The sequence below is a fragment of the Bacillus sp. FSL K6-3431 genome (assembly GCF_038002605.1).
In the GTDB taxonomy this organism is placed as follows: Bacteria; Bacillota; Bacilli; order Bacillales; family Bacillaceae_C; genus Lederbergia.
The window spans coordinates 1,326,443-1,441,785 of sequence record NZ_JBBOCT010000001.1; the positions used below are offsets into that span (position 1 = coordinate 1,326,443).

Here is a 115,343-nt window from a genome sequence, read left to right on the forward strand (position 1 = left end):
CCTTCTTCTTCAATCAAAACACCGTAGTCACGAGCAACTGCATGGTTCGTATCAGCTGCTAGCGGATAGTTTAAATCGCCAAGACCGTTATCTTTACGATCTGTGTTAATCCAAGCTAAATGAGTGTGGATTGTGTCTGTAGAAGCACCAATTACTTCTGCATCTAAATCTTCAAATTCATCATATCTGTCTGACATTGCAGTAATCTCTGTTGGACATACAAAAGTGAAATCCATCGGGTAGAAGAAAAGCACTGTCCATTTATCGTTTTTCATGTTTTCTTCAAGACTTACTTTACCAAATTCTTTATTAGCCATTACAGCTTCCATTTCAAAGCGTGGGGCCTGTTTTCCTACCATACGTTCTGCCATAAAAAATCCCTCCGTAAAATAATATACATTAAATGAGAAAGCACGATATGTATTATCAATAAATAAATCATTAACAACTAACATTGTACATAATACGACATTCTATGTCAAACCTTATTTATAATTAATTTAAATTAATAGTAAGTATCGCTGAAAAGTCACCTTCATTATTATCGCCGAAAATAATATTTCCATACATGTTGAAATTACTTACTTTGCATCTATTTAATTTTACCATTTCGACTCATTATAGTGAAATATTTTGCATAAAGCTTAAATTAAATGTAAGGCCGATTCACTTTTCCATCTAAATATCTGCATACTCTTGGACGATTTCTAAAAATGCTTTTACTTGCGGAAGTTCAAATGCTGAATCATATCCTAACATCCAAGTATCACGGCTAATTGGTTGGTCACGTTCATCCATTAATGGAATCTTAAATACATCTTTTTCAGCACCATTAATAGTAATCGCTGGTAATATTGCATAACCGATTCCGTTATATGCCATCTGCTTGCATGTTTCAATTTGATCGACGACAATTGTTCGCTTCGGTACTGTTTGAAATTGTCTATGCCACCAATTTTGAATCTCCTGATAATAATTAGAATCGCTTTTAAACTGAATAAAGGGACGATCTGTTTCCAGTACTTCCTCCATATTCCTAATTTCACGATCTACTAGATACAAACTATCTTCAAATAAATGAAATTTTGATCCCTTCCACTCCGTAGCACCTCTTATTATGCCAATATGTACTTGTCCTTCGTAGAGACTTTTCAAAATTTCACTACTCCAGCCCGTAATAAGAGAAATTTTGGCATGCGGATACGTATGAACGAATTGTTTCAATACTTTGGGTAGCCAGTTTTGCCCTACAATAGATGCACAAGCAATTTTTAAAGTACCATGAATCTGTGGCCCTAGCTTTTGAATTTGTTCATGTACCCTTTCCTGCTTGCTTAACATTTCATTCGCAAATGAAATAATCATTTCTCCAGCAGGTGTAAGAAGAAGACCTTTTTGCGTTCTAATAAATAATTTTTGCTCCCACTGTTTTTCAATGTTTTGAAGCCTTTGGGAAAGTGCGGGTTGAGATACAAAAAGTCTTTCTGCTGCTTTTCGCATATTAGATTCTTCAGCAAGCGCAACAAGCAACTTGAAATCGGATAATGACATGTTTCCATTCCCCTTCCAATTAAGAAAAGCACTGGAGCTCGAAAAAACTTTTTTGAACATCATACACTGAACAAGAAAATGCTAGTTAAAAAACATCGGCTCCCACAATTGGAAGCCGCTTTTTATTATTCGTTATTCTTATGAATATAACTTCTAAGCTCTTTTAATAATGCGCTTCTTGTAAAAATCCCTTCAAAATAGCCCTCTTTATCAACGACACACAAAAAAGAATGATCGATTAGTAAATCGAGCGCTTTTTCAAAGCGATCAGTAAATAATAAACGTGGAAAGTTGACAGCCATAGCGTCTTCTACTTTTTTTTCACCTAACTTTTCAAATTCAATCCGTTCCAATCCAAAAATGGATTCTGTAATCATCGAAGAACTAATTAAACCATGGATTTGAAAACGAGCATCGAGGACAGGCACAGCTGAATAACCACTTTTTGTTAATACAAGTAAAGCATGTTCTAAGCTATTACCAAGTTGAACATGAGCAACTTTTTCCGAAGAAATGACGTAATCGCTGATTTTAGGGTTCATGAATTCATTACTTTGCAAGGAAATCATCGGTAAACTCCCTCATCTCTTTATAATCGTTCCTCTTCATATTACCACAATTTAGAAAAGAAATAATCATTCTTAAATCATTTGCCATAAAAATTCAATCTTAAAACAAGTGGTTATAACATCTATTTAGCGTTTTTTTCCTCTTGAATAATATCGAAAATTTCTATTGCTGCTATATCTATGTCATCGAACTGATATTTCTGCTTATTACTATCTTTATCGTACTCTTCTACTTCATAAGTATTAGATGGTGCGAAATATTTTACCTGACATAATACCCTACCATTTACCTCGAAAAACCTTTGTGGAACATCCTCCTGCTCTACTGCATTTTGCATTGTTTGTAATCGTTGAATAATACTTATTAACTGTGACATTCTTAAACCCCTTTCTTTTGAAAGACAAAACAATTATAAAAGAACTTACGGGTACAAAGCAAATTTCACCATTAAAAAAGCTATCTATTTTTTAAAAGATAGCTTTTTCATTCACAAATAATATATATATTTGGTTATAAGTCAGAAATTGATGTTTTTTTGTGGAATTATCTTTTAGTACTTTAAAATGGATATTGATTCAAGTTTTGACCACCATCTAATGTAATACATTCACCATTCATATAAGCCGCTTTTTCACTAAACATAAAATGGGCTAACTCAGCAATTTCTTCAGGCTCACCAAGACGGCCTAATGGAATACTTTTTAGTGTCCGACTAGCAGCCTCTTCTGATTCCCAAAGCTTTTCAGAACCGCCAGTACGATTAATTGGCCCCGGTGCAATAGCATTAATACGAATGCCATACTTTCTGCCCCATTCTACAGCAAGCGTCCTAGTTAATGAGAGTACACCAGCTTTAGCTGCAGCTGAATGAACCACCCCAGGTCCAGCATTCCAAGCGTATGTGGCAATCATATTGATGATGCATCCTTTCATTTTATTCTCAATCCAATAATTTCCCAACTCGCTACTACAATAAAATGTGCCGTTAAGTACAATATTTATCACTGAATTCCAACCATTTATAGATAATTTTTCAGCAGGCACGATAAAGTTTCCGGCCGCATTATTTACTAAGTAGTCAACAGAACCATAATAATCCAATGTTTGTTTTAACATTCTTTGTACATCTTCCGGTTTTCGTACATCCATCTTAACAAGCCCTATACAGTCGTTTTCTGCCCCTATCTCCTGCTTCGCCTCCTGTAAGCGCTGCTCATTTCTACCTGTAATGACCACATTCATACCTGAATTTACAAATTTTTTCGCCATATACAATCCCATACCACTAGAACCACCAGTGATTATTACCGTTTTGCCTTCCATTAGCTCTCCTCCTATAATCTTAGTGAATGACCAATCATTCATACAGGATTATACTTAATAAATGGGGGTCATTTCCCCCATTATGATTCCTTTATCTATGAAGTAAAAGTTCTTAGGTCCTTAGGAAGATAGAAATAATGATAACTATATATTTACTCTTCTTTCATATTCAATAATGATTCATTTAGAGAAGTTAATGAACGAACAATCGTCTTTTTACGATTATATCCTTTCACATTAACAGATATATCATCTAAAGTCGCAAACACTTGACCCCACGCTCCAAAGGTTTTAAATCCATACACATACACCTTAACCATGCCAAACTTGGAAGGAAGATAGATGATTTCTAAATTATAATTCCCTTGCATCGCTACATCTCCTTTTTGTAAAAATCCATCCGGTATGAAAAATTACTATCATAAAAAAGTTTAATCGCGAAGGCTTAATTGACTGTATTTTCTTCTGAGTTATATATAGTAAATATACACTGCTAACAACTGTTTTACAAGAACTGTAACTACGGAGATAAATAACAACTTTTATCTGTTTACTGAAAGAAGCCCCTCTTCAATCTTCTGAAAGGCGTACCTCAACGATAAGGAGGAGATGAATTTCAGCTAGGCGTTTGGCTAAGTTAAACCTCCCTCTACTGTCAGCAGATCTGTCTAGATAATCACGAACGCTTAATCGGTTGGCGTTCTCTTCTGTATAACTCAATCCTTTAAGGGCATAGACCTGGTCTGCTGGGAGTAGAAGACTCTACATAAAGCAAGGTACTACCAAAAACAGAAGCCTACATGTGAAGGGATAAGACTACTAACCTTAGGAACTGGGGAAATCCTAATAGTTAGTGGAATCACTGGCGTTCACACAGACCGTAAGATCATTTGTGGTGGAAGCTCAATACATTATTCTATCATTTATACACTTATATTAAATAGACATATGTTCCTTACATATAAGAAATCTGATCACCTTTCCAAATATTGTTTCCAATGCTATAATATTAATAATTCAATTATTAACTTTATTTAGAAAGGTGTCTTATCATGAATTCACGAACGATAAATAACCATGCTCATGATCCTACAATAGCTAACCTCTCGCAAGCTATATTTGCTGTAAACCGCCACGCTAAAACTGCACCTGATCCAAAGTTTCTTTATGGTTTAAAAAAAGCTGCACTTACCAAAATGATAGTAGAAAAAAAGGCGTTAAAAACTGGGTTGCATTTTTCTAGAAATCCCAAATATAGCCAACAACAATCAGATGTGATTGTAGAATGTGGAGATTATACATTCCATATTCCTCCAACCAAAGAGGACTTTGCAAATTTGCCCCATCTAGGTCATCTTGATCACCAATACCGAAATCCCAAATCCCGTATGTCCCTAAATATGGCGAAAAAGATTCTTCAAGACTACACTGGAATCAAAGAAAAGGAAAATAATAATAATCGCCCTCCTAAGCCTCAAAAACCAGTCTTCAAAAAATTAGGAGAAAGTTTTTTAAACTAGTACAAACCCGAATTTCCTGATTTACTGGAAATTCGGGTTTGTTTTAATCTGGTAATACAAGCGAACAGCGATATTAACGTGCAATCTCACTTTTTCACATTATATGTTGGTCTATTTTTAATACAAGTTCATTTATTTCTGGTTTTGAAATTTGTTCAATCGCTCCTACAACATCCCCTTTATGGCGTAGATCTTCTGTGATAAGTGAGGAAAATATGATAACTGGTAATTTCGATAAATTAGGATTTTCTTTGATTTTTTTCGTAAAGTAATGCCCATCCATTTTAGGCATTTCGATATCTGTTATAACTAGATGTACCTCGTCATATACATTTGTCCCATTTTCACTAAATGATTGTAAGTATTCTAACGCATCTTCACCATTTTCAAAAAACTCCACGTATTCATAGCCTGCGGCAGATAACGTTTCTTGTAATAGTTTTCTTAATAGAGGTGAGTCCTCCGCAGCAACGATACGTTTTAAAGATCGTTCACGAACTCCTAAACTTTTAATTTTATCAACGTGGATCCCTGAATCAGGGTTTATATCAACAACGATTTTTTCAAAGTCCACGAGTAAAATCATCTCAATATCACGTTTAATAACCCCAATGATGTGGGAACTGTCAACAGAATATAGATTAGCAGGTTTTTCAATCTGCTTCCATGAAATCCTATGTATTTGCGTAACATGATGAACTTGAAAAACTACTTTTTGCTTATTAAACTCCGCGACAATAAACTTTTCATTTGCGATATCTTTATTAGCAGCAGGGTTAATTTTTAGAGCTTTTTCCATACTGATTACCGGTAGAACTTCCCCTCTAAGTTGTATGATACCCAAAACATTTGGATGAGCATGCGGAATCGGAGTAAGTGGTAAAGGCTGAATTATTTCTCTGACCTTTAGTACATTAATCCCAAACTTATTACTATTTATTTCGAATTCGATTATTTCTAGCTCATTCGTACCACTTTCCAATAATATTCCAGCATCATTGGTCATTTATTAATCTTCCTCTCTACTTCCAATACTTAATTAGTGCTTGTGTGCCACTATCTCCCTCACCGTCTGCTACAAGTGAATCATACATTTCTTTTGCTAACTTTAGACCCGGAAGCTTTAATTCCATATTTTCTGCCTCATCTAGGGCAATTCCCATGTCTTTGACAAAATGTTTAATAAAAAAACCGGGGCTATAATCTTCCATCAAGACGCGCGGTATTAAATTTGTCATAGACCAGCTTCCAGCTGCACCTTGGCTAATAGACTTCAATACATGATCAGGGTTTAATCCTGATTGCTTTGCGTAAATGATAGCTTCCGTTACACCAATCATTGTTGAAGCAATTGCGATTTGATTACACATTTTTGTATGTTGACCTGCTCCCGCCTCTCCTTGATACACAATGTTTCCACCTATTCTCTGGAAAACTGGATATAAATCCTCAAAAGCATCTTTGTCTCCACCTACCATGATAGAAAGGGTTCCGTTCTTCGCTCCAATGTCTCCACCTGAAACAGGTGCATCCAATGCCTTAAAACCATGATGCTTCGCAGTCTCATCGATTTTCTTCGCCAAGGTTGGGGTTGATGTGGTCATATCAACAGTGATTGACTCTTTATTAACCCCTTCAATTATTCCCTCTTTTCCAAAATACACTTCTTCTACATCTTGAGGATAACCAACCATTGTAATTATTATTTCGGCAGATTCTGCAATTTCTTTAGGAGTTTCCTTCCAAATCGCTCCTTCTTTAAGAATATCTTCTGCTTTACTCTTTGTTCGACTATAAATGTACACATGGTGACCTGCTGATAATAAATTCCGTACGATCCCCTTACCCATGACACCTAGACCGATAAAACCAATTGATTTTTTCATTTTATTCAACCCTTTCCATATTTCGTAACCTTTTCTATTTACAGAAGATATAATTAACTCAAATTTATTATATCATTATCATATGAATTTTTAATTTTAAATACAAAAAATGCCGCTAGACCTATAGTCTAGCGGCAAAAAAGGGGGAAAATGAGAATGAAATGACTACGAATAGTCATGTCAATCATGATTACTATTCTATACCACCTTTTACTAATTTATACTCCTAGATAAAATTACAATTTCATTACATATTTATTACTTGTTTTACTAAGTCAACTACCTCTTCAGTAGAACCTTTTTGAAGTGCTTCTTCTGCTAATTGGCTCATCTGATTGGAATCTAATTGCTTAATTTGACTTCTTGCTTTAAGAATGGATGATGCACTCATTGAAAATTCGTCTAGACCGAGACCTAAAAGAAGCGGAATGGCCATTTCATCGCCAGCCATTTCTCCACACATACCAGCCCATTTTCCTTCATTATGAGCCGCATCAATAACCATTTTTACCAATCTTAAAATAGCTGGATTATACGGCTGATAGAGATATGATACACGCTCATTCATTCTATCTGCAGCCATTGTATATTGGATTAAATCGTTTGTACCAATGCTAAAGAAATCGACTTCTTTAGCAAATTGATCAGCTAAAACCGCAGTTGAAGGAATTTCAACCATAATACCAACTTCGATATTTCCTGAGACACTAACGCCATCACTTTGAAGTTTTTCTTGTTCTTCTAATAATATCGCTTTTGCTGAACGAAACTCATCTAGCGTTGCGATCATTGGAAACATAATTTTCAAGTTACCAAATGTGCTTGCTCGAAGAAGTGCACGTAACTGCGTCCGGAAAATTTCTTGTTCCTCAAAGCACAAACGGATAGCGCGTAAACCAAGGAATGGATTCATCTCTTCCGGCAATTGTAAATATGGAAGATTTTTATCCCCTCCAATATCCAATGTACGAACGACTACCGCCTTACCATCCATGCTTTCTAAAACCTTTTTATAAGCTTCGAACTGTTCTTCTTCTGTTGGTAGTTGGTCTCTTTCCATATAAAGAAATTCTGTTCTATATAATCCAACTGCTTCTCCGCCATTATGGAGTACGCCTTCAACATCATTAGGTGTTCCTATATTTGCAGCAAGCTCAACTTGTTTACCATCTTTAGTAAAAGTTAGTTCATTTTTAAGCAAAGCCCATTCAGCTTTTTGCTGCTCTATTTTTTCAGCATCTTTTTTATACTGACTTACGATTTCAGGAGTTGGATTAATATGTACATCACCATTCACTCCATCAACAATAATCAGGTCACCGTTTTGAATAGTTCCCGTCGCATTATTAGATCCCACTACCGCAGGGATTTCCATGGAGCGAGCCATAATAGCGGAATGGGATGTGCGTCCACCTATATCAGTCGTGAATCCTTGTACAAACTCTTTATTAAGTTGTGCAGTATCCGATGGAGTTAAGTCCTCAGCCACAATAATAACTTTTTCAGCAATTGCACCCGGATTTGGAATCTCTACTCCAAGCAAATGTGCTAGCACTCTTTTGGTTACGTCTTTGATATCTGCAGCACGCTCTCTCATATACTCATTATCCATTTGTTCAAACATGGTAATAAACATATCTGTTATTTCTTTCAAAGCGAATTCTGCATTTACTAAATCCGTTTTAATTTTATCTTCAATTGAGGATAAAAGTTCTGGATCACTTAATACAAGTATATGTGCATCAAAGATCGCCGCCTTGTCCTCGCCTAGATCTTTTGCAGCATTATCGCGAATGACTTGAAGCTCGCTTTTTGCTCCTTCTACACTTAAATGAAAACGAGCAATTTCTACAGATGTGTCAGTTATAGAAGTTTTTTTCACGGAGAGGTCCGGTTCCACCATACGATATGCTTTCCCGATAGCAATCCCGTGTGATGCAGCAATACCTTTTAAGATTGTTGACATTATTCAGCAAGACCTTCTTTTGTAAATAATTCTTGAATGCTCGCCAATGCTTCTTCTTCATCGTTACCATCTGCAGATATGGTAATAATAGCCCCTTTACCAATACCGAGTGACATAACACCCATAATAGACTTCAGGTTTACTTTCTTGTCTTTATATTCTAACTGAATGTCTGAAGAGAATCTGCTTGCAGTCTGAACTAGCAACGTTGCAGGTCTTGCATGAATCCCCGTATCAGCAGTTACTGTAAATTGTTTTTCCGTCATAGTAATCGTCTCCTTTTTTTATCTGAGATAAAATATTAATCTCTCCATTATAAAAGTAGCTAATTTTATCAGTTTCGTCAATCAAAGTGCAACAAAAACAAGTTAAATAATTTTCGACAACTATTTTTAACTCATTATTACCCTTTATTAATAAATTTTACCACGAAATCATTAATTTATATTTGTTGTTTGGTTACCGTTTATCAATTCTGCCTCGTCGGAATTACGTCCAGATTCTATCGAGCTCGCTCGATAAACTTCCTCTGAAAATCTGTGACATCTGCCGGAGGCTTTCACTTCATTCAGCCGGAGTTTGCACTCCACTGATTCATCCCTCTTATACAAGTGGGGGACTTGACTTCTGCTGAATGAAGTTAAACTCTTGGTGAATCAAGATACTCGTAAAAAATATTTCCACCTTGTCTGGCAATTCCATGAAAATACTTATAATCTTCTTGTTCGACTAGCACTTGACGAAACGTCAAAAAATCTTCTTTTTTTATTTCAATATGACCTATTTCTTTTGAACGTAACTGGTCAATAATTTCTCTCGCTATTTCAAGTTCCATCCTTTTTATCACCTCATAATTATATAACATATATCTGCTAATCCCTAGGATATTCTATATGAATGATATGGTCTTTGTCTAATGATTAAAGTTATGTTGCACTTTACTGAGAAATAGTGCAAACTATTAAGAAAAGTGAAGGCACTTTGGTCATCCTAAAAACCGCATTCTACGAGCTGGTTATTGGATATTAGCGAGTATTATCATTATTATATAAGGATAGCTATCCGCTATTCGACCTGTGTCTGACCTTATCGCATTAATGCTAAACGGAGAATTATTACTTCAACATTACATCTCTAAAAAACTTATACTTTCTGATGATTAAAAGAGCAAAGGGGAGATTGTTTTGAAAATTGCAGAACTGGGAAATGTAATTGAATTTAAAGAAGGTTTAACTGGTGTTGTCGAGAAAGTAAACGAAAATTCAGTCATTGTTAACCTGACGTACATGGATAATTTCCATGAACTAGAATTAGAAGAGAAAACGGTTGTTAATCATAAAAATTATAAAATAATTAAAGAATCATTGAATGTTTAAAAAGGCAGGCTTCCGCTTGCTTTTTCTCTTATTACTCTTGAACACTGTAAGTATAGCATATGCGTCGTGCTTGCGTCGCATCACAAATCCCGACATCCACACATGGACCGAAGTTCCAACTATTACTAGGCTATTTAGCAACCACTTGTTATTCTAGTTTAAGGGAAGAACACTTATGTACGTTTAAGGCTAGAATGTATGTCTTAGAATCCGTTGTGTTTTTATGTGCGACTTGGTTATCCAATTAGAAAGGAAACGACTATGAAAAAAAGTTTTACAGATATTAAATTATTAGGCGGTTTTATCTTAGCCTACTTACTCATCTACATAGCTTTTGATAGTAAGGGAGTATTTTGGTATTTATATACCGCCGCAATGTTATTTTTAATAAGCATTTCTATCATTAGTGAAAAAATCGAAGACAAAGCGTCACCTAAAGAATATTTTATTTTCGGCATATCATCTGGAATTGCTTTATACATCTTATTTTATGTGGGCGACAGCATGTTAACATTACTACCGGGTTCTTTCGATAAACAAATTGCTAAAATATACACAGTCTTTTCATTTGAGTGGATGTGGCATTACCTCGTATTATTTTTAATCATCATTCCCGGCGAAGAAATTTTCTGGAGAGGATTTGTTCAAAAAAGATTAATGAGATATATGAACTTCAAAGTTGCCGTATTCATTGCCGCGACATTAAATGCCGCCGTTTTTGCTTTTTCCGGTTATCCCCTTCTTATGATTGCAGCGTTTATTAGTGCCATTGTTTGGGGAAGCCTTTATGTTTGGAAAAGAAGCATGCCACTACTCATTATTTCTCATCTAATATTTGATCTACTACTATTAATTATTATACCTTTGGCATAATAAACGGAAAATGCAGCCTGATTCCTTTTTGAATTAGAAGCTGCATCTTTTTTATGCTTTTTTCGTGGGCTTTAACGCTAAAATGAATAAAAATATGAGACTTACATATCCAAACAGTGGATATAAAAGTTGGAGTAAAAATCCATAATCAACTAAGCCAATAACATATACTACAAGAAGTATTCCACCATAAATTAATAAACTATTAATTCGAAGATACTTACGAATTTGTCGTTCAATTCCATACATATTTCCGATCACAGATGTAAATATTTCACCATAAATGACCGCAACATATAATAGATAGAGACTACTTGCAGCATGTTTAACAACGACGGCCATAGGGATATCAAATGTTGTAAAGTTTGGGAGCGTCAATAATGTAATATGACTTGTTATTAACACAAAGGTAAGTAAGAAACCACCAATTATTCCACCGAGTCTCACCGTAGCTTTGTCGTTCATTTCTACTGCAATCGGCACGAGCACTGCTTGAGCTAATGCAAGGTTTAATGCAGCATAGGAAAATGCAGAGATGATCGTGTGTATCGGTGTTGGTGTTGTGGGTACTGAGAAAAAGGTTTCAAGATATCCAGTTGTCGGAACAGATTTAAGCATTAATATAAATGAGAATAATATTAGTGCCGGTACGACAAAAGAATTAACTGCAAATAAACCTTTTGCCCCTACTGCCATTACTATTATGGCTAGGATGCCTGTTAAAATCGCTCCAGTAGATTTTGAATAACCTAGTTGTTCCGTAAATAATGCATCTGCACCTGCCATCATCACAGCGCATATGCCTAAAAGCATTAGCAATGTAAATATATTCATTACACCGGATATTTTTTTACCATATAAGTATTTATTAAATTCCTCAAATGAAGTTGCTTGAATTTCAATTGCTTTCGTCATTATTTTCGATCCAAGGAAAATAAATAAATAACCAGCAAGTAATATAGCCAAAAAGCCATGAAAGCCAAAACGCGTAAAAAACGCCACAATTTCTTTTCCAGTTGCAAAGCCTGCGCCAATTACTGTTCCGACATATACAGCGGCTATTTGGAAAGCCCCTGTCCATTTTTTCAAGCCACCTCCACCTTTCAATATATCCCTCTCTCATTACATCCTATGTACATGCCCTGAATAAAATCCAAAAAGTAAGCAAAACAATTGAAAGTCAAAATAGGTCAGTGTATAATAAAGGCATGATCAATATTGGTCAATGTTTTTTTGTAACTTTGGTCAAAATTGATCAAGTCAATACTTATATGGAGGATTGATTTTATATGATGTGTTCAAAATGCAAACATAACGAAGCTAATATTCAATTACATTTAAATATGAATGGTAATGAACAAACGATACCTTTATGTTCTTCTTGCTTCGCGGAAGAAAAGAAAAAATTCGAGGCTCCTATGACTGGTTCCCCTCTTGGAGGTTTTAATAGTTTTTCCGATATGTTTAATCAATTGGGTGATAACAACTCACGTCCCGAAGATTTCGCTAAGCAAAAGGCAGAAGATCCGAATAAACAAAATGGGATTCTTGATCAGTTTGGAAGAAACTTAAATAATGCTGCTAAAGCTGGTTTAGTTGACCCTGTTATTGGCCGAGATGATGAAGTAAATAGAATGATTGAAATTTTAAATCGTCGCAATAAAAATAATCCCGTATTAATTGGTGAACCCGGGGTAGGTAAAACAGCAATAGCAGAAGGATTAGCTGGGAAAATTATCGCTGGAGATGTACCAGCTAAATTAAAAAATAAGCAAGTCTATTTGTTAGACGTTGCTTCACTCGTTACAAATACCGGGATACGTGGTCAGTTCGAAGAGCGAATGAAGCAATTAATTTCAGAATTGCAGGAACGGAAAAACATTCTACTCTTTATCGATGAAATTCATCTACTTGTTGGAGCTGGGTCTGCCGAAGGATCAATGGATGCAGGTAATATATTAAAACCCGCATTAGCTAGAGGCGAACTACAAGTGATTGGTGCTACAACATTAAAAGAATATCGTAAAATTGAAAAAGATGCCGCATTAGAAAGACGTTTTCAGCCTATCCAAGTTGATGAACCAACTCTGGAAAAGTCAGTAGAAATACTATTAGGCCTAAAAGATAAATATGAAGCTTTCCATCAAGTCTCTTACAGCAAGGAAGTTTTAAAAGCTTGCGTTGAACTATCGGACCGCTACATTCAAGATCGTCATCTTCCAGATAAAGCAATTGATCTTATGGATGAGGCAGGGTCTAAGTTAAACTTAACATTGAAAGAAACGGATAAAGAAGCTATTCAACAACGTTTAGTTGAACTAGAAAAGGAAAAAGAAAAAGTATTATCAACTGAAAACTATGAAATAGCAGCTAAACTTCGAGATGAGGAAAACGAACTAGTGCAGTCGTTAAAGGAAGAGACATCAAATAGTCGCATTGCCGTAGAGGTTGAACATATACATGCTATTCTAGAGGGTAAAACGGGTATTCCAGTTGGTAAGCTTCAGAGCGATGAACAGAAAAAAATGCAATATATCGAAGCAAATTTAGCCACAAGAGTAATTGGCCAAGACGAAGCGGTGAATAGAGTCGCTAAGGCAATTAGACGTAGTAGAGCTGGATTAAAAACAAAAAAACGGCCGATTGGATCATTCCTATTTGTAGGACCTACAGGTGTCGGTAAAACAGAATTAGCAAAAACTTTAGCCGAGGAATTATTTGGATCCGAATCTGCATTCATTCGACTCGATATGAGTGAATATATGGAAAAACATAGTGTCTCCAAATTAATTGGTTCTCCCCCTGGATATATTGGACATGATGAAGCAGGCCAATTAACTGAGCGGGTTCGCCGGAACCCATATAGCATTCTTCTTCTTGATGAAATTGAAAAAGCACATCCTGATGTGCAACATATGTTTCTACAAATTCTTGAAGACGGCCGCCTGACAGATAGTCAAGGCAGAACAGTAAGCTTTACAGATACTGTAATTATCATGACGAGTAATGCTGGAACAGGTAAAAAAGATATTCAAGTTGGATTCGGGAAAAGCAATGCAATAAAAGAAACAGATATCCTTGCTTCTTTAGGTTTATTTTTCAAACCTGAGTTTCTAAACCGCTTTGACAATATTATCGAATTCAATAAACTTGAACAAGAACAACTATTATCAATCGTTGAACTACTTGTAAACGAGCTGAAAGAAACGGTTACAGAGCTTGGGCTAAAACTCGAAATATCTAAAGAAGTGAAGGCGAAACTAGTCGAGCTTGGATATCATCCTGAATTCGGCGCCCGTCCTCTTCGCAGAGTAATTCAGGAAAAGTTGGAAGATCAGATCGCCGATTATATTTTAGATCATCCTGAAGAGAAAGAACTGAATGCAGTCCTACACGATGATAATATTGCAATTATCACTGTTAAACCGGTACAGTCTTTCGTACAAGTATAATAAAAAGAGATTGCCTATATTCAAAAAGGCAATCTCTTTTTATTTATTGGTATGATTTATTAGAGATGCCATTTTCTAACAAAAGTTTTCACCTTTTTACTGTCAGCCCAAACACTTTTCTTCATTACATTTTTTTATCATCAACACTATTTAACCAAGTTTGAATACTAGAGATAATAGACTTTACGCAACCATCTTCAAATGGAGAAATAAGATTCGCCTCTTTTACGAGATTTGTAAATGAAAGACTACCACCTAGCTTACAAAGTTTTACATAATCTTTCCATGCCTCTTCTTGATCTTCTTGTGACTTTTTCCAAAACTGGAATGCACAAATTTGCGCAAGTGTGTAATCAATATAATAAAAAGGAGAATTATAGATATGTGCTTGCCTCTGCCAAAATCCGCCTGCTTCTAAGTATTGATTTCCGTCATAATTTCGATGTGGCATATACTTTTTCTCTAAATCTCTCCATACCTGCTTTCTTTCTACCGGGCTCAGATCGGGATTTTCATAAATGATATGTTGAAATTCATCGACTGCAACACCATATGGCAAAAAGAGAAGCGCCCCACTCAAATGAGTAAACTTATACTTATCTGTGTCTTCTTTGAAAAATAAGTCCATCCATGGCCAAGTGAAAAATTCCATACTCATAGAATGAATTTCACATGCTTCGTATGTTGGCCAAATATACTCTGGTATTTCAAATTGTCTACTAGAGTAGACTTGAAATGCATGCCCAGCTTCATGTGTCAATACATCAATATCTCCCGAAGTACCATTGAAATTTGAAAAAATAAAAGGAGACTCATAGTTTTCTATATAAGTGCAATAACCTCCCCCAGCCTTTCCCTTATTAGCAACCAGATCTAACAGTTCCTTCTCGGTCATAAAATCAAAGAAAGTTCCTGTTTCTTCAGACAATTCATGGTACATCTTTGATCCATTTTCAATTATCCATTCTGGTGTTCCTTTTGGAACGGCATTTCCAGAAGTAAATTGAAATCCCTCATCATAATATTTCATTGATTCTACTTCGATCCGCTCACTTTGACGCGCATATAAGCTTGTCGCAAGTGGGACGATATATTCTTTTACTTGATCGCGAAACTTTTTAACCATTGAAGCATCGTAATCCGTCCTGGTCATACGGTAATATGCCAGTTCTACAAAATTACTAAAACCAAGTGAAGTCGCAATTTCTGTACGAACATCAACCAATTGATCATAAATTCTATCAAATTTTTCATTATTTTCATTAAAAAAGGCAAACTTTGCTTCATTTGCTTGCTTCCTCATACCCCTATCTTGTGATTCCACAAATGGTTGTAATTGGGAAAGTGTTCTTTCCTCTCCTTCAAACAAAATTTTAGCTGATGCAACTAATTTGGTGTATTCAGATGAAAGCTTATTTTCTTGTTGAAGCAATGGGATTATACTCGGGGTAAATGTTTTCAATTCAGCTTCAGCTAATTCAAATAATTGTTTCCCCCATTTAGCTTCTAGTGACAAGCGAAATGGCGAATGGACAAGTGCTTGATAATACTGTGATACTAATCCATCTACTTCAGGCGCAATCTCATCAAGATAGTCATTTTCTTGTTCATAAAATTCATCTGTTGTATCAACGGTATGTCTTATATAACCGAGATTAAACATCGTTGCGATATCATTGCGAATGTGATTAATTTTCTCCATCGCTTTGCTTTGTTCTTCCACATTCTTTGCCTGCTTAAATTGTTCAAGTGAATCCGCAAATGAAATTTTCACCTCTTTAAGATCTGGTCGAATATACGTATATTCTTTAAACTTTTTCATCTAGCACCTCTTAATCTTTATATTTGGCTAATTAATAAGGTATTGTTAATCGAGTACATTATGCCTCATTCATTAAAAACGGTGGTATCTAATGAATAAATTCATAATTCGGCTGACATTTTACAATTTCTTTATTGATAATCCTATTTTTTTCAAAAGCTCTATTGAGTGATTTTTTTCATCTTGATCTAATGCCGAAATTAAGTTATGTATACGCATAGCATGTTGAGGAAAGAAATCTTCAATAAACTTTTTTCCTTCATCTGTGATTTCAGCAAATATTATACGGCGATCAACCGGACTTCCTACTCTTTTAACTAAATTTTTCTGTTCAAGTTTATCGACAACATACGTAATACTACCGCTTGTAAGCAAAATTTTCTCACCTATTTGCTGTAATGGCTGTTTTCCTTTATGAAATAATAATTCCATCACAGCAAATTCAGTTGGATTTAATCCTGAATGCTGAATATGAATATTTACCGATTCATTCAATGATCTATATGCTCGTGAAAGAACGATAAATAACTTCAATGAAGATTCTATATCTTTGTCCACTCTATCAATTCCTTTTTTTGTACTAATTGCATCTCCATTTTACCAAATATTTATCATCATAGTATATAAATAAGAAAAACCGCAGTTTGTCACGACATTTAAATTTTGCCATGATAAACTGCGGACTTTTATAAAAGAGTCTCCGCACCATCCACATAGACTTCAGTACCACTAATATGACTAGACTCATCTGAAGCCAAGAAATGGACAAGTGACGCTACTTGCTCTGGATTTCCTGGTTTATCTTCTAAAGGATGACTACCCTCTGGATATTCCACTGGTATTTGGACCTTTTTTAGTTCACTTTTTTCCGGATGTGTATTTTCTCCTATATTTGTTTTAATTGCTCCGGGACAAATGATATTGACACGAATTTTATATGTTGAGAGCTCTAATGCAGCCATTTTCCCAAATGCCATTTGACCCGCTTTAGAACTGCTGTACGCAGACATACCAGTGCCCGAAAATTTTCGATTACCATTAACTGAACTAGTAATAATAATACTTCCACCTTTTGTTTTCATGTATGGAATAGCATACTTTACTGTTAAAAATGTACTTTTCAAGTTAGTCGCTAGCGTATTATCCCAGTCCTCGGGTGAGAAGTCTTCTATAGGAGTAATAACTCCATTAATTCCCGCATTTGCAAACACAATATCGAGCCTACCAAATGCTTGGACTATTTCATCGATACCTTGCTTAACACGCACAGGATCTTTTAAATCAGCATCAATTATCATCGCTTTTCCGCCATGTTGATTAATTTCTGCCTTTACCTTTTCTGCTTTTTTTTCTTTTAAATCAATTAACCCAATCGCAGCTCCTGAGCTAGCTAATCTTAATGCTGTTGCCTTGCCAATCCCAGAAGCTGCCCCAGTAATGATAGCTACCTTATTATCTAATATTTTTACTTGATTATTCATTAAGTAAACCTCCCAAAAATTCTTTTGAGAACAGTTTACCCGTAATTGAATATTGTAGTCCTTCAACAAACAAAGGATGTTGAAGTTTAATGTAATTTGTTTTGCGGATTTTTTTATTTGGGAGTATATCTAAGATGTTGGAGTATAGAAAACTAAATATTACAGAATTGAATATTGCTCTTGCTCCTGGTATATGAACCAGCTTATTTTACGAGGTGTATAAATAGTCTTGGTGTTTTCTTGTGACTGATATAAACGATAATATTCATTCAACAGCTTGTCTAGATCCTGACTGCTGTTTATTGTTTCAGCCGCACATAGTCCGTATTTCTTTCCATATAAACACATTTCCTCACGTTTCTTTTGAATTAGCATCAGGGTCTTCATTTGTTGCTTACTCCGATCAAACATTTTACTTTCTCCTCCAGTATTCTACCTTTTTAATTCAACTTTGCTATTATCTCAGGACTCTTTTCAATTGTAAACACATTCGCAATATTAGACATTATCCGCATAAAATTTGTTACAAAATTATGTAGAAACTAGTCAATCTATGAAAATCACATGTCAACTAATCGTTACACAATCTTAATGTTTGTTTCCTGTTTTTTCGGGTAAAATTTTATATAATCATAAAATAAAGTTGGTGAACAAATGGCAAAGAGAGATTATTATTTCGATAACGCAAAATTCATCCTTATTTTCCTAGTAGTATTTGGACATTTAATTCAATCATACATTAAATCGGATACAATAATATCCAATATTTATATTTTAATATACACGTTTCACATGCCTGCATTTATCCTAGTTTCAGGGTATTTCGCAAAAGGGATATATAAAAAGGGGTATCTTGGAAAAATCACTAAGAAACTTATTTTGCCCTATATCATTTTCCAATTAGTTTATTCCATTTTTTATTACTTTTTATTCAATAAATCAAGTTTTACCTTAGATATACTTAACCCACATTGGTCACTTTGGTTCTTAATTAGTTTATTTTGCTGGAATATCATGGTCATTATTTTTAATAAATTCAAGCCGATGTACGCATTAATTGCTGCATTCAGCATAGGCCTTGCAGTCGGTTATATTGATTGGATTTCAAACTATTTAAGTCTTTCAAGGACTTTCGTCTTTTTTCCATTTTTCTTAACAGGATTCTTTTTAAACTCAAAACATTTCAACTTAATAAGATCATATCAATCAAAACTCATAGCTACAGCAATAATGATTATTGTTGCTGTAGGGATCATATATTTCCCAGATTTGAACGAAAAATGGTTATTAGGTTCAAAACCCTATAGTCAATTAGAAGGCGTTTCAGCTCTCGGTCTTATCAAAAGAATTTTTATTTATGCGATTAATCTGGTCATGGTTGGTAGTTTCTTTGCATTTGTACCGCGCCGGAAATTTTTCTTTACTAAATGGGGGAAAAATACATTATATGTTTACTTATTGCATGGTTTTATTGTTCGTACATTTAGAGGAAGTATTATAGAAGATTACCTTAATAATACACAAACAATATTTATAATGATGTTTATCACTTTTGGATTGACCACCCTCCTATCAAGTAAATTCATTACAACAGTTGCCCAACCTTTTATAGAATTGAAATGGTCGAGATGGAAATCAACTATTGCACAATTCAAAGAAAATCCATTTGGACAAAAACGTAAAGTACAAAATGAATAAGATAATTCTACAGCATTTTATTGCATAAAAACTTGGCGTTGCTACTTTATAAAGCAACGCCAAGAAATTTGTAATAAAGGCTGTTTTTCTTATATTGTAATTATTCGTTTTAAATGTCAAAATCCCTCCATTTATTTTGATTTATTTTTACAAATTTTTCATTCATTGTGGTTTGACCTAAAATCCAGTAAAATAAGTAAAAGTACGAGCTTTATTAAAAAGGAGTCAGCATTATTTATGAAAATTGTTGTAAGCACTTTGAATGCAAAATACATCCATACAAACTTGGCTATTCGCTATTTAAAATCGTATGCACAACCCTTCTATGATATGGAGATAGCGGAATATACGATTAACGATCCAACAATGAATGTCGTGACAGATCTGTATATGAAAAAGCCAGATGTTATCGGCTTCAGCTGTTATATATGGAATATCGAAGAAACGATTAAGGTAATTGAAGTATTAAGAAAAATCATGCCTGATATTAAAATTATCTTAGGGGGTCCCGAGGTTTCCTACGATGTCATCCACTGGTTAGAAAGACTGCCTGAAATTGACTATATTGTCATAGGTGAAGGAGAAGAAACTTTCAAACAATTGCTAGATGAGCTTTCTGGCGAAATGAATCTTGAAAATGTGCCTGGCATTGGTTATATGCTAAAAGGTAAACCTAAAATAAACCTCGTTCGCAATAAATTAGATTTACGCGAACTTCCTTCCCCCTTTAGGTTTGAAGAAGATATTCCACAATTATCGAAAAGGATCACGTATATCGAGACTAGCAGAGGTTGTCCTTTCAGTTGTCAATTTTGCCTATCTTCCATTGAGGTAGGAGTAAGATATTTTAATCGTGATAAAATTAAAGAGGATATTAGGTATTTAATGGAACATGGAGCAAAAACAATTAAATTTGTCGATCGAACATTTAATATCAGCCGTAGTTACGCTATGGAAATGTTTCAATTTTTAATAGATGAACATAAACCGGGCACTGTTTTCCAATTTGAAATTACTGGGGATATCATGCGGCCAGAAGTGATTGATTTCTTAAATAAAGAAGCACCTCCAGGTCTTTTCCGATTTGAAATAGGTGTGCAATCCACAAATGATTTAACAAATGAATTAGTAAAAAGAAGACAGAGCTTCGAAAAACTGTCCAGAACTGTAACAATGGTTAAAGACGGTGGAAAAATTGATCAACATTTAGACTTAATTGCCGGATTACCTGAAGAAAATTATCATTCTTTCCGTCAAACTTTCAATGATGTTTTTGCACTTGGTCCTGAGGAATTACAACTTGGATTTTTAAAGATGCTACGTGGAACAGGGTTACGTATCCAAGCAAAGGAATATGGTTATACGTATATGGACCATGCACCTTATGAAATTCTAGGAAATAATGTAATTGATTTTAATGATATTGTACGTATTAAGCAGGTGGAGGACGTATTAGAAAAGTATTGGAATGATCACCGAATGGACAATACGGTGGAGTATTTGACCAATAACAGTTTTGAAACCCCATTTGATTTCTTCCAAGCATTTGGAACCTATTGGGATGAACAAGGCTGGTCAAGAATTGGGCATCAGCTTGAAGATTTATACAAGCGACTCGAACAGTTTTTAACGGAAATCTCTATTCCAAACAAGGAAACTGCGTTTGGATTAATGAAATATGATTATTTAATAAGGCATCGTTATAAACCAAGAAAAGCATGGTGGAACGACAGATTAGATCGAAAAGTGAGATCGAGTATTTATGGTGCTATAATTTCTGACCCATCTATTGTTAATAAGGATTTCAAACATATTAATTTGAATGAAAAAGAACTTTATAAACATACTTTAATTGAGGAGTTCCCATTTGATATCAAATCTTATTTAGAGTCGGGAAAAATCACCGAAAATACATCGTTAAGTATCATTTACTTTAAACCGGAAGACGGCAGTTCTTCTATTTACTCATTTGATAAAAAGATACACCAAAAAGCCGGCAATTAATTGCCGGCTTTTCTGTATTCAAAACTCTCCATAGGTATCTTCGTCGAACTAGCATCTACACAATGGCTACGAGACGTAGGTCACGCCAGATGAAGTGTAGCATAGCAATCGCCGTATTAAGGAAAGGAACGTCGTCTAGTGCACCACGTCCTGTGGGCTAGTTTGTACATCGCTTAACGGGCGCCTCCGCTTTTCTTACAGCAATTCTTTTCTTAGTTGGGCTGGGGATTTTGGGGAAAGATGGCCCAATGGTACGTCGAATACTGTTTTAGCTCCCGCGTTCCCTTCTTTATTCATTTTATATGCAGCTCTTGCATAGGCCGTTAATACGCTGGCTGTGTACTCAGGGTTACTGTCCAGTTTTAATGAGTACTCTACAATTTGCTTATTGCCATTTCCTGTTTCTCCACTGCGGATTACGAATCCACCATGCATCATTTTTGAATGGTTAGCTAATAACTCTTCTTCAGTAATAAAGTGCACTTCTGTTTGATAATCAGCGAAATAATGTGGCATCGTTTTGATCGTCTGTTCAATTTCTGTTTGATCTGCACCGATTTCTGGGACGATATAACATTCTCTAAGATGTTTTTCTTTTGTTAACAGTACGGGATTCTCACCATTGCGCACACGATTTACAGCTTCTTCGATAGGTAATGTATATTGTACTCCAGCTTTTACCCCATCAACCCTTCTAACTGCATCTGAATGACCTTGGCTCAATCCTTTGCCCCAAAATGTATACGTCTCACCTATAGGTAAAATTGCTTCGCCTAGTAGTCGATTCATTGAAAACATCCCAGGATCCCATCCTACAGAAATAATACTAGTTTTCCCACTTGATTGAGCTACCTTGTCCATTTTTGTGAAATAATCAGGTATTTTTGCATGGGTATCAAAGCTATCAATTGTATTGAAATGTGCTGCGAACTCTGGACCTTGTTCAGGTAAATCTGTAGCAGAACCTCCACACAGAATCATTACATCAATTTTGTTCTTATAGTTAATTGTTTCGTTAATATGAAATACTTCAACGTTCTTATTTAAAAGCGTTACAGATGCTGGATCCCGCCGTGAAAATACAGCAACTAGTTCTAAATCTTCACTCTGAGCAATAGATGCTTCCACACCCTTGCCAAGATTTCCGTATCCAATAATTCCAATTCTAATTTTTTCATTCATAATTTCTACCCCTCCATAAGTGTGCATAAGAAAACATCTTTACTATGTAAATTTAACTTCTATTTAAAATTTTAACCTTTTTAACTTAGACTATCCAATAATCACTCTTTCCTTTGGATAATGATAATCAGGAGCTTTTTCATTATTTCCCAATGTTAACAAAAAGGAAAGTATTCCGATCCTCCCAATAAACATTAATACGATCAGAAGTGATTTACCAATATTCGATAAGTCTGGTGTAATCCCCATAGATGCACCACAGGTTCCGAAGGCAGAAGATACTTCGAATATGATGGCAATGAGACTAGCATCTTCTGTTATCGATAATATAAATATTGATGTACACCATAAAATAACTGCAAGCATCAATACAATTAATGATTTCAGTACATCTTCTTGATGGATTTCTCTTTTAAATATCTTGATCACTTTATTACCTTTTGCAAAATGATAAAGGAAAAGAATATTTAAAGCAAACGTAGTTGTCCTTATTCCGCCTCCAACGGAACTTGGTGATGCCCCGATAAACATGAGTGTAGACATAAAAAGAATACTTGGCGATGTTAATTGATTAATGTCCAATGTTAATAAACCTGCACTCCTCATCGTTGTAGATTGAAATAGGGAATAAAACAAAGATTCATGCCATGATTTATCCGCAAAAAAGTTGTTGAATTCCAAACAAAAAATAACAATTGTTCCGACTACTAGAAGTAGGAAATAAGTAGCTGTTGTTATTTTAGTAAATAAGGTAAAGCGAAACCTATGTTTTTCATCTTTGTGAAATAGAAACTTTTTTACTTCTATCCAAACAGGAAAGCCAATCGCGCCAAGAATAATTAAGATAATTGTAACAAATTGAACAAAATAATCATTTGCAAATGGAATTAAGGACTCACCAGTAATATCAAAGCCAGCATTAGTCGTAGCACTAACGGAAGCAAATAATCCTTGAAGAAAAGCTTCCTGCCATGTTGGGAAATAATTCAGGTAATAAGAGCCTAGAATTATGGCGCCAACAGCTTCAATTAATAATATTAAAAACAAAATTTGCCGTAATAAATCAACCAGTCCTGATTGATTAATTTGATTTTGATCTGTTTTAATTAACTGTCTTTGTTTTAAACCGATTTTCCTCCCTAGAATTAGCCAAAAAAATGTGCTAATCGTCATAATGCCAATTCCGCCTATTTGCAGTACTAACATAAGTAAAAATATGCCTGAAGTTGTAAATGTCTCCGAAATACTAACAGTACTTAACCCAGTTACACTTATCGCACTAGCGGCAGTAAATATAGCATCCATAAATGACCAATCTGCTCCATCTTGTCTTGCAAAAGGAAGGCTAAGGAGAACTGCTGCAAGCGCAACAGTAAAAACATAATAAGAAACAAGGATACGAAATGGCGTAAGCCTGCTCAATTTATATTTTTGAGAACGTATCATCACTTTAATTATCCCCTATCATTAACATTATTCTTCTATCTTAATGAAAAAAGTACATAAAGAAAAGAATTATATCCATATTTTTTAGTAATAATTTACTCAGGTTTGATTTTCCAGACATGATTTTGGTATATAAAAGCCATATTAATATTACGTAAGGGAATATATTTGTAAAGGAGAAGATATAAATGGCTCGACAAAGTAATAAGTTACTTGTTCCAGGTGTTGAACAATATTTAGATCAAGTGAAATATGAAATAGCGCAAGAGTTCGGTGTAACTCTTGGTTCAGATACAATTGCCAGAGGGAATGGTTCCGTCGGTGGAGAAATCACGAAAAGACTTGTAAAACAAGCTCAACAGCAGCTATCAGGGAAAAACGAATAACTGGAATATATTATTATAAAAGTCCGGTCTAATTTAGACCGGACTTAAAAGAAATATAAACTTATCTTAACTTATTCCATCCTTTGCTTTCTTTTATCATGTTTTTCTTGCTCTTTATTATTTTTCTTTTCAGAACCTTCGTTTTCCCTCTGTCTTTCTTTATCGTATTTCTCTCTTTCTTTATTACTTCTTTCTCTTTCTTTATTACTTCTTTCTCTTTCTTTATCTCGTTGCCGTTGCGATTTTTCCATATCTTTTTGCACTTTTTTCTCATGTTTTTCTTCTTGTTTCTGCATTTTATCCCATTCAGGTTTCCGTTGCTTATCGGTTTGCTTCTTTTTATCATCTAAGCTTTTCTGCGTCTTATCTACTATCTGATTTGTCTTTTCTTTATATTCTTGTTGTTTTTGATTGGAAGGATTAATTTCTCCAATTTGTTGATTTTCTTTTTCCTTCGATTCAATGATTTCCTTCTGTTCTACTCTCTTTCCACTATCTACTCGTTCAGATGGATGTGTTTTTTGTAAGTTTGATGATTCAATTGGCAGGCCTTTGGGCTTTTCAACCGGACTTTTCTTATTTTCACGCGAATCATCTTTTTTCGGTTTGTTTTCTTTTGTAGTTATAAACAAACCAATAGTAATACCTTGTTTTTTAGCTTTGTTTTTATCATCCATCGATGTTTCTAACAATCGTAGCTGCACATTATTATCTACAGCAATTGAGCTTATTGCTGTCATTTCAGTTTGTAATCCGTTCATTTTCTTTTGCGCTTGTTTATTAATAAAGGCATGGGCAATGATTAAGTCGTTATTTTCCTCGTAATATCCCATTTCATCAAGTTTTTTTAGTATCATCTCAGCAGCTACATAAAAGTCTATATTTTTCAAGCCTTTTATGCTATTTAATACTTTTTCACCATCTACATTAAAAGCATGTGCTGAAATTACGCGATGATTTTTGTTTATTGATAGTTCAATACTTGGATTAATATCAAATGATACAAAAGCATATGCTTTCTTTTTTGTGATAAAAGGCGGGCCAAGTATGAGAAGAAATATCATTACTGCGACTAATGAGACTGCTGTTATATATTTTGTTTTATGGAATGAAAATCGATTCTTTTCAGATTGTATTGGCCAAAATAGGATTTCCTTTCCAATCTTATCATCATGTCCTGTTTTTTGACCGTGCAAAAATTCTCCATTGGCTGTAAGGATGACAAGGTGTGTATTTGTGATTTCTAGTATTACTCCTTTTTTCATCAGCCTAACCGCCCTTTAAAATATTCTTGCAGCATAATAAAGTCTTCGTGTAAAATAATAATCATCGCTATAATATATTTTCGATTTCGTTCCAATGTTTTTCTACTGACATTTACTTTGTTTTCAAGTTCTTTTAATGGCAACCGCTTTTTTTGCAAAAAATAAGCAAGTAAATGCTCATCTTCAAAAACTACTTTTGCTACTTTCATAGCATTGATCCGTGCATCCTCATGTTTTGGCGACTGCTTCACCAACTCTTCAAAATCTAATCCATATTTGGCAAGTGACTGCTGAAAATAGCGAATCTCTTCTTTCCTAGCTTCTGATTCTTTATGCTGCTCAAATGCTGTGATTGAAATAGTGTTCTCAAGCGAGAAATTATCAATCTCTACACTATCCAACAATCGTTTTTCCATACTAATATGTTGGTGTTTTGCTTGTTGCCGTATGTAATCAATCACTTTTCTTTTTATCATCACTTCGGCGAGAGCTAGGAGGGAAGATCCTCTTTCTTTGTCATAATGATAAAGTGCATCATGGAATGCGATTAAACCAATGCTGTATTCATCATCCATATCATCTATATATCGCTTGCAAACAGATGAAGCTGTTTTTTTAATAAACGGTTTATAATTTTCGAGCGTATGATTTAATAATTCTATATTCCCCTTTTGAATGGAAATAGCAATACTTTCTAATTCATCTGTCCTGTTATGAACAAATAAAATACTTAACAAAGGCTTCACCTCATTCTTTGAAATATTATAACATGGAAGTGAGGTTACACCCTTATTCGTCATTCTTTGGAGATATAATTGTAAATAGGTTGTAATGATAACAATTCGCTCATCACGTAGAAAATCAGGAGAGAAATAACAATATTATAACTATTTCAATCAAAAAAGACTGCCCTTTAAATTGATATGCTCCCCCTAAGGTAGACAGATTAAAAAATAAAAATCTGTTTGCCACAGGGGGAGTTTTTTATGCCTAATAAATTCTATTCAGGTCAGTTTAAGTATGAAGTATTGTTGGCTTATAAGAACGAGAATTATAAGTCGAAGAATTAACAGCTATGTACCGGATTCCTAACGTTACTTTATATAATTGGGTGGAGAAATTTGAAAAGTATGGTTTAAGTGGTTTGGAGAACGCAAAAACATGGAAATCCTATTCTAAAGAGTTAAAGGAAGCAGCTGTGAAAGATCATATATCAGGGGAATACTCTCAATATGAGATTGTTCGGAAATACAAAATTTCTAGTAGATCCGTGCTTCGAGGATGGATTGACAAGTATAATAGTTATAGAGATTTAAAGGATACGTCGAAAGGAAGGACGGGCTCTATGACTAAAGGGAGAAAAAATACTTGGGATGAACGGAAACAAATTGTAATCTGTTGCTTAGAGGATGGAAAGGATTATCAAAATACAGCTGATACTTATGAAGTCTCCTATCAGCAAGTATATCAATGCGTGAAAAGTATGAAATTGGTGGAGATGAAGCGCTTAGAGATAAACGAGGACAGAATAAAACAGAAGAAGAACTCTCACCTGAAGAAAAAATCAAATTAGAAATGAAAAGGCTTGAAAAAGAAAATGAACGCTTACGAGCGGAGAATGCATTTTTAAAAAAGGTAGAGGAGATCGAAAGGAGGCGAAGTTAAGTCAAATACAATTTGAAGATAAGTATATCACAATTAAAGAGCTTCATCAGAAAAAGAACTTTGCCATCTGCCTCCTTTGCGAAATAGCTGGTATTTCGCGATATGCCTACTATAAGTGGCTGAACCGTACACCTTCTACACGAGAACTTCAAAATGAGGAACTCATCAACGAAATGAAAGCTCTCCATGAGAAAGTGGATGGAATCTATGGATACCGTCAGATGACTTTAAATATGAATCGAACATTCGGAAAGGGCTTCAATCACAAGCAAATTTATAGACTGATGAAGATAGCTGGCATTCAATCTGTCATTAGAAGAAAGAAGAAACGTTATAAACATTCTAGCCCTCAACAAGTCACTGAAAATGTACTAAATCGTGCATTTACAGCGGAAAAGCCAAATGAAAAGTGGGTGACAGATGTCACAGAATTTAAGTATGGCCAATCGAAAAAGGCCTATTTAAGTGCTATTCGCGATCTTTATGATGGATCAATTGTAAGTTATGTTCTAGGGCGTTCCAATAATAATCACCTTGTATTCAAGACGCTTGATCAAGCTACAGTATTATTGGATAAGGAATATCCACTTATTCACAGTGATCGTGGGTTTCAGTATACCTCTAAAGAATTTGAACAAAGGATAGATGCCGCTGAATTGACTCAAAGTATGTCGCGTGTCGGTAGATGTATTGATAATGGACCAATGGAATCTTTTTGGGGAACACTTAAGTGCGAGAAATATTATCTAAATAAATATGAGACGTTTGAGGAACTTTCTATTGCGATAGATGAATACATCCATTTTTATAATCATGATAGATATCAAAAACGACTAAACGGCCTCAGCCCTATGGAATATAGAGTTAAAGCCGCTTAGATCCTTTTTATTAATTCCACTGTCTACTTGACAGGGGGCAGTTCAAAATTACGGACATTCTTTTTTGATGTTATTTAGTTTTCTTGTAATATGGCTTTTTTCTTTGAGACAACATATCCACCTAAAGCAATACCAATCAGAACAATCCAGAATGTCATTTTCCATCCTAATGACTCCGGAAAATGTTTATCTAAAATTTGAACATTTGGATGAGCTAATGTAAAGACAGTCAGTTTTACACCTACCCATCCAACAATTAAGAACGCTGCTGTTTCTAGAGTAGGATACGCTTTTAATAGTTTTACAAAGCTAGTTGCTGCGAATCTCATAATAATGACTCCGATTAGACCACCAAGGAGCATCACGCTAAATTGTCCGCCATCAATGCCCCCAACTTGAAACCAACCAGTAGGTTTTAAGGTAACCGCCAAAGCTACTGCAGCAAGCATGGAATCAATCGCAAATGCAATATCAGCTAGTTCAACCTTAAAAACAGTCATCCAAAAAGAGCTGCCTTTTCCGTCTTTTAGTGCTACCTTCTCTTCCTGATGATCTTTTCTGGCTTTTTTTATTAAATGATGTGCAGAAAGAAAAATTAAGTATGCTGCACCAATTGCTTGAATTTGCCATACATTAACAAGAAAGGTGATAAGAAATAATGCCGCGAAACGAAATACAAATGCTCCTAATAATCCATAAAACAAGGCTTTCTTTTGCTGTTTTTCAGGCAAATGTTTTACCATGACTGCCATAACCACTGCATTATCGGCTGCTAAAATACCTTCCAAACCAATGAGTACAAGTAATACCCAACCGTATTCTAAAATCATTGACATATCCACCAAAATTCCTCCAATACACATTTTTACATCCCTATTGGCAAAGGTTTTTGGTTGCTTTTATAAAAACAAAAAGACCTCTGCCTAATAGGCAAAGGTCTTGCTAGACATAGTTCATGTCAACAAAGCCGGTGATTTTACTCACGAACTGACGACTTTGTTTTAGGTAGACTCACTTGGAATATACCTAACGCTACTCCCCTTTGACATAAAGTCAAATATATGATGTTTTTTTCATTATAAAACAAGTGATCGAATGTTGCAAGTGAAAATTTACTTATTTAATAGACTTCCTAATTCGCTCATACTTTTTCCGATTCATTTTTCTTGTCTCTGAATCAAACAAACTATACACGATGGGGATTATAAACAATGTAAGCAATGTACTACTTACTAGTCCACCTATAACCGCAACTGCCATTGGTTGATTCATTTCTGTACCTTCCCCAATGCCAAGCGCCAGTGGGACAAGACCCAAGATTGTCGTTAATGCCGTCATCAAAATTGGACGTGCACGATCTTTTACTGATTCCACTAATGCCTCCATACTAGATAACCCGGCTGCTTTTCTTTGGTTAATATAATCAACAAGTACAATCGCATTATTAACTACAATTCCCGCCAAGATAATTATTCCAATAAAAGCTGGGATACTTAAAGGCATATTAGCAATGATCAAACCCGACGCAACACCGATTACCATTAATGGTACTGTAAACATAATAACGAATGGATATTTAAATGATTCGAATTGAGCTGCCATAACAATATAGATAAGAACAATCGCCAAAATAAATGCCATTATCATATCGTTTTTTGAATCTTCAAGTAGCTCCGTCTCCCCACTAAAAGTAATTTCAGTTCCATCTGGAAGATCTAGTGCAGTAATTTTTGTTTCTACCTCTTTAGAAATATCGCCAATGTTCGTATCCACATTATATTTCATGGTAAACTCTACAGAATCCTGTTGATTGATTCGCTGAATTTGAACTGGACCTTTTCCGTTTTTTATGGAGGCAATCTTGCTTAATTCTACATATGAACCATCAGGTTTTTTAATTAATAATGTTTTTAACTTATCAATATTTCTAGAAATTGTCTCATCATATTCAACGAAGACACCAAGTACATCTGTATTTTCTCCAATGATTTGTGCAGCTTGCACTCCTCTGGTCACATCATTTACTATTGTTGCTATTTGGGCTGGAACAAGTCCTGCTTCAAAGGCTTTATCACGATCTATCGAAATTTGTATTTCTTCTACAGTATCAGCCGTACTTGTAGATAGTTCTGTAACATCATTTAAAACAGTTAGTGCATCGTAAATGTCATCTGCACTTTCATCAAGACGCTGTTTATCCGTATCCCTTACATTAAAGGATAAAGTTTGTGGTGCCATTCCTGAAGCTGCCTGAACATTAAATGTCAATTCTGCTTGGCCGTTAATTTGTTCAATTTCTTTTTCAAGTAATGGCTTCATTTCATCCACAAATGCGAAAAGCGATTGGCTACGGTTGGCTAGTGGTTTTAATTTCACATATACCTCCGCAGTATTTGCCATCCCGTTACCTTGAAAAATCGATTCTTGTGTTGATCCGATCAAGCTGACATATACATCAACATCTTTTTCAGCTTTTAATTTTTCTTCCAATCCATTTATTACTTTTTCCGTCTCTGACAGTGCAGCTCCATTTTCAAGCTGAACATTTATACTAAAATACCCTTCATCCGTCGGCGGTAAAAATTGTGTCCCAATTTTACTAAGTCCGAAAAGCCCAGCAGCAAATAATAACACAGAAGCAGTCAAGACAAGCATTCTATGACGTAAAGACCAACGAATAGAACGATCTAACATATTCAGTGACTTTGATCTTCGCCTTCTCGCCTCATAATTACCTGCTGGTACTTTTAACAATCTACTTGCAAGCATCGGAACTACTGTCAATGCGACAAAGAGAGAGGCAAATAAACTAAAAGATATCGTAAAAGCAAATTCTTTAAATAACTGACCAAGTAGCCCACTAATAAAGACGACTGGTAAAAAAACAGCGACCGTCGTTAATGTCGAAGCAGTAATTGCTCCCGCTACCTCATGCGCCCCATCACGAGCCGCCTGTTTCGGATCCTTTCCCATAGAAAGGTGGCGATAAATATTTTCGATTACAACAATTGCATTATCAACAAGCATACCAACACCCAGTGCTAATGCACCTAATGTCATAATATTTAATGCAAAATCAGCAAAATACATTAATACGAACGTAACAATTACTGAATATGGTATGGCGATGCCGACAATGAGTGGACTTTTTATATTACGCAAAAACAAGAAAAGAACAAGCATTGCTAGTGCTCCACCAAAAATAAGCGAAGAAGCAATATTATTAATGGCGATTTTAATATAATCGCCTTGATCAAATAAAATATCTGACTCCATTCCCTTGTACTGTTCTTTTTTCAATAAGCTATGTAGTTCTTTTTGAAAATTTTTAGATACATTTGCTGTATTTGCATCTGTTTCCTGCAACACACTTAACAAGACAGATGGGCTTTCATTTGTACGTGTAATATTATTAGTCTGTTGTTTTTGTTGTTTGACGTCCGCGACATCTTTAATATATATTTTCTTACCTGTTTTAGGATTCACTGTTACCGCTAGATCAGCTACTTCATCTGCTGAGTGAATCGTGCTAATAATCCTCGTTGTCAGTTCCTGTCCTTCCGTAAGAACCGTAGCTCCTGGCATAGAGATGTTATTTGCTTGGATCACATGTACAATATCTGTTTGCGCTAAACCGTTTTCTTTTAGCTTTTTCTGATCAATTTTCACCCTAATTTCTTCTATTAACGTGCCAGTGACATTTACACTTGCTACTCCTTCTACCCTGGTAAGTTCCGTCGTCAATTGATCAGCAATGGTACGTAAGTCTTCTTCATTATCTGTTGCCATTAATGACAGTTGAATAACGGGAAATTGCGAAGGGTCAAATTTTAAAAATCGCGGTTTTTCAGCATCTTCTGGCATTGGCGTTTGATCAATTTTTTGTAGAACATCATTTTGAATATCGTCAATTTTCGTTGTCCATGAAAATTCCAATAATATTAAATTAGAACCTTCCTGTGCAATAGACTGCACATTTTTAATACCAGGTAATGTGGAAAGGTTTGCCTCGAGTGGTTTTGTAACTTTTTCGACTACTTCCGTTGGACTTGCTCCTTGATATGAAGAAACCACTACTGCAATAGGTGGATTAATATCCGGAATCAATTTCAACGGTATTTTGAGTACAGAAACGATCCCCAAAATGATTACTAAAAACATCGTTACAATTGTAAAAACAGGTCTCTTTATAGAAAATGCACTTAAATTCAACTTTTTGGCTCCTTTCACTAAACTCGATCAGATATTTATTCCTAATTATACCAATATATCCTTTGGACTAAAATTTAAATAGAGGCATACTTGTCCATAAAATGATCTAGCTTCATATAATAGCCATATCTTATAGAAAAGCACGACTCTGAAAGAGCCGTGCTAGGTTATATATTATGCTTCTGAATCCATTGGATTGCTGAGAATAATCTCTGGGTTTTTATCCTGGAACCAGCGTAATGCAAATTCATTTTCAAATAAGAATAATGGTCGATCATAACGATCCTTTACGAGCTGACTACGCTGACTTGATAATGATTCGTCAATTTTATCGTTTTCAACCCATCTGGCAATTTTCGTACCAATGGATTCCATAATCACATCAGAATTATACTCATTTTTCATCCGATGTTCAAAAACTTCGAATTGGAGCTGTCCAACTGCCCCGAGAATATAATCTTCCAAGCGATATGTTTTATATAATTGAATCGCACCTTCTTGCACTAACTGCTGTACACCTTTATGAAAACTTTTTTGTTTCATTACATTTTTCGCCGTAACTCTGACGAATAACTCTGGGGTAAACTGTGGTAACTTTTCAAATTGAATATTATTTTTTCCTTCATAAATCGTATCACCAATTTGATATGTACCTGTATCATACAAGCCGATGATATCACCACTTACAGCCGCATTGACTGTACTGCGATCATCCGCCAAAAATTGCGTTGACTGGGAAAGTTTAATTTGCTTGCCAGTTCTTGCAAGCGTCACATTCATGCCACGTTCAAATGCTCCAGAACAGATTCTAATAAAAGCAATCCGGTCTCTATGTGCCGGATTCATATTCGCTTGGATCTTAAATACAAATCCAGAGAAGCTATCAAAAGAAGCTGCCACTTCCCCCTCATTTGTAAGCCGTGCTTGTGGTGATGGAGCGAATTGTAAATACGTTTCTAAAAAAGTTTGCACACCAAAATTTGTTAATGCACTCCCAAAGAAAACAGGAGATAATGTACCATCATTTATTTTTTCCTTTGAAAATTCATTTCCAGCTTCATCAAGCAACATAATCTCTTCCAATGCTTGCGTATATAAATCTGACTCTTTTAATGGATGATCCCCGATTATTTCTCCATTGTCATCAATTGGAAGGAAACGCTGATCTTCCTCTACACGAAATTGTTCAATTCTCTGATTATAACGGTCATATATGCCGTAAAATTCTTTTCCCATCCCAATTGGCCAATTCATCGGATAGGATTCGATACCAAGTACTTCTTCTAATTCTGCGAGTAATTCTAATGGCGCTCTACCTTGGCGATCCAATTTATTTATAAATGTAAAAATCGGTATGCCCCTCATTCTACATACTTTGAATAACTTTAACGTTTGTTCTTCTATTCCCTTAGCAGAGTCGATAATCATGACAGCGCTATCTACCGCCATCAATGTTCGATATGTATCTTCACTAAAGTCTTGATGCCCAGGCGTGTCCAATATATTTACACGGAAATTGTCATAATCAAATTGCATAACTGAAGAAGTAACAGAAATTCCTCGTTGTTTTTCAATCTCCATCCAATCTGATGTAGCATACTTCCCAGTTTTCTTCCCTTTTACTGTCCCTGCATCACGAATAGCCCCACCGAACAATAATAATTTTTCCGTTATCGTCGTTTTTCCCGCATCCGGGTGAGAAATAATTGCAAATGTTCTTCTTGATTCCACTTCTGTCTTTAATGATGTATGTGCCATAAAAATAATTCCTTCCGTCATTCAGTCTTTTTCTATCATATTCTTTGATGGGATGGATATCAACGCTTATATAAAGATTTTTCCAAAATCAAATATTCTTTCGCTACTTTTCATATAATTTAAGCGTATAAAACGATCTAAATTTAGAGTCCTGTTCATTCTATATCGTGGTAATCCCCGACTGAACATAAGCTAATAATAGTTTTTCAGTATTTAACAAAGATGATTCATGCGTTCTTTCGAGAGCATGTGATGATTCTATCCCCGGACCGACCAAACCATGTACAATATCATGTCCTGATCTAATAGCTGCAGATGCATCTGATCCGTAATATGGATATATATCCACCTTATAATCAATATTATTTTGTTTAGCTAAATTCACAAGCTGCTTTCTCAATCCATAATGATATGGACCGCTTGAATCCTTAGCACAAATAGAAACAGTAAATTCATCTGATGACTGACCTTCACCAAGGGCTCCCATATCAACCGCCAAATATTCTATTGTTTCTGGTGGAATATTTGAATTACCACCATATCCGATTTCTTCATTATTTGAGATCAGGAAATGGGTTGTATAAGGAAGTTCAACACCGTCTTCTTTTATATGCTTGATCAGTCGCAAAAGAATGGCAGTGCTTGCTTTATCATCTAAATGACGAGATTTGATAAAGCCACTTTCTGTTATTTGAACACGAGGATCAAATGATACAAAATCACCGACATTAATACCAAGTTTTCTCGTTTCCTTCTCATTAATCGTTCTTTCGTCAATCCTAACTTCGATATTATCTTCATTTCTTTTCGCTTTCCCTGCATCCTTATAAACGTGGACAGATGTTTGTTTCATTAATATAGTGCCAGTATATCTTTTCCCTGTCTCCGTTTCAATTTCACAATATTCACCTTCCACTGCGTTCCAACGAAAACCACCGATCATATCGAGCTTCAATCTGCCATTTGACTTAATTTCTTTAACCATCGCGCCTAGGGTATCGACATGAGCAGTCAGCATCCGGTGCTGATCTATATTTTTACCGGGAATGGAAATAAGCAGTCCTCCTTTTCGATTACGTTTCATTTCTAACTCAAACCCATGTAAATATTGTTCGCAAAACTCAATTACATTATCTGTATTTCCTGACGGACTAGGAATGGAAACTAGCTCTTTTATTAATGATACTGTTTCTTTTATATTTGGATTAGTTACCATACGAATAACATCCTTTCTATTTTTCCTATAATGTGAAACTTCAATCAGTTGGGGTTTTTCTATCATCCCCCACTGATTGTTAGTTGAACCAATCGGGCATTTACGGGCAGTTGATCCCCACTTACTCTTCATTGTTTTTACTTGAATCCGTGAAGTGGGGTTTTACTGCCCGTTAATCTGCGATAAAATGATGTTATAATCATATCATGACTTGATGTAAGGAGGAAAAGGTGATGGCTAAACATTCATTTTTATTAAAAGCTAATTGGCCTGGTGGAAGGAATGGCGTAGGAACGATTGACGCAGGAAATTTGACTACAAAAGTGTCAATACCTCCAGAAATGGATGGGCCTGGCATTGGTACAAATCCAGATGAAATGTTACTTGGGGCTGCCGCAACCTGCTACATTATTACCTTGGCTGCCATGCTAGAACGTGCGGCCATTCCAGTATCTGATCTTTCACTTGAATCAGAAGGAATCGTTGAAGTGATGAATGGAGTGATTACATATAAAACAATTATTCATCGTCCAAAGATAATCTTAAACAGCGAGGAATATGAAAAAAAGGTTGCCTTACTTGCTGAGAAAGCAGAAAAAAGTTGTATGATTTCGAGGGCTCTGGCGGGCAATGTCGACATACTGCTAGACTCTTTAATACAAATTCACAAATAAAAAAAGCGCAAGCGCCATGGTCATCGACGAATGTGCAAGGTGGAACATTAGGTAAGCTTCATCAGGCTCTAAAAAAGTCGACATATCATCTATCGTGGACACATTCATATACGTAATGTGAGGCGGGCTTTCGTTTTCTAAAATCCCCACGCCCCGTGGCGTTAGCGGCATCCGTCCATTGAAAATAAGAAACAGGTCGAACCACAATATTTTCAAATTGCAGCTTTAATTACGTATTCTTTCCAATAACAAATAATAGCATTGGTCGGAGACTTGCTCCTCTTTTATACTATCTTTTATGTTGGGAGGTCTACAGTAAATGTCGTCCCCGTACCAACTTCACTACGTACATTAATATGACCCATATGTTCTTCAATGATTTTACTACTCATCATTAACCCAAGTCCATTACCCGAATTCTTTGTTGTAAAAAATGGTTGACCAATTTGTTCCAGAACAGATTGAGGAATTCCACAGCCTTCATCTATAATTGCTATTTTAACTTTTTTTCGTAGATCATCACGTGATACGTTTATCGTTAATGTCCCACCTGATTTCATTGCTTCTATTCCATTTTTAATTAAATTAATAAATACTTGTTTGATCTTTTTTTCATCACAAAAAACTTCTATTGAAGAACATATGGTTTTGATTAGAAATTGAACTTTATTTTTATATGCCTGTACCTCGAGTAATAATGTTACCTCTTCAATGATTTTAATAATATTCAAATGCTGCTTATTATAAATTGATGGCTTACTTAATACCATAAGTTCTTGGGTTATTTGTTCAATCCGTACAATTTCACTTTGCATTAAAGACAAGTATTCTTTTTTTATGACTGTCTCCGAGGATAATAATTGAAGAAATCCTTTCACCGTTGTAAGAGGATTACGAATTTCATGCGCTAATCCCGCAGCAAGTTGTCCAATCAGCGATAGATTTTCCGCTTCAATTAATTGATCTACAGTTTTTTTTCGGGAAGAAATATCCCTACATATTGATATGGCTTCCATTGGTTCATTCGAGGCAGGATTCTTTATAACAGAAACAGTTGTCTCTGTCCAAATATATTTACCGCAGGCATTTTTGATCCGGTATGTAAATGTAGCAATTTCCATATCCCCATTAGCAAACGGAAGTAAAAATTCACCAATGTCGTCTGGATGAATATAATCATAGCTTAATTTTCCGATTAATTCCTTTGGATCATATCCATATGTAATTTTTACGGTGTCTGAAACTTCTAGGAAGATACCTTCTAAACTTCGTCTTATTATGACATCAGGACTTGCTGTATTCATCAATTGATTTACCATAGATTTTCCACTAAGCGTTTTACTTCTTGTTTTTTCAAGTAGCAAATAATTCTACCCCCTTTATTTATCAAAATTTTCCAAAGATAAATATAATCATATTATATTAGTTAATATGAGTTTGTAAACAAAAATATGTTAATTCTACATAAATACTTCTATTTGTATGATAAATAGATAATTATTTAAAGTGGTTACTCTTCTATCATCGTACATATAGACGACTATTTACAGTGAGATGTTGCTATTTTAGTTGAATTTATTTAAATAAATTCAACCATGGTCTTAATATCCTAGCCAGAGATCTATGAATAGCCGAAAGGATTGGTTTACATCTATATTTTTCAACATTGCGTTTATATTACATAATATTCATTTTGGTAGGGTCTATGAAATAGGAAAACAATTTTTCCTAGTATTTATTTTTTGTGTAATAAATAAGTGCCCAAAAGCTACGCTTTTGGGCACTTATTTAGATATTAAAGTATTATCATGATTTTACCATTCTTCTCTTTTGGTTCTATCGATAATCCTTCATCTGTTATATTTTGCTTTGCGCCTCTCACTTCATTAGCAGTAAATAAATTCCGTAATACAAATGTCCAATCTTTATTTGCGTAATTTTCTACGTCTATGGTAATTTCGTTTCTTCTTCTTTTTACCTTCACTATTAACTCCGCTTCAGCTTTCGTATTGTAGATAGTTGTTTCAGCTTGTTGCTCATCTTCAAGTTCAAATAAATGTAACGTAACTTGATCAGCAAAATCGTAATCCGTTGTCGTTTTTTCTGATCCAATTGCAAGGATTGAGTTTGGCTTTGCATACAATGGTAAATCAAAGTAGCTATACTCCTTATGTTGCCATCTTCCGCCTTCGACTACTTCGTTTGATAGTAGATGTGTCCATTTGCCTTCCGGTAAATAAAAACGTCCAACACCTTCGTCATTAAATATTGGTGCAACTAACAATGAATCACCGAACATATATTGTTTATCTAAATATTTACATGCTGGATCATTGGTATAATCTAAAACCATTGCCCGCATCATAGGAACTCCCTCTTGCGCAGATGCAATCGATGAACTATATATATATGGCATTAATGAAGATTTTAGTTCCGAGAAAAACCTTGTTATATCTACCGCTTCCTCATCAAATATCCACGGAACTCGATATGATTGATTACCGTGTAAACGGCTATGTGTCGACATTAGACCAAATGCAGTCCAGCGTTTATAAAGATCTGGTGTTGCAGTTTGTTCAAATCCGCCCATATCATGACTCCAAAATCCAAAACCTGATAGCCCTAAAGATAAACCGCCACGCAAACTTTCAGCCATTGATTCGTAGGTTGCATAGCAATCACCACCCCAGTGAACTGGGAATTGCTGACCACCAGCCGTTGCTGAACGTGCAAATAAAACAGCCTCGTTTTTTCCTAATTTTTCTTCCAATACTTCAAACACTAATTTATTGTATAGAAAGGCATAATAATTATGCATTTTCTGTGGATCTTCTCCGTTATGATAAACAACGTCTGTCGGAATTCTTTCTCCAAAATCAGTCTTAAAACTGTCTACACCCATATCGACAAGTCGTCGTAAATGATTTGCATACCACTCACATGCCTCCGGATTGGTAAAGTCAACGATACCCATGCCAGGTTGCCATTTATCCCATTGCCATACATCACCATTTGGCCGATGTATAAGGTAACCCTTTTCACATGCCTCCGCGAAAAGGGAGGATTGCTGTGCAATATAGGGATTAATCCAAATGGAGATCTTTAAACCTTTATCTTTTAGCCGTTTTAACATTCCTGCTGGATCAGGAAATACTTGAGAATCCCATTCGAAATCAGTCCAATGGAAACCTTTCATCCAAAAACAATCAAAATGGAATACGCTTAATGGAATATTACGTTCTAACATGCCATCTACAAATTCATTTACTGTTTGCTCATCATAATTAGTTGTAAATGAAGTCGTTAGCCATAGTCCATAAGACCAAGCTGGTGGGAGTGCTGGTTTTCCTGTAAGAGATGTATAGTTGCTCACTACTTCTCTTAACGTTCTCCCGCCAATAATATAATAATGAAGAGATTCACCTTCCACACTAAATTGAACTTTCGATACTTTTTCTGAGCCAACTTCAAATGAAACGTTTTCAGGATGGTTAATAAAAATCCCATAGCCTCGATTGGATAGATAGAATGGGATATTTTTATATGCTTGTTCTGTGCTTGTGCCACCATCTTTATTCCATATATCTACGGTCTGTCCATTCTTTACAAATTCCGTAAATCGTTCTCCCAGACCATAAATTAATTCATCTACTGATAAATTCAACTCATCTTTTATGTACGTCTTGCCGGTATCTGCAGTTATATGAGCAATTGCTTTAAAATCACTTTTAGTTAATTGTTTTTCGCCATAAAAGTATTCCGCACTCCACTCTTTGCTTTTCGGCAGTTTTACACTTGCTTCACCACTCGTTAGGATTAAAAAGTCTCCTAGATCAGCAACATCTAGATTCGTTTCTGCTTGCTCAAATACTTCAAATGCTGGTTTACGCTTTTTACGTCCTTCATGTCTTATCACTTCTACAGAAATAACGTCTTGAATTGGCGTGGAATAGCGTATTGTTAATAATGGTACATCTAATTGACCTGAGCGTGATTCTACATCTCTTGGTGCTACGAGTACATCCACTTCATTCTTCTTCACATTAGTTGTAAATACTTGAACAGCAGGAATTAAATCCATGCCTTGTTGAATCATCCAATTACCATCTGCGAATTTCATATCGTCACCTCATATTGTTAAATATCGTCATTAATAACAATTACTAATTATTTCAACCTTTAAATACTTTCACTGCATTGATTAAAACTACTTATCAATCTTTGATCTAAATAAATATATTATACTAAAATCATTACAAGTAATTGACCGATAGAAATACCCGACATATTTTTGCTTTCGTTCTACTAAGTATTTTGCTACTAGGAAAATTCTATACTAATAGATGTAGATCGGTTAAATAGAAAAGGTTCATGAAAAATGAACCTTTTCGATGATATAATTAGTAATTTATTCACTCCATAATTCAACTGTATCTTGAACTAGTTGTGTAAACTCTTTTTCTCCTTGTTCTACTCCTGCTTTAGTTAAATCATCCATAAATGCATCCCATACTTTATCAAAATCTGCGGGTTTAGCGAGAATGGCTTCTGGAACACGTTTCTTAGCAAGATCTAACACCTTTTGGTTAATTAATTCAAGATCGGAACCAGCTGGAATTTGAATATTGTAAGCAGCACCCCAAGGTTTTACAGGGAACTCATCCTCTTGAGGGTATAAATCTTTAAATAATTCAACACCATATCCGTCAAGTACCTCTTTTTCTACATCTGTATAAGATTCTTTAATTTGTTCAGGGGAAGCAATTGTATATGTTTGACCCGTTGAGTCAGTAGCACCATCACCATATCTCGGCGCAAATCTTTGGAAATTGTATCCAATACCAGTTTCCTTTGCAAAGTCTTTATCATTGTCGCGTTGTTCCATTACGTCCGCAGGAATAACACGTTTCCCGTCTACTATCTCGTAGTGTTCTCCCTCAATGCCCCAATTTGTCATAATTTGTGCTTCTTCAGATGCCAAATAGTCCAGAAATTTAATTGCACGAACAGGATCTTCGCAATCCACTGTTATTCCAATTCCCCAACCTACTTGATAACCAGGGCTTTGGAAGTTTGTATGTTTATACTCTTCACTTAATGTGACTGGATATGTTCCATACATTCTTTCATGCATACCTGATTCACGTAATGCATTTTGGGCTTGTGAAACAGACCAATCTGGATCCATTATGCTAAGTACTCTACCAGAAGAAAGCTTCGCTAAATATTGATCATATTTTTGTACAAAACTCTCCTTGTCTAATAGTCCTTCAGCATTCATATGATTTAACCAACGGAAGTAATCTTTTTCAACAGGACGACGATAATGTAGTATCGCTTCATGTGTATCTGGGTCAATATAATATTCACCATCATCCGAGCCACCAGTTGCCCAGAAAGCACTATTTAATGTTGATGGTTGAATACGCCAATCATCAGCTAAAAGGGATAAACCAATTGTTTTTTGTCCATCAATTTCAGGATACTTTTTTATATATTGTTTGACTGCGCTTTCATAGTCCTCAAGGGTATGCATTTCTGGATAACCTAATTCTTTCACTACATCATGTTGAATACTAACTCCCATACCAGGTGTATAATAAGTTGCATCAGCTGGAGAAGTACTTAAAATATAAATGGATGGATCTTCCTTACTCCACTTCAAGCGATTTAAATCCTCACCATATATTTTTTTAAGATTAGGAGCATGCTCTTCAATCAATGGTGCTAGATCGATTAAAGCTTCAGCATCCACGAGTGTTCCTGCTTCTCCTTTTGGAATAATCATATCAGGATATTCCCCACTAGCAGCCATTAATGCTATTTTTTGTTGACCGCCATTAATATCAAACTCAGGTTTAAGTGTAACGCCGGTTGCTTCTTTAATTTTCACACCTACTGGGCTCTCCATCTTTTCCCAATCAGCGTTTGCATCAGAATCAAACACGGTCAATTCAATTGATGACTTATCATCACCTGACGAATTATTTGATTTACCTTCTTCTTTTGAAGCTCCTTCTTTTGCTTGACAAGCTACCATAATAGTTAAAATCATCGCAAATAATAGTAAACTAAAAATCTTTCTAAATGGCTTCATTTAATTTTCTCCCCCTAAGTAACTGAAATTTATTGAATTTACAAGATACCTGCTATACCATGATTTACCCTCATTGTTTCACTGCTCCCAAAGTCATACCTTGTATAAAATATTTTTGCAAGAATGGATAGACCACGATAATTGGTACTACAGTAACCATCGTTATGGCCATTTTAATAGAATCCGGTGAAACTTGGTTAGCTTGCTGTTCTTGACCTCGAAGTTGATTAGCATCAACGCTACCCATTTGCGTATTCTCCAAAATTTTCATTAACTCATATTGCAAAGTTGTTAAACTTTCATTCATGCTGTTATATAGATAGGTGTCAAACCAACTATTCCATTGCCCTACTGCAACAAATAAAGCAATTGTGGCTAAAACGGGTTTACACAACGGCAGGATGACACGATAAAAAATAGTAAAATCATTGGCCCCATCCATTTTCGCAGATTCTTGCAAAGAAAATGGGATGCCATCCATGAATGATCTAATGATAATAATATTAAATGCATTCACCAAACCCGGTAGAAGATAAACCCAGAACGTGTTGATCAGATGTAATTCTCTGATGAGCATGTAACCCGGAATTAATCCCCCTGAAAAATACATCGTTAGAACGATAAAAGTTGAAACAAAGCGTCTGCCTTGGAAATCAACACGACTCAATGTAAAAGCGACCATCGCGGAGGAAAACACACCTAAAACCGTACCTATTACTGTTCGTAAAACAGAGTTAGTAAATCCGGTAATTAAGTTATCATACTTTGCTATCTCAATATAATTAGATAAAGTAAACTCCCGCGGCCATATATAAATGCCTCCTCTTATCGTATCTGTTGAATCATTTAATGAAATCGCTAAGACGTTCAAAAAAGGATATAATGTAACAATCATAATGATTGTTAAAAAAGTATAGTTGATTATATCAAACAGATGCCCCCTAATGCTCGGACTTCCGTGACTCTTTTTAGTTACCGTGCCCAATTAGTTATCCTCCTTACATAACACTTTGATTTGAATATCGTTTGAATATACCATTAGCTAGAAGTAATAATAAAATACTTACGACGGAATTAAAAATACCAATTGCAGTACCATATGAGAATCTTCCTAATCCAATACCGTAGTTAAGCGCATACAAATCTAACACTTCTGCGTAATCAGTAACTAAAGAATTCCCTAGTAAAAATTGTTTTTCAAATCCGATATTAATCAAGTGACCAATATTTAAAATAAGAACAACTAAAATCGTCGGCCGAATTCCTGGTAAAGTGATATGCCAAATTTGTCTAAGTCTACTAGCTCCATCTACTTTTGCCGCTTCATAAAGTTGCGGATCAAGTCCAGCTATCGCGGCTAAAAAGATAATGGCATTCCAACCCATCTCTTTCCATAAATCTGAAACGGTAACAATTCCCCAAAACCAGGTTTCTTTTGCCATAAATTGAAAAGGCTCATCAATAATACCAACCTTCAGTAGTAAATCATTAATTATACCGCCATCAATGGATAACATTTTACCGACTATACCAGCTACAACTACCCATGAAACAAAATGCGGTAAATAAGTAACCGTTTGTACCGTTCGTTTAAAGGAAGAATGACGAACTTCATTTAAAAAAACAGCAAATAAAATTGGAATCGTAAAACCTACTAATAAACCTAATAAACTCATGGCCAAAGTATTTCTAAAAGCCATATAAAAACGTTCATCACTCAATAAAGCTATAAAATGTTCTAGTCCAACCCATTCCTGTTCAAAAAATGATTTTGCGGGCCGAAAGTTTTGAAAAGCCATTGACCATCCCCACAATGGAAGATAGTTAAAAACAAAGACCCATGCAACAAAGGGGAGTGACATCATGTATAGTGCCTTTTGGTTGAAAAACACTTTCCAAAAACTATTCTTCTTAACCTCTAACTTAATATTCCCATTAGACTCCTTTGTAATTACCTTCATTTAACCCCCTCCTTCGACTTAATTCTACCTAATATTAAGGCTAATAAATACCCTAAAAATTAGCACTAAATTCATATAACAATTGTAGAATCCGTTTACATATTATTTTAAAAACTATAAATGTCCTGTTAAACGCATTTTTGTGATGTACCTAAAAGTTTGATTTAAATCGCTTTTTTTCTCACAGAAAAAATTCCTCTCGTAAGGATAGAGAGGAATTTTTGATAAAGTAAAACATCACAATTTTTCATTAATACTTTCTACTTCTTTTCGAAATCGAGAAGGAGAAAAACCAGTATAAAATTTAAATTTCTTGTGAAAATAATCTACATTTGCATACCCGATTTGTTCAGCTACCTCATAGACTTTTAGTCCCTTTTTTAATAAACCTTTCCCTTTTTCAATCCGCACTTGATCTAAATACGTATTAAAATATACGCCTGTGCTACTTCTAAAAAGTTTACCTAAATATGCACTATTATAATTAAATACCTCGGCAAGTGTTTCGAGGCGAATATTTTGAGCATAGCTCTTATTAATCAAATCAATCATCTTATTTACAATAATATCTGTTTTTCCATTATCCAAAAATTGGACAACATTCTTAGTTTGTTCCAATAAAAAACTTCTTATGCTGGGTAGTGAATCCATTTCGTAAATATCGGCACTCTTTGCTAGAATTGAATTTATGAAAGGCTTATAACTTGGATTTGCAGTCATCACTTTACTTAACGAACCTGTGTATATTTGTATACTTAAAGTTATTATCTCCTCTTTTGATAGTAGCCGTACTTTCACTTCTTTTACGAATTCATCTATAATTTTTTTACACATTTTATAATCTGCTATTTCTAAGGAATAATAAAGCTTGTCCTCAATTTCATTCTTTTGAAAATCATTCACTATGTTGTCAGGAGAATATTGCAGAATAGCATGTTCATATTTATTTAAAATTTTCCCTATTTCAAAATAAAAGCGACGGTCCATTAATTGTAACGCGGTTTCAAATGATTGACTGATATTTTTCAATTGATCGACTTCGTCCCCTACTACAGCATAAAATCTTTCTGTTTCAATGACTTCAGAAATTTCTTTAAACATTGTAGACGTCTGAATCTTATTGCTATTTTCATTAAATAGTAGTAACCCTAGTACATCCTGTCTTTCAAATACATACCCTCTTTTACTAATTTCATAAATAGCCTTCAATTTTAGTTTCCATTCCGATGACTGACGCTGCATATCATTTCTGCTTTCTATTTCTTTTAGTAAGATAATTTGAAATTCGGCATTTATGAGACCGAAATGTTCTTGAAAATGAACAATTTCACTTTCATCTAGTATGAGATCATTTGTTAGGAGTAATTTAATTAGACGATGTCTTGTTTTCTCTTTATTATGCTCTTTCATTTGTTCCAAAACCTGCATTTGTTTTAATTTTACCTTGATTATGTGTAAAGACTGAATTAATTCATCTTCATCTAATGGCTTTAGCAAATACCCATCCGCACCTGATTTTATCGCTTGTTTAGCATAATCAAAATCAGCATACCCGCTTAAAATTAAAAAATGAACATTTGGAGATTGTAGACGAATCTCCTTCATCATAGTCAACCCGTCCATTTGAGGCATTCTAATATCAACGATCATTAAATCAGGAGTTAATTGCCGATATAATTGAATTCCTTCCACACCATTTTTTGCAACCGCAATTACATCAAACCCCTGCTCATTCCATGGTATAAGTGTTTTCAATCCTTCAAGAATAGTCGGTTCATCATCCACAATGACAACGCTATGCATTTTATTCCCCTCCAGGTATTTTAAACTGGACCTTAGTTCCAAGACCTTCTTTACTATAAATAACCAGTCCAGAATCTTTTCCATGCGTAAGTACTAGACGCTGATGGACATTACGTAAACCGATTCGAATACCATCCTTTTCACTTTGATCCTCTAATGATAAATATATATCTTTAATTTTTTCTGGTTGGATTCCAACACCATTATCTTCAATTGAAACATAAAGGGAGGCATCTTTCATGTATGCCTTTACAATGACCTTCCCATCCTTTTCTTTTTCTTCTAGACCATGAATAACAGCATTTTCCACTAATGGTTGAATGATTAGCGGATGGACAAGCACCAATTCTACATCTTCCTCTATTTGAAGATCATATGTCAGACGATCTTCAAATCTAAATTTTTGTATTTCCAAATAACAACGTACTACTTCCATTTCATCTGACAAGCGGATTTTCGCACCGCTTGTTTCAAGACTTTTCCTCATTAACTTACCAAGTAATTTGACGATATCCGCAATTTCCTTTTCACCCTTCATATGGGCTTTCATCCTAATCGCTTCAAGTGTATTAAATAAAAAGTGTGGGTTGATTTGACTCGCCAACATTTTAAATTTGATTTTATTTTGTTGTTTTTCAATTATATTTTTTTGCCGATTGCTTTCATATACTTGGTCAATCAATTGCCGAATATTACCAACCATATTATTGAATTGCTGAGATAATTGCCCAATTTCATCATTTCCATCAATATATATTTTGGTTTCTAAATTTCCAGCAGCAACATGACTAATTTTTTCGCTTAAATTTGAGAGTCGTTTTGCCAATAGCCATGATACACCTGAAATTAATAAAAATGCCATGAATACAGCAATAGCCGTAATTGTTACTCCAAGTAGGCTTAAACGGTTGGCATCCTTCACAATATGCTCTGTTGAAACAACGGAAATAACTTTTAATTGATTACCACTCGCTTCTGTTAATAAATAGTCGACAATAATTTGAGAAGGCTCACCATTTACTTTACCTTCAATCGTAATTGGCAATTGATCTGTAGTAAATGTGGAATCAATTAATCCTGCAATCTCCATTCCTATCAAATCTTGATTATTAGTCGCTACAACGTGATTGTTTTCATCAGTAATCACAGTTATGGAGGATTCTTGGTCTAGAATCAAATTTAATTGCGCTTGATCAATTGTAATAACAAGTATCCCGGAAGTTTTATAATCCCAGAAATTCATTTTCCTTACGAGGCTTAATTGCTTCTCACTTCCTTGCGTTGGATTAGTCATATAATTCCACTTAACCAAACCATTCGCCTTATCTGCGTCTTGATACCAATTTTCATTTTTAACTTTATCGTCTAAAGGTAAAAAGGACCAATTATTTAGCATAGAGGGGTTATCCATGTAAAAATAAATATGATCGACTATAGGATAAAGTTCCTCGTAGTATTGGAAGTCTTTATAATTATTATATGCATTTACTACATCATATATTGAATCGTATTCCTCATTAGCTAAGCTCTTTAACCTAGCGTCGAATTGCAAGTTATTGGAAATGTAAATTGGTATTTTTAGCAACTCATCTGTTCGCTTCTTTACTCGTTCAACATTCATTTGCGTTACTTCCAATGCATCATTTAACGCCATTTTTCTCAACTCTTGCGTTAAAAAAATACCGACAATTAATATTGGAAGAAAAATCACTCCGACAAATGAAAACATTAATTTATTCTTTAATTTAAGATCATTAAATTTACGGATGACATATGCCTTCATAAAATACTCCCATTTTGTAATAAAAAACATATAGAAAACGAACCTTCACATTTTCGAAAGGTTCGTTTATTCTTTTCAATTGAGTGAATATTCACTAACTTTAAAGGGAACTTTCAACACTAAGGGTGAAAAAATTTCAAATTTAATAGCTTTAGTGCCTTCATTATTGTCCACACCTGATTTTCATCTTAATATACAGCGATGGCTGATTCCGACAATGAATGATCATGATATATAAAATTCGAATACGAAATCCATGACCGAATGGATAAAGAACATCTCCATCAAAATGTTGATACATCCCCGTTTACCTATAACAATATAACAATTCGCACAATTCAGTAAATAAATGTAGACTTCTACCAAACTTCTGATTTGAAAAAGTTTTTAATGTTCCATTGCTAAATCCCCAATCTGAACGGATAATTGTTTATGCTTGCACCCGAATGTCTAGTTTCGGTATTTCCTCTTGGTATTGATACATTAAAGGCATCTTTTCCTCTAAAATTAGAAGTGTAACAACAAGGCTCACTACTTGATGTTTCTAGCAAATATTAATTTGTTAATACAATTACATCCCTAGCTTCAATAATTAATTGCTGACTCACATGCTCTTTCGTTAATAAATTTGTATATGCACCTTTCAATGATAAAGTTTCTTGATGCTCATTGTGATTCAAGATAAAAATGATCGATTGTTGATCTTTTTCTCTTACTGTCACTTCAACACCGACTGGTGCTTTTTGTCCGAGAATTGATTTAATGTTATTTTCTTTACTGAGTTGTTCAACAAAATCATTCATAAATGCATCATCCATGCTAGTGGCAACATACCATGCTGTCCCATTACCATACTTGTTTTTAGTTATCACAGGTGTTCCTTGATAGAAGTCTTGGCCATACGTAGCAATCGCATCCGCACCTTCCAAATGAAGAATATCACAAAGCAATGAACAAGTATAAGTCTTCTTAAAACCATTTACATTTGAATCCATAATAATTTCATTTGTTTTCCCTGGTGGTAATGCGTCAATTTCTTCCACCCATATTCCGAGTAGTTTTCTTAATTCACCTGGATAGCCGCCAGTAATTACTAGATCATGCTCATTTACAATCCCACTGAAAAATGTTGTTACAAATGTTCCTCCGCCTTCAACAAATTCTTCGATTCTCTTTGCATGTCCGGTTTTCGTCATGTATAAAACCGGTGCAACCACAACCGAATAGCCATCTATGGGATCTTCAACACTGATGATATCTACAGAAATATTTTGTTCATAAAATGCCTGATAATATTTCCATACTTCATCATAATATTTTAAGTCCCGACTCGGTCCACTTGAAAGTTCAACAGCCCACCAATTATCCCAATCAAATATAATCGCAACTTTAGCATTTGTTCGGGCATCAACAACTTTATCTTTTAGTAGTGTCAGTTCTTTGCCAAGTGTAGCGACTTCACGAAATACGCGAGTATGCTCATGTCCAACATGATCAATTACAGCACCATGATATTTTTCACAGGCACCAATAGAACGACGTATTTGGAAAAACATCACCGCATCGGCTCCATGAGCAATTGATTGATAACTCCAAAGACGCATTACTCCTGGTCTTTTTAATGAGTTATATGGCAGCCAGTTCGTCACACTTGGCGTTTGTTCCATCAACATAAACGGCTCACCTTGTTTCAAGCCACGCATAAGATCATGATTCATTGCTACCTTGCTCATTGGCGCACCAAGGTCAGGATAGTTATCCCAAGAGACAATATCCATATACTTTGCCCATTTTTGATAATCTAGTGGCTTATATGGTCCCATTAAATTCGTTGTAATTTTCACATCCGGTGTATACTTTTTAATAATGTCATATTCCAACTTAAAACAATCTAGCATACTATCGGAATTAAAGCGGCGATAATCGAGCGAAATTCCTTGAAAAGCCGTAAATGTATCTGTGCCAAGATGTTCACTCAAATTATTCGGTAGTACAATCTCATCCCAATCATAAAAGAGGTGACCCCAAAACCTTGTATTCCAGGCCTTGTTCAAAACATCAAGTGTCTTATATTTTGCTTTCAACCAAACTCTGAATGCTCTTTCACAGTTGTCACAATAGCAATCGCCCCCATACTCGTTTGATACATGCCAAACAGCTAGTGCTGGATGATGCTCATATCTTTGGGCGATTTTTTCCACAAGCATTGCTGCATATTTACGATATGTTGGACTGTTTGGACAGGAATTATGGCGCAAACCAAACTTCCTTTTCCTTCCATCAAAGTCAACACGTAAAATATCAGGATATCTTTTAGCCATCCAAGCTGGATGTGCAGCTGTACTTGTGGCTAATGACGCATATATATTATTTTCATAAAGCAGATCCATTACTTGATCAAGTTGCGTGAAATCATATGTATTTTCATCCGGTTGAACCATCGCCCATGCAAAAATATTTACCGACATAATATCAATATCAGCAAGCTTTACAATCCTCATATCCTCATGCCAAATTTCCTCAGGCCATTGCTCCGGATTGTAATCGCCTCCATAAACAATTTTCTTCATATCTTCATGAATCATTTGTTTTCCTCCTTCATTTTAATAGATGCATTGCCTAATATAGGAATATACTGATATTTATAAAGAAAAGCAACACATTTCGAAAAAAAGAAAGCAAGTATAGAATCTGCTATACCTGCTTTCTTTTAATATATTTTTTTTAGTTTCCAATTATTTATACAGTATCAGTCATATTTTGCTCATTTTCTTTAAGTATTCTTTGTTCTTCTTTTAGTTCGATTTTAGTAAATGTAATTTTTGCGCCCCATGATAATGCAAATGCAATAATACTAAAACCAAAGATTGGGATCAACCCAGGAACCTTCAGCATAATAAAATAAATGAGGTAACTGATAATTGCCATCATAATAGTATTAATAGGAAACATAATCATTAGGAGAAATGAATTTTTTATAACTTGCCATAGCTTTACATCGTAATGAACAAATACTGGAAATATATATAATAAAACTAACCCAAATATAAATAATACGGCTATTAAAGGAATATGAAGTAAACTAACAAAATTACTTGTACTTGCTTGAATGAATTTCAGATCGATAATTAGAATATATCCCACTATGGCCATAACAAGCCCAAGTAGATTACTTTTTATGAATTCGGCTTTATATGATGCCCAAAATGTCTTAAATACCGGAATATCAGTTTCTCCCTGCACCCACTTACGTATAACTGCAAACATTGCAGCAGTTGACGGAAAAAAGCCAAAAATGAACAATCCCGGAATTAAAAAGGCGATCCATAAAATATTAATATAAAAAAATCTCCATATCCATTCGGATATTTTATAAAATCCTCCCATGAGGCCACCCATTTGCATCGTAATTCCCCCCAGTTTTAAATACTTTACCTCTATGACATTTCCCTTTTTTCCTTCTAAAGTAAGGTTTGATCGTATTATTTTAAACTATATTGCAAGTATCTAGTAATAAACTTCATGTTTTTTGTATTAGCCGGTATACACATTACAATATTTTCATCCAAAATGACATCTTTTAATTGCTTTATTGCAGCAACATTTATACCAGTGGCCATATTATCTTTATCTTGCGCAAAATGTACATCATCTTCCGCGACTGGCAATGGCTTACCATATAATTGTTGAATATCTAACAATTGATCATCTTTATTCATCTCATCAAAAAAACTTTTCTCCACAAGTAGAATATCAACATATCCCGCGGAAAGTTCTGCAGCCATCTTCTGTAAACCTGCCTGCATTTGTGGATTCATATCGTTTACAGAATACATAACTTCTTGCACACTAATTTCAGCCGATTCTTGCTCTTTTGGATTTAATAGGTCTTCATTAAGCGCTTTCCTTAACTCACTAATTTCTTCCGTGTTTATTAATTCTCCTACGACCATTAAATTCATCATCGTATCCTTTTTATTTCTAATACTGTTGATGCTAAAAACTACGACAAGTATTAGTAGTATTGTAACTATTATATGTATTCTATAATAATGCCAAATGTACTTGATCTTTTCTGAATTGCTCATAGGTGCTAATATTGCTTTTAAACTTTTTTTCACTCATGCCCACTTCTTTCTAAAACTATTTACTAGTATTATTTAGTCTTGGAAAATAAAAAGTCGCCTATTTATATAATATCCCAATATAGCAGGAACTGACAGAATTTATTATCATTCCACAAAAAAAGTTTTGTAATTAGTCTAAATTTGACACTTTAGAATAGCCTTAGTGCCAAATAAATAACAATTGTTAACGTAATAGAGCTGAAAAATGTTGATGTAACTACTGTTTGTGCTGCAAACTCAGGTTCATTATTATACTCCTGTGCGATAATTGAACTATTTACAGAAGTTGGCATTGCTGTTGAGATGAAAAGTGCTTGCGCTACCATTCCTTCAATCCCGAATAGCTTGATAAGTAAGAATGCAATAAAAGGTCCAATCAATAAACGAGAAACAATACTTACATAGAGTGGAGCATATGTAAATTTCAATTTTAAATTAGCAATTTGTGCCCCTAATGTTAATAATGCAATCGCTATCAAAGAATTCGATACATATTGTATCGGAGTGATGATCGAAATAGGGAGATTTACATCAAATAAATTAAAACATATTCCTAGGAGCATCGCATAAAACAAGGGCATTTTAAAATAGGCTAGCAATGCTTTTATTTTCCCAGTATTTATAGAGTTTAATGCAAATACTCCATAAGAGAATAATAAAGTATTTTGAAAAGCCATCACAGCAATTTGAATGGACATGGCAAGTGGATCTTGCTTAAATACAAGATCATTCACAGGAATACCATAATTTCCCGAGTTGTAGAACATGATGCTATGTGAGAACGTCATATTTTGATTTTTTCCTAGTTTCATTACTTTTCCTAATATTGAACTTAAAAAATATAAAATAAGCACAAATATAGATGTAAAAGCAATAACACCGAAGAATATCTTTAATGAAAAAGAACTTTCATATAGCTTGCTAAAAATTAAAGCTGGACTTAAATAATAAATATTAATTTTTGCCAACGTATATAAATCAAGCTTGAATTTTATTTGCAATAGCACACCTATTGCAATCAAAATAAAAACTGGGAGAATAATCTCCAAAAATATAAAAGCCAAATTTGTCATTTTATCGCTTCCTTATTAACAACGTTGTTCAACCTTAGCATGACATGAAACGAGGCAATTTTCAAATTATTCCACTTAAAAGAAGCGTCTTAATAGACGCCAAAATAACATGTATCAGTATTTCAAATCTATTTTTATAAAGAAATTTTTATTTTTAACCCCTATTCAATCTTAAACCATCATAATGCTGTACGTTCCGCCTGCGCTAGAGGATGTCTGTATACGATGAACGATGTCACATCACATACGAGTGAGTATTCCACAATAATTTACACTAGTTCCTTAGCAAATGCCCAACTCAATAGCACATCGATGAATAAGGACATCACTTTTATAAAATTTTACTTAAAAATGCTTGTGTCCGTTCGTGCTGAGGATTGGAGAAAAGTTTTACTGGTTCATTTTCTTCTACAATATAACCGTTATCCATAAATATAACACGATCGCCAACTTCTCGGGCAAAGCCCATTTCATGTGTAACGACAATCATTGTCATTCCTTCTCTCGCAAGCTGCTTAATCACTTCAAGCACTTCACCAACCATTTCAGGATCTAACGCTGAAGTTGGCTCATCGAAAAGCAAAACCTTTGGTTCCATTGCAAGAGCACGAGCAATTGCTACACGTTGCTTTTGCCCACCGGAAAGTGAATTCGGATATTCGTATGCTTTATCCGAGAGTCCTACTTTTGCTAGCAGTTCTAATGCTTTTTCCTCGGCCTCTGGCTTTTTCAATCCCCTTACATTAATCGGTGCAAGCGTAATATTTTCGAGTATTGTTTTATGCGGAAATAAATTAAAATGCTGAAATACCATGCCTACATTTTTTCGTATATCATTAATGTCTGTTTTTTTATCTGTTAAATCTTTTCCAGTTACTATTACATTACCACCTGTGACAGATTCAAGTAAATTTAAACAACGAATAAATGTTGATTTTCCTGATCCTGATGGTCCAATAACGACGACTACTTCCTGCGGTTTTACTTCAACTGAAATATCCTTTAATACTTCGTTCGTACCGAAGGATTTTTTTAGATTTTTAACGGAGATCATACTGTTTTCATTCTCCTTTCAATATAATCCATCAAGTATGTTAACGATAATGTTAATACAAGATAAATCAATGCAACTGTAATGTATGGTTCCCAAACGCGTAGATATTGTCCACCTGCAGCACGTCCCCAATACATTAGCTCGGGTGCTGCGATAATTGCAGCAAGCGACGTTTCTTTTAATAATACTATAAACTCATTACCAAGTGGCGGTATCATTCGTTTTACGGCTTGGGGTAAAATGACTAATTTCATTGCCTGCATTTGACTCATACCTAAAGATCGAGCTGCCTCCGTTTGTCCTTTATCGATGGATTGAATACCGGCGCGAAAAATTTCCGCAATATACGCAGCTGAATTTAGAGACAACGCAATAATTGCTGATACGATTGGATTCGCTGGCGACATAAATAATGGAACGATACCAAAATGAATGAGTAAAATTTGGACAAGAAATGGTGTGCCCCGAAAAATGTTTACGTACCAGACAAATGGAAAGCGAACCCAAGCATTGGTTGACATCTTTCCGAGACCGATCACCAAACCAAAAGCTAGACCGATCAACACCCCCGCTAACGCCAACCCAAGAGTCAATAATGTTCCTTTTAAAAATAATGGCAAATAATCAACAATAATATCAAATCTAATGTTCATAGCATTTCCACCCCTCTCCTCAATAAAAACGGCCACCCATAGGTTTTATCCTAAAATGGACAGCCGCTTATGTTATTCATTTCCCATATTAATTGGAAAGTAAAACTAAATAAGTCATTTTCCAATAATTATTTTGCTGCGTTTTGTAATGCCTCAATATTTGGTTCTTCATTATTAAACCACTTTTTATAAATTTCTACGTATTTCCCATTTTCAAGCAGTGTGTTTAACGCTTTGTTAAAATCATCTTTAATTTCGCTGCCTTTAGGAAAAGCAATACCATAATACTCCGCTTCAAACTGCTCTTTGTCTACAACTGTATGGACACCACTGTCAGGATTATTTTTCTCGTATTCTAAAGCAACTGCAATATCTGTTACTACTGCTTCCACATTTCCACTTTGTAAGGCTTGAAACATGAGGGCTGCTGTTTCATACTTGGAAATATCAGAAGAATTTTCTCCAACAATTGCTTCTGCTGAAAATTGTCCTGTTGTTCCGTTTTGAACACCGATTTTCTTACCTTTTAAATCTTCTGCATTCTGTATTTCTATACCATCTTTAAATGCGATCATACTAATTGATTCAAAATAAGGTACTGAAAAGTCATAGGTCTTTTTTCTTTCTTTGTCAATAGTAATACCTGCAATACCAATGTCCAATTGCTTGCTTTGTAAACCTGCAAACATTGCATCCCAACCGGTGTTTTCCATTTTCACTTCGTAGCCAGCCTCTTCCGCTAAGGCATTAAGTAAGTCCACATCAAAGCCAGTCATCTTACCTTTATCCATAAATTCAAATGGTGCAAATGTTGCTTCCGTACCGACATTTAACACTTTCTTTTCATTTGATCCTGATTCATTATCCGATGTACCGTTATTTGTTCCGCAAGCTGACAAAAGTAAAGCTAAAGCACTGACAGCAATAAATGAAAACAGTGATTTTTTTAATGTAAGTTTCATTAATAATATCTCCTCTTAGATGTATTCATTATAAATATATTAGCTTATTTTCATATGAAATACAACTATTTCAGGATTATTTTATTAATAAAAAGAAGTATTTATGTATAATTATTCAGATCAAACTTTTCTGAATAGATTCTATTTATTTACAAACTCCATTCAAACTATACTAAATATGTTACCCACTGAACTTTTCAAAAAAAGGGTATCCCCTATAGGTAAAGATTACTCCTTTTGAGCGGCCTTTACCTTTAAGGAATCCCTTTTCAACTAAAAATGGTTTTTTCTCTCTGTTTTTTGGTTTCACGGTTTTTCATATGTAACATAGGTCCCTGCAATCAGGTCATGAATTGCTCTTTTATCTTTACGGAGTCCAATCATAAAGGCTGTGATAATTCCTGCAATACCAAATGTAATCCCATAAATAATTCCTGCAACAAATGTCCGCAGTAACATAGCACCAACACCAAGTTTTTCGCCATTTACCTTGACGATTCGAATGCCACAAATCTTCTTACCAATTGTATAACCAAACCAAACAATTGGTAATATCAGTGTATATGCATAACCTAAAGAACTAGTAATTGAATTATTTTCCACCCCTCCAGTAACGAGAAATCCTAAAATTGCCAAAGGTATTCCAATAATTAGTCCATCAAGAATAAAAGCACCTAATCTAACCCAAAAGCCTGCTGGATTTGTAACCATTCTCCCACTCCTCAAGTATTTATTTATTTTGTCTTTTCAATATATCCGATATATCATGCATGCCATATTGGATAGCATACATTAACGGTGTCATATCGTCAGTGTCAGTAACCTGCGGATTTGCTCCTGTTTGTAGTAACAATTGCACTACTTCTACACTTCCACCTTGCACCCCATAATATAAGGATGTCCACCCATCAGTATCAGCCACATTCGGATCCCCATCTGCATTTAATAAGATAGTTAACATCTCCGTGTTTGCACGCTCTGCGGCAGTCATAACTGGGGTAGTACCATAATATAATTCCTGATTTGGGTCTGCTCCAGCTTTTAATAAATAGTAGGCAATAGTACCATTTCCGTCTAATACTGCCCAATTTAATGCAGTATTTCCGTTAGCATCTTGCGCTTCTATGTCCCGTCCTTCTTCTACTAACTTTATTATTTCATCCATATCATTATTTGCGACCGCATTGATTATATCAGGCGTTTTCACTTCTTCACCTTCGTCGTAAACAATATCATCTTCTAATAAATCACTTGTTTCCATCGTCTCAACAAAAGAAACCAGTTTTCCTATGCCATAAATGCCACCAGCAGAAAGGAGTACAAATGAAATCAACCCAGCGGTTACCCATAGCCAGACCTTGTTTGATGATTTATTGATATATGAAATAAATTCTTCATCTTGAAAGTATATACCGATTTCACGGATTCTTTTGGGTAATGGTGGATGAGTAGATAATATTTCACTTAACCAAACAAAAAAGCCTCGTTCCGCTTCAAGTTGATCCACATACGCTAAGCGATTTACATCTCGGTATAGTTCTTTTCCTACCGCTAAAATCATTAAGCCATTCTTTGCGGCTTCCGTGTTTCCAACATAATGAGCAGCATACCTATCACAAGTATATTCACATGCACGTAAGTATAGCTCCCCTACAACAGGCAGCCACATTGCAGGTAAGATAAACATCATTTTCGATAGATGCCTTCGCTTAATATGTGCTAATTCATGAGCTATAACAAAAGTAAGTTCCTCTTCTCCTCCCTTTTTATGTAGCTCGAATATTTCTGAATACAATATAACCATATTCCTTCCAAAAAAACGTGTAGCAAACGCGTTAAGTGTTCCACCTGATTCAGCTACATAAATGTCTGGAGTGTACGGAAGTTCCATCTTAGCAGATAATCCCCTTGTTTTTTGGTAAATTTCTGGAAACTGCTGCTCACTTAATTTAACTGCATTTGATCTAATATGGCCCATCATAATTGCATGAAAAAACATCGATATTAAAAACAAGCCGACAATAATAAAAATGCCAATGATACTTATAAGTAAAGCTAAATAAGCTATTATGCTGATTGTTAAAACAAGGGCAAAATATTTTTTCTCATTTTTATGTATTAAATTCTCAGTATATATTTCTTGTTGCATAATTCTACCCCCTTCCCAGTCCTGCACGAATAGTGCACAGCCATTAACTAGGATAGATGAAACATGAATATTTTACCATAGGAAAAAAGTTATATTAAATTTATATATACTTCAATATTATCAATAGTTTTCAGTTTACTTATTTTTTCTACACTTTCTGGGAATCTTAAAAATAGATTTGAAAAGGAGGAACTAAATCATGAATAAAAAAGATCAAACAGAAGCTAATAATTCCGTTGAACAAGACATGAAGGAAGAAATGGGCATGGATATCGAGCCACAAAGAGCAACAAATGAAAAAGACCCCAAAAAAAATAAAAGAAGAAGTGATCGTTAAGTGCCATATGGACTTCATCTAAAAGATATCGACCCGTCGAAATTTCCACAGTTTGGGTCAATCCGACGTGTTCTCTCCTACACGAGAACACCAAGAGAATAAGTGATTATATAAAAAAGTTCACTTCTTGCTGGTTAATAGAACTAAACACAGTAAGTAAATCAAGTAAACATTATATTCAGCCAAAAAATGTCCTATAAGCTAATTACTTATAGGACATCATTTTATCGACTTAAAAAATGTCGGGTATAAACTGGTGGTTACTCTCAAAACCAAGATGCCTTTCACCCACTACTTACTACCTATCTTGTTCCATTTATAAACTTTCCAGACGACGATAAAGAATAAAAAATAACCAAAGAAAGAATAGATATGTTTCCAACTGTCGCTATGTTGAAAGAAACCCAGACGTTCCGAGTTCCCCTCAATCGTTGGAACAGCAAAACTAAACAAAAAAATATATATAAATCGATTCAATCTGCTCAGTTTGTTCATTATTATTAGAAATAACAATGTTAAAATAGGAAGTCCTAATAAAGTGAAGACAATATTAATAGTAAATATATCTGAAAAAGGTCGAATTGGAAATTCATAAATACCTTTTCCTACAAAATAAAGATCTAAATATGTTCCTAATAAGGTTGCGAATAAAATGGTGTGAATAAGATTAAGTGGAAATTGCTTTTTTAGCCATTGCCACAAGTTCAAGATTTTCAAGTGTTTCACAATACTCCTCCATAATATCACCTTTTAGGGCGACTGTTTCTTCTTCTAAATATATGACAATTCCCGAGTCATTAAACCAATCTCCAGGTTCTGCAATTGCTTGATCTATATTTTTCCATGCATGTTCTAGCCTTGGACTGTATAACTTATTTGCGCCCTTTTGTAGCTGACATCCTATTAGCCGACGATTCAAACCCTTCCCTGGTACCCCTTCGTTTACATTATTAAAAATGGCAGGCCAATAGTCTTTCCTTGAGCCTGTATGTGGATGAGTAATTGCCCAATGCAATACCTTTTCGTATCGTTCACTCGAATGAAAAAGTAAATGATATAGTTTTTTTCCAAGTGAAATCCGTTCGTGAACGGAACCGAATTGATGAAGCGTTAAACCAATAAGGGGCGATCTCCCACTAGCTTCATATGGAAACAAAATATGATTGAAAGATAGTATATCTTGCAATATAAACTCGAGTGTTTGAAATACCTCCTTCTTATAAAGAGGATTTTGTACGATTCTTTTCTCCAAGTAACTTTGTTCATTAATAACAAGTGCGATAGCAAGATAATAACAGTTTTGCTTTTTCCAAAATTGATTCCAAATCACTTCCATAAATACGGAAACATTTAGAAATGGTAACAAATAGAATAAATTCCGTCTTTTCTTCTTACATTCTGAGTACAATAAAAATTGGGGATATACATCTTGAAAAATAAGCCAGTTCCCCCTTTCCAAAAAGGAAAAAAAAGCTACTCTTGTTTTATTGGTCATTAATCTAGAAAGATGTTCTCCTTTTAAATCTGTCATATTCCAGCCACCGTTTCTCGATACCATATGGCCTAGAAAAGCCCAATGTATTTCGGGATACTGAAGATAAAAGTATAAGTATGCTTCCGTTCTTGTCACATTATTGGTATTTGACTGTATTGTTGTTTTCTTAATTTGTTGAAGAAGTTCTTTATCTTCTTTGGATAATACTACTTGCTCATGACTAGATATATGTTGCTTTTTCTTTAACTCGGATTTAATAGCTTGTAAATCCGCTGGAAGCCGCAAATTCTTGCACAACTTTTTTAATAAAAAGATTTCCAATCACCTCCACCAAGAATTATTTATTCATGCAGGAATATGAATATGTAGGAAAGTAATTTTAGAGGGGATGGTGTAGCAATGATACATCGAACTAAGCATGCAACTGAGCATTTGATTCAAAAGCTCAAAGAAGCACAAACACTTGATGGTTCATGGGACTACCCTTTTGAAACAGGAATTGCCACAGATGCCTATATGATTATTTTATTAAGGACACTCGAAATAAATGATGAAGAGTTGATATTAAAACTAACCGAGAGGATATTAAGCAAGCAGGACAAAAATGGAACGTGGAAACTATTTCGTGATGAAGAAGGCGGGAATGTTTCCGCTACAATTGAGGCCTATTATGCCATTCTTTATTCTGGACATTTAACAAATGATGATAAGCGATTACGGGCAGCAAAAAAATTTATTCTTGCAAGTGGTGGGCTTGAAAAGTCACATCTGTTCACAAAAATAATGCTTGCAATCACAGGGCAAATTCCTTGGCCTTCCCATTTGCCCAGCCTAGCTGAGTTGATCCTGTTACCACTTACTTTCCCTGTAAACTTTTATGATATTTCTGTATTTGGAAGAGCTAATCTCGCTCCGATTATGATTATAGCTGATAAAAAATTTAGTAAAAAAACGAAAAAGAGCCCTACTCTCACTGATATATTTATTTCTAGAGAAAAAGACTTTTTCATTTGGAAAGAAACCCGTGAATCAAAACAATTATTTTCACTCATAAGTGATGGGATAAAAAGTCTGTTTAGTTTACCTCAACACATTCATTCTTTAGCAATCGATCGTACAAAACAATATATGTATAATCATATTGAAGTAGACGGAACACTTTATAGCTATTTTAGTTCTACCTTTTTAATGATCTTTGCCCTCCTTTCTCTTGGGCATTCTAAAAATGACCCAGTGATTTTACATGCAATTGATGGTTTAAAGGCAATGAAATGTGAAATTAATGGCAACACACACATGCAATATACAACAGCATCAGTCTGGAATACGTCTCTTATTAGCTATGCGCTTATAAATGCAGGGGTACCAACTTTTGATCCAGTAATCGCAAAAGCAAATCGGTATTTATTAAAGCACCAACACTATAAATATGGGGATTGGGCACTTCATAATCCTGGCGTTCTACCTGGGGGCTGGGGATTTTCACATATTAATATGATCAATCCCGACGTAGATGATACAACCGCATCACTTAGGACTATATCGCATCTAGTCCAGACTGATCCCCAATTTCATCAAGCTTGGGATAGAGGGATTCAATGGATTTTCTCTATGCAAAATGATGATGGTGGATGGGCTGCCTTTGAAAAGAATGTCGATAAAAAATGGGTGAATTTATTACCAATGGAGGGTGGTAGATTTCTACTTACTGATTCAAGCAGTGCTGATTTGACTGGAAGAACACTAGAGTTCCTAGGCAGCTACACGAATTTCCCAAAAAATCATGAGGTAATAAAACGCGGAGTAAATTGGCTATTTAATAATCAAGAAAAAGATGGATCATGGTATGGGCGCTGGGGTATTTGTTACATTTATGGAACTTGGGCGGCCGTCACCGGCCTGAGCGCTTCTGGGATAAACCCGCAGACAAAGGCGATCAAAAAAGCGGTTCATTGGCTTCAAAAAATACAAAATAAAGACGGTGGTTGGGGTGAATCTAGCAAAAGTGATCTTCATAAACATTACATCCCTCTTGGTTCTAGCAATATAACTCAAACAGCATGGGCATTAGACGCGCTCATATCAGTGGCTGACAAACCAACACCAGAAATTAACGCCGGCATTTCCTACATTCTAGAGTCATATAATAAAAATGATTGGACTAAAAGTTACCCTGTTGGACAAGGGATGGGTGGAGCTTTCTACATCCACTATCATAGTTACCAATACATCTTTCCTTTATTAACATTAACACATTATAATAGAAAATTTAAAACTAAATGAGGAAAGGGTGTATCCAACATTTGATTTGGATCCACCCTATATATATGTGTCATGGTCTTCCAATCTTTAGTTAAGAAACGATCTCTTTTCACCTTTTAATGTCCTACCCCACACCATACTAAAAGTTCCGCAAATCAACGATTGCATCTAGGTCATTGAATGTTTCACTTTCGATCATTTGTACAAGCTTGCTGGCCGTTTCCTCTGGTGAACTAAGATGACCATTCTTCTTATAACCGATAAATTGTTCAACCAATTCAAAATCCTTTTCGTTTGTCTCACGAATTTTTTCTTGCATTCCAGTATCAATTATTCCTGGTGCAATTGAAATGATTTTCACCCCAAAAGGATTTGTCTTCTGCTCCTCCGAAACAACTCTTGTATAATGATCAAGTCCCGACTTACTAGCACAATAACTGCTCCAACTAGTGTACGTTTTACGTCCTGCACCAGATGAAATATTAATGATTTTTTTGGTAATAGGGTGATTATGTAACTTTTTTATAAATACAGAACTTAAGATCATTGGCGCCGTCAAATTGATTGCGATATTTTCCATGATCACGAGCGGGTCATTATCTTCTGTCCGTCCAATTGGATCCACTACTCCAGCATTATTAATAAGCGTGGCCGAATTAATGTGCTCTGGCAGATGATCAATCATTGTCTCCATTAAATTCTTGATACCCTTTGAATCAGCTAAATTATTTTCGTAAAAGATGACGTGGCATTTTTTCTCTTTCGCAAGTTGAAGAAGTTCTTCATTTTTCGTACGTGCAACACAAATCAGTATATTGTCTTCATCCATTAAAACCTTACACAGTGCTAAACCAATACCCTTAGATGCCCCAGTTATAATAAATACTTGCATACTCACTCAACTCCTATTTTTATAAAAAACTAGTTTACAAATATAACTGCTACCTATTACAATCTAATACGATTATATAAATAAATGGTTCCCTTTGACAAAAAAAGAAACACTATCTTTCTAGGATTTCAGATATATTCATACTACACTTTCTATAAAAAGAACTAGATATCCCATTTCTCCGCATTAAAGGAAACACTACCTCCTTTAGAATAAAAGCGAATGTAATTAGCGCTTTGATTCGGAAAAATACGAGCTGTAAAAACTGCCTCTCCATCATTAATAAAAATTTCTACTGAAGATTTGTCTACAAATAAATGAAATTTGATTTTTTTAGAATCCAGCTCACATTTTCTCATTGTTCCATAGGTTGAGCCAAAAATCTCTCCAGACAACGTACGGTCTAAAACAATTTTTTTCGATCTTGCGTCATATTTAACGACTGTTTTATCTTGTTCATTTGCACGAAACTCTATTCCAAACTCTAAAGCATCTTCCATGTCAACTTCACAAATTAATTCATATGTTCTGCCCTTCATGTCATTGTACATTTTTTTTTCATTTACAAGTGAATCTTCCACACTGAATTTCTGTTTACGAAGCGTTTGAAGTTCCTTTATTGGCTGTTGAATTAGTTTGCCATTTTGAATAGTAAGTTCCCTTGGTAGTGTTAAGCAATGGGCCCAGCCATTTTGATCAGTCGGATAATTAATTTCTGGCAATCCCATCCACCCTACTAAAATACGACGACCTTCTGGATCTTCCATTGTTTGCGGAGCATAAAAATCAAAGCCCCTATCTAATTCATAAAATTCACCGTGTGAAAAGCTTTTTTCTTTCAGATCTAGTAAATCTCCAATTACATAACCTGACTGAAATATATTTTGATACTTATCCCCGTAAGGCTCTATGCCCTGTGGAGAAAAAATAAGCACCCCTTGATTATCCTTTTCAAAGTAATTTGGACATTCCCACATATAACCAAAGTCATTTAATCCTGTCTTTACTTCACCCTCAAAATACCAATCTATGATATTGAACGAACGATACAATAAAACGCAACCTGTTTCATTTTGCCGTTGTGCACCTATCAAAGCATAATATATTCCTTCATCTTCCCAAATACTTGGATCCCTAAAATGGTCGGTATACCCTTTTGGAACATCCGCGATGACCGGTTTATCGATTTTTAATATCCCTCCATTTTGATCCATTACAGCCATACATTGATAAGGATGCCTTTGCCAATCATCAAGACGAGTATTGCCGGTATACATAAGATAAAGCTTTTCCTCATGTTCTATCGCACTCCCCGAATAGGCACCATGGCTATCAAATTTATTATCAGGCTTAATTGCGATGCCGACATTTTCCCAATGAACCAGATCTTTAGATTTAGTATGATACCAATACTTTAATCCATGAACCGGTCCAAGTGGAAACCATTGATAAAATAAATGGTACTCCCCATTATAAAAGGAAAATCCATTTGGATCATTTAGTAATCCCGTTTCAGGCTGAACATGAAACTCCTGCCTCCATGGACAATTTTCCACCTTGATCGTTAGTTCATGAAGTTCTTTTTCAGTGACTTCTTCTATTTTTGTATATCTTTGTTTTCGAGTCCATTCCATTGTAAAACAAACCTCCATAATCGAAACATAGTAGAACCATTTGGCGATTCCCCTATTATATTTAGATACTTATAGTGAATGTTCCAAATAGATCTAAAAAGACGCAACAAGATCCTATTCTTACGCAAGGACTATAAGCGAGCTGACAACAACAATGACATGTAAGAGCCGTTTTTACAGGGGTATTTGACCATTCCCTTATATTGCTTTTTTAGCTTCACGTTTTGCTAAAATAATCGTCATCGTAAATGCGACTGCAAAAGCGATAGCCATGCCGATAATATATGGAATAAACGATAGCGGATTAATGGAAATAATACCAGGTAGTCCGGCTGCTCCCATCGCAACTGCCTTTACCTTGAATAAGGTAACAAATCCGGATCCAATGGCCGATCCAATAATAGCTCCAATAAATGGATATCTTAACCTTAGGTTTATACCAAACATTGCCGGTTCGGTAATACCAAGTAGTGCTGAAATACCTGCAGCAGAAGCGGTACCTTTCAATTTTTTATCTTTGGTTATCTTTAGAACAGCAAGTGTAGACGCACCTTGTGCTATGTTTGACATCGCCGCTATAGCAAAGAGGAACGATCCCCCCGTTTTAGCAATGTCCGCCAATAACTGTGTTTCAACTGCGATAAAGCTATGATGCATACCAGTAATAACGATAGGAGCATACACTAATCCAAAAATTGTACCACCGATAACCCCAGTTGTGTCATATGCCCAAACAATTCCGTCTGTTAATAAATTTCCCGCAGTACGAGTAATCGGACCAACTAAAGTAAATGTTAAAATACCAGTGACAAAAATACTTAATAACGGTGTTAATAGATTATCAAGCGCAGATGGAACAATCTTTCTCAAAGAAGTTTCTATTTTAGCTAAAATATAGGATGCAGCAAGAACAGGAAGTACAGTACCTTGGTAGCCAATCTTTTCTATTTCAAATCCAAATATCTTCCATACCGGAATTTCCCCGCTAACTAAAGCGCCACCATATCCCCAACCATTCAATAAATCAGGGTGAACCATCAACATACCTAATGCTGCTCCCAGATATGCATTACCTCCAAACCGTTGTGTTGCAGAAAAACCTATTAAAATTGGCAGAAAAACAAAAGCTGCATTCGCAAATGTATTAATTAATGCTGCTAAATCCGCCATTTGGGGATATGCATCTATTAAAGATTTCCCTTTAATAAATAAATCTGAGGCCGTTAGTATATTATTGATCCCCATTAACAATCCTCCAGCAACAATAGCTGGAATGATTGGAACGAAAATATCTGAGAGCATTTTAACGAACTGTTGCATTGGATTCAATTTCTTTGAACCAGCATCCTTAATATCCTTAGTAGACATTTCAGATAAACCTGCAAGAATAGCAAATTCCTTAAAAACTTCATTTACTGTTCCAGATCCAATGATGATTTGAAATTGTCCTCCAGTGGAAAATGTTCCTTTGACAACATCCATATTTTCTAACTTAGCTTGATCGATCTTTTCCTCATCATTCAAAACAAGGCGTAAACGAGTAGCACAGTGAGCGCCAGCCGAAACATTTTCTTTACCGCCTAATGCATCGAGAATCTTTTGAGCAATAGCTTGATAATTCATACATATCACCTTTCATTTCTTCAATATTTTTCGGAACCGGTTCCAATAAGGTATAAAAAAATATATTGTTAGAACCGGTTCCATTTTTTAGCAAAAAAATAAGATGAATCCGGTTATATTTAACTACTTGAAACGGTTACAGTAGAATTATAAACCGGACATTATAAACTGTCAACGCTTTCTCGTTCAATAATTTTAAATTTTGATATTGATAACTTTGGAACTTCTTTATCTTGTAGTAACTCAATTATCATTTTAGCAGCCTTTTCTCCAGCTTCTTTATAATAAAATTGTACTGTTGTTAAACTTGGATGAATCACCTCCGTTATTTCATAACCACCAAAACCTGTAACAGAAATGTCCGCAGGTATTTTATATCCTTTTTGGTAAACTACTTTACATACACCTAAAGCAATATTATCCGTCGCACATACAAAGATGGTTGGATCATATTCATCTAAAATAGAAGTAGCTTCCATGATAGCGGAATGAATGCTAAAACCTGTCTCGAAGTATTTTACTTCGCAGTGTTGTCGACTCTTCATTGCATTGAAGAAACCTTGTTTTCGTTTTACACCAACCGCAATATCATTTTCAGTAACTCCTAGATATGCAATTTTTCTATGACCTTTTGCAAGCAAATAATTACCTATTTCAAACCCAGCCCCATAATCATCATGGATTACACAGTGAAACTTTTCATGCTCTTGACCAATCATTATTACAGGAGTTCGAGCAACTTCAAATGCCTTTATATGGGCTTCTGTAATCACCGTTGCTAATAAAATAATAGCATCGACTTTTTGATTAGCAAAATGATAAATGCTTTCGATTTCACGTTCTATACTTTGACTTGTATTGGCGATGATCATTTGATAATTTTGTGCTTTTAGCTGCTCATCTATACCAATTAGGGTATGAGAAGTAGCGTATGAATCCAAACGCGGCACAATCGTACCAATCATATTTGTTTTTTTGGCTTTCAAACTTTGTGCAAATGGATTCGGAATATATCCTGTCTCGTTAATAACCTTTTCAAGCTTTTTTTTTGTTGCACCACTTACAGATCCTCCGTTCAAATAACGGGAAACAGTGCTTTTGGCTACTCCAGCGATTTTAGCAATATCAGATATAGTTTTAATATTTATTCAACTCCATATTTATTACTAGATAGGATAATTATACACTAATTTTACGAACATTATATGATCTGTATGCCCTACAACATTCTAGTTGAGAGGAAAAAATAACAGAGCATCTTTCATTCATTGGTGATTACTATAAAGGTTGAATATTATACATACCAAAGTTTTGATCGAACACAAAAAAGAGCCATTAAGTTCGGCACTTTTTATTTGTAATATATCATCCTGTGCTGGATTTTGAGTGAGGATAAAAATCTCGTGGGTAATTGGGGGTAATTGGGGGTAATTGGGGGTAATTATGACACTTAGGCGGTGGTTATCATAATCCCATCGTTTTTTTGATACGATTAATCTCCTTTTCATTGCCCCATTGACGCATCGCTAATAAATCACCGTCAAATCGCTTATACGCTTCATCTCTAAAACTATACATTTCTGATTTAAATAAATACATTTCATCTTTAAACTCATAGAATTCTTTTTTAAAATCACTAAATTCCTTTTTAAATTCAATCATCACTTCAAATAGTCTATCTAATTTTTCATCCGTCACTGATATCACCTCCATTATTTGCTCTATTATAGCATAAATTATTATTTCTTATCTCGTCAATATAAGAGGATGTTCAACACCAAATGATAAACGGCAAATTTCTTCCTAAAGAAAAGGCCTCTGTTTAGAAAGAGGAACCTCTGTTAAGATCGCTCACGTCGTGTGCAAGTCACGACCGAACTACTTGTTTATAATTTGGCACCTTTTTGAACACACATTATAATAATCAAATTTCATTTATCTTTTCTTGTTCAGTACCCTTTTTTCGTTTCCTCAATTGCTTCTACAATGATCTTAACTGCCTCGCTAGCTATAGAATCTCTCATTACGTCCACCATCTGCTCGCTTTGTTTTTGAAGAGCGATTAATTGTTGAAAGAGTACATCACTCGTTAACATCTCTTCTTCAAGCATTAATGCATAACCCTTTTCACGAAAAGAAATGGCGTTTAAAATCTGGTCGCCTCTGCTCTGTGATTTCGGTAAAGGAATAATCAGCATCGGGATTCGAAGCGATAAAAACTCAAAGATCGCGTTTGATCCCCCTCTTGTCAGCACCATATCAGTAGTGGATAAAATATCGGCTAATTCTCCTGATATATATTCAAATTGTTGATACCCTGCAAGTCTGGCATATTTACTGTCCGTCTGATTTTTTCCACAAATATGCACAATTTGAAAATACTTTGTTAGATCAGGAAGTAAACTACGCACTGCCTCATTAACTTTTTTAGCACCAAGGCTACCACCCATAATAGTTAATATAGGTAAATATTTATTAAAATGAAGATATGCCTTTCCTTTCGAAGGATTACCTTGAAATAGCGCTTTTCGAATTGGCGAACCTACTACCATTGTTTTCTTTTTGGGAAAATGATCGGCCGCTTCTTCAAAAGAGGTAAATATTTTATCAGAAAACCTCATTGCAATTCGATTAGCTAGTCCAGGCGTCATATCACTTTCATGTAGAAAAACCGGAATACAAAGCGACTTTGCGGCCAGAACGACTGGAACCGTTACAAAGCCGCCCTTGGAAAATACTAACTTCGGTTTTAATTGTTTAAGCAGGCTCCTTGCTTGCCAAATTCCTTTTACGACCCTTGCTACATCCAACATATTTTCTTTACTCAAGTAGCGACGTAGCTTACCACTTGAGATCCCATAATAAGGAATTTGACTATTCTCAATAATTTCTTTTTCAATACCAGACAATGAGCCAATATAATGTAAGTCCCAATCAACGCTTAACGCTTCCATAATAGCCAGATTTGGAGTTACATGGCCCGCTGATCCCCCACCGGTAAATACTATTTTTTGATTTTTCATTTATGCAATCCCCGCTTCTTTTTATTATCTTTTAATATATTCTATTAAGTGTTGTCCAGTATTTCCACGCTTCCAAATAAACTGGTAAATCTTGTGGATGATGATAAATACATCTGAGCATTCGTATATACAGCCCAATAATTACTTCCTCTACTAATTGATCTTTATCATTTTTGAAATTAGGAAGCTCTTTGGCCGCTTCGTAGATAACATCCATTGTAAGCTGCTCAGGAGAAGAACAAAAGGCAAAAACAAGTTCATAAATCAAGGGACCTGCAAGCGGCATCGGATCAATAACAGCTACTAGCCTATTATCCACTTGTAAAAAATTATGGACCCCACAATCTCCATGCAGTAGATAAGAACCTTCATTAGGATTAATTCTAGTTTCTTTTTGAATAAGATTTTTGACAAGTTTAAAATCATCTTCTGTTAGTGCCGTACCAATAATTTCTTTTGCTGATTCAATCTCTCCCAAAAGATAGTAATGCCAATCTTTGCTTAAGCTTTGTGTCCATCCCCAATTATGTTTGGCGGTTGGCTTATATTGGGTAATTAGTTTATTTACCAGTCTCTTTAATAATACTTTTTTGTTGCTCATTACTGACCTTACATTCCCAGAGATGTATGTGTAAATAAAATATTCATGATCATTGTCCACATATAAAACTTTTGGTAAAATCCCAACATTTTGGTATGTTAATAAAAAATCCGATTCTGCTTTTATCATCTCGTACTCATTGCTTTTTAAAACATAATGATGACTATCATCACCTAATAACTTCCATACACTGCTGGAAGTTCCACCATTTAATTCTTTCCATTCCACTATTCTAAAGGGAAGGAGATTCGAATGATTAATATTCCAAATGCATCTATCTATATTCCACATAATGTATTCCTTTCCTCCTTTCCTTTTCCTTTTCTTTGTTCATTACCATGTAAAATATATTATATTCAAAGATTACCAAAGAAAGTAGTAGACTGCTATAATGAATATAATAAGAAGGTTCAATATCTTCTAAAAATGCAAAAAGGAGTGTTATATATGTCATATCTTTCTATAAGTACTTGGAGCTTACACCGAAACCTTGGACCTCTTCGTTGGACAGTTTGGGATGATGCAGAAAAGAAACAAGTTGTCGAAATTAAAGCCCAGCCTGAAACGATAAAGCTTAAAGACCTACCCGAAACATTGGCTTCCAAAGGATTCAATGCGTTGGAAATTTGTCACTTCCATTTTCAGCGCACTGACTCAGACTATTTAAATGAAATAAGCCAAGCCTGTAAACATGCAAATATTACTTTACATACGCTTTTATTGGATTATGGAGATATTTCAAATGATGACGAAGTTCGTCGTAATAAGGATTTGGAATTCATCAAAGAGTGGATTTTTATTGCTGCTGAAGTTGGTGCACAACGGATTAGAGTAATTGCTGGAGATTCTGATCCTGAAGATCAGCAAGCACTAGAGCGATCAGCACAACATTTACAAGAGCTCGCAATATATGCTGAGAAACAAGGGGTCCGTATTGTGATGGAAAACTTCCGTTCCCTGACATCAAATTCGAACAACTGTATCCATTTATTACACAATAGTCATGAGTCCATTCGAATGATTACAGACTTCGGAAATTTTAATGGAAAAAATAAATACGAGGAATTGGCAGCGATCCTACCATATAGTGAATCTGTTCACGCCAAGGCAAACTTCGACTCAAATGGTTTGCCAGATGCAGTAGAATTTCAAAAATGCTTGGATCTATTGGCCAACTTTAACTATGAAGGTTCCATAACATTAATTTATGATGGGCCTGGTGACATGTGGGAAGGTATCGATCGTGTAAAGAAGATTGTAGAGCCATATCTTTAATAAGTCCCTCAAAAAAGAGCTGTTGAGCGTTTCTGCTCAACAGCCTTTTTTCTATTTTGTCTTATTTTGTTTGTTTAAACTTTATCTTCATTGCCTTAGCCATCAAATCCGGCAAGTCTGTGTTTTCATGCAACCCTGCAAATAATTCTGAACTCGGTCCAAATGCATATAACGGGATATCAACTCCTGTATGCTGAGTGCTAGTCCAGCCTACAAGTGCACGTTCAGAAACAATTTCATTAATCGCTATACTCGGTTTGTCTGCTGTTTTCACTTTATCTACTTCCTCATCTGTTACATCCAATGCTGTGTACTTCTTAACTATTTCTTTTACATTGCTTTTATCAGGGTTTATTTGGCTAGCCATAAAATCGCCAGTTGCGGTGACATCACGTAAAACCTCTATTTTTGCATCGTATTCACCGTAACCTCCTACAGACATTCCACCTGTATCATGATCACCTGCAATAACAATAAGCGTATTTTTATCTTTTTTTGCAAAATCTAGTGCTTTCTCAACTGCTGCTTCAAATGCCTGTGCATCATTCATTGCCCATGCAGCATCATGAGCGTGGCCAGCCCAATCTATTTGACTGCCTTCAACCATTAGAAAAAAACCATCTTTATCTTTATTAAGTATGTTCAAAGCCGTATCTGTCATTTCCGCTAAACTTGGCTGCTTCGTTTCCTCCCTATCTAATTCAGGAGCCATGCCTTCTTCAGCGAAGAGTCCGATAAGTTTCTTGGTTTTATTAGCTTTTTTTAAATCTGTTCCTTCTGAAACAATATCATATCCGTCTTTTTTTGCCTTTTTTAGCAAGTTATCCGGAAAGTACTTTTTACCCCCACCAAGAATAACATCCACATCATTTTCTAAAAGCTGTGGTGCGATATTTGCTTCGTCTGCACGGGATGCAACATTTGACGCAAATACAGCTGGAGTGGCATGGGTAATAGTCGATGTAGCTACAAGACCTGATGATTTACCATCATCTTCAGCAGCTTGTAAAATTGTTTTTAACTTTTTTCCTTCCGGAGAAGTACTGATCATTCCGTTATTTGTTTTTACACCGGTAGCCATGGCTGTTCCCGCAGCTGCCGAATCCGTAACTTCCGTATTTGCAGAATACGTACGATGCATGCCTACTAGCATGGAATCCATTGTAGATTCTTTTCCTTTATACCAACGATAATTTGTTGCATAGGAAGCGGAGTAACCATCAGGAACCATAAATATCACATTTTTCACTTTTCCATTATTCTGCTGAGATTTTGCCTCTGCCATCGATGTGGACCAGTTAACACCTACCAATGTACCAATAGCTAGAGTTGATACAGCAGCAACAGCCATTACTTTCTTTTTAATTGAAGTTTTCATTTTTCCCCTCCTCGTCATATGTACACTGTCATCATATAATCGGGATATTGAATTTTCATAAAAGTCATGTAAATGATGTGTAAATATTTAAAATCGAGAACAAATTACTACTCTTAGCCATTTGTTCAGGACCTTTATGCTATAGAATTTACTTATTCCATACAAATATGTATTTTAAATCTGTTTTCCCTTAGAATGGAATGTATTCAGAAGTACTTTAGACATATAGGGCAATCAAAAATACTTTACATTAACTTAATATATGTTTTTTCATTTTTAAATTTTTTTCAGTCTAGAGACCTGGAAAATCGAAATTACTACTGATTAACGGAACCTTACTACCGATTATGTCGAGTTTACTATCGATTGAAAAAAATGTATCATAATAGAGGAGGCATTTAGTCAACCTAATCAAATACAAAAAAATCGCAAATCTATAATACGACTGCGACTTTTTATATTTCTATTTTTAGCATCATAGAATGAATCTACCTTCACTGTTTAGTTCATCCTGTTCCTTATTATATAAATCCTATTTCGGTCTGTTTGAAGAAATGTGATGTGAGGTATTTCAAACATGCTTTTTAATCGACCTACACTTGTCATTGCTTTTATTTAATCTGCAATTATGATTACAAGGCCTTTTTCTTCTAGTAATTGCTTAGATTGCAAATCAACTTTTTTATCTGTAATCAGTTTATCCACCTTTTCTAGCGGTACAATTTGTGAGAATGCACGTTTACCAAACTTGCTTGAATCTACCATAAGAATGACTTTATCAGATCGTTCGATCATTTTTTTCTTAAGCAATGCTTGTCCTTCATTTGAATCACTTAGTCCATCTTCAGTGTGAATTCCTTTGCAAGATAGAAATGTTTTATTCACGTGATACATATTAATCGAGCTTTCTGCCAGTGGGCCAATGTATGATAGTGATTTCGATAAAAGCCGACCGCCTGTCGATATGACATCGATTTTTTCTTTTTTACTTAATTCTATAATAACTTTAGTTGAATTCGTAATAACAGTAAGTGGCATGTTCGGCAATACTTTCGCCATATACCAGGCTGTTGTACTTGCATCAAGTATAATACGGTCACCTTCTACCACTTTTTTCATTGCTTCATATGCAATTGCTTTTTTTTCTTCTACATTTGTAATAACTCGTTCCGAAAAGTGCAATTCCGATTGATCATCTTGTACACTTACCGCTCCACCATGACTACGTTGAAGCTTATTCTCTTTTTCCAGTTTTTCAAGATCACGGCGAATTGTTTCCTCCGTAACTGAAAAGACTTTGCTTAATTCTGTCACGCGTATGCTTGATCGCTCGATGACGAGTTCCACAATTTTTTGATGCCTTTCTGCTGCAAGCATGCAACTTCCTTCCTTCCTAAAACCTTTGTTTATGTTTGATTATGTTTGTATTGTAACATAGATATAGACTATTCTCCTACATCAAGCATCTACATTCCATTTAGTTAACATGGCGATTTATTTCATTCTTTCGCGTTAAGAGAGGAAGTAAACTTATTGCATCTGTAGCAAAAACTTATAAAAAGTTAAGCAGAGAAGCAAGATTTTAACTAAAGAATTAATTATATGTAAGAAGCTCCTCGCTTTGCTTAATTAGCCAAATAGTACTCTAGTATAAAACTGACAACTATTATTAATTTTATAGCCTTTCATTATTGATTCCTTTTCAGTAAAAAAATTATACCCTTTTAATTGTGATACCTTATTTCACAAATGTAAAAGTTTGATTTTCAAAACGGCATGAAAAGCGACTGATTTTCTCAGCCGCTTTTTCCGTACACCAATATTAAAAAGTTTTTATACGCCTTGCTATAGCCGCCTTATGCTTTTTACCTATCTCTTTGATTGTATTTCTTTTTCATAGCTATTAACTTCTTCTAACCAGCTTTCTTTCACCGGCACATTCATTTGCTCACAGTAATAATCCCATACAGCACCAAACGGATATGTTTTAAATTCTTCAATTAGTGCCAGTCTTTCAGTAAAATTACCTTCTTCCTGCAATTGCTTAAGATAATCATTTGGAGTTAGTAAAGCGTAAAGAAGTGCTTTAATCATATTACGTGTGCCTATCGTCCAAGCTGCAACGCGGTTGATGCTTGCATCAAAGAAATCAAGGCCGATCATCACTTTATCAAGTGCCCCATTGCGAATAATCTCCAAGGCAATTTCACGAAGCTCATCATCAAGCGTAACCACATGATCGCTGTCCCAACGCACAGGTCGAGATACGTGCAGCGCTAGTTTATCACTGAATAAAAGCATCGCGGAAATTTTATTGGATACTGTTTCTGTCGGATGGAAATGGCCAGTATCGAGCAAACAAAGTTTATTATTTTTCAGCGCATATCCATAATAAAATTCATGTGAACCAACAACGAAAGCTTCTGAACCAATTCCGAATAATTTACTTTCAATGGCATCAATATTTTGATGCTCATTTACTTCTGCTGCAAAAATCTGATCAAGTGATTCCTTCAATCGTTTTCTTGGTGTGAGACGATCACTCGGTACATCTTTATAGCCGTCAGGGATCCAGATATTTGTCAAGCATGCTGTGCCAAGTTCGCGTCCGAAATATTCACCAATTTTGCGGCTTTTTATGCAATGGTTAATCCAAAATTCTCTGATCTTCGGATCAGGATGCGACAAAGTCAATCCATCTTCTGATTTTTCATGTGAAAACAAAGTTGGATTAAAATCAAGTCCAAGTCCATTTTCTTTTGCCCAATTCACCCAATTTTCAAAGTGTTTCGGTTCAATCTCGTCACGGTCCACCACTGCACCATTCGTTTCCGCGTAAATTGCATGTAGATTAACACGGTGCCGTCCCGGAATCAATGATAATGCTTTTTCAAGATCCATTCGAAGCTCCTCGGCTGTCGTTGCTTTTCCTGGATAATTTCCAGTAACATCAATGCCACCCGATAGCTCTCCGCGATTCACTTCAAAGCCACCAATATCATCACCTTGCCAGCAATGGATTGAAATTGGTACACCTTTCAATGTTTCAAGTACCGCATCTACGTCAATACCCCACTTATCATATGCTTGTTTCGCAGCTTCATATTGTTTTTTTACAGTCATAAATATCGCTCCTTTGATTTATTAGTTTAGATAAAATACTTCTTCTAACTCTATTGAGACTGGACTGTTATCTGAATTTGTCTCCATGAGCGGTTCCATATAAGCCCACCATTTTTGGCAAATTACTGTTTCAGACATTTGTTTCCACTTTTCTTCGTTTTGTATTTCAAGATAAGCGAATAGTTTTCCACTTTCCCTCTCTAAAAAAATCGAATAATTATGGGCACCATGCGCTTTTAGTTCTTGCTCCATTTCCGGCCATAACTCATCATGACGGCGTTTATATTCAGCGTATTGATCCTTATAAACAAACATGATACTTGCTTTTCTAATCAATACTATCGCATCCTTTCACAGACTAAATTGTTTCCCAATCATTTCTCTGAATCTACTAATCAGTTGATTTCTGTCAATAAATTCAGGCATATATTGCTTAATATCAAATGATTTGTGTACTAACTGCCTTCCTTCATCCAAGTTAGCAACCTCATTTGCAGCGATCATTTGCAAGAGCAAATTACCGATTGCTGTTGCTTCTGTAGGTCCGGCATACGCGGTTTTCCCACTAATATTAGCCGTTAACTGATTCAATAACTCATTGTGTGCACCACCACCTACAATATGTAGACAGTCGATCTTTTTCCCAGTAATTTCTTCAAGGTCACTTAGTGCAATTGCATAAATTATCGCCATATTGTCATATATACAAGCAGCAAACTCACCGGCTGTTTCTGGGATCGGTTGGCTTGTTTCTTTACAGTACGCTTGAATTTCCGTGACCATATTAGGCGGATTTAAAAACCGATCATCATTAAAATTAATAAACTGCTGGAAATGTTCCACCTTTTTTGCTTCTTCCACAAACTTCGGATAATTATAATCTTCCGGCAAATTCCTACGAACTTCTTGGATAATCCACATTCCCATAATATTTTTCAAAAAGCGATATGTCTGAAACACTCCCCATTCATTTGTATAATTATCTTTAAGGGATAATTGAGTAATAACTGGTTTGTCTAGTTCAACCCCAAGCAACGACCAAGTTCCGCTACTTAAATATGCCCAATCTTCTCCAATTCCAGGTGTTCCTGCAACAGCTGAAGCTGTATCGTGCGAAGCGACTGTAATTAGCTTGCAATCAGGTAAATCATATGATGGAAACCATTCTTTCTTTAAGGAACCAAGCTCCTGTCCCGGTTCAGCAAAATCGGCAAATTGTTCTTTTTTTACCGAAATAATATCAAGTAAGTCATCATCAAAATGGCGTTTGTCTACATTTAGAAGTTGCATCGTAGAAGCATTAGTTACTTCCGTGACCGCTATTCCTGTCAGCCGATAACCTAAATAATCCGGAACCATCATAATTTTATCCGTCTTCTTAATCAATTCTGAATCTTCTTCAAATAACTGATAAATCGTATTAAAAGGCAAAAACTGAATACCTGTTTTTTCATAAATCAGCTTTTTCGATATGGTCGGTGTAACTTTTTCAATCGTTTTATCAGTTCTCTTATCACGATAGGAAACTACTTCTTGTAAACGGTTACCCTTTTTGTCAATGAACACATAATCAACAGCCCACGTATCAATCCCAACTGTACACGTCTCATATCCAAGTAACTTTGCCGTTGCTAGACCTTTGACAATCTCCGTTAATAAGTGTTCAATATCCCAATATAATATTCCTTCCGTTTCTGTAAAGCCATTCGCAAACCTATGAATCTCTTCAATTTTCATTTTACCATCTTTTATTTCTCCTACTACCAATCTACCGCTCGATGCGCCAATATCAACAGCGATATGTACCATTCGCTCCACTCCTTTATTGCTACAGCAAAGGTTTAGCAATGGCCGAACCTTTGCCGAAAGTCAGTAACAATTATCTTGTAAATGCTGCCGGGACACCACCATCTACAGTGATCATGCAGCCTGTCGTTTTATCCGCTTTCGATGAAGCAAAAAAGGCAATTGAGTCTGCAATATCTTTTGGATAGATATTGACAAGCAATGTCGTCCGTTTTTTATAATGATCTTCCAGCTGATCTGGCTCAATACCGTACGCTGCAGCTCGTTCTTCGCGCCAGCTCGAACCCCAAATAGCTGAGCCTTGAAGCACCGCATCTGGAAGCACTGAATTAACGCGAATACCAAACGCTCCACCTTCTGCCGCGATACAACGTGCAAGATGCGTTTCTAACGCCTTAACAGAACTGTATGCCGCCGCATTTTTACCCGCATACACTGAATTTTTCGAGCCGACAAACACCATATTTCCACCTGTTCCCTGCTCTTTCATTTGCTTGAATGCTTCACGGGCAACAAGAAAATAGCCAGTACCTAATACGTTTATATTTAAATTCCATTCTTTTAAAGATGTTTCGTCAAATGGGCTAGAAGTAGCAAGACCAGCATTATTTACGATAATATCAACGCCGCCAAATGTAAAAGCTGCTTTTGCGAAAGCTGCTTGAACCTGATCTTCACTTGTAACGTCCATTTGCACCGCTACTGCGCGACCTTCTCCATGTTTTTCATTTATTTCTGAAGCCACTTTTTTCGCGCCTTCAATATTTAAATCAGCAAGCACGACATGTGCACCTTCTGAAACGAATCTACGTGCAGTTTCACTTCCGATTCCGCCGGCTCCCCCAGTAATAAATGCTACTTTTCTAGAAAACTCCACTTCTGCTGGGGCCAATGATAATTTATACAATTCAAGCGGCCAGTATTCCACATTATAAGACTCATTTTCACTAAGCGATACAAATTTGCCAAGTGCGGAAGATCCTTTCATTACAGCAATTGCGCGATGGTATAAGCCACCACTTACATTCGCCATTACTGTGTTTTTTCCGGAATTCACCATTCCTATTCCCGGAATTAAGATCACTCGAGGCGCAGCTTCAAACATCTTATCGCCATCATGTTTATTTCTTTCAAAATATGCTTTATATTCTTCTTTATACTGCTTTACTCCTGCTTTTACTTTTTCAATTAAGCTTTCAAGGTCTTTTGCCTGCGGTTCCCAGTCAATGTACAGCGGCGTACGTTTCGTATGGACTAAATGATCTGGACACGCTGCACCAATTTGTGATATCGATGGTGCATCATAACTATTAACGAATTGAAGTACGTCTTTTGAATCATCAAATGTTAGAATCATCTTTTTCTCATCGCTTACAGCACCGCGGATTATCGGCATAATAGCAGCAAGAACCGTGTGGCGTTCTTCTTCCGAAAGTGTCGAGTATTTTGCGCCGCCAAAGACTCTATCTTCCTGAATACGTTCATTAATATAGTTTTCTGCTTCGGAAATAATTTCAATTGTTTTATTATACGTTTCTTCAGACGTTTCTCCCCATGTAACAAGGCCATGTTTTTCCATTAAAACAAGCTCAGCGTCAGGGTTATTTTTCACGCCTTCTGCAATCATTTTAGAAAGTGTAAAGCCAGGACGAATATATGGTACCCAAACGAAGCGATCACCATAAATTTCTTTAGCAATTTCCTGACCATTATCTGCGCAACAAAGACCAATAATCGCATCTGGATGTGTATGGTCCACATGTTTGAATGGCAGAAAAGCATGCAATAACGTCTCAATTGAAGCACGCGGATGTTTACTATCAATCATACAATGTGACAAATACTCAACCATATCTGCATCTTCCATACCTTCAAGCTCGATTAAAGGGCGAATATCTTCCATGCTTAAACCGGTAAAATTCGCAGCCTTCATCGTTGCGAGATCTGAACCGCTACCCTTCACCCACATAACCTCCATATCGCGGCCACGAAAGTCTTTCTCGATCGTTTTCATTGATGTGTTCCCGCCACCCCAGTTACATACAGCACGGTCAGAACCAATTAAGTTAGAACGGTAGACAAGCTCATCTACTCCCTTAATCACTGTAGATGCTTCATTAGAATCCCATAAGTTTTTAACCATTTAGCTACCTCCGGTTTTCTTTATTTATATTTGTTTATCATTATACTATATTTGTTTATGTTTGAATATGTATTTTTAGTTTTACTTTAAAAATAATATATAAAGAGACAGACTGTATTTTCGTTTACTAATAGTATATTAGTAGAAATAGAGGACATCCTACCGTTGAAAGATAGAAATTACTCTATTTTCCAATAAGGATGTCCTCGTCTGTTTATTGTTTTTTTCAATCCAATCAAGGAATAGAAGTTTTTACCGCAAGTCACTTAATGGAAGCTCAGGAAGACAGATCTTCTTCGTGACACCCAGATATTGCCTGGGAAAAGATTCACTGATTAAAACCTTTTCTAATAAATAGTACAGATTTACTTTTTTCTTTGTGCGCACTAATAAAAGAGCCAGAAACCCTTGATAAGGTTCCTGGCTCTTTATTTTGATAATCTTTATTTCATAAAAAGCAGCAATTCTGGTAAAAATCATGTTTCCACCAAAAATACTCTACTTTACTTCGATACGTTTCTTTTCTATCGCTGCTGTTTGTTGGTTGATTTCTCGAATCAATTGCGGATCAAATTTCGGCTTTCTATCATACGTATATAACCCATTCACTTCTTGCTCAACATCATACAATTGCGTGTAGCAGAAAGCACAGATGAATTCATTGTGAAGCAAACTTTCCGTCAAGCCTCTGTATCTTTCTAAGAAAGCTATTTCTGATTCTGGCTTATCTCCATAACCCCAACCACTTTCATCCTCAGGATTCCACCATATTCCACCGTATTCACTTACGAAGTATGGCTGGCCTTCATAATGTTGTCGATCTGGAAAAGTGACGTAAGCATCCCCTCCAGCAGCCATCTCTTTGAATTTCGCTGCAAACTTTGACACGTCTTGTTCGTAATCATGAATATCAAAAATATCTGTCACAACATGGAAATTACCACTCGTATCAATAACCGGTCTAGTAGGATCGAGTTTTTTCGTAACCTCATACGTAATCCGCAGCACTTCATCATTTTGTCGTGTTCCGTTTTGATCCCAGGTTTCGTTAAACGGACACCAACCAATGAGGGCTGGACTATTAAAATCCCTTTCGATTGCTTCCATCCATTCCGGTAAAAAACGTTCGAGTCCTTCTGACTCTGTAATATCTAATCCCCAATTTGCATGTTCCCCCCAGACAAGATATCCCAACATATCCGCCCAGTAAAGATATCGTGGGTCAAAAATCTTTTCATGCAATCTAGCACCATTAAATCCAAGCTCCATCGATATTTCAATATCTCTTTTTAAATCTTCATCACTCGGAGCTGTATAAATACCTTTTGGATAAAATCCTTGATCTAGCACAAGCCTTTGAAAAACAGGTTTATCATTAATCAATATCGCCTTTTCCTCAATAGAAACTGATCTCATGCCAAAATAACTATCCACCTTATCTATCACTTTTCCAGCTTTTTTTAGCGTAATGGTTAAGTCATAGATTTCTGCACACCCCGGTTCCCATAGATGGACCTCAGATAGTTGAAGAAATGCTTGTGCAGATGTGTTTGCAACTTGGATCGTTTGGCTTGCCATTAATCTCCCTTTATATATTGCATTTAAATCAATTTCTAAATCTTTGCTGTAATTATCGATTTCAAGATCAACACAAACTATGCCCTCTTTAGGATTAGTAAGATATTTAGCATTTTTTAAATATTGCTGTGGAACAACTTCCATCCAAACTGTCTGCCAAATGCCCGTTGTTCTTGTATAGTCACAGCCTGCAGAATAATATCCACCGCTTTGCTTCCCTCTAGGTTGCAAGCCTGAACGATTGTCATCCTCAGCGCACACAACAATAGTTGTTTCCTTTCCAGATAAGAATGGCGTAATGTCAAAATTAAAAGGGGTATAACCGCCCTTATGTTCCCCAACCTTTTCTCCATTCACCCATACATATGCATGGTAATCAACAGCACCAAAATGTAAAAGAACACGTTGGTCTAACCACTCATCTGGTAGATTAATTTGCTTTTTATACCAAACCGCAGACATAAAGTCTGTGTAACCAAGTCCAGAAAGCTCACTTTCTGGACAGAATGGAACTTGAATAATTTCTGAAAATGTATCATTTTGAAAGAATTTTCTTTCTATTCCACTCCTGCCATGGTCATATTCAAATTGCCATACACCATTCAAATTTAACCACTTTTCGCGATAAAACTGTGGTCTAGGATATTCGCTCCTATTCATAATAACCTCCTACGATTTTAAATTGGATTTGCAGCTAGAGAAATGACCGAAACAATAAAATAGGCTTAAGTATATAAAACGAAATTATTGATCATCCATTCAACCAGCCCGATTTTTACGTGTAAAGCTAGGAAATGTATAAATTTACTAGACTAAGCCAATGAATACTCCTCTCTTTTGATGTATTTAAAAGTCAACTAAACTAAAAAATAAATCAATGTTCTTACGAGGAAGTTTACTATTTTTTTTATCCCTTGTGAATACAACGCTTTCATTTGTAATGAAAATGTATTAACATGTACTTTAAAGTACATAAACAGGAGATTTATATTCTTACTGTAAGAGGTGATCTATTGCAAATTAATATTTCTCAAGAAAATCTAAACATATTTGAAGCACTTGCAAGTAGAACCCGAATAAAAATTATTGAACTTATTTCGGAAAAAGATATGAATATAAAAGAACTGAGTCAGGCGCTTGGAATTACTAGTTCGATCGTTACTAGGCATATACTTAAGTTGGAAGAAGCCGAAATTATTAAAACAAAATATGTTCCAGGAAATTCATCAGGGTTACAAAAAATTTCTTTATTAGCAATTGAGAGCTTAAATATTCTCTTTCCAAGAAAGTTATTTCCTGATTATCATGTGAAAGAACTTTCACTACCTGTTGGTTTGTATACAAATTTCAATGCATATCCTACTTGCGGCCTTGCCACAGTAAATGAATTAATTGGATTAGATGAGTCGAAAGTATTTCTTGATTCTAGAAGAGTTGATGCTAGCTTGGTTTGGATCTCAAAAGGATTTCTAGAATACAAGATTCCTAATCCCATTACTAAAGATCAACAAATAAAATACTTAGAAGTTTCATTGGAATTATCTTCAGAATTTCCCAACTCAAATAACAATTGGCCTTCCGACATCTCCTTCTCCATCAATGGTCGAAATATTGGAACGTGGACATGTCCGGGCAATTTTTCAGACGTACGAGGTAAGCATACACCGAAATGGTGGGGTGATAAATCAAGTCAATATGGTCTCTTAAAACATATTCGGATTTCACCCTATAATGTTTCCATAGATGGGGAGCATATGTCAGACGAATCCATTCAATCATTAAATTTAGATCTGGATGTTTTAACAATCACCTGTAGCGTCAATGAAAATTCTAAAAATGTCGGTGGACTAACCCTCTTCGGCAAAGGTTTTGGCAATTGGGATAAGAATATTGAATGGAAATTTTACTATATAGATAAAATAGATTCTTGATGCTTTAATTAAAAATTAGGTATGTGCTAAACATAATATAAACAACTGCTTTTCATGAATAACATGCATAAAATAAAATATAAAAATCCTGAAGGGAAAATGGTTTCCTTCAGGGTTTTCTACTCTTTATCTCTTTCTTGGCTTTCTGACTGAGCTATTTATTTGATAAATTTTTGTCATATCCACTTTAGGCTTTCATCCTCAGTCCATAACCCATTTACCTCCTGTTGGACATCAGTGATTTGAGTATAGCAAAAACCACTTATAATCAGTTTCCATAATTGCTGTTGTAATAGATTGATAACGTTCCAAGGAATCTTCCTCTGATGTCATGATCACCATATCCCCAACCTAACTTTGATTGAAATGCGATTCCCCCATATTCACTTATGATAATTGGTTGTCCATTATATTCATACCCGCGCCATTGCATGTTTGAAATTATTATGAGCAATTTCACTATTTACAATATTCCCCTTATCTGCATAACGACTTATAAATTCTTCACCATATGAAACATAATCATGTAAGGTAATGATATCTGATATTGTGTGCTCCCAACCATCATTCATAACCTCTGGTCTCATATTATCTATCGACTTAGTTAAATAATAGATGGACTCTGTAAATTTTATTGTTTTTGATCTGTGAATATATTTTTTACTCCCCATGATTCATTGAATGGTACCCATGTATAATAATACTTGGATGATTATAATTTTGTTTTACAATTTGCATCCATTCTTTATAAAATTCTCAACTGCTTCATCAGAGTATTCATAGCTTGCCGCGGCTTCTGTATCACACCAGTATAAGAATCTTTGATCTTCTATTTTCTGATGTTTTCTTACACCATTAAAACCCATTTCTAAAATCCTGTCTATATCTTCCAATATAGCTTCCTCAGAAGGTGGAGTTAACATTGTATCTGGCCAATATCCCTGATCTAATATTAGCTTTTGATAAATAGGTACATCATTTAACAAGACATTCCCTTTATTAATTGACACCTTTCACATCCCGAAATAAGACTGTACCATATCTATTAACACTTCATCTTCGTACAATTTAAAAGTAACATCATAAAGATTTGGATTACCGGGTCCCCAGTACATCACTTTCCATTCATTTATCTCACTTTTTAAGTCAATCATTACAGTATTACTTTTACGGTCAGGTAGGATGGTAAATTCCTTCACTTGCTTTCAAAACAAATAGTTGTAAGCAAGTTATAATCTTTTTGTTCCAAATTAGCATCCAATAGAAATTCAAATTCAATAGAATTTATATCAACATGTGGAATCATTTTTACCGAATCAATGGATGCTTCATTTAAAAACTCTAACCATACAGACTGCCATATGCCTGTCGTTTATACATACCAGCATCCAAAGTTTTCTTTTGTCCACCTTTGTTTACCTCTTGGTTGATGGCAACTATTACTATCTTCAATCTTCACAACGATATGATTTTCTTTTTTGTAATCGATAAAATTCGTAACATCAAGGGAAAAGGTGATGTAACCTCCTTTATTTGTGCCTGATAATTCTCTATTGATCCAGACCTTTGTTACATAATCGGATGCTTGAAAATTCAAGATTACTTTTTTATTGTCATATTCGTCTGGAATACGAACGTTTTTTTGATACCAAACAAAAGGACGAAAAGATGGATCCTCTATCCCACTTGCTTTTGTTTCATAAGTAAAAGGAACGATAATTTCTTGATTGAATGTTCCGGTTTGATTCCACTTTTCTTTTTCTCCTATATTTGCATCGTCAAATGCGAAATTCCATTTCCCATTTAATGTTAGCCAGTCCTCTCTTTCAAACTGCGGTCTTGGATATTCTCCACGAATACTTGTTGAGTCCTTTTATTATTACCCCAATTCTACTTATTATTTGATTCCAGTAAAACTTATACCTTTTACAATTTGTTTCTCAAAAATTAAAAATGCAATAATAACTGGTAGTGACGCAACAGCATTGACAGTCATCGGTAATACATAATCAATAGAATAGATGGAATTAAATGTCGGAATACCTACGGGAAGGGTAAACAGGTCTTCAGACATGATTGCCAAGAATGGCCATAAAAAGTTATTCCATGATCCAATAAATGTAAATATACCAATAGCCGCTAAAGCTGGTTTAGCCAATGGTAAAACAATATTAAAATAAATCCTTATTTGTGAACAACCATCGATTTTAGCACTTTCTATTAATTCCTTTGGAACACCATCAAAAAAACTTTTTAAAATAATTACACCTAAAGGAGAAGCGATACCTGGAATTATTAAACCGGTATACGTATCTAATAGACCCATATCCTTTATAATTTGATAGAGTGGTATAATTGTTGCCTCACCAGGGACCATTAATCCTGCTAGAAAAAAAACATAGATAAAAGTTTTATAACGGAAATTCATCTTCGAGATTGCAAAAGCAGCTAAAGAAGTCACCAAAAGTGTTAATGCCGTTGAAATAACAGCAATAATAAAGCTATTCCATAACCAACGTAATACGGGAGTATCGAAAATGATATTCATATAATTCTCCATTGTATATGGGGGTGTAAACCAATGGATTACAATTTCTACTCCTATTCCTTCAGGCTTTATTGATACGAAAAACATCCAAATGATCGGTATAATAAAGAGAAGAGCTGCTATTATTGAAAATGCAGAAAGTAAATAATCGGCATTCTTTTTATCCTTTTTCTTTGATTTTGTTGGTGGAATAAATACTTTTTCTGTATTAAGCTTCATTTTGGATCCCCCTCTTGCACAATGTTGCCTTTCAACTGAACAATAGAGAGTAATAACAGTATGACAAATAAAGCATAGGATAATGATGCAGCATATCCCAAATTATTTTGCTTAAATCCTATCTCGTAAATATATTGTATTAAAGGCCTCGTAGCAGCACCTGGTCCCCCACCTGTTATCAGCATAATTTGAGCAAAAACTTTATATGAAGCAAGTATTTGCAGTAATAATATTACCCTCGCAATTGGAATAAGCAGGGGAAAAGTAATCTTCCAAAATAGTTGCCATTTGGTTGCACCATCTATTCTTGCAGCTTCATACAATTCTTCTGGAATATCTTGTAAAGCCGCAAGAAATAAAACCATGTTAAATCCTACTGTCCACCATAAGGTAACGGTAACAATTGAAAACCAGGCTAATTGTGGATCTTTTAGCCAAAATGGCTCACTATCAATACCGATTAAGTGTAAACTTGTATTGATAAAACCTTGATAAGGTTGCAACATAAATATCGCAATATAAGAGATTACTGAAACGGATAAAATGGAAGGTAAGAAGAAAGAACTTCTATAAAAAGTCTGCAATCTAGAATTCCTATTTGCCATTAATGATAGTATTAATGCTAAAATAACCATTGTTGGTGTTGATAAAATGACAAATAAGGTTGTATTCCATAAGGATTTCCAAAAATCAGGATCGCTTATTAGTTCCCTATAATTGCTAAGTCCAATAAAATCCAACTTACTAATTAAAGTCCAATCGAAAAAACTCATTTGTAGACCTTTCAAAATTGGATAAATGGTAAATACAACATATACAAGAAAAAAAGGAAGTAAAAAGGGAACTGCTTTTAACTCATTGATTAGTTTATTCCTCATTTGCATCCACCCTTATTCACCAATAAACTTGAAGACATGCTTCAAGTTTATTGATTAAATTCTTACTTCTTCAGTATTTTATTAATTTCATCTTCCGCCTTCTTTAACGCATCTTCAGGTGTTACTTTATTGGCCCAAATGGTATCCAAGTTTCGAATCAGTATATCTTTAATTGGCCAAATTTTTGTTGATTGTTTAGGATAAGCTACTACCTCAGCCGCTTTTACATAATCATTTCGGTATGGTAAATTTTTGAATTCTTCGGATTCCACAACAGTCGTTTTGCTTGGAATATGTCCGGCTTTCGTCCAAGTCTGACCATTATCCGCAATAAAGTTCGCAAATTTTAATGCCGCTTCTGCTTTTTCCGGATTTTCTTTCTTTTGAATTGGAAGGAATATAGAATGAGAATCTCCCCATGTAGCTGCTTTTTCATACAATGTTGGTAAAGGTGTGACGCCGAAGTCTAAATTTTCCGTCTCCTCAAACGTTCCAGTTGCCCAGACTCCAGTAATAATTGTTGCAGCCTTTCCTGTTTGGAATGGTTGATAAAAGTCTTCTAGGTTTAGAGGAATAACTTTATTCTTATAATAAAGGTCCTTTAGCATATTTGCTGCAGTAATTGCCTTATCCATATCAATTGCTGCAGAAGAAAGGTCATCTGATACAACATCATTTCCACCTAACTGATAATACAGCGACCACCAAAGCCTATATGGATCATCTCCAGCCGTAGGAAATGCAAATGTTGTAATATTAGGTAGCTTTTGCTGTAATGTATTCATGAAATCAACGAATCCTAGAGCACTTGCCTCCATTTTTGGTAATCCTTGATCATCAAGGAGTTTGGCACTCTCTAAGTGTTTCTTATTGTAATAGAACACAATTGGATGTGTGTCAATTGGTATAGAGTAATGCTTCCCATCAAAAATAGTCGAATTTAAAATATTTTCATTAAATGATGACCAATCTAGGCCTATGTGATCAGCAATTGTATTTAACTCCATTGCTAATCCTTGTTCTACAATTTCCGGTAGCTTCGAAGTATGAGAGATTCCAATATCTGGACCTTTTCCAGCAGAAACTGCAGTAATTACTTTAGTGTAATATTCCGCCCATTCTAATGTAACATTCTCAACCACTATCTCAGATTGAGACTTATTAAAATCATCAATCATTTGTTTCATAAAGTCTCCATCCCCACCTGAAAATAAATCCCACATAACTAATTTTATCTTGCCATCTGTTTCATTAGATGATGATTTACTATTACAGCCTGAAATTAAAGCTATCATCATTACAACGCTCAGAAATAATGACCAAAACTTCTTATTCATGAACAACACCCCTTTTTTAGAATAAACGAAGAAGAATATTGAGTTAAAGCGGTATTACACCTCCTTAAATATCTCTTGCTTATATTCCTAACAAATAGAGGATTAATGTAAGATAAATACCTACATGCATGCTATTACTTAGCTGAATTTATGTTGATCCTGCTTTTGAATTCGAGGGACAAATTAGAAACACATTGATATTTTTTACATTTATTTATCCAAGTGCTTTTACACATAATATTATGAAACCTTTTCATAGATTATTATACTAAGGCTAGTATAAATTATCCTTTACGTTAACTACCAATAATCCATTTACTTATGTGGCACTTAATGCATTTTTAGCAGTAATTTGACTGATATTAAATTGTTTCATTAATTCCTCTTCAGATAGTACACGATCACCAAGAAGTAATTCTCCACTTTGTATTTCCCTTTTTATCTTATTTTTGATTTGTTGATATAACGCTCGCTAAAAATATCATTTAATATTTTTCTACTAATTGCACCGACTTATTGACTTGACTTTTTTCCTATACTTTTAATTCTATTTCGATACTACTATCTGTATTACTCATTTAATAAATATCACCACGGAACTGACGTATTCATAATAACATCGAAGAATTTGTTAAGTTCAGAAAGCTTATGACTCAGTTTTTCTTGATCAACCCAAAAAAAGACAATCCCAATGCTGCACTAGGATTGTCTTTCGAAAATCTATAACTCTATTTAAACTGTTCCCATGACACATTCCTTGTTACCTTTCACCCGATCTATGACCTTTTGATTTAATTAAGGTTTATCATATACTTTAAGAAGTCTCGAATATATTCATCATTTTTCGAATTGGCGGGAAGACATAGCACTATATTTTCATCAAAAGTAACTCCTTCAAACAATGGAAGTGCGGACAAATCTATTCCAGTTACCTTATCCTCTTCTGAAACATACATTTGATCATTATCGTAGGGAAGATTTTCTATACTACTTATTTCCTTTATGTCTAATAATTGACCATCGACATTCATCTCGTCATAATACGCTTTGTCAACAATCAAAATATCAACAGCTCCTGCTGCAAGTTCGGCTGCCAGTTTCTGTAATCCCACTTGCATTTGTGGATCCATTTCCGTTGTTGAATAAGTAACAGCCTGCATGCCAATTTCGGCAGAATTCCTGTCCTCCTCCATGAGCAGATCTTTATTAAACTGCTCCACTAATTCTTCCACTTTTGTATTATCAATCTTTTCCCCTACAATCATCAAATTCAATACCGAATCTTTTTTATTCACAATACCATTTATTGTGAAAGTAGCAAAAATAATCACAGCAATCAAACCGAGAATATGAAATCGATAATAATGCCAAATATACTTTATTTTTTCTGCTTTGGTCATAGGTGCTAGAACTTCTTTTAAGCTTTTTTTCATTCATACCACTACTTTCTTAAGCCTTTACAAGACTATCATCCCTCTATATTAGCTTATGATATGATATAGTAACAGCCTTTTTAGAGTTTTCCTCAGTATACGTTATGCCTCCAACAATACATACCATTTTTTATGCAGATTTAACAATTCACTAAATATCTCAGGTAATAAATAACGGATTTTTCTGCAAGGAAAAAATCCCCTTATATAATGCAATAAGCGAATTTTTTTAAGCATTTTCATATTTTTCACGTAGAAAGGCGATGCTATCGTCAATATATGGCTCGGTTGTGCTTTCCATTAAGAAATTAATATGTGGTTTTTTCGGTTTAATCAACTTCATCACTGCATCATAATCTAACAGCCCTTTTCCGACTGCTGTAAATGCTAGCTTGCCATTTTCAATGACAAAGTCCTTAGCATGAACTATGACGATCCGATCGCCGAAAAGGTCCATCGCTTCGTGGAAAATTTCTTCCTGTTTTTTGTATGTTTCAGCAGTCAGTAGATTGACAGGATCGAATATGACTTGCAAATTGTTTGAATCAACGAGATCCAATAGTCTCTTCATTAGCTTCGGTGTATAGACAGGATGATTCACACCTGCTTCAACTCCGACAATCACACCAAACTTTTCAGCTTCCTCTACAAGCTCTTTTACACTCTCCACCACATCAAGAAACGGCTTCTCTTGGAAATTATCTACTGTATAGCCCATTTTTGCGTTGATATTGCCTGTTTCCGTTCCGACAATACTACATCCAAAGTCTCTTGCATATCGAATATGTTCTTTAAATCTTTCTAACAGTTTCAGACGTTCATCAAGATCTGGATGGATCATATTAATATAACAGCCGAGGACAGCAATTTGGACATCACTTTTTTGAAATGCTCTGCCAAAATGATGAGCAAGGCCGGGAGACAAGCTTCCAAGCTTTGTATTTACTTCTGGAAATGACTTCCCTAATGCTAGTTGAACAGAAGTTAATCCTTTTCCGGCAATTTCCAGTACAAGTTCCTCTAATGGACGGTTTTCGATATCATGTGCTCTAATGCCAATATTCAATTCATATCACCTTTCCTTATTTCTAAAAAACGGGATAACTCTGGAATATATTCTTTCACAGCCGTTACAATTATATCCGCGAGCAGTATAGCCCCTTCTTCACAAAAATGTGTATCATCTCTGATTCCCTCTGGATAATTAGATTGCTCATCTGGCTCAAACCAAATGAATAATTTTTTACATGCCTTAGGCCCGAGCGACTCGTAAAGCAACTTCGATTTCCCCCATAAATCTATTATCAATACATTGGTTTCTTTTGCCAAGTCAATCATTGCTTTCGGATAGTCTCCTAAACTATTAACAATCTTACCCTTATCATCAAAGGTGCGACGGTGCATCGGTGTAATTAGGATTGGAGTTGCGCCTTTTTCACGTGCACCATCAATATATTGAGCCAAATATGACTGATACGTACTATAAGGCTCGGTTCCAAACGATTTTTGGTCATTATGGCCAAATTGAATAAACAAATAATCTCCAGTTTTTAAGCACTTTACTATCTGTTCCAATCGACCTTCCTTAATAAAACTGTTAGAACTTCTTCCTCCAACAGCATGATTGTTCACTTTCACATCGTCTGAGAAATAGGATCCGATTACTTGTCCCCATCCAGCTCTTGGTTCCTCATTAGGTGGACAGTCGGACACTGTTGAATCTCCCGCAATAAATAGTTGAATTTGATTGTTATTCTCCAACTCTACTTTTCCCCTTTTTGTTACTCGCTTACTTTATCCTAGATAGAAAATGGTCCTTATTCATTAATATATCTGTGCGATATTATTACTTTTATTAAATACTGGCGCATCTAATGTTTTAAGATGGACAGTATCCATATATCTACACCTCTTCTTTAATAACTTCTAATTTCTGTTGCTTTTCTGTTATATTGTTCTCAACTCTTTTAAAGACTTGAAGCGCAATCCACATAATCATATATGCAAGCAAACATATACTAAAGAACGGAATGATACCTGGAACAAAATTCAGACCTGTATATAAAAGCATGGCTCCGATAATCATCATGAACGTAAAATGCGGATACGATAGCCCGTATACTAATGCGAACTTAAAATAATTTTTCAAGTTCCCATTAAAATGAACATAAACGGGGAAAATATATAGCAAAACAATTAAGTAAACAAAACTAACAGCAATAATTGCATATCGAATGATGGTATATACAAATCCTTCTGTTGGTAGATAGGCTAAATCTACGTATAAAATGAAGCCTGCTATGATTAATGCTAAGCCAAGGAGATTCGATTTTAAAAATTCTTTTCGGTATACTTTCCAATAGGTGTTGAATATTGGTACATCTGTTTCTCCCATCATCCATTTTCTATTAATGGTGAAAAGAGCAACCGTTGCAGGCGCAATCCCAAACACACCGAGTCCTATTACAGTAAATAAAAACCAAAGGGCATTAACATAGGCAAGTCTCGAGATAACTTCACAACTTCGAAAGAACAATCCATCAAATCCACCTAATTTCATCACACCGAACCTCCTTGGCAAAACTTATTGCCGTATTATATCTTTTGCTTTATTTTTAATAACTCTTTTATGGAAACAGGATGATTCTCTTTTGCTGATTTCCATACAGCTTCACCAACAGCAATGGAGTAAGCTCCAGCTTCAGCACCGGCCAAGATTTCATAATCTCTGCGCGGATCTACACCTAAGAAAATATCATTAAGTAAAATTGGATCTCCCCCACCGTGACCACCAGGTGTTTGTACTACATGAATCACTTCTTTTGAACCAAACAGCGGATAATAATCAATGGTCTGTTCAGGTACTTCAAATGGAACCCGACTTGGCGCATGCCATTCCTGTGTTTCAATTCTTCCCTTCGTTCCATTGATTGCTAATCTATAACCTTCAAATGGTAATGAAAAATTAATAGAATAGCTTAATAGGGCACCTTTATTATATTTTACTGTAGCCGTATATGTATCCTCGATTTCAATCTCAGAGTCAAAAATACATGCATCTGGACGATATCCAGTATACTGCTTATCATTGTCCTCACCCATTTTCAGATGGTCATCTTTCACGGATGACTGTAATGTACGTGGATTCCATCTCATATAATAATCGCAATCGTTCTGAACATGGCATGTTCCGCAATATCGATTATCAGTAGTAGGATCTGGATTTAACTCACTATTCGGCCCATAATAATTCAATGCTCCATAGGCAAATACTTCCTCAGGATATTGATCGATCCACCAATTGACGAGATCAAAATGATGTGTAGATTTATGGATAGATAATCCTCCCGAAAAGTCGCGATTACGGTTCCAACGTTTAAAATAACTAGCACCGTGATATGTATCTATATACCAGTTCAAGTCAACTGAAGTCACACGTCCAATCTTTCCTTCTAAAACCATTTCTTTGATTTTTCGATGAAAAGGACTGTATCGGTAATTAAATGCAACAGTTACTTTACCTTTACTCTTTTTTTCCGCTTCAAGAACTTTGACAGCATCTTCTGATGTAGTAACCATCGGCTTCTCCGTAATGACATCAATATCGTTAGCTAGAGCTTTTAAAATATAATCAATATGTGTATCATCCCTACTCACAACAATAATCACATCTGGCTTTGTTTCATTGATCATTTGATCAAATTGATCATCTTTATAGCTTTGAACATCTACCAATTCTGGAAATTTTTCTAAGCATATATCCACTCTATGCAAGTCACTATCCAATAAACCTACTACTTGATTTGTTGCTGCAAAGTCAGATAAAAGTGGTTGAATAAACATGCTCATTGCCCGGTTACTTACACCACATACTGCAAATCTTCTTTTCATTATTGATTCACTCCTACACAGACTGATGTTAATTTTTCCACTTCCATACAAGCCATAATGAAAGCACCTGCACCATGCAGGTCATTTTCACTACGTTCACGTGTAATATAATAATCATACACACCAATCGAAGTACCAATCACAATATCCTTAATAGTCACTTCACCAGTAGCAGATTCCACTATCTTATATTCAATCAAGCCATCAAAGCCTCGTTTTGCATTTTCCCCGTATTCCACTCCAACATATTTTTTGGAAACAGCTTTTGCAATGACATATACAAATAAACTTGTCGCAGAAGTTTCCAGCCAATTATTTTCTCGATCCCCTTTATCAATAATTTGATACCAGAGACCCGTTTTTTCATCCTGAAATTTAACAAGATTTCCAACGTACTCTTGAATAAATATGATCCAGTCAGCTTTTTGCGGATGATCTTCTGGTAATAGATCGATCATATCAATCACTGCGAGACCGTACCATCCAAGTGCTCTTCCCCAAATTTCTGGCGCTTTTCCATCTGGCAGAGCCCATGGCTGCTGAGCTTTTTCATCCCATCCGTGATGGTATAAACCATTTTCTTCATTTTTTGTATGACTACGCATTAATCTTTCCTGATGAATAACCATGCTAATCAACTCAGGATCTTCAAAGTTTTTTGCATATTGTAATGCAAATGGACCACCCATATATAAACCATCTAGCCACATTTGGTAAGAATATTTATCTTTATGCCAAAATCCGCCTTCACTCGTCAGATTTAACGTATTGAATAAATTTCGAAGTCTTTTAGCTGCTAGTTTGTATCTTTTATCACCTGTCGCTTCATATAATGGAAATAGTAATAATCCTGCTTGAATAGAATCAAGCTCATCTCTTGCAAACAATAGATTGCCGTCTTCGTCGATAAGTTGATCCACGTAAGCTTTGTAGTATTCGAAATACTTTTTATCGCCTGTTTTATCGTATACCAAATTCATACCGCATAAAAAGACACCTTGGTGATAATGCCATCGGCGCGCTGGTGGTAATTCTGTTGGAGTAAATCTTGCCATTACCGTATCAGATGTTTTTTGTGCCCAATACAAAGGTGACTTTTTATTAGTTATTGTAGTCAAATGATGTAACATCCTCTCGAAAATAATGAAATATTTTAGTTGAAAACGCTCACAACTTATACTTTATTAATGTAATCTATTTATTCCATTAAATCTATAATCATCTTCATCTAACATTGTTTTATTTAGAAAAGCTTATAAAATAAGCTTTTAAGCTAATGAATTGAACATGATATCATGTAATGATTATGATGATTACATTGTTATTGATCATAATCAAAGCTATAATTAACATCATATTGTCCTATATTAGAGTCTATTATTCTCGTTAAAAAGATCTGTGGAGGTAAAAATGAAAACGCATAAATCTACAAATTTTTTTTATAAAATGATTACTTTTATAAGTATTTTAAGTATTGTGCCCGTCATTATTGTCGGCATTTTTTCTTTCATAAGGTCCTCAGATCTAATTGAAGAACATGTAGCCAACGAAAAACAGCAAAGCGTTTATCAAATACAAACAAATATAGAGCAAATTTTAAAAACAGTCGACCATTCTTTGACTCATTTCGCCACCTCTTCCCATATAAAACAAGCTCTCAGAGAACCATTAATAACAGAACAATTCCAGTTATATAATCAACTGCGGGAAGAATTGAGTCATCAACAAACGTTTGATACACGAGTCTCTGATGTCGTTTTAATCAGCTATCCACATAGGTGGCTCATTAACAATTATGGATTGCAACGGTTATCTGAAAAGCAAGCTGCAGGAATTCAAAGTACATATGCATCAATAGCTATAGAGTCTACATGGATGTTTGAAGAGAGCAAACAACCTTTGTATAAAAAACTAGCGGGCGCCTCTTGCCAGTATCATGTTAGCCTTGTTAAAAATATACCTTTAACGAGTGCAAACAAAACAGGTATCGCATTTGCTAATATTCCAACATGTTCATTTCAAAATATATTAAGTCAGATTAGCGAGTCAGAAAGAATTATTATATTGGACAGTAACTCAACTGTTATTGGTCACACTGATAAAAAGGAAATAGGTAAAAGATATAATGATACTAATATTTTGCAGTTATTGGAAAAATCTACTTCTGATACAGATACAGGGCAGTTTAACTCAAAATTAAATGACACCGATTACAAAATAACTTACCGAAAATCTATTTATAATAATTGGACTTATTTATCCCTCGTGAAACTAAGTGATTTAAGCAAACAGTCCAGTTCAATTGGCTGGTTTACGTTTTTCACTTGCTTTATTTTAGCTAGTTTATCGTTAATCGTCGCTCTCGTTGGATCCAATAGAATATATCGTCCAATCAAACGTCTTCAAGATGTGGTTCTTCCTTCATTCACTATAAAAGATGATAAGAAACCGCGTAATGAGTTTGATATTATAGAAAGCCAAGTGCAATATATGCTTAAACATAATGATCATCTAGAGGAAACGCTTCAAAGCCAAGTGAGTCAATTAAAGCAATTTTTCATACTTAGATTGCTAGATGGAAAGGTAAATATAGAGGAACTTCCAGGAAAACTAAAGTCATTTGGTTACGATCAAGATTTCAAACAATTTAGTGTATTCGCTCTCCAAATCGACACACTTGAAAACACAGGATTTGCTAATAAGGAGGAAGATGTTTTATTATTTGTCATAAATACGATGATAGAGGAACTTATTCCAAGCACACATCGCATGACCCCTATCGTTAAAAATAATGCTCAAATTACCATACTTTTGAGCAGGCATGATACAAAAGAACAGCATATTTACTATTTAAATAATATCGCCGAAACCATTAAGAAAAAAGTGAAAGAGGATTTGAATATCCCTATCAGTATTGGAATAAGTGAACCTTTTAATGATATAGCTATGTGTAAACACGCATATAAAGAAAGTCTTGAAGCATTAAAGTATACTTTGAAATTCGGAACTGACTCGGTGATCTTTTTCGAGAGTTTAGAAAGAGGACAAACATTCCATACGTATTTTCCAAAACAAATTGAAAATGAACTATTTGATGCGATTAAAATTAGTGACAAAGAAAAGGTCGATGAATTGCTCGATCAACTACTTACAGCTATTTTTGAAAAAGATTTAAATCACTTACAATATCAAATTGCAATTGTCCGTTTTTTAAATAATTTGATTGAATTAATGCAAACATTAGGAATCGATGTATTAGAATTAGAAGATAATAGATCGATGTTCGAAAAAATCCATGAACTCAAATCATTTGCTGAGGTACGAAGTTGGTTTGTAGAGATGATTATTAGCCCGCTAATGAATAAAATTGAGCAACGTTCCGAATCGCAATATAAAAATATCTCTGACAACATTATTCATATCATCCAAGAAGAATTTGATACAGATATTACACTCGATATCATTGCAGCAAGACTTCATTACAACCCGAATTATTTAAGCAGTGTTTTCCGTAAAGAAATGAATATATCTTTCAGCGAATATTTGTCCATGTATCGATTAAATAGCGCAAAAAAGTGGTTATTAGAAACGGATATGTCTGTGAAAGAGATCTCCGAAAGGCTCAATTATAATAACCCACAGAACTTCATCCGTTCTTTCCGAAAAAGCGAGGGAACAACACCTGGTAAATACCGGGAAACTAAAAAAGCATTTTAACAGAAGAATATGATCGAGAGTTTGCAAAAAATTACTTTAAAATTAAATTTTGGAGGAAAATATGACTATTTTATTATGGGAAAAAGAAGCTCCATATGCTGATGGTAAAACAACTGAAGACCGACCCCACCTCGTTCCGTACATCGTGAACGATAACGAAAATCACGCTGCTGTCGTTATTTGTCCAGGGGGTGGATATCTTCGACGTGCTGATCATGAAGGTGAACCTATTGCCAAATGGTTAAATAGTTTAGGTATTTCAGCTTTTGTCCTTCATTATCGTGTAGCACCATATACGCATCCTGCACCACTACTAGATGCACAGCGAGCGATTAGCCTAGTACGCCATCGCGCTGATGAATGGAATATTGACAAAGATAGAATTGGTATCCTCGGATTTTCAGCAGGGGGGCACTTAGCTTCAACTGCTGCTACTCTTTATGATTTTCAAGATGGAGCATCTGAGGATGAAATTGACAAAGAAAGCAGTCGCCCAAATATAGCTATTTTATGCTACCCAGTTATATCTTTTAATAGATATATTCATGAAGGATCAATGAACAATCTCCTCGGAGATCAAGCTGATCAAAAGTTAAAAAAATACTTATCTAGTGAAAATAACGTATCTGAAAGTACACCCCCTGTTTTTCTTTGGCATACCGCCGATGACGCGTCTGTTCCAGTTGGGAATGCCTTGGTTTTTGCAGACGCATTAAGTGAGAAAAATATTCCGTTTGAATTGCATATCTATCAAAGCGGACGCCATGGACTTGGATTAGCCGAGGATGAACCAGATGTTTCCACTTGGACTAATACATGTGAAGTTTGGCTTAATAAACAAGGGTTTTAGTTAAGAAAAGGGACGATCTCTCAATGAGAACGCCCCTTTTTTTATGTAAGCCCGATATATTCAAAATAATCAATATCAACGTAATTCGTGCTTTCGAACCCGTTACTACTTGCAAACATCCCAATATATGTACCAACAAAGCCGCCGGCGACATCTGTGCTTAAAATTCGGCCATCTGCGTTCCCATATAGTATTTTCCATTGCTCAGCATTTTCCGCGAAATAAAATTGATAGTTTTGCCCATATGCCTCTACTTTTAAAAAGACTTCAGATTTATTAAAATCATGCGCCGCAAGAATTTGTTCTTTTCCCGATTCTCTTTTAATCAATTTAATTTCCGACTTTGCAATTTCAAGCCTGTATTGAAAATCTTGATTTTGTAATAAAACGAGACCTGCTACCTCTTGCTCATTATTTGGCTGAAATTCCATTTTTGTTCTCACTGCAAAATTAATATGCTGCTGTCTTCTGCCTATAAAACTTGGATTCACTTCTTCAGTCATTGTTTCAGGCTTTGCATATAAACGAAGATGTCCCAGTCGTTTTCCCAATGACCAAAAATCCTCACGTGGCGTTCGAATAAAGTTCCACTGCATCCCAAGAGTATCGGAATCAAAATGGTCACAGGCAGCTTCAGCTTGCCATCTTTTTTCCTCTAGATGAGGACGAACTCCTTCCATTTCTACAATCCCTTTTCCCGGATTGACAACTGGCCAGCTGTTTTCCCAAATAAAAGGAACTAAAAATGACTCTCTTCCCAAATTACGATATTTGCCACCGTATGGCCGGGAACCTAGACATACCATCCACCATTCACCATTTTGCGTTTCAACAATATCAGCGTGGCCAATATTGGCAATAGGATAATCTCTACCTAAATGTCGATGTGTTAAAATCGGATTTGTTTTTGAACCTTCATACGGACCTGTGATTGATTCACTTCGAGCAATTGTCACAGAATGCGTAAACCCTGTTCCGCCTTCAGCAATTATTAAATAATACATCCCTTCCACCTTGTAAATATGTGGCGCTTCCTGAGCATGTATTTGTTTTAATGCACCGTCCCAGAGACTATACTTTTCACCAACAAGTTGTTTTGTCTCCAAATCTAGCTCTTGCATCCAAATTTCCATATGTTTCGGATAATCCTGCCCACTTGGAGGTCTTCGGTTCGCCGTTATATAAGCCTTACCATCATCATCAAAAAATAATGAAGAGTCAATTCCTGGACAGTCTTCTAGCCAATACGGATCAGACCATGGACCTTCTGGATTTTCAGCTGTGACAAAAAAATTTCTTCTTTCTCCTGTTGCACTCTCAACAAATGTCGTAATCATATAGAAGATACCTTTATGGTAGCGAATGGTTGCAGCATAGATTCCTTTTGAGTTTGGTGTTCCATCAAGATTCAACTGGCTAGGACGATCTAGCACATGGCCAATTTGTCGCCAATTAACGAGATCTTTACTATTAAAGATAGGAACGCCAGGGAAATATTCAAACGTCGAAGCAATTAAATAGTAATCATCACCCACCCTGCAAATAGAAGGATCTGCATAACATCCTGGTATAATCGGGTTTTTAAAAGTTGTCATATCTTTAGCTCCTTTTATCATAAAGCAATTTCAATGCACCCACATAGGTCGGTGCAGTTAGTACATTGCTTTTCTTATAAATGAACGTCAAATGAAGTGAATTCTGCATAGCCAGAGCTTACTGTATTTCCATTATTTAAGCAGAAAATTCCTATTTGTGCCCCAATCCACCTGCCTACAGTTGCAGTAAATGAATAGTCGATGCTATGAAACTTTTCCCCGTCTACACTATAACTAAATATACATCTCGCATTCTCCTTTACTTCCAGTCGGAAATATAGGTGATTATCTGTAACATGTGTAACTGTTACTTCTGTTTCCTCTTTATCAAGTCCTCCTGAAATATAAACAACTTCAAGTCCAGGGCCTACTTTCTTTATCGAAATACCTGCGTAATCATGTCCAAGCACTACAAGTCCACAGCGATCATCATTTGAATCGAGTTGTAGAGTCACTTCTGTTGTGACAGAAAATACTTCTGCAGGAAATTTCTGTGTCAAGACATGTGGTGTATCATAAATCTTTTCCACAGTTTTGGGTTGATTAATCGCAAATAATCTCAGGGCTTGTCCTTCAAGTGAATACCAATGTTGTTTCACATTCGCTCGCCATTGCCATTGTAAACCAAGAGTCTGTTTCGAAAAGTCATCACTTGTAGACGGAACCATCACATCAGAAGCTGCTAGAACATTTGGTTTCCTCCATGAAATGACAGGCTCACCAATCCCATCTTCATTTTGATTATGCCCCATCAAAGGCCAATCATTTTTCCAACTCATCGGCTGCAAGTGAACAATTCGACCATATGCTCCTTTGTCTTGGAAATGAAGAAACCAAGATTCACCTGATTCTGTTTCAATCCAGCCACCTTGATGTGGACCGTTAATATTTGTTTCACCTTGATGAAGGACAATTTTATCTTCGTATGGCCCATAAATATTTTTAGAGCGAAGAATTGTTTGCCAGCCTGTAGCTACTCCTCCAGCCGGTGCAAAAATATAATAATAACCGTTTCTTTTATACATTTTTGGTCCTTCGATTGTTTCGTGATGAAGATTACCATCAAAAATATGAACGCCTTCATCTAATAGTTTTGTTCCATCAGGTTTCATTTTACTTAAATGTAAAATACTTTTAAAACCAACTCTACTTTTTGCAAAAGCGCTAACTAAATACGCCTGCCCATCATCGTCCCAAAATGGACACGTATCAATCCATCCCTTTGCCTTTTTCACTAGTTGTAAAGGGCTCCATTCTTTCGCTGGATCTTCAGCAGTACTCATGAAAATACCCTCATCAGGCGTCGCAAAAAACACCCAAAGCTTCCCAGCATGATACTTAAGACTAGGTGCCCACACCCCTTCTCCATGTCTCGGGAGATCATAATGTCGATATGGCAGTTCATTAGCTACATGGTTGATAATCTTCCAATTCACTAAATCTTTTGAATGTAATACAGGCAGGCATGGTGACATATTAAAACTAGATGCAACCATATAAAAGTCTTCTCCTACCTGGACTACATCAGGATCTGAATAATCTGCATGCAATATTGGATTTTGGTATAAACCATTCCTAAGATCTGCTACCCAAACATTGGATTCCTTTAATTTCATATCCATAGTTATTTCCTCACAATTCCTGATTATTGTGATATCTGATCTCGCAACCAGTCATACGATTTCTCTCCATTTATTTCATGACCGCCTTCGAAAAAATGAGTGGTTACTAATTTTCCCGCTCCAAATCCTTTATATATATCTATAATTATCTCTGAAGCAATCTTTACATGCTTTTTAGGAAAAAGTGGATCTGCATTTCCCGCTTCAATAAACAATGGTCTTGGAACGAGCAAACCAATTAATTCTGGCATTTCCGCATATTGTAAAATTCCAGGTATGTAATTATCTAGACAGTGCCTTCTTGCCATGATGCTACCTTGAAATATATTCGTGTATCCGGAAACAACAGTTGCCGAAATACGGTTGTCGAGTACTGAAGTAAAAGCAGCGACTAGACCACCACCAGATATGCCCATACAGCCGATTTTCCCACTATCCACTATTTCGCGCGTTTCCAAATAATCTAGCACTCTTCTACATTCAAAAATTCTTAGGCCAGCAATTGTTTTTCCAAATAACAGGAGCTGACTTGCAATGGAATAGCACGAGTTATCCTCCATTTTTTCCGGCGTATAACCCGGGGTATAGCGTCTCTCACCAAAGCCAATCAATTCGGGAACAGCAACGACCATGCCTCTTTTAACGAGTTCAACAGCAAAATCCTGATGATAACCTGGGTCTCCATCCCGCTCTGTTCCATCTACATTGATTCCAACAATATCTTTATTGCCATAACCATGTCCATGTAAAGCTAGAACAGCTGGATATCGCTGACCTATTTTATCATTTGGAATTAATACATACATTTGCATTCTTAAACTAGGCAAAGTAGTTATTTCGATACTATATCTCGTATAACCATCTTTTTTTGTTTCTTCAAGTATCTCTGCCTGTAAAGGTTCCATACTTGAAAATTGTCCAAGAGACCCTTGAAATTGTGATATCAATCTTTGTTTCCAATCAGCATCATATGTTCTAGCATGTGTTTTCATTGCTTCTTCATATAAATCATCTAAAAAAGGATGTTTTGCCCACATTGTGATTCCTCCGATTTTCAGTTGACTTTCTTACACGCTTTACATCTCTTACTATAGCTACCGATCCAGATTAAACGGTAATATCTTTATCCTGTTGAATATATTCCAGCAAGAACGAACATAGTACCTCCACCAAGATCTAAGCTATTTTTTATTGCTATCACAAAAACTTCTATAGTACTAGCCACAGAGAATCTTATTCTTTAAGTGAGCCTAAAAGAGCTCCTTTTGTAAAGTGCTTCTGTAAGAATGGATATACCATCAGCACTGGGACCGTTGCGACAACGATAACTGCCATTTTCACTGTAATCTCCGGTGGGAGAATATCCGTAAATTCAGCACTGTCATAACTCAACCCGCTCGCAAGAACAACGATTTGCCGAAGTAACACTTGGATTGGCCATTTGGCCGCATCATTTATATATAAAATTGCATGCATATAGGTGTTCCAATACGTTACAGCATAAAACAGAGATATCGTCGCAATCGCCGGCATCGAACAAGGTATGACAATTCGGAATAAGACACCAAAGTCATTACACCCATCAATTTTCGCTGACTCTACCAAGCCTTCTGGTAGACCCTGGAAAAAGCTACGCAAAATAATCATATTAAAAACGTTGATTGACACAGGAATGACCAAAGCTGCGAGAGAATCTAGTAAACCTGTATTTTTTACTATTAGGAACGTCGGAATCATCCCTCCATTAAATAACATCGTAAAGATGACGAAAAACATGATTTGTTTTCTACCAACTAAATCCCTTCGGGACAAGCCGTACGCTGTCAAGATAGACAGGAACATACTCCACATCGTTCCAAAAAGCGTCACTCCTATCGATACGAGCAGTGCCTTGAAAATAGTATCTGTTGAGAAAATATATTTATAGGCCGCCAAGCTGAACTCCGTAGGAAATAAGACAAAGCGTTTTTGCGCTAGCTCAGCACTTGTTGTAAAAGAACTTGCAACAACATGTATGAATGGGAGCACGGTAACGAGTGCGATAATGACAAGCAGAATCGTATTTGTCCAATTAAATATTCGGCTACCGAGTGTTTTATCTTCAACCATAGCTTTTTAACCTCCTAAAAAAGATATAAGCGCATTCTATTAATAACTCTCCTATTATGGACAGGATTTGCTACAACATGTGGGTCTAGGGCGGTTTCTGCCCTCAAAAGTCATTTGACATATAACCATCAAAAGCGAATTATCAAAACTAGACATTAATAAATTCCTTCTTCACCAATTTTCTTCGCGAATTTGTTCGCGCCTATTACAAGCACTAAACCGATCAATCCTTTAAAGAGACCTATCGCAGTACTATAACTATACTGTCCTTGCTTCAACCCAGTCGTATACACATAGGTATCAAAGATTTCTCCAACTTCACGGTTTGATGCGTTTAATAGTAAGTACACATGTTCAAATCCAAGTTCTAATACATCCCCAATTTTCAAGATTAAGAGAACGACAATAACACTTTTAATGGCTGGAATGGTAATATGCCAAATTTGTTGAATTCGATTGGCTCCGTCCATACGAGCTGCTTCATACATGGAAGGATCCACAGCTGCAATCGCTGCCAAATATATGATCGTCCCCCAACCAGCTTCACGCCAGATAACTTGAATAATGTACATCGGTCTAAACCAGCCTTCATTCAATAAGAAATTGACTTTTTGAAAGCCGAATGTTTCCAATACTCCATTGACAAGCCCACCATCCATCGTCAGTAAAACATAACTAATCGAAACAATGATAACCCAGCTCATAAAGTGAGGAATATAAATGAGTGTTTGTACTGTACGTTGAAATGCACGAAGCCTTACCTCATTTAACATTAAAGCTAAAATGATCGGAATGGGAAAGAATATTAAGATGTTCAACCCAAACAATATGATGGTGTTTTTAAAGATCATCCAAAAAGCAGGTTCTGTAAATAAGCGATGAAAATGTTCGAATCCTACCCATTCACTCCCGAGAATTCCTTTGTATGGTTTATAGTCTTGGAACGATATAACAAGACCGTACATCGGAATATACTTGTAAATGAAAAAGTATAGTAGTCCTGGTAAAATCATCATATACAGTAATTTGTTTTTTTTCACACGCCTCATGAGCTCAGAACGCACAGCGGACTTATCCACTATTTCTTCTACTGGCTCCATTACTGTCTCCGTTTTCATAGCTGACTTCCTTTCTATAAGAAATATTATGTAAAATTTGATTGTGTAGTAAGGATGTTATCTAATTTAACATCCTTACTTCATTTTTATTATCCGTTTTGATTTGTATAATCTTCTGTAAATTCCTTGATAATGTCATCCCCACCGGATTTTTTCCAGTCCTCGATTATTTTCTCGAATCCTTTTTCGTCTATTTGGCCAAGAATGAATTTATATGTCGCATCTGTAATTGTTTGATTCAATCTCTCTCCAATTTCAATATAAGTAGGTGATTCAAGTGGGATGCTTATATCCTGAACAAGATAATTATCATTATCCCGAATTAGTTCATCTGCTTTTACTCTTACGTCATAAGTTGCTACACCTTCGTATCTTCCAGTCGTCGCTGGCTCTCCTATTTCCATCGATTGATAAGGTTTTACTTCACGGTCGATTAGTTTTGCGTCTGTATCTTGTAAAGCAGCTCCATCCTGCACAGTGAAATGTTCACCTTCAATTCCCCAGAAGAGTAAATTTGCTACTTCCTTGGATGCTAACTGATCAAAGAAACTCAAAATATGCTTTAATTCTTCTTCTGTTTTAACTGCAGATTTAGAGAATAGTAGAACAGATCCGTAACCAGGCAGTGACCATATTCGATACTTTCCATCCTTACCTTTAATTTGGTTTTGCACATCAAACTCTACATCAGGATTTAAAGTTACTGCATCATTATTCATGGCGAATACGTCTCCCATTGAGCCAACATACATTCCAGCATCGCCACTTTTGAAAAATGATTGTTGATCATCCTTACTCGTCACTGGGAAGTCCTGATTGATATAACCCTTATCACGTAATTCTTTAAAGAATTTCATCGTATCAATATACTCAGGGAACATAAATTCAGGTAGCACTTTCCCGTCCTTTGCCCCCCAATTGTTTGGAGTACCATGCCAAGAAGATACCGTTTTAAATGCACCATAAATCAGATCATTTCTGTCAGTTATTCCAAACGTATCTTTCTTTCCGTTTCCATCAGGGTCATCTTCTGAAAAGGCCCTTGCCATTTCATAGAATTCATCAATATTTGTTGGTGCAGACAATCCCAATTTATCGGCCCAGTCTTTACGATAAATTAAACCCGAGCGTGCAGCTGGTCTACCTTGATAAAGAGCATAGATTTTGCCGTCAACAGAAGTATTTTTATATGATTGTTCATTTAAATTTTTCAAGTTTGGAAATTCATCAAGTAATGGGCCAATTTCCCAAAACTGATCATCCCGAATTGCTTCTTTAAACTGAAGAAAAGTTGTCGTGTTTCCTAAAAACGTTGCTTCAGGCAATGTACCAGTAGCGAATGCTGAGTTAAGTTTTTCAATATAGTTACCATCTGGTACCCATTGAATATTAATATCCGTTCCTGTTTTTTCTTCAATGAGTTTTTCAATTTTATCGGATGGAACTTCGGGCGTATGTAGCGTTGTCATAATTGTAAATTCTATTGGACTACTTTCTTTTCCCGAACTACTATCACCCGAGGAACAAGCTGCTAGGAAACTCATTCCCAGTAAAACTGCTAAACTAGTACCGAGTATCCTCTTTTTTGTTTTAAACAATGCTGTCATCTCCTATATCTTATTTAACCTTATTGCTGACTCCAACATATCCTATATTTGGCTATATCGTAAATAATCACTTTGTCATATTCGCCCGAAATATAGCGTTTGGAAGGGTTTACAATTAACCATCTAAGAAAATGATTACATTATTTCAATAAAAAAAGCAAACCCAATTTATAAGAGTTCGCTTCTGTTATCCTTTTTACCACTTGTATTTGGACCACTGCCCACGAGGTAGCCAAGCATAAACAGCCTTTACTTACTATTTTTTCATATCTAGTTTAACACTATAAGTAACAAATAAATTCAATTGCTTTTGTTTACATATATGCATTAGATAACTTTTGGTAGTTCTTAACCTCTACGCTTTTCATTGTAAAACATCTTTCTAATTGTTAGAGATGAGTCGTTTTTGATCACTCTTTCAATGATCCAAGTAGAGCACCTTTTGTAAAGTGCTTCTGTAAGAATGGATATACCATCAGCACTGGGACTGTTGCGACAACGATAACCGCCATTTTCACTGTAATTTCCGGTGGTAGAATATCCGTAAATTCGGCACTGTCATAACTCAATCCGCTCGCAAGTACAACGATTTGCCGAAGTAATACTTGAATTGGCCATTTGGCCGCATCGTTAATATATAGAATTGCGTGCATATAGGTGTTCCAATACGTTACAGCATAAAACAGAGATATCGTCGCAATCGCCGGCATCGAACAAGGTATGACAATTCGAAATAAGACTCCAAAGTCATTACACCCATCAATTTTCGCTGACTCTACCAAGCCTTCTGGTAGACCCTGGAAAAAGCTACGCAAAATAATCATATTAAAAACGTTTATTGACACAGGAATGACCAAAGCTGCGAGAGAATCTAGTAAACCTGTATTTTTTACTATTAGGAACGTCGGAATCATCCCGCCATTAAATAACATCGTAAAGATGACGAAAAACATGATTTGTTTTCTACCAACTAAATCCTTTCGGGACAAGCCGTACGCTGTCAAGATAGACAGGAACATACTCCACATCGTTCCAAAAAGCGTCACTCCTATCGATACGAGCAGTGCCTTGAAAATAGTATCTGTTGAAAAAATATATTTATAGGCCGCTAAACTGAACTCTGTCGGAAATAAGACAAAGCGTTTTTGCGCTAGCTCTGCACTTGTTGTAAAGGAACTTGCAACAACATGTATGAATGGGAGCACGGTAACGAGTGCGATAATGACAAGCAGAATCGTATTTGTCCAATTAAAAATCCGGCTACCGAGTGTTTTATCTTCAACCATAGTTTATTTCACCCTCCTGTAAAAAAGTATCAGCACTAAAACTAGACATTAATAGATTCCTTCTTCGCCGATTTTTTTCGCGAATTTGTTCGCGCCCATCACGAGTATTAAACCGATCAGTCCTTTAAAAAGACCTATCGCAGTACTATAACTATACTGTCCTTGCTTCAACCCAGTCGTATACACATAGGTATCAAAGATTTCTCCAACTTCACGGTTTGATGCATTTAATAATAAATATACATGTTCAAATCCAAGTTCTAATACATCCCCAATCTTCAAGATTAAGAGAACGACAATGACACTTTTAATGGCTGGAATGGTAATATGCCAAATTTGTTGAATTCGATTGGCTCCGTCCATACGAGCTGCTTCATACATGGAAGGATCCACAGCTGCAATCGCTGCCAAATATATGATCGTCCCCCAACCAGCTTCACGCCAGATAACTTGAATAATGTACATCGGTCTAAACCAGCCTTCATTCAATAAGAAATTGACTTTTTGAAAGCCGAATGTTTCCAATACTCCATTGACAAGCCCACCATCCATCGTCAGTAAAACATAACTAATCGAAACAATGATAACCCAGCTCATAAAGTGAGGAATATAAATGAGTGTTTGTACTGTACGTTGAAATGCACGAAGCCTTACCTCATTTAACATTAAAGCTAGAATGATCGGAATGGGAAAGAATATTAAGATGTTTAACCCAAACAATATGATGGTGTTTTTAAAGATCATCCAAAAAGCAGGTTCTGTAAATAAGCGATGAAAATGTTCAAATCCTACCCATTCACTCCCAAGAATTCCTTTGTATGGTTTATAGTCTTGGAACGATATAACAAGACCGTACATCGGAATATACTTGTAAATGAAAAAGTATAGAAGTCCCGGTAAAATCATAATGTACAGTAATTTATTTTTCTTCACACGTCTCATGAGCTCAGAACGCACAGCGGACTTATCTACTATTTCCTCTACTGGCTTCATTACTGTCTCCATTTTCATGATTATCTTCCTTTCTCTTTTAATATTTCTAACGCAACTTTGCCAGTTTTAAATAGATACCTTTGTGATTGCGAATTTAAAAGGATTACGTATAATACGCTTTCATTTTTAATTCACTACCACTTAAAATGATTTAGTTCTGTTACATGACATTACTTTAATCGACAATCGCTGATTCATATATAATCACCTATACATATATGTCATCTAAAAACACGACAACGACACCGTTTATGCTACTAATCTAATAAAATGATTATCATAATTTTATTAGATTAGTAAATATGCTACACTCCAGCAAATACAAATCTTTGCCCTAAATAAATTAGCTGATTGATCTCTATTGACTAGTTTCGAAGATAACCCTCTAACGATAAAAAAGGCTGCAACACAGCCTCTTTTATCGTTAGATATAGTACTAACAGATTACTTCGCTTCACTATAAGATTTGTTAAACTCTTTAATGATGTCATCCCCACCGGATTTTTTCCATTCGTCAACAACTTTTTCAAAACCAGATTTATCAATTTGGCCAAGGATATATTGATATGTAGCATCCGTAATAGATTGGTTAAGTCTTTCTCCTCTTTCGATGTTGGTAGGTGAATCAAGAGGAACTGTTGGATCATGAATTAGATAGTTTTCATTGTCCAGTATCAGTTCTTCCGCCTTTTCTTTCACATCATATGAAGACAATCCTTCATATCTACCATTAGTTGCTGGTTCACCAATCTCTATTGATTGATATGGCTTTACTTCGCGGTCCGTTAATTCCGCGTTTTCACTTGCTAGAGCCTTGTCTTTTTCGACAGTGTAGTGTTCCCCTTCAATACCCCAAAAAGCTAAGTTCGATATTTCTGCTGACATCATTTGATCGAAGAATCCAAGGATTCCTTTTAATTGTTCTTCATCTTTTACTGCAGATTTTGGGAACATGACAACTGTTCCATATCCGGGCAATGACCAAATACCATATTCACCATCTGGACCTTTAATTTGATTTTGGACATCATAAACAACATCTGGATTAATTTTTTCAGCATCTCGATGAATACTAAGCACATCTGGCATGGATCCGACATACATTCCAGCCTTACCATTTTTAAAGAAGGATTGTTGGTCTTCCTTGCTCGTAACAGGGAAATCCTGGTTAATATATCCCTTATCACGTAAATCTTTAAAGAAGTCCATTGTATCCATATACTCTTCAAACATAAACTCTGGCAGCAATTTACCATCCTTTTCTCCCCAGCCATTAGGTGTCCCATGCCATGAGGAAACTGTTTTAAATGCACCATAAATTAAATCGCTACGGTCTGTAATCCCAAAGGTATCTTTTTTACCATTTCCGTCTGGATCATCTTCCGTGAATGCTCTAGCCATTTCATAAAATTCCTCTATATTCGTAGGTTCTGAGATTTCGAGCTTGTCTGCCCAGTCCTTACGGTAAATTAAACCCTGACGAGATAATGGTCTCCCCTGATAAAGTGTATAAAGTTTGCCGTCAACAGCTGTATTCTTTAATACTGTTTCATTTAAATTCTTCAAATTTGGAAATTCATCTAAGAAAGGCCCAACTTCCCAGAATTGTCCATCACGGATCGCTTCTTTAAATTGAAGAAATGTTGTGGTGTTTTTCATAAATACTGCTTCTGGAAAGGTACTTGTAGCAAAAGCTGTGCTTAGCTTCTCCTCATAATTTCCATCTGGAGTCCATTGAATTGTAATATCGGTGTCTGTCTTTTCTTCAAGAAGCTTTTCAATTTTATCCGATGGGACTTCCGGCGTATGCAAGTTAGCCATAATAGTAAACTTTACCGGTTCAGCAGATTTCTGCTCCTCTTTTTTCTTTCCACCAGCCGACTCGTTTGAAGCGCTTTCATTAGAGCATGCAGCCAAACCTCCAATTCCCAGCATTAGAGCAAGCCCTATGCCAAGCACTTTCTTCTTTGATTTACGCAATTTCTCGACCCCCTATTTTTTTGGTATTGCCACTTAAAAGTAGTCTATTGGAACAATTCTGTAAATAATCATTTCATTAGCTTTGAGTGTAAAAAGCACTATAAAGGCACTTTAATTATTTTCATCTAATCAAATGATTATCAATTATACTGACTTTTCCAAATACTAAATGGTCATTTTCTTCGAATATTATCTTACACCTTTAGAGAAAAGCTACCGCGAGCATGGCTTTTCCCATTTCTTAACATCATTTGGGAATCGATAAATGATATAAGGTTATTTATCTTTATCCTACTTATTTTCTAGAAAAATATTTGAAAATACATTTGTATTATATGACTTGTATTTTTTGCTGCATCTACTGCAAATCATTTACGTCAGATTTCCCTACAGAAGATTGTTGATCTTCTGCAAATGAATATAATGATCAATAGAGTAAAAACAGCATTATTATAGCTAATAATGCGACAACTATTTTCTTTAACAGATCGTTATCCCCTTAAAATTGATTTCTATTTGCCGCTAAAAAATTATCTTTAGTAATTATTTATTTGGATTCCAACCATCAAGTACATGAACAATTGTTGCCTGTGCTGCATCTGACTCGGTTAGTTGTCGTCTTGAATCATTGAGTACTACACCAGGTCCCGTATTCTTGTATTCAAAAAATCTAGCATCATTTGCACTAAATCCTGACATATCTGTCCAGCCGGTTTCCTGGATATGCTCCCCGAGTTCACTGTTCATAATAATGACACTACCGATAGCGCTTGCGTCTCCCCCTGGGTGCCATGGTCTTCCCAACCAGACTGTTCCAGCTTTCGCATTACTTGTAAACTTGCTATTAATGAACAAAAACCCATAATCCTGTTCAATATTTGTACTTGCGGCTGTAATATAGCCGTTATTTAAAGATGAACCACGATCTAAAGAAACGATTTCACAATGATCAAATACTGCTCTTGCTCCTCCGAAAATGAAATCAACATCACCTTCTATATAACTGTCATGATAATATTGAGTACCTGAATGCGCTAGTAGGGTATCTTGGTTTCCAAGGAAACGCACATTGTCGAATGCCATCCGTTCACCACGAATATATGCCGCAAGGGCCTGTGATCCCCCTTCTACTGTCGACTCATCAAAAGAATTTTCCAGTGTCAAATTCTTAACAGAGATATCATTTGCATATAAAAATACACTTGCACTTCCACTTGTTCCATATGTGCCTCCGGAAGGCCTTTCTTTTTTAGCATAATTATCATAGGTTAATACTGTTCCCTCCTTACTTTCCCCAGTCAAATGAATAAATGGTTTGTCTGCAGGTATCGTTATTACTTCCTTATATATTCCATCGTTTATGAATATTTCAGCATGTTCTTTATTATTTACTGGTATAGCTTCTACTGCTGCTTGAATCGTTTTATAATCACCATTACCGTTTTGATTAACAACTAGTTTAGTAGGTATTTTTTCCAATGCTTTTGTACTATCTTCCACTCTTTTTGACTCTCCCTTTACTAGTGACCTACCATATTTGTCATTAACTTCATTATGAACTACTTCAGCGAAAACATGATTCTCATAAAATCCTGTCTCTTTTGCCACTATAAGCAGCTGGGTTGCATAGCTCCCACCCCACTGATATCCATCACGACGTTCTTGCTCAATTTCATGAATGGTTCTTTTGATAATGCCATCCCTACTTGAAAAGATGGGTAAATTTGTCCCTATTTCATAAAATCTGTACCATGTGTCTGAATCCGGATCTTCAACAAAATAAACACCATTCTTATCTCCACTAACATAACGAATTCCTTCCAATTTCACCTTATCAAACCACTCTAAAGCACCTAAAACAGCCTTTTTGATTTCTGGTGTTTGATTTGGACGCGACATTAGAAATTTGATAATGCCGATTGATTCACTCCCTGAATTGGACGCATGCTCATATGAACGACCTTCTCTTGCTTCATATGTAACTGGATCATGCTGAGCACTCCATACTTGAAGGCTATCGTCCACTTTATTTTGTGACTTTAAAATATAATCAAGGCCTTTTTTCTGAGATGTTATCAGATCCGTCCGTTCCTTTTTATTAAGGAATTCTTGATCAAATGGATAATGTTCATTCAAAATATCATCAAAAAATTCGAGCACCCTAACCATTGCGTTATCATTAAAAGTTACATAGTTTGTATAATATATAGAGCTTTCAGTCGATGTTGTTCGTGCTGGATATACTTGCGGCCAGCCTCCTGCTTGATATTGCATCGTTAATAAAAAGTCAATCCCCCGCTGAATACTTTCTTTATATTTTGCCTCTCCAGTTTCACGGTACGCCTGAGCGACGATACGAATTTCTTTGATTGTGGCATTATTATCAATCGTGCCTGTTTCCTCCCCTTTTTCTCCAAGCTGTTTAGAGCGAGCTTCTTTTCCATCCCATGGACGTTTATATTCTTCATCCATACTTTTCGTCCATCCGCCATGTTCCATTTGCCATGTTAACAAAATATCAGCTTGCTTCACTAAATCATCGATATTGCCTGAGAAATGTTGTTCATCCTTTGCACTTACCTTTCCTTCCACTAATGCTTCTCGAACCTCATAAAAAATAACAGTCTGGTCAAATCTATTTTCTCCAATGGCAGCTCTAACTGGATACATATCTGTCAGCTTATTATTTAATGAAGAAAACTTTTCTTGCGCTTTCTTTAATGTAATTGCATGTATGTCAAATTGATCAAAAGAGCCATTTAAAATGACTGCTACGATATGATCCGAAACTGCTTCAGTAGCAGCAATATGCACATGATTGTTTTGATCTTTCATTTTTTTAGCTATTTTTTCAGCAATTTGGTTAGCCTCCTTTGCAGTCAAAGATTCTTTCTTCCCAAATTTCCCTTTATTCATGTAACCGGCTTTCTGCACATGACCAATTTTCCCTTCACTTTGTTTAGGTAAATTCGGGGCAAGATTTAATACATTGGCAATAATAAATGCGGCTTCACGGCGAGTAATAATGCTATCTGGATAAATATTTCCTTGCTTATCTGCATCGATATAACCTTCTTTTAATGCCGTTTCGAGAACATAACTAAACCATTCTTCTTTTGACACTTCCCAGACCTGAGAATTTGGATCTAGGTTTTTATACTTTTCTTCGTGGTGAAATCCCATTGCATCATTTATTTTGGCAAAAAATTCAATACGGGTCATGTTTCGATTTTCATCTAAATTCGTATGATCAGCTAATAGTCCTGTTGTTTTCAATCTTTTTAATAAAACCCCGTCTGTTAGATCTTCAATGTCGACTTCAGTAATTTCTACTGGCTCAGGTTCACCAGGCTCTATATCATCGTCGTTATTATGAATACGGAGATGATCAATATTAGCCCCACCACTTGAACCAACACCAGTTGCAATAATATTATTTTTTCCTTTTTGGAGCTGCGCTTTTATGGAAACAGTTTGCCAATTATTCCATTCAATCGTTGTATTAAAATCTAATTGTGGATTAATGGTTTCCCCATTAACATTAATAGCAGCTGGTCGATTCTCAGCACCGCCATTCGCATATCTAAAAACGAGTGAATATTCACCTTTGGCAAGAACATCATCAATGATCCATGTAATTGTTCCTCCTGGTGCATTTGGTACATAGTCAACGAAGCCAGTACCTGTAAATCCTAAATGTTTGTTATCAATAATGGCACCTTGAATTTCTGTATCTTCCGCTTCAAATATAGAATCATAAGCATCAATTGCGTTAGTCTCAGCATTCACCACGGCATCATTGAAAGCACTTACATAAATAGACTTGCTGAATCCAAGTGAAAAAGCTAGTAAAAACACAAGTATAAACAATAAACCATCTATCGATCTTATTTTCGAATAGATCAAATCAATCTCCTCCTAAAGTTTCGATCATACCGATCTTATCAACCGCAAAATATTTAACAATAATCATTTTTTTATATTAGGGTCAAAAGCCTTACTCAAAAGAACCTCCTACCCTTTGATGATTACAATCTTGTAAAAGATTATGTCCTTTGGGTCATGTCTTTATATATAATTAAACCAAAAAACCTCCCCATAATAGAGAGGTCCTTGATATGAGCCTTACATATACATTGAATGATTTATAGATTCAAATACTAATTCTTTTTTTCATTTTCTGTTAATTGGGACGGCAATCATATTAAAAGAGTTCCCTCCGATAAGTTACTATCTTTATGAGGATTTTTTTACTCTAATTAGAGCTTACTACCTTGCCAATTCAATATTTCCACCTTCAGAAGCAATGTCGCTTAATGAAACTTCATCCTAATTACATAGGCGATTTAGTTTTAATTTTGCGCAATTTACTCATTACTATTTTGCCGAAAGTCGTTACAATCAGATAAGCGGAGAGTCCAATTCCGCCCACCGCAGTAATCAAAGACACCCATTCTAGGAATGTATATGTAAAAATTTTATTCCAAGTAAAAGGGGATTCCCAGTCTTCAACGACAAGGTTCATACCATAAATTCCAGATACCACTGTGAAAACAGTTAGAAAGAAGAGGAGCATGTTCATTCTATCTGATGCGTCATTTTCCTGACTTTTATATAGTTCGTGCAGTGTATTGTTCACATCTTTGAATAGGTTGTCGATATTGAATGACTCCCTGAACATCTTCGTTAGTTCTTTACCTTCAGACCGAGTACTCACTTCCTGGAAAAAATACCAAGATGAAAAAAGAGTAATGAACTTGATAAGTGATTTTACATATTCATCATCTTTTTCCCAATCGATTTCACTATATTCATAAGCAAATCGCAATAACATCATTTTGTAAAAATAGTGAAGAAGAAAGTTATAATAATGAGTCCCCATGAATTGGCTAAGTTCCCTTGACATATCTCCTTGGGAGCCATTTGTAGCCGTTATAAAGGCATGTTCTGTTACTACGGTATAGGTATTGGGTGCCCAACGATCATGTAAAGTCCTATGCAAGTAACGCCGAATATAATCAGGATTGTTCGTTGAAATAAATTTTTCTCCATCTGGTGAAATCCCATCTAGAGTCCCCATACGATACAATTGATCCTCAGTGAATTGTGACCCTTCCCTGCTAAAAAGAAATGCAGATGCATACATCCTCTCGTCTTCAAAGTAAGGAAGTGAGCCAAAATATCCATTCAATT

At 35.5% G+C, this 115,343-nt stretch carries 93 protein-coding genes and 2 pseudogenes (2 of these 95 running past the window's edge); 17 read left to right on the plus strand and 78 right to left on the minus strand.

Annotation, left to right across the window (positions count from 1 at the left end; genetic code table 11):
• The 6 genes from MHB53_RS06675 to MHB53_RS06700 all read right to left on the minus strand — a co-directional run.
• Positions 1-371, minus strand: the 5' portion of a protein-coding gene (locus MHB53_RS06675; RefSeq protein ID WP_340916463.1) for a peroxiredoxin. It extends 172 nt beyond the left edge of the window; the window shows 371 of its 543 coding nt (coding positions 1-371); the start codon lies at positions 369-371; its stop codon lies beyond the left edge, outside the window.
• Between the two features lie 307 nt (positions 372-678).
• Positions 679-1,551: a LysR family transcriptional regulator gene (locus tag MHB53_RS06680; RefSeq protein ID WP_340916464.1), complete on the minus strand. Its 873-nt coding sequence runs from the start codon at positions 1,549-1,551 to the stop codon at positions 679-681.
• Positions 1,552-1,676: 125 nt separating this feature from the next.
• A complete protein-coding gene (gene cbpB / locus MHB53_RS06685) occupies positions 1,677-2,120 on the minus strand; it encodes a cyclic-di-AMP-binding protein CbpB (protein ID WP_340916465.1) in 444 nt (147 codons plus the stop codon).
• 122 nt (positions 2,121-2,242) lie between these two features.
• On the minus strand, positions 2,243-2,497 hold the full coding sequence (locus MHB53_RS06690; protein ID WP_340916467.1) for a YkuJ family protein: 255 nt from the start codon (positions 2,495-2,497) through the stop codon (positions 2,243-2,245).
• Between the two features lie 182 nt (positions 2,498-2,679).
• Positions 2,680-3,444 (minus strand): 2,4-dienoyl-CoA reductase, encoded by a 765-nt coding sequence (gene fadH / locus MHB53_RS06695; RefSeq protein ID WP_340916469.1) that lies wholly within the window; start codon positions 3,442-3,444, stop codon positions 2,680-2,682.
• A gap of 152 nt (positions 3,445-3,596) precedes the next feature.
• Positions 3,597-3,815, minus strand: a complete 219-nt coding sequence (locus MHB53_RS06700) for a hypothetical protein (RefSeq protein ID WP_340916471.1) — start codon at positions 3,813-3,815, stop codon at positions 3,597-3,599.
• Positions 3,816-4,496: 681 nt separating this feature from the next.
• Here MHB53_RS06700 and MHB53_RS06705 point away from each other — a divergent pair.
• Positions 4,497-4,964 carry a YkyB family protein gene (locus tag MHB53_RS06705; RefSeq protein WP_340916473.1) on the plus strand — a complete coding sequence of 156 codons (468 nt, stop codon included), beginning with the start codon at positions 4,497-4,499 and terminating at the stop codon, positions 4,962-4,964.
• Between the two features lie 94 nt (positions 4,965-5,058).
• Here the strand turns inward: MHB53_RS06705 and MHB53_RS06710 are convergent, their stop codons facing one another.
• The 5 genes from MHB53_RS06710 to MHB53_RS06730 form a co-directional block, all read right to left on the minus strand.
• Positions 5,059-5,970, minus strand: coding sequence for a chemotaxis protein (locus MHB53_RS06710; RefSeq protein WP_340916475.1), 912 nt, complete (start codon positions 5,968-5,970; stop codon positions 5,059-5,061).
• A gap of 16 nt (positions 5,971-5,986) precedes the next feature.
• Positions 5,987-6,850, minus strand: a complete 864-nt coding sequence (locus MHB53_RS06715) for an NAD(P)-dependent oxidoreductase (protein WP_340916477.1) — start codon at positions 6,848-6,850, stop codon at positions 5,987-5,989.
• 247 nt (positions 6,851-7,097) lie between these two features.
• On the minus strand, positions 7,098-8,816 hold the full coding sequence (gene ptsP, locus MHB53_RS06720) for a phosphoenolpyruvate--protein phosphotransferase (RefSeq protein WP_340916479.1): 1,719 nt from the start codon (positions 8,814-8,816) through the stop codon (positions 7,098-7,100).
• Positions 8,816-9,082, minus strand: a complete 267-nt coding sequence (locus tag MHB53_RS06725; RefSeq protein WP_340916480.1) for a phosphocarrier protein HPr — start codon at positions 9,080-9,082, stop codon at positions 8,816-8,818. Before MHB53_RS06725 ends, ptsP begins: the two co-directional genes overlap by 1 nt.
• A 374-nt stretch (positions 9,083-9,456) precedes the next feature.
• Positions 9,457-9,651: a hypothetical protein gene (locus tag MHB53_RS06730; RefSeq protein WP_340916482.1), complete on the minus strand. Its 195-nt coding sequence runs from the start codon at positions 9,649-9,651 to the stop codon at positions 9,457-9,459.
• A gap of 349 nt (positions 9,652-10,000) precedes the next feature.
• Here MHB53_RS06730 and MHB53_RS06735 point away from each other — a divergent pair, with 349 nt between their 5' ends.
• Both MHB53_RS06735 and MHB53_RS06740 read left to right on the plus strand, forming a co-directional pair.
• Complete coding sequence (locus MHB53_RS06735) at positions 10,001-10,192, plus strand: YkvS family protein (protein ID WP_340916483.1); 192 nt, start codon at positions 10,001-10,003, stop codon at positions 10,190-10,192.
• A gap of 261 nt (positions 10,193-10,453) precedes the next feature.
• Entirely contained in the window at positions 10,454-11,065 is a 612-nt protein-coding gene (locus tag MHB53_RS06740; RefSeq protein WP_340916484.1) for a CPBP family intramembrane glutamic endopeptidase, read from the plus strand.
• Positions 11,066-11,116: 51 nt separating this feature from the next.
• On the opposite strand, the gene MHB53_RS06745 is transcribed toward MHB53_RS06740, so the two are convergent.
• Positions 11,117-12,154, minus strand: a complete 1,038-nt coding sequence (locus MHB53_RS06745; RefSeq protein WP_340916486.1) for a YkvI family membrane protein — start codon at positions 12,152-12,154, stop codon at positions 11,117-11,119.
• Positions 12,155-12,354: 200 nt separating this feature from the next.
• Here MHB53_RS06745 and MHB53_RS06750 point away from each other — a divergent pair, with 200 nt between their 5' ends.
• Positions 12,355-14,517 carry an ATP-dependent Clp protease ATP-binding subunit gene (locus MHB53_RS06750; RefSeq protein WP_340916487.1) on the plus strand — a complete coding sequence of 721 codons (2,163 nt, stop codon included), beginning with the start codon at positions 12,355-12,357 and terminating at the stop codon, positions 14,515-14,517.
• 124 nt (positions 14,518-14,641) lie between these two features.
• Here MHB53_RS06750 and MHB53_RS06755 read toward each other — a convergent pair whose 3' ends face one another.
• From MHB53_RS06755 to MHB53_RS06770, 4 genes are all read right to left on the minus strand, one after another.
• Positions 14,642-16,339 carry a M3 family oligoendopeptidase gene (locus MHB53_RS06755; protein ID WP_340916488.1) on the minus strand — a complete coding sequence of 566 codons (1,698 nt, stop codon included), beginning with the start codon at positions 16,337-16,339 and terminating at the stop codon, positions 14,642-14,644.
• Between the two features lie 120 nt (positions 16,340-16,459).
• Positions 16,460-16,897: a MarR family winged helix-turn-helix transcriptional regulator gene (locus MHB53_RS06760; protein ID WP_445661406.1), complete on the minus strand. Its 438-nt coding sequence runs from the start codon at positions 16,895-16,897 to the stop codon at positions 16,460-16,462.
• A 128-nt stretch (positions 16,898-17,025) separates the two neighbouring features.
• Entirely contained in the window at positions 17,026-17,820 is a 795-nt protein-coding gene (locus MHB53_RS06765) for an SDR family oxidoreductase (RefSeq protein ID WP_340916489.1), read from the minus strand.
• 159 nt (positions 17,821-17,979) lie between these two features.
• Positions 17,980-18,231 (minus strand): aspartyl-phosphate phosphatase Spo0E family protein, encoded by a 252-nt coding sequence (locus MHB53_RS06770; RefSeq protein ID WP_340916490.1) that lies wholly within the window; start codon positions 18,229-18,231, stop codon positions 17,980-17,982.
• A 243-nt stretch (positions 18,232-18,474) separates the two neighbouring features.
• On the opposite strand from MHB53_RS06770, the gene MHB53_RS06775 reads away from it, so the two are divergent.
• Positions 18,475-19,518 carry an acyltransferase family protein gene (locus MHB53_RS06775; protein ID WP_340916492.1) on the plus strand — a complete coding sequence of 348 codons (1,044 nt, stop codon included), beginning with the start codon at positions 18,475-18,477 and terminating at the stop codon, positions 19,516-19,518.
• Between the two features lie 237 nt (positions 19,519-19,755).
• Positions 19,756-21,522 (plus strand): B12-binding domain-containing radical SAM protein, encoded by a 1,767-nt coding sequence (locus MHB53_RS06780; RefSeq protein WP_340916494.1) that lies wholly within the window; start codon positions 19,756-19,758, stop codon positions 21,520-21,522.
• Between the two features lie 195 nt (positions 21,523-21,717).
• Here MHB53_RS06780 and MHB53_RS06785 read toward each other — a convergent pair whose 3' ends face one another.
• Complete coding sequence (locus MHB53_RS06785; protein WP_340916495.1) at positions 21,718-22,704, minus strand: diaminopimelate dehydrogenase; 987 nt, start codon at positions 22,702-22,704, stop codon at positions 21,718-21,720.
• Between the two features lie 90 nt (positions 22,705-22,794).
• Positions 22,795-24,147: a TrkH family potassium uptake protein gene (locus MHB53_RS06790; protein WP_445661502.1), complete on the minus strand. Its 1,353-nt coding sequence runs from the start codon at positions 24,145-24,147 to the stop codon at positions 22,795-22,797.
• 191 nt (positions 24,148-24,338) lie between these two features.
• On the opposite strand from MHB53_RS06790, the gene MHB53_RS06795 reads away from it, so the two are divergent.
• Positions 24,339-24,536, plus strand: coding sequence for an alpha/beta-type small acid-soluble spore protein (locus tag MHB53_RS06795; protein WP_340916496.1), 198 nt, complete (start codon positions 24,339-24,341; stop codon positions 24,534-24,536).
• A gap of 71 nt (positions 24,537-24,607) precedes the next feature.
• On the opposite strand, the gene MHB53_RS06800 is transcribed toward MHB53_RS06795, so the two are convergent.
• Together MHB53_RS06800 and sigI are read right to left on the minus strand one after the other, a co-directional pair.
• Complete coding sequence (locus MHB53_RS06800) at positions 24,608-25,801, minus strand: anti-sigma-I factor RsgI family protein (protein WP_340916497.1); 1,194 nt, start codon at positions 25,799-25,801, stop codon at positions 24,608-24,610.
• On the minus strand, positions 25,801-26,547 hold the full coding sequence (sigI, locus tag MHB53_RS06805) for an RNA polymerase sigma-I factor (RefSeq protein WP_340916498.1): 747 nt from the start codon (positions 26,545-26,547) through the stop codon (positions 25,801-25,803). The genes MHB53_RS06800 and sigI overlap by 1 nt, the downstream gene beginning before the upstream one ends.
• A 329-nt stretch (positions 26,548-26,876) precedes the next feature.
• On the opposite strand from sigI, the pseudogene MHB53_RS26290 reads away from it, so the two are divergent.
• The 3 genes and pseudogenes from MHB53_RS26290 to MHB53_RS06815 form a co-directional block, all read left to right on the plus strand.
• Positions 26,877-27,125: pseudogene (locus MHB53_RS26290) on the plus strand (transposase); the annotation flags it as partial.
• A 146-nt stretch (positions 27,126-27,271) separates the two neighbouring features.
• Positions 27,272-27,466, plus strand: a complete 195-nt coding sequence (locus MHB53_RS06810) for a hypothetical protein (RefSeq protein ID WP_340916499.1) — start codon at positions 27,272-27,274, stop codon at positions 27,464-27,466.
• A 5-nt stretch (positions 27,467-27,471) separates the two neighbouring features.
• The gene (locus MHB53_RS06815) at positions 27,472-28,344 is read left to right on the plus strand and encodes an IS3 family transposase (RefSeq protein ID WP_340924527.1); all 873 of its coding nucleotides are present in this window, start codon (positions 27,472-27,474) and stop codon (positions 28,342-28,344) included.
• 74 nt (positions 28,345-28,418) lie between these two features.
• On the opposite strand, the gene MHB53_RS06820 is transcribed toward MHB53_RS06815, so the two are convergent.
• From MHB53_RS06820 to MHB53_RS06835, 4 genes are all read right to left on the minus strand, one after another.
• A complete protein-coding gene (locus MHB53_RS06820; RefSeq protein ID WP_340916500.1) occupies positions 28,419-29,186 on the minus strand; it encodes a TerC family protein in 768 nt (255 codons plus the stop codon).
• Between the two features lie 274 nt (positions 29,187-29,460).
• Complete coding sequence (locus MHB53_RS06825; RefSeq protein ID WP_340916501.1) at positions 29,461-32,556, minus strand: efflux RND transporter permease subunit; 3,096 nt, start codon at positions 32,554-32,556, stop codon at positions 29,461-29,463.
• Between the two features lie 174 nt (positions 32,557-32,730).
• Positions 32,731-34,314 carry a peptide chain release factor 3 gene (locus MHB53_RS06830; protein WP_340916502.1) on the minus strand — a complete coding sequence of 528 codons (1,584 nt, stop codon included), beginning with the start codon at positions 34,312-34,314 and terminating at the stop codon, positions 32,731-32,733.
• 160 nt (positions 34,315-34,474) lie between these two features.
• Entirely contained in the window at positions 34,475-35,530 is a 1,056-nt protein-coding gene (locus MHB53_RS06835; protein WP_340916503.1) for a M42 family metallopeptidase, read from the minus strand.
• A 233-nt stretch (positions 35,531-35,763) separates the two neighbouring features.
• Here MHB53_RS06835 and MHB53_RS06840 point away from each other — a divergent pair, with 233 nt between their 5' ends.
• Positions 35,764-36,204: an OsmC family protein gene (locus MHB53_RS06840; RefSeq protein WP_340916504.1), complete on the plus strand. Its 441-nt coding sequence runs from the start codon at positions 35,764-35,766 to the stop codon at positions 36,202-36,204.
• Positions 36,205-36,500: 296 nt separating this feature from the next.
• Here the strand turns inward: MHB53_RS06840 and MHB53_RS06845 are convergent, their stop codons facing one another.
• From MHB53_RS06845 to MHB53_RS06920, 16 genes are all read right to left on the minus strand, one after another.
• Positions 36,501-37,568 (minus strand): ATP-binding protein, encoded by a 1,068-nt coding sequence (locus MHB53_RS06845; RefSeq protein ID WP_340916505.1) that lies wholly within the window; start codon positions 37,566-37,568, stop codon positions 36,501-36,503.
• A 431-nt stretch (positions 37,569-37,999) separates the two neighbouring features.
• The gene (yicI, locus tag MHB53_RS06850) at positions 38,000-40,324 is read right to left on the minus strand and encodes an alpha-xylosidase (RefSeq protein WP_340916506.1); all 2,325 of its coding nucleotides are present in this window, start codon (positions 40,322-40,324) and stop codon (positions 38,000-38,002) included.
• 288 nt (positions 40,325-40,612) lie between these two features.
• Positions 40,613-42,301: an ABC transporter substrate-binding protein gene (locus MHB53_RS06855; protein WP_340916508.1), complete on the minus strand. Its 1,689-nt coding sequence runs from the start codon at positions 42,299-42,301 to the stop codon at positions 40,613-40,615.
• Positions 42,302-42,371: 70 nt separating this feature from the next.
• Positions 42,372-43,286, minus strand: coding sequence for a carbohydrate ABC transporter permease (locus MHB53_RS06860; protein ID WP_340916509.1), 915 nt, complete (start codon positions 43,284-43,286; stop codon positions 42,372-42,374).
• A gap of 13 nt (positions 43,287-43,299) precedes the next feature.
• Positions 43,300-44,262 carry an ABC transporter permease gene (locus MHB53_RS06865; protein WP_340916510.1) on the minus strand — a complete coding sequence of 321 codons (963 nt, stop codon included), beginning with the start codon at positions 44,260-44,262 and terminating at the stop codon, positions 43,300-43,302.
• Positions 44,263-44,499: 237 nt separating this feature from the next.
• Positions 44,500-46,065: a response regulator transcription factor gene (locus MHB53_RS06870; RefSeq protein WP_340916511.1), complete on the minus strand. Its 1,566-nt coding sequence runs from the start codon at positions 46,063-46,065 to the stop codon at positions 44,500-44,502.
• A 1-nt stretch (position 46,066) separates the two neighbouring features.
• Positions 46,067-47,848 carry a sensor histidine kinase gene (locus MHB53_RS06875; RefSeq protein ID WP_340916512.1) on the minus strand — a complete coding sequence of 594 codons (1,782 nt, stop codon included), beginning with the start codon at positions 47,846-47,848 and terminating at the stop codon, positions 46,067-46,069.
• Between the two features lie 554 nt (positions 47,849-48,402).
• Positions 48,403-50,433, minus strand: a complete 2,031-nt coding sequence (locus MHB53_RS06880; protein WP_340916514.1) for a beta-galactosidase — start codon at positions 50,431-50,433, stop codon at positions 48,403-48,405.
• Positions 50,434-50,587: 154 nt separating this feature from the next.
• Positions 50,588-51,253 carry a YesL family protein gene (locus MHB53_RS06885; protein ID WP_340916516.1) on the minus strand — a complete coding sequence of 222 codons (666 nt, stop codon included), beginning with the start codon at positions 51,251-51,253 and terminating at the stop codon, positions 50,588-50,590.
• Positions 51,254-51,330: 77 nt separating this feature from the next.
• The gene (locus MHB53_RS06890) at positions 51,331-51,969 is read right to left on the minus strand and encodes a hypothetical protein (RefSeq protein ID WP_340916517.1); all 639 of its coding nucleotides are present in this window, start codon (positions 51,967-51,969) and stop codon (positions 51,331-51,333) included.
• Between the two features lie 155 nt (positions 51,970-52,124).
• Positions 52,125-53,048, minus strand: coding sequence for an AEC family transporter (locus MHB53_RS06895; RefSeq protein ID WP_340916518.1), 924 nt, complete (start codon positions 53,046-53,048; stop codon positions 52,125-52,127).
• Between the two features lie 331 nt (positions 53,049-53,379).
• Positions 53,380-54,102, minus strand: coding sequence for an amino acid ABC transporter ATP-binding protein (locus MHB53_RS06900; protein ID WP_340916519.1), 723 nt, complete (start codon positions 54,100-54,102; stop codon positions 53,380-53,382).
• Positions 54,099-54,755 carry an amino acid ABC transporter permease gene (locus tag MHB53_RS06905; RefSeq protein ID WP_340916520.1) on the minus strand — a complete coding sequence of 219 codons (657 nt, stop codon included), beginning with the start codon at positions 54,753-54,755 and terminating at the stop codon, positions 54,099-54,101. The genes MHB53_RS06900 and MHB53_RS06905 overlap by 4 nt, the downstream gene beginning before the upstream one ends.
• Before the next feature lie 128 nt (positions 54,756-54,883).
• Entirely contained in the window at positions 54,884-55,717 is an 834-nt protein-coding gene (locus MHB53_RS06910) for a basic amino acid ABC transporter substrate-binding protein (protein WP_340916521.1), read from the minus strand.
• Between the two features lie 306 nt (positions 55,718-56,023).
• Positions 56,024-56,428: an RDD family protein gene (locus MHB53_RS06915; protein ID WP_340916522.1), complete on the minus strand. Its 405-nt coding sequence runs from the start codon at positions 56,426-56,428 to the stop codon at positions 56,024-56,026.
• A gap of 19 nt (positions 56,429-56,447) precedes the next feature.
• Positions 56,448-57,866 carry a M48 family metallopeptidase gene (locus MHB53_RS06920; protein WP_340916523.1) on the minus strand — a complete coding sequence of 473 codons (1,419 nt, stop codon included), beginning with the start codon at positions 57,864-57,866 and terminating at the stop codon, positions 56,448-56,450.
• 199 nt (positions 57,867-58,065) lie between these two features.
• Between MHB53_RS06920 and MHB53_RS06925 the strand changes: the two genes are divergently transcribed.
• Positions 58,066-58,203: a 3-methyladenine DNA glycosylase gene (locus MHB53_RS06925; RefSeq protein ID WP_340916524.1), complete on the plus strand. Its 138-nt coding sequence runs from the start codon at positions 58,066-58,068 to the stop codon at positions 58,201-58,203.
• A 291-nt stretch (positions 58,204-58,494) separates the two neighbouring features.
• Here MHB53_RS06925 and MHB53_RS06930 read toward each other — a convergent pair whose 3' ends face one another.
• Both MHB53_RS06930 and MHB53_RS06935 read right to left on the minus strand, forming a co-directional pair.
• Positions 58,495-58,929, minus strand: coding sequence for a CBO0543 family protein (locus MHB53_RS06930; RefSeq protein ID WP_340916526.1), 435 nt, complete (start codon positions 58,927-58,929; stop codon positions 58,495-58,497).
• Complete coding sequence (locus MHB53_RS06935) at positions 58,871-60,013, minus strand: DUF2515 family protein (protein ID WP_340924530.1); 1,143 nt, start codon at positions 60,011-60,013, stop codon at positions 58,871-58,873. Before MHB53_RS06935 ends, MHB53_RS06930 begins: the two co-directional genes overlap by 59 nt.
• A gap of 84 nt (positions 60,014-60,097) precedes the next feature.
• On the opposite strand from MHB53_RS06935, the gene shc reads away from it, so the two are divergent.
• A complete protein-coding gene (gene shc / locus MHB53_RS06940) occupies positions 60,098-61,981 on the plus strand; it encodes a squalene--hopene cyclase (protein WP_340916528.1) in 1,884 nt (627 codons plus the stop codon).
• A 118-nt stretch (positions 61,982-62,099) separates the two neighbouring features.
• Here the strand turns inward: shc and MHB53_RS06945 are convergent, their stop codons facing one another.
• The 7 genes from MHB53_RS06945 to MHB53_RS06975 form a co-directional block, all read right to left on the minus strand.
• On the minus strand, positions 62,100-62,852 hold the full coding sequence (locus MHB53_RS06945; protein WP_340916530.1) for a (S)-benzoin forming benzil reductase: 753 nt from the start codon (positions 62,850-62,852) through the stop codon (positions 62,100-62,102).
• 164 nt (positions 62,853-63,016) lie between these two features.
• Positions 63,017-64,486 (minus strand): glycoside hydrolase family 32 protein, encoded by a 1,470-nt coding sequence (locus tag MHB53_RS06950; RefSeq protein WP_340916533.1) that lies wholly within the window; start codon positions 64,484-64,486, stop codon positions 63,017-63,019.
• A 198-nt stretch (positions 64,487-64,684) separates the two neighbouring features.
• A complete protein-coding gene (locus MHB53_RS06955) occupies positions 64,685-66,109 on the minus strand; it encodes a sucrose-specific PTS transporter subunit IIBC (protein WP_340916536.1) in 1,425 nt (474 codons plus the stop codon).
• A gap of 161 nt (positions 66,110-66,270) precedes the next feature.
• Complete coding sequence (locus MHB53_RS06960; protein WP_445661503.1) at positions 66,271-67,251, minus strand: LacI family DNA-binding transcriptional regulator; 981 nt, start codon at positions 67,249-67,251, stop codon at positions 66,271-66,273.
• Positions 67,252-67,573: 322 nt separating this feature from the next.
• Positions 67,574-67,807, minus strand: coding sequence for a hypothetical protein (locus MHB53_RS06965; protein WP_340916537.1), 234 nt, complete (start codon positions 67,805-67,807; stop codon positions 67,574-67,576).
• 251 nt (positions 67,808-68,058) lie between these two features.
• Positions 68,059-69,132 carry an undecaprenyldiphospho-muramoylpentapeptide beta-N-acetylglucosaminyltransferase gene (locus MHB53_RS06970; RefSeq protein ID WP_340916539.1) on the minus strand — a complete coding sequence of 358 codons (1,074 nt, stop codon included), beginning with the start codon at positions 69,130-69,132 and terminating at the stop codon, positions 68,059-68,061.
• 31 nt (positions 69,133-69,163) lie between these two features.
• Complete coding sequence (locus tag MHB53_RS06975; RefSeq protein WP_340916542.1) at positions 69,164-70,024, minus strand: phosphotransferase; 861 nt, start codon at positions 70,022-70,024, stop codon at positions 69,164-69,166.
• Between the two features lie 156 nt (positions 70,025-70,180).
• Here MHB53_RS06975 and MHB53_RS06980 point away from each other — a divergent pair, with 156 nt between their 5' ends.
• Entirely contained in the window at positions 70,181-71,008 is an 828-nt protein-coding gene (locus MHB53_RS06980; RefSeq protein ID WP_340916544.1) for a sugar phosphate isomerase/epimerase family protein, read from the plus strand.
• A 61-nt stretch (positions 71,009-71,069) separates the two neighbouring features.
• Here MHB53_RS06980 and MHB53_RS06985 read toward each other — a convergent pair whose 3' ends face one another.
• The 7 genes from MHB53_RS06985 to MHB53_RS07015 all read right to left on the minus strand — a co-directional run bounded on the left by MHB53_RS06985 (position 71,070) and on the right by MHB53_RS07015 (position 81,696).
• Positions 71,070-72,386 (minus strand): alkaline phosphatase, encoded by a 1,317-nt coding sequence (locus MHB53_RS06985; RefSeq protein ID WP_340916547.1) that lies wholly within the window; start codon positions 72,384-72,386, stop codon positions 71,070-71,072.
• Positions 72,387-73,001: 615 nt separating this feature from the next.
• A complete protein-coding gene (locus MHB53_RS06990; RefSeq protein WP_340916550.1) occupies positions 73,002-73,763 on the minus strand; it encodes a DeoR/GlpR family DNA-binding transcription regulator in 762 nt (253 codons plus the stop codon).
• Positions 73,764-74,255: 492 nt separating this feature from the next.
• Positions 74,256-75,509, minus strand: a complete 1,254-nt coding sequence (rhaA, locus tag MHB53_RS06995) for an L-rhamnose isomerase (protein ID WP_340916553.1) — start codon at positions 75,507-75,509, stop codon at positions 74,256-74,258.
• A 21-nt stretch (positions 75,510-75,530) separates the two neighbouring features.
• Positions 75,531-75,845, minus strand: a complete 315-nt coding sequence (gene rhaM / locus MHB53_RS07000; protein WP_340916556.1) for an L-rhamnose mutarotase — start codon at positions 75,843-75,845, stop codon at positions 75,531-75,533.
• A 15-nt stretch (positions 75,846-75,860) separates the two neighbouring features.
• Entirely contained in the window at positions 75,861-77,318 is a 1,458-nt protein-coding gene (rhaB, locus tag MHB53_RS07005; protein WP_340916559.1) for a rhamnulokinase, read from the minus strand.
• 70 nt (positions 77,319-77,388) lie between these two features.
• Entirely contained in the window at positions 77,389-79,458 is a 2,070-nt protein-coding gene (locus MHB53_RS07010) for a bifunctional aldolase/short-chain dehydrogenase (RefSeq protein ID WP_340916561.1), read from the minus strand.
• Positions 79,459-79,956: 498 nt separating this feature from the next.
• Positions 79,957-81,696, minus strand: a complete 1,740-nt coding sequence (locus MHB53_RS07015) for a glycoside hydrolase family 2 protein (protein ID WP_340916563.1) — start codon at positions 81,694-81,696, stop codon at positions 79,957-79,959.
• Positions 81,697-82,049: 353 nt separating this feature from the next.
• Between MHB53_RS07015 and MHB53_RS07020 the strand changes: the two genes are divergently transcribed.
• Positions 82,050-82,967, plus strand: a complete 918-nt coding sequence (locus MHB53_RS07020; protein ID WP_340916565.1) for an ArsR/SmtB family transcription factor — start codon at positions 82,050-82,052, stop codon at positions 82,965-82,967.
• 126 nt (positions 82,968-83,093) lie between these two features.
• On the opposite strand, the pseudogene MHB53_RS07025 reads toward MHB53_RS07020, so the two are convergent.
• The 11 genes and pseudogenes from MHB53_RS07025 to MHB53_RS07075 form a co-directional block, all read right to left on the minus strand.
• Positions 83,094-84,825 (minus strand): annotated as a pseudogene (locus MHB53_RS07025) (glycoside hydrolase family 2 protein).
• A gap of 39 nt (positions 84,826-84,864) precedes the next feature.
• On the minus strand, positions 84,865-85,734 hold the full coding sequence (locus MHB53_RS07030; protein WP_340916566.1) for a carbohydrate ABC transporter permease: 870 nt from the start codon (positions 85,732-85,734) through the stop codon (positions 84,865-84,867).
• A complete protein-coding gene (locus MHB53_RS07035; protein WP_340916569.1) occupies positions 85,731-86,612 on the minus strand; it encodes a carbohydrate ABC transporter permease in 882 nt (293 codons plus the stop codon). The genes MHB53_RS07030 and MHB53_RS07035 overlap by 4 nt, the downstream gene beginning before the upstream one ends.
• 62 nt (positions 86,613-86,674) lie before the next feature.
• On the minus strand, positions 86,675-87,949 hold the full coding sequence (locus tag MHB53_RS07040) for an ABC transporter substrate-binding protein (protein WP_340916571.1): 1,275 nt from the start codon (positions 87,947-87,949) through the stop codon (positions 86,675-86,677).
• Between the two features lie 319 nt (positions 87,950-88,268).
• The gene (locus MHB53_RS07045) at positions 88,269-88,403 is read right to left on the minus strand and encodes a GntR family transcriptional regulator (RefSeq protein WP_340924534.1); all 135 of its coding nucleotides are present in this window, start codon (positions 88,401-88,403) and stop codon (positions 88,269-88,271) included.
• A 337-nt stretch (positions 88,404-88,740) separates the two neighbouring features.
• A complete protein-coding gene (locus MHB53_RS07050) occupies positions 88,741-89,382 on the minus strand; it encodes a hypothetical protein (RefSeq protein WP_340916573.1) in 642 nt (213 codons plus the stop codon).
• A gap of 229 nt (positions 89,383-89,611) precedes the next feature.
• Entirely contained in the window at positions 89,612-90,448 is an 837-nt protein-coding gene (locus tag MHB53_RS07055; RefSeq protein WP_340916575.1) for a sugar phosphate isomerase/epimerase family protein, read from the minus strand.
• Positions 90,445-91,143 carry a rhamnogalacturonan acetylesterase gene (locus MHB53_RS07060; protein WP_340916578.1) on the minus strand — a complete coding sequence of 233 codons (699 nt, stop codon included), beginning with the start codon at positions 91,141-91,143 and terminating at the stop codon, positions 90,445-90,447. Before MHB53_RS07060 ends, MHB53_RS07055 begins: the two co-directional genes overlap by 4 nt.
• Positions 91,144-91,285: 142 nt before the next feature.
• Positions 91,286-91,942 (minus strand): YesL family protein, encoded by a 657-nt coding sequence (locus MHB53_RS07065; RefSeq protein WP_340924536.1) that lies wholly within the window; start codon positions 91,940-91,942, stop codon positions 91,286-91,288.
• Between the two features lie 35 nt (positions 91,943-91,977).
• Positions 91,978-93,273, minus strand: a complete 1,296-nt coding sequence (locus MHB53_RS07070) for a Gfo/Idh/MocA family protein (protein ID WP_340916581.1) — start codon at positions 93,271-93,273, stop codon at positions 91,978-91,980.
• Positions 93,273-94,391: a glycoside hydrolase family 88/105 protein gene (locus MHB53_RS07075; protein ID WP_445661407.1), complete on the minus strand. Its 1,119-nt coding sequence runs from the start codon at positions 94,389-94,391 to the stop codon at positions 93,273-93,275. The genes MHB53_RS07070 and MHB53_RS07075 overlap by 1 nt, the downstream gene beginning before the upstream one ends.
• Before the next feature lie 292 nt (positions 94,392-94,683).
• Between MHB53_RS07075 and MHB53_RS07080 the strand changes: the two genes are divergently transcribed.
• Positions 94,684-96,990, plus strand: coding sequence for a helix-turn-helix domain-containing protein (locus MHB53_RS07080; RefSeq protein ID WP_340916587.1), 2,307 nt, complete (start codon positions 94,684-94,686; stop codon positions 96,988-96,990).
• 61 nt (positions 96,991-97,051) lie between these two features.
• A complete protein-coding gene (locus MHB53_RS07085; RefSeq protein WP_340916590.1) occupies positions 97,052-97,840 on the plus strand; it encodes an alpha/beta hydrolase in 789 nt (262 codons plus the stop codon).
• 41 nt (positions 97,841-97,881) lie between these two features.
• Here MHB53_RS07085 and MHB53_RS07090 read toward each other — a convergent pair whose 3' ends face one another.
• The 11 genes from MHB53_RS07090 to MHB53_RS07140 form a co-directional block, all read right to left on the minus strand.
• Positions 97,882-99,435 (minus strand): glycoside hydrolase family 43 protein, encoded by a 1,554-nt coding sequence (locus MHB53_RS07090; RefSeq protein WP_340916593.1) that lies wholly within the window; start codon positions 99,433-99,435, stop codon positions 97,882-97,884.
• Between the two features lie 74 nt (positions 99,436-99,509).
• A complete protein-coding gene (locus MHB53_RS07095; protein ID WP_340916595.1) occupies positions 99,510-101,057 on the minus strand; it encodes a glycoside hydrolase family 43 protein in 1,548 nt (515 codons plus the stop codon).
• A 23-nt stretch (positions 101,058-101,080) separates the two neighbouring features.
• Positions 101,081-102,094: a dienelactone hydrolase family protein gene (locus MHB53_RS07100; RefSeq protein WP_340916598.1), complete on the minus strand. Its 1,014-nt coding sequence runs from the start codon at positions 102,092-102,094 to the stop codon at positions 101,081-101,083.
• Between the two features lie 196 nt (positions 102,095-102,290).
• The gene (locus MHB53_RS07105) at positions 102,291-103,166 is read right to left on the minus strand and encodes a carbohydrate ABC transporter permease (RefSeq protein ID WP_340916601.1); all 876 of its coding nucleotides are present in this window, start codon (positions 103,164-103,166) and stop codon (positions 102,291-102,293) included.
• A 155-nt stretch (positions 103,167-103,321) separates the two neighbouring features.
• Entirely contained in the window at positions 103,322-104,215 is an 894-nt protein-coding gene (locus MHB53_RS07110) for an ABC transporter permease (protein ID WP_445661504.1), read from the minus strand.
• A gap of 158 nt (positions 104,216-104,373) precedes the next feature.
• Positions 104,374-105,828 carry an extracellular solute-binding protein gene (locus tag MHB53_RS07115; RefSeq protein ID WP_340924539.1) on the minus strand — a complete coding sequence of 485 codons (1,455 nt, stop codon included), beginning with the start codon at positions 105,826-105,828 and terminating at the stop codon, positions 104,374-104,376.
• Positions 105,829-106,301: 473 nt separating this feature from the next.
• Positions 106,302-107,177: a carbohydrate ABC transporter permease gene (locus MHB53_RS07120; protein ID WP_340916604.1), complete on the minus strand. Its 876-nt coding sequence runs from the start codon at positions 107,175-107,177 to the stop codon at positions 106,302-106,304.
• 48 nt (positions 107,178-107,225) lie between these two features.
• A complete protein-coding gene (locus MHB53_RS07125) occupies positions 107,226-108,119 on the minus strand; it encodes an ABC transporter permease (protein WP_445661505.1) in 894 nt (297 codons plus the stop codon).
• Between the two features lie 495 nt (positions 108,120-108,614).
• Entirely contained in the window at positions 108,615-110,105 is a 1,491-nt protein-coding gene (locus MHB53_RS07130; protein WP_340924544.1) for an extracellular solute-binding protein, read from the minus strand.
• 588 nt (positions 110,106-110,693) lie between these two features.
• A complete protein-coding gene (gene pelA / locus MHB53_RS07135; RefSeq protein ID WP_340916606.1) occupies positions 110,694-114,056 on the minus strand; it encodes a pectate lyase in 3,363 nt (1,120 codons plus the stop codon).
• A 427-nt stretch (positions 114,057-114,483) separates the two neighbouring features.
• Positions 114,484-115,343, minus strand: the 3' portion of a protein-coding gene (locus MHB53_RS07140) for a hypothetical protein (RefSeq protein WP_340916607.1). It continues 595 nt past the right edge of the window; 860 of the gene's 1,455 nt are visible here — the last part of the coding sequence; the start codon falls outside the window, past its right edge — the gene reads right to left on this strand; the stop codon is at positions 114,484-114,486.

Excerpts from the sequence above, each read along its gene's own strand:
- MHB53_RS06755 (WP_340916488.1), bottom strand. The coding sequence starts at position 16,339 with ATGAAAAAGTTTAAAGAATATACGTATATTCGACCAGATCTTAAAGAG.
- MHB53_RS06705 (WP_340916473.1), top strand. The coding sequence starts at position 4,497 with ATGAATTCACGAACGATAAATAACCATGCTCATGATCCTACAATAGCT.
- MHB53_RS06870 (WP_340916511.1), bottom strand. The coding sequence starts at position 46,065 with ATGCATAGCGTTGTCATTGTGGATGATGAACCGACTATTCTTGAAGGA.
- MHB53_RS07115 (WP_340924539.1), bottom strand. The coding sequence starts at position 105,828 with ATGAGTTTCCTAGCAGCTTGTTCCTCGGGTGATAGTAGTTCGGGAAAA.
- MHB53_RS07010 (WP_340916561.1), bottom strand. The coding sequence starts at position 79,458 with ATGGTTAAAAACTTATGGGATTCTAATGAAGCATCTACAGTGATTAAG.
- MHB53_RS06990 (WP_340916550.1), bottom strand. The coding sequence starts at position 73,763 with ATGCTTGCAGCAGAAAGGCATCAAAAAATTGTGGAACTCGTCATCGAG.
- MHB53_RS06780 (WP_340916494.1), top strand. The coding sequence starts at position 19,756 with ATGAAAATTGTTGTAAGCACTTTGAATGCAAAATACATCCATACAAAC.
- MHB53_RS06840 (WP_340916504.1), top strand. The coding sequence starts at position 35,764 with ATGGCTAAACATTCATTTTTATTAAAAGCTAATTGGCCTGGTGGAAGG.
- MHB53_RS07100 (WP_340916598.1), bottom strand. The coding sequence starts at position 102,094 with ATGTGGGCAAAACATCCTTTTTTAGATGATTTATATGAAGAAGCAATG.
- MHB53_RS06925 (WP_340916524.1), top strand. The coding sequence starts at position 58,066 with ATGAATAAAAAAGATCAAACAGAAGCTAATAATTCCGTTGAACAAGAC.
- MHB53_RS06975 (WP_340916542.1), bottom strand. The coding sequence starts at position 70,024 with ATGTGGAATATAGATAGATGCATTTGGAATATTAATCATTCGAATCTC.
- MHB53_RS06865 (WP_340916510.1), bottom strand. The coding sequence starts at position 44,262 with ATGAAGGTAATTACAAAGGAGTCTAATGGGAATATTAAGTTAGAGGTT.
- MHB53_RS06955 (WP_340916536.1), bottom strand. The coding sequence starts at position 66,109 with ATGAATTATCAAGCTATTGCTCAAAAGATTCTCGATGCATTAGGCGGT.
- MHB53_RS06885 (WP_340916516.1), bottom strand. The coding sequence starts at position 51,253 with ATGCAAATGGGTGGCCTCATGGGAGGATTTTATAAAATATCCGAATGG.
- MHB53_RS06950 (WP_340916533.1), bottom strand. The coding sequence starts at position 64,486 with ATGGAATGGACTCGAAAACAAAGATATACAAAAATAGAAGAAGTCACT.
- MHB53_RS06740 (WP_340916484.1), top strand. The coding sequence starts at position 10,454 with ATGAAAAAAAGTTTTACAGATATTAAATTATTAGGCGGTTTTATCTTA.
- ptsP (WP_340916479.1), bottom strand. The coding sequence starts at position 8,816 with ATGTCAACAATCTTAAAAGGTATTGCTGCATCACACGGGATTGCTATC.
- MHB53_RS07070 (WP_340916581.1), bottom strand. The coding sequence starts at position 93,273 with ATGAAAAGAAGATTTGCAGTATGTGGTGTAAGTAACCGGGCAATGAGC.
- MHB53_RS06920 (WP_340916523.1), bottom strand. The coding sequence starts at position 57,866 with ATGCAACAAGAAATATATACTGAGAATTTAATACATAAAAATGAGAAA.
- MHB53_RS06765 (WP_340916489.1), bottom strand. The coding sequence starts at position 17,820 with ATGAATAATCAAGTAAAAATATTAGATAATAAGGTAGCTATCATTACT.
- MHB53_RS06945 (WP_340916530.1), bottom strand. The coding sequence starts at position 62,852 with ATGCAAGTATTTATTATAACTGGGGCATCTAAGGGTATTGGTTTAGCA.
- MHB53_RS06970 (WP_340916539.1), bottom strand. The coding sequence starts at position 69,132 with ATGAAAAATCAAAAAATAGTATTTACCGGTGGGGGATCAGCGGGCCAT.
- MHB53_RS07090 (WP_340916593.1), bottom strand. The coding sequence starts at position 99,435 with ATGACAACTTTTAAAAACCCGATTATACCAGGATGTTATGCAGATCCT.
- MHB53_RS06915 (WP_340916522.1), bottom strand. The coding sequence starts at position 56,428 with ATGGTTACAAATCCAGCAGGCTTTTGGGTTAGATTAGGTGCTTTTATT.
- MHB53_RS06895 (WP_340916518.1), bottom strand. The coding sequence starts at position 53,048 with ATGACAAATTTGGCTTTTATATTTTTGGAGATTATTCTCCCAGTTTTT.
- MHB53_RS07080 (WP_340916587.1), top strand. The coding sequence starts at position 94,684 with ATGAAAACGCATAAATCTACAAATTTTTTTTATAAAATGATTACTTTT.
- MHB53_RS06775 (WP_340916492.1), top strand. The coding sequence starts at position 18,475 with ATGGCAAAGAGAGATTATTATTTCGATAACGCAAAATTCATCCTTATT.
- MHB53_RS06800 (WP_340916497.1), bottom strand. The coding sequence starts at position 25,801 with ATGAAAAAAGGAGTAATACTAGAAATCACAAATACACACCTTGTCATC.
- MHB53_RS07085 (WP_340916590.1), top strand. The coding sequence starts at position 97,052 with ATGACTATTTTATTATGGGAAAAAGAAGCTCCATATGCTGATGGTAAA.
- MHB53_RS06875 (WP_340916512.1), bottom strand. The coding sequence starts at position 47,848 with ATGAAGGCATATGTCATCCGTAAATTTAATGATCTTAAATTAAAGAAT.
- MHB53_RS07035 (WP_340916569.1), bottom strand. The coding sequence starts at position 86,612 with ATGAGGAATAAACTAATCAATGAGTTAAAAGCAGTTCCCTTTTTACTT.
- MHB53_RS06710 (WP_340916475.1), bottom strand. The coding sequence starts at position 5,970 with ATGACCAATGATGCTGGAATATTATTGGAAAGTGGTACGAATGAGCTA.
- MHB53_RS06810 (WP_340916499.1), top strand. The coding sequence starts at position 27,272 with ATGCGTGAAAAGTATGAAATTGGTGGAGATGAAGCGCTTAGAGATAAA.
- MHB53_RS06700 (WP_340916471.1), bottom strand. The coding sequence starts at position 3,815 with ATGCAAGGGAATTATAATTTAGAAATCATCTATCTTCCTTCCAAGTTT.
- MHB53_RS06795 (WP_340916496.1), top strand. The coding sequence starts at position 24,339 with ATGGCTCGACAAAGTAATAAGTTACTTGTTCCAGGTGTTGAACAATAT.
- fadH (WP_340916469.1), bottom strand. The coding sequence starts at position 3,444 with ATGGAAGGCAAAACGGTAATAATCACTGGTGGTTCTAGTGGTATGGGA.
- MHB53_RS06680 (WP_340916464.1), bottom strand. The coding sequence starts at position 1,551 with ATGTCATTATCCGATTTCAAGTTGCTTGTTGCGCTTGCTGAAGAATCT.
- MHB53_RS06880 (WP_340916514.1), bottom strand. The coding sequence starts at position 50,433 with ATGATTCATGAAGATATGAAGAAAATTGTTTATGGAGGCGATTACAAT.
- rhaA (WP_340916553.1), bottom strand. The coding sequence starts at position 75,509 with ATGACTGTAAAAAAACAATATGAAGCTGCGAAACAAGCATATGATAAG.
- MHB53_RS06730 (WP_340916482.1), bottom strand. The coding sequence starts at position 9,651 with ATGGAACTTGAAATAGCGAGAGAAATTATTGACCAGTTACGTTCAAAA.
- MHB53_RS07065 (WP_340924536.1), bottom strand. The coding sequence starts at position 91,942 with ATGAAATTAGGTGGATTTGATGGATTGTTCTTTCGAAGTTGTGAAGTT.
- MHB53_RS07130 (WP_340924544.1), bottom strand. The coding sequence starts at position 110,105 with ATGCTGGGAATTGGAGGTTTGGCTGCATGCTCTAATGAAAGCGCTTCA.
- MHB53_RS06905 (WP_340916520.1), bottom strand. The coding sequence starts at position 54,755 with ATGAACATTAGATTTGATATTATTGTTGATTATTTGCCATTATTTTTA.
- shc (WP_340916528.1), top strand. The coding sequence starts at position 60,098 with ATGATACATCGAACTAAGCATGCAACTGAGCATTTGATTCAAAAGCTC.
- MHB53_RS06785 (WP_340916495.1), bottom strand. The coding sequence starts at position 22,704 with ATGAATGAAAAAATTAGAATTGGAATTATTGGATACGGAAATCTTGGC.
- MHB53_RS06715 (WP_340916477.1), bottom strand. The coding sequence starts at position 6,850 with ATGAAAAAATCAATTGGTTTTATCGGTCTAGGTGTCATGGGTAAGGGG.
- MHB53_RS06980 (WP_340916544.1), top strand. The coding sequence starts at position 70,181 with ATGTCATATCTTTCTATAAGTACTTGGAGCTTACACCGAAACCTTGGA.
- MHB53_RS06900 (WP_340916519.1), bottom strand. The coding sequence starts at position 54,102 with ATGATCTCCGTTAAAAATCTAAAAAAATCCTTCGGTACGAACGAAGTA.
- MHB53_RS07110 (WP_445661504.1), bottom strand. The coding sequence starts at position 104,215 with ATGAGGCGTGTGAAAAAAAACAAATTACTGTATATGATGATTTTACCA.
- MHB53_RS07105 (WP_340916601.1), bottom strand. The coding sequence starts at position 103,166 with ATGGTTGAAGATAAAACACTCGGTAGCCGAATATTTAATTGGACAAAT.
- rhaB (WP_340916559.1), bottom strand. The coding sequence starts at position 77,318 with ATGGTACATATCGCTGTTGATATTGGCGCATCGAGCGGTAGATTGGTA.
- MHB53_RS07030 (WP_340916566.1), bottom strand. The coding sequence starts at position 85,734 with ATGAAGCTTAATACAGAAAAAGTATTTATTCCACCAACAAAATCAAAG.
- yicI (WP_340916506.1), bottom strand. The coding sequence starts at position 40,324 with ATGAAATTCGCAGATGGTAATTGGATGATTCAACAAGGCATGGATTTA.
- MHB53_RS06750 (WP_340916487.1), top strand. The coding sequence starts at position 12,355 with ATGATGTGTTCAAAATGCAAACATAACGAAGCTAATATTCAATTACAT.
- MHB53_RS06855 (WP_340916508.1), bottom strand. The coding sequence starts at position 42,301 with ATGAAGCCATTTAGAAAGATTTTTAGTTTACTATTATTTGCGATGATT.
- MHB53_RS07050 (WP_340916573.1), bottom strand. The coding sequence starts at position 89,382 with ATGAAAAAAAGCTTAAAAGAAGTTCTAGCACCTATGACCAAAGCAGAA.
- MHB53_RS06910 (WP_340916521.1), bottom strand. The coding sequence starts at position 55,717 with ATGAAACTTACATTAAAAAAATCACTGTTTTCATTTATTGCTGTCAGT.
- MHB53_RS07120 (WP_340916604.1), bottom strand. The coding sequence starts at position 107,177 with ATGGTTGAAGATAAAACACTCGGTAGCCGGATTTTTAATTGGACAAAT.
- MHB53_RS06770 (WP_340916490.1), bottom strand. The coding sequence starts at position 18,231 with ATGTTTGATCGGAGTAAGCAACAAATGAAGACCCTGATGCTAATTCAA.
- MHB53_RS06690 (WP_340916467.1), bottom strand. The coding sequence starts at position 2,497 with ATGTCACAGTTAATAAGTATTATTCAACGATTACAAACAATGCAAAAT.
- MHB53_RS06985 (WP_340916547.1), bottom strand. The coding sequence starts at position 72,386 with ATGAAAACTTCAATTAAAAAGAAAGTAATGGCTGTTGCTGCTGTATCA.
- MHB53_RS06835 (WP_340916503.1), bottom strand. The coding sequence starts at position 35,530 with ATGGTAACTAATCCAAATATAAAAGAAACAGTATCATTAATAAAAGAG.
- MHB53_RS07125 (WP_445661505.1), bottom strand. The coding sequence starts at position 108,119 with ATGAGACGTGTGAAGAAAAATAAATTACTGTACATTATGATTTTACCG.
- MHB53_RS07095 (WP_340916595.1), bottom strand. The coding sequence starts at position 101,057 with ATGGATATGAAATTAAAGGAATCCAATGTTTGGGTAGCAGATCTTAGG.
- MHB53_RS07015 (WP_340916563.1), bottom strand. The coding sequence starts at position 81,696 with ATGAATAGGAGCGAATATCCTAGACCACAGTTTTATCGCGAAAAGTGG.
- MHB53_RS06725 (WP_340916480.1), bottom strand. The coding sequence starts at position 9,082 with ATGACGGAAAAACAATTTACAGTAACTGCTGATACGGGGATTCATGCA.
- MHB53_RS07040 (WP_340916571.1), bottom strand. The coding sequence starts at position 87,949 with ATGAATAAGAAGTTTTGGTCATTATTTCTGAGCGTTGTAATGATGATA.
- MHB53_RS06830 (WP_340916502.1), bottom strand. The coding sequence starts at position 34,314 with ATGGCACATACATCATTAAAGACAGAAGTGGAATCAAGAAGAACATTT.
- cbpB (WP_340916465.1), bottom strand. The coding sequence starts at position 2,120 with ATGATTTCCTTGCAAAGTAATGAATTCATGAACCCTAAAATCAGCGAT.